Here is a 110,711-nt window from a genome sequence, read left to right on the forward strand (position 1 = left end):
CGGCGTTTGCTGGTGCCGGGATGGCTGGTCATTCGGCGGCCGGCGCCCCTGCTCCGGCGTTCGCTGGTGCTGGGATGGCCGGTCACGCAGCGGCCGGCACCCCTGCTCCGGCGTTCGCTGGTGCCGGGATGGCCGGTCACGCGGCAGCCGGCGCCCCTGCTCCGGCGTTCGCTGGTGCTGGGATGGCTGGGTACGCAGCAGCCGGCGCCCCTGCTCCGGCGTTCGCTGGTGCTGGGATGGCCGGTCACGCGGCAGCCGGTGCCCCTGCTCCTGCTTTCGCTGGTGCTGGGATGGCTGGATACGCAGCAGCCGGCGCCCCTGCTCCGGCCTTCGCTGGTGCTGGGATGGCTGGGTACGCGGCGGCTGGCGCTCCCGCTCCGGCGTTTGCTGGTGCCGGGATGGCTGGATACGCGGCGGCCGGCGCACCGACGGGGACATCGACCAGCCCAGCATCCAGCTCGGCAGGGGCGGCCACTCCGGCGGCGACCGACGACGATACGACGATCAAGTCGTGATGTTGAGGGAGGCCGGCGTCCCTGTGACGTCGGCTTCCCTATCACACTGTTCCGCTGACTTGGCCGTTGCTGGCGGTGGCGGAGCTGTGAATGCTGATGCTCCCTTGTGAACTGGCCGCAGCCGAGAGTCCAGACCGCACCCATGTCAGTCAACGCTCCGTTCGACACAAGCCGTCCGGTATCGGCGAGCCCAGCCGCGCCATACCCCGGCCTCGCCCCCGCTCCAGGTGGGACAGCTCCGTTCGGCATCCGGTTGGGCGATACCGTCCACCATGCAGCCAAGCGCTTTTTCCTGGGCACCCACCGTACGGCGACGCCGGAAGAGACGCTGGAGCGGATCTCCCCCCATTTCGCCCGTTGCGGCATCACCCGGTTGGCCGATGTCACCGGCCTTGACCGGCTGGGCATCCATACGGTGCTGGGCCACCGGCCCAACAGTCCGACCTTGTCGGGAAGTGCCGGCAAAGGTTTCAGCCTCGCCGCCGCCACCGTGTCCGCCGCGATGGAAGCCATCGAGTTCCATCATGCGGAGACGATGCAGCTTCCGTATCTGGAAGCGAGTTGGAACGACTTGCCCGCCGATGGGCGCATTCCGCTCGACCGGATCCCCGGCACCAGGGGGGGCGCCTTTCGTCCGGACAACCCCGAGTTCTGGACCTGGGGCTGGGATCTGATGAGCGGACGTCCGGTCGCCGCGCCATGGACGTCGGTCGGGCTTTACAGCAACCCGGTCGCCCGCCCCGGCCTGCGCAGCTTCTATGCGATGGGAACCAATGGCTTGGCCAGCGGCAACCACATTCTGGAAGCCGTCGCCGCCGGCCTCTATGAGGTGATCGAGCGCGACTCGGTGGCGTGCTGGCGCTATGCCGGCGAAGCGATGCGCATGCCGATGCCGCGCGTGGACCTGTCCACCATCGATGCGCCGTCAGTTCTCGATCTGCTGCGCCGCTTCGATGCCGCCGGGATTTGTCCGTTGCTGTTCGATGTCACCACCGATATGGGGGTGCCGAGCTACATGGCGATGGTGTATGACCGGGACGTCCGAAAGACCGGCATGCACCGCGGCTACGGCAGCCATCTTGAGCCGGCGGTGGCGATGTGCCGGGCCTTGACCGAGGCGGTGCAGTCGCGTCTGGTGCTGATCGCCGGGTCGCGGGACGACTTCTTCCGCCGCGACCTGATCCGCAACCAGAACGCCGATGGCACGGCCGAGATCGCGGCGCTGGAAAGTACCCCGTGCAACATCGACGGCCGGCGCCATGCGAACCACTCGACGCCGACCTTCGAGGGCGATATCGCACTGCTGCTGGGTGTCCTGCGCCGTTCCGGTCTCGACCAAGCCTTGGTCTTCGACCTGACGCAGCCTGGGATCGGTATTCCGGTGGTGCGGGTGGTGGTGCCTGGTCTGGAAGGGTATCTCTTCGATTTCTACACCCCCGGCGCACGTCCTTTGGCCTTCACCAAGGCATTGCAGGCGCAGGCCGGTCTGGTGGGAGCGGTCGCATGAACATGAAGGGACGCATGAAGATCTGCGTGTTCCTCGGCCCGACGATGCCGTTGGCCGACGCCCGGGCACTGTTGCCCGACGCGATCTACCTGCCGCCGGCGGCACAGGCGGATGTCCTCAGCGCGATGACCATTCATCGGCCGGATGTGATCGCCCTGATCGACGGCGTGTTCGGCCAATCCCTGTCGGTCTGGCACAAGGAGATCCTGTTCGCTCTGTACAGTGGGGTCGCCGTCTATGGCGCCTCCAGCATGGGCGCGTTGCGGGCTGCGGAATGCCATCCCTTCGGCATGGTTCCGGTCGGCGAGGTGGCGAGGCAGTTCATCGACGGCCGCCTGACCGGAGACGACGAGGTCGCGCTCGCCCATGCCGGGCCGGAGGACGATTATTTTCCACTGTCCGAGCCGCTGGTGAATCTGCGCGCCAGCATGGCCGCCGCGTTGGCGGCCGGGGTGGTCGACGTCGGGCTGCACGACCGCGTGATCGCTGCGGCGAAACGGCTCTACTTCACCGACCGCACGCGCGACCGCATCTGGGCGGACGCCCGGCTGACCGATGCGGAAGCGGAGCGGATCGACGCCTTCCTGGCAGGCGGCGCGGTCGACCAGAAGCGTCGCGACGCCGAGGCGCTGCTGATCCATCTTTCCAGCCTGATCACCCCGCCGCGTCCGGCGCCCTTCACCTTCAACGCCTCGCATTCCTTCAGCGTGCTGTATGAGCGTGACCGGCGGGTCGCCCATGGCGGGCACAGCGTGCCGCTGTCCGAAATCGCCAGCCATGCGGCGCTGCACCGGCCGGACTTCGCCGAGATCAACAAGGCGGCGCTCGGGCGGTTGTTGACCATTCAACTCGCGGAGGTGGTTGGCGTGACCGTCGATCAGGCGGCGGTCGATTCTGAGGTCTGGCGCTTCTGCTCGACGCGGCGGCTCGGCAGCCCCGAGGCCTTGGCCGATTGGTGCAACCGGAACGACCTGACCGACTCCGAGTTCACCGAACTGATGCATGAGTTGGCAGTCGAGCGGGCTATGATCCGCTGGTTGATCCCCCGTCGCATGCTGGCGCGTACCACCAAGCCGGTGCTGAACGAACTGCGCTTGCGCGGGCTTTATGAGGCGACTGCGGAGGAGGCGGCCCTGATCGAACGGGTGATGGCGCTGCATTTCGGCGACAACAGCCAGCAGCCGACCGAATCGCTCGATGAACTGATTGCCGACCATCTTGCCCACACCAACTGCCGGATGGATGCGCCGGCGGATGTCTGGGCCAATGAGAACGGTTTCAAGGATGTGCTCGACCTGCGCATCGACCTGATGCGGGCCAAGCAGGTGCGCGATCTGTTCCGCCGGTTGGCTGCGGAAGCGGAGGCGGCGCTTGGCACGGCCGCCGAAGCCTTGTCCGAAGAGGAGATGCAAGCGTGACCGAGGTGACGATTCGCATGCCGACCCCGTTGCGTGGCTTCGTTGGCGGGCGGGATCAGGTGGCGGTGCCGGGCAGCACCGTAAGGGAGGCGCTGGCGGCGTTGACCGCCGGTCAGGAAGCGTTCCGCGACCGGCTGTTCACGACGGAGGGCGAGTTGCGCCGGTTCGTGAACGTCTACCTCGGTCGGGACGATGTGCGGCGGCTGGGCGGGCTGGAAGCTGCCCTGCCGGCCGGCGCCACCCTGACGCTGATGGTCGCCCTGGCGGGCGGTTGAGGAGAGCGGCAATCATGAGCTTGAAGGACCGGCGTCTGTCCGACCTGCGTGCCCGTATTCCGGAGATCGCCGCCGCGGAGGCGCTGGCACTTCAGGCCCGCGGTGCCTTGCTCGTCGATGTCCGGGAGGACGAGGAGACGGTGACCGGAACGCCGGCCGGGGCATTGCGCCTGCCGCGCGGTTTCCTTGAGTTGCGCATCGAAGAGACGGCGTCCGATCCGACGCGCCCGATCCTGCTGATGTGTGCAGGCGGTACCCGGTCACTGTTCGCGGCCGAGGATCTGCTGCGCATGGGCTATGGGGATGTGCGCTCGGTCACCGGCGGTTTTTCCGCCTGGAAGGCCGCGGGACTGCCGGTGGAGGTGCCGCCGCAACTCGACGCTGTCCAGCGCGAGCGCTACCGTCGCCATCTGACCATGCCCGAGGTGGGGGAGGCCGGCCAGCACAGGCTGCTGCGCAGCCGCGTTGCCCTGATCGGCGCCGGCGGTCTGGGTTCACCGATCGCGCTGTATCTCGCTGCTGCCGGCGTCGGTCGCCTGACCTTGATCGACGACGACCGGGTGGAACGCAGCAATCTGCAACGCCAGATCCTGCATGCCGAAAGCCGGCTGGGGCAGCGCAAGGTGGAGAGCGGACGGGCCGCGTTGCTCGACCTCAACCCGACGATCGAGGTGGTGGCCCACGACACCCGCTTGGAAGCTGCCAACGTGCTGGATTTGCTGGCCGGCCACGATGTGGTGGTCGACGGGTCCGACAATCTGCCGACGCGCTACCTCGTCAACGACGCCTGTCTGCGGCTGGGCGTGCCCAATGTCTATGGCGCGATCTTCCGGTTCGAAGGGCAGGTCTCGGTGTTCGGCGGCGCCACGCCGGGTGTGCGCCCCTGTTACCGTTGCCTGTTCCCGGAGCCGCCGCCGGCCGAATACGCCCCGTCCTGTGCCGAGGCCGGTGTGCTGGGTGTGCTGCCCGGCGTGATCGGCACCATCATGGCCGCCGAGACGATCAAGCTGCTGCTGGGGCTGGGAGAACCAATGGCCGGCCGCCTGCTGCTTTATGACGGTCTGCGGGGCGAGTTCAACGAGATTGCGGTTCCGGTCGACCCGCACTGTCCGTCCTGTTCTCCCGGCGCATCGTGCGAACTGACCGATATTGCCGCGGTGTGCGGGGCATGAACGGATTGTCCCGTCAGGCGGCGTTCTTTTGTTCGATGACGCTGTGGACCAGTTTTTTCAGCGCAACGAAGTCAACGGGCTTGGTCACCAAGTCCGTCGCACCGAAATCGAGCGCCCGGCGCCGGTTCTCGATATCGCCATAGGCGGTGACCATGATGACCGGCACATCCGGCGTTTCGACCCGCAGGCGCTCCAGCAAATCCAGTCCGCTCATACCCGGCATGTTGATGTCGCTGAGCACGAGGACCGCCTCCGGTTGCAGCCCGGAGTTCAAACTTTGCAAGGCTTCCTCTGCCGATGCAGCAAAGTGAAAGACCAGTTCACCCCGACGTAACTCGGCACGAAAGCGCTGGCGGAACAGATCCTCGATGTCAGGCTCGTCGTCGACGACAAGGATACCCAGGGTCATGTCTTTCGGCGCTCCCCTAACGACAACGCGGTCGCTGTGCGCGGCAGCGTGATCGTGAATTCGGCATGGTCGTTCTCGACGCTGGATACGTCGAATCGGCCCCTATGCTGATGTACCACGATGTCATAGCTCAGCGAAAGTCCTAAGCCGGTTCCTTCGCCGGTCGGTTTGGTGGTGAAGAAAGGCGTGAACAGCTTGTCGATCACCATCGGCGGCATGCCGATGCCATTGTCCCTGATCCGGATCGATACGTTCGATTCGCCCGCCAAGGTTGTAACGCTGACGAGAGGCGCGAATGCAGTGTCACCACAGGTCAGCTGGCGCTTCCTGACGGCGTAGAAGCTGTTGGTGAACAGGTTGACCAGGACGCGCGATATGTCCTGCGGCACCAGTTTGACCTCTCCGCCCATGAGATCGAAATGCCGCTCCAAGGTGGCGTTGAAGGCGCGATCCTGGGCACGGAAAGCATGATAGGACAGGGTCAGCGCTTCCTCGACCAGACCGTTCAGGTCGGTGGTCTGCCATTCGCCGCCGCCGCCACGCGAATGGGCCAGCATGCTCTTGACGATGTTGTCGGCGCGCCGGCCGTGATCGGCGATCTTGCGCAGGTTGCCTTGCAGGCTGCCGGCCAGTTCGTTGACGTCGACATGCGTGGTCTCATCCAGATGGTCGTTCAGCGGTTCCAGCAATTCCAGCAACTCGTCGAGCAATTCGCCCGACAGCTCGGCGAAATTGTTGACGAAGTTCAGTGGGTTCTTCAATTCGTGGGCGATGCCGGCGGTGAGTTGGCCCAGCGCGGCCATCTTCTCCTGCACGATCAGCTGCCGCTGGGTTTCTCGCAATTCCTTCAGGATGGCCTCGGCGCGCTCCTTGGCTTGGCGCAACTCGTCCTCGATGCGCTTGCGGTCGGTGATGTCGTGGTGCGTGATGACATAGCCGCCGTCGGCACGTGGCGCATTCCGAATATCGAGCGTGCGGCCATTCGGCACCCGGCGTTCCGAGTTGTAGATCCCCTTGACCCGAAAGCGGGAGCATAGCTCCGCCACCGTTTCCTCGCAGGGAACGTCGCCGTAATCGCCTCGGCTGTGGTTGTAGGTCAGGATCAACCCGACGGCCGTGCCTGGAGGGAACATGCCGACCGGATAGTCCCACAGCCGGTAGAATTCGCTGTTGGCTCCTTCGACGTTCAAATCGCGGTCCAGCATCAGAACGCCGTTGGGCATGGCGTCGATCGCCGCCTGCAAAAGCTGCTCCTGGTGCGGCAGTTCGGCGTTGGCCGCCAGGGGGCGCATCAGGGTCAGCATTTCCATCACTGCCGGCTGGCCGCCCCAGTCCACCGATTCCATCAACTGGTCGAACCATTGGATGCTGCCGTCGGCGCGGTGGCGCTTGATCCGGCGCACCTGTGACCGGATCAGTCCCGTCAGGCAGCGGGTGTAGACATCCTCTTCCGTGTGCTGGTCGTCCTCAGGCACCAGCGCCATCGCGCTGGGGAGTGCCTGCACGCTCTCAACCGTCTCGTATCCCAGCAGGCGAGCGAGGGTGTTGCTGCAATGGAGGATGGTATCGCCGCGGTGGACGAGCAGCCCGGGCATCGCGGCGACGAGTTGGTCATGGTAGACATGCCCAAGATCCAGGGCTTCCTGCACGGACCGGGGCGGCAAAACCTCGCGGTTGGTGAAATCGTCCATCTCGGTCGTCCAAGTCGATCGTGCAAGCCTGTCGTCAGGCGCGTTCAATTCGTGGCCGAGCCCTTCGCCGCCGGGGCGGCCAACGGCGCGGTCAGGGCGCATCCAGCGGCAGCCGCAGGAAGACGGTCGTGCCTTGTCCGGGAGTGCTGTCGATGTCGATCTCGCCCCCCAGCTTGCCGGTGACGAGGTTGAAGGCCGCATAGAGCCCCAATCCCATGTTACCGGATCCACGGCGGCTGGTGGCAAAGGGCTGGAACAGCCGCGGCTGGATGTCGGCCGGAATGCCGCGGCCGTCGTCGGACACGCACAGCTCGATCCGCTCTTGTCCAATCAGCCGGACCGACACCTCGACCCGGCCCCGACGGTTCGGACCGCTATCGATACCCTCTTCGGAACCGTTGGGGCCCCCGGCCATCGCAACGACGCCGACGTCTTCCACGGCGACCGCGGCCGCCGTCTCCGTCTCGAAGGCGTGGGCGAAGGCGTTGGTCAACAGGGCCAGGAGCACTTCGGTCAGCGCGCCGGGATAGGTGTCGAGCGCAAGCCCGTCCGGGCAGTCCAGCACCAGCCGGTGCCTGGAGGCGGCCGGCTGCACCTGCACCGCCAGCACGATGTCGGACAGATAGTCGCGCAGGTCGAAACGGCTGCGCGGGGAGCTGGCCTTGCCCTCCGTCACCAGCTTCAGGCTCTGGATCAGGGCCGCGGCGCGTTCGATGTTCGCGACCAGCAGCGTCGACACCTCGCTCGCCGTGCCGACATAGTCCTGGAATTCGCTCTTGCGCAGCTGCCCGCCGTTGAAGGTCAGGATGATCGCTTCCGACGCGGTCTGCAGATGGGTGGCGGCGGTCAGCGCGATGCCGACGGGCGTGTTGATCTCGTGTGCGACCGCGGTGATCATCTGCGCGATCACCGCCATCTTCTCCGCCCGGATCAGGTCGGACTGCATCCGCTCCAGGTCGGCCAGCGCCTGTTCGGCCGACTCCTTGGCACCGCGCAACGCCTCCGCCTGGACCTTGCGTTCGGTGATGTCATAGAGCCAGACGATGAAGACCGGCTGGCTCTCGTAGTTGGTGCGGTCGACCGACATCGCCATCCACACCGTGTGCCCATCCTCGCGCAGGTAATGGATCTCGTCGGCGGCCGATAGCGTCACGGTCTCCGCTTCCCGCTCCGGCAGCCGGTCCTGGACATGGCGGAACAGGGTGGGGGCGCAATGCTGCTGAAGCGTGTCCGCCGGCACGCCGAACAGGTCGGTGCAGCGCTGGTTGCAATAGAGCAGGTCGCCGGCTTCGGTGAGGATCGCCACGCCGATCGGGCTGCCGTCCAGGACCCGGCGCATGCGGGCGGCCTGGGCACGCGACGCCGCCTCCGCCGTCCGGGTTTCCTGAAGCGCGTCGCGCAGGCGCCGCACGGCGCGGCAGGCCTCCAGCGTCTTGTGGATGGTGGCTTCCAGGTCGGTGAAGTCGATCGGCTTGATGATGAAGTCGAAGGCGCCGCGGTTCATCGCCGCGCGCACGTTGCCCAGGTCGCCATACGCCGAGACCATCACCGCCCGGATGTCGGAGTTCACCTGCGGCAGATGGTCGAGCAGGGTCAGCCCGTCCATGCCGGGCATGTTGATGTCGCTCAGCACCATGTCGATGTCGGGCCGGGCGCGCAGGGTCGCCAGCGCCTCCTGCCCGTCATGGGCGAACAGGAATTCCAGTTCGCCGGCGCGGACGGCGCGGCGGAAACGCTGCATGATCAGCGTCTGGACGTCCCGTTCGTCGTCGACAACCAGTATCTTGCCCATCCCGCCTTCCTACCGCCAACCCGCCCGACAGACGGGCCGTTCCGCCGGACAAATGTCGAGTCCGGAACCGCGCGCCCCACCATAAGCGCGCATCGTCCGAACGGGAAGGGCTGTGGCATCTGGTGCCCCGTCGGTTGTATGCCGACTCGGGGGCAAGCTTGGGCCGGACCGCAAGCGGAAGTTCCTCATTCCATGTAGAGCGCTAACATCGGTCAGAATAACACGGGATTGCGGCAGGGCGAGACGATTGTATCCGGTTCTTGCGCAGTCAGGCCTCATGCCGGTCCTCGGGACAATGCGACGGGGGCTGGGCATCCTCCCCCCTGTCGGCAAGCGGCAGGGTGAACCAGAAGGCCGCACCCCGGCCCGACTCGGCAAGCGATCCGGCCGGGGCATCCTCCACCCCGATGCTGCCGCCCAGATGCTCGACGATCCGCTTGGCGATCGCCAGCCCCAGGCCGGTGCCGGCCGGCTTGCCGGTCAGGGCATCTCCGGATTGACGGAAGCGGTCGAAGACCAGCGCGCGGTCCGTCGCCGCCACGCCGGGGCCGCTGTCGGTCACCGTCACCCGCAGGACACCGCCCTCCGGCCGGGCCTCCAGCCGGATCATGCCGCCGGCCGGCGTGAATTTGGCGGCATTGGACAGCAGGTTGACGACGACCTGGATCACCCGGTCGACGTCGCCGCGCACCGGCGGCAGGCGGTCCGGAATCCTGACAGCCAGGGCGATGCCGCGTTCCAGGAACAGCGCCTCCGTCGCCGCGACCGCCTCGGCCAACGCCTGCCCGGCATCGATGGTCCCGATCCGCCAGTCCAGCGCGCCGGCCTCGATCTTCGCCATGTCCAGCACCTGATTGATCAGGCGGGTCAGCCGCTCGCTCTCCTTGATGATGACGGCCAGGAATTCCTGCCGCTGGGCGGGCTCCAGGTCGGGGGCGTCATGCAGGATTTCGCTCAGCGCCCGAATCGAGGTCAGCGGCGTGCGCAGTTCGTGGGTGACGGTGGACAGGAAATCGTCCTTCAACCGGTCCAGCTCGGTCAACCGCTCGTTGGCGGCCCGCAGGGCATCGGTGGCGCGTTCCAGCTCCGCGGTCTTGCGTTCCAGCTCGCGGCTGTGGGCGATGACGTCGCTGGTCTCGTCCAGCATGCGCAGAAGCTCCGCCGCTTCCACCGCCCCGGTCGAGACCGAGGAGGCGAGGGCGACGCGGGCGGAGGCGCCGCCGATCGCCCCGGCCAGCAGCCGTTCGGCCAGGCGCAGCCGTTCCGGCCCCGCCGGCTCGTCCGGATCGGCCTCGGCGAACGCCCGCTCGGCACGCTGCGGGCCGAGGAAGCGGGCGACCGTCCGGGTGAGGTCGCCGACGCTGGCGGCGCTGCGCCAATCCGGCGGCGCCTGCGGGATCGTCCCCTGCGGCGGCATGCCGCCCTCCGGCTGGAAGACGTCGACGAAGGCGGCGGCCTGCGCCCGCTCCGCGGATCCCGGCCGGTCGAACAGCGACAGGCCGACATAGGTGCCGACATTGGCGAGCGCGGTCCAGAACAGGGCATGGGCAAGCGAGTCCCAACCTTCCAGCCCGAACAACGCATAGGGCCGCAGCGCGGCGATCCCCCATGGCCCGTCCGCGATGAAGCCGGCCGGCAGCCAGCCCGACCGGGCGAAGCTGGGCAGCAGCAGGGTGTAGGCCCAGACCAGAATCCCGGCGGTCACCCCGCCGATGGCGCCGCGCCGGGTGGCACCCCGCCAATACAGGCCGCCGATCAGCGCCGGGGCGAACTGCGCCACCGCGGCGAAGGAGATCAGCCCGATCGAGACCAGCGCGTAGGCCGACCCCGCCAGTCGGAAATAACCATAGCCGAACAGCAGGATCGCCACGATGGCGATGCGCCGGACCGCCAGCAGCAGCGGCGCCAGATCGGCCGACCGCGCCAGCGCCCGCGGCCGGGTCCGCAACAGGATCGGCACCACCAGGTCGTTGCACAGCATGGTGGACAAGGCCACCGACTCGACCACGATCATCCCCGCCGCCGCCGACAACCCGCCCAGGAAGGCGAGCAGAGCCAGCCAACCGGCCCCGCCGCTCAGGGGCAGGGCGACCATGAACAGGTCCGGGTCCAGCCGCCCGCCGAAGGCCAGCAACCCCGACAGCGCCACCGGCAGCACGAACAGGTTGATGAGCAGGAGATAGAGCGGGAACAGCCAGACGGCGCGGTCCAGGTGGCGTTCGTCCACCGATTCGAGCACCATCACCTGGAACTGGCGCGGCAGGCACAGCATCGCCGCCGCCGACAGGATGGTGGTGGCGACCCAGGCGCCCCCCGGCGCCGCTCCCGGCGTCGGCGATGCGGCGCTGCCGAGCGCCGGTTCGCTGCCCATCAGGCGGGCGAGCTCGGGACGGGCGGCGGCGGCGGTGAACAGGCTGTCCAGCCCGCCGTGCAGGCCCCAGACCACGAAGACTCCGACCGCCAGGAAGGCGACCAGCTTGACCACGGATTCCAGCGCGATGGCGGCGACCATGCCGGGATGGTGCTCTGCCGCATCGATCTGGCGCGCACCGAAGACGATGGCGAACAGCGCCATCACCGCCGCGATCAGGAAGCCGTAGTCGAGGAAGGGGCCGGCCGCCGGCCCCATCCCGCCGCCGCCGGTCAGCGCGTCGAAGCTGACGGCGACCGCCTTCAGTTGCAGGGCGATGTAGGGGGTCACCCCGATGGTGGCGGCCAGCGCCACCAGCCCGCCCAGCAGCGGGCTGTGGCCGTAGCGGCTGGCGAGGAAATCGGCGATCGAGGTGATGCGCTGCGCCTTGGCGATGCGCAGGATCTTGCGCAGGAGCAGCGGGGCCAGCAGCATCAGCAGGGTGGGGCCGAGATAGACCGGCAGGAACCCGATGCCCAGCGTCGCCGCCCTCCCGACCGATCCGTAGAAGGTCCAGGTCGTGCAATAGACCCCCAGCGACAGGGCGAAGACGGTGGGCGAGGCGATGACGCTGCGCCCCGCCGCCTCCCGCCGGTCGGCCCAATGGGCGATGGCGAACAGGGCGGAGAGATAGACGAGGGCGGCGATCAGGACGGCGGCCCAATCCAGCCCGGCCTCCTGTTCGATCTGCATCCCGCCCTCCTAGCGCGTCCGGCCGGCCAGGGCGGCGAGCGCGATCACCCCCGCCCAGATGCCGAATACCCAGCCATAGAGGGCCGGCACCCCCAGGATCGTGCCCTCCACCCCGAACAGGCCGAGCAGCGGCGGATTGAACAGCGCCGCCGCCAGCAGGAACAGGCCGATCATGCGGTCGCGGTGGCGCCGTGGTTCGGGATCCTGGCCCGGCTCCCGTCCGGTCGCGCTCAAAAGGCGCGTTCCCGGGCGGCGAGTTCGACCAGGATGTTGGCGCCGCGGATGGCGTCGTCGAGCGTCCGCACGTCGTGCTCGCGCAGCATCTCGACCATCCGCAGGAAGACCGCGGCGGTGACCAGACTGTCGCCCAGCGCGGTGTGGCGGTCGACCACGGCGATGCCCAGCCGCTCGGCGATGCCGTCCAGCGTGTGGTCACCGTCGTTGCCCAGCAGCATGCGGGACAACAGCATGGTGTCCAGCACCGGGCAGTCGAAGGACACCCCCGCCGCCCGTTCCTTCATCTTCAGGAATTTCAGGTCGAAGGCGGCGTTGTGCGCCACCAGCACCGCGCCGGAGACGAAGCTGCGGAACTGCGGCAGCACGGCGTCGATGGTCGGCTTTCCCGCCACCATGCCGTCGGTGATGCCGTGGAAGGGGACCGATTCCGGAGGGATCGTCCGCCGGGGATCGACCAGCGTGTTGAAGGTCTCCCCGGTCAGGATGCGCCCGCCGACGATGCGGACCGCGGCGATCTGGATGATCTCGTCGCCGCCGCTGGGCGACAGGCCGGTCGTCTCGGTGTCGAACACGACGTAATGCAGCCGATCCAGCGGCGTGCGGCCCAGGCCGCTGGTCGCCAGCGGCTGGTGCAGCAGCCCGAAATCGAAGAACTCAGGCCGGGAGCCGGCGTGTGGGCGCGGCTGGGCGGTGCGCGGCGACTGGGCCGGCGGCAGCGGCACGCGGAGCCGGGCCCGGCCGGCGGCACCGTCTTCCGAGCCGTCCTTCGCCAGCGGTGCGCTCCAGGCGGTGCTGCGGTGGTGCTGCAGCACGTCGCCGGCACTGATGCCGCCCAGGCCGCCGGGCAGCGCTTGGTCGAGCCAGCCGTCCAGCGTGGCGCTGGGCACCGGCGGCCCGCTCCAGACGAGGTCGAGATAGACCCAGCGATCGCCGTCCTGCGGGCCGGCGGCCTCCAGATCGAAGGCGGTGGCGCCGGTCAGCGCCTGCACCCGCCCGATCAGATAGGCGAACAGCAGGACGAGGCTGTGGCTGTCGCCATGCACCCATTGCGGCAGGCCGGTCAGCGTCACCTTGGTGGCGGAGTCCGTCGCCACCCGGTGGGCCACCAGCGTGATGAGGTTGTTGGAATGGATGTCGCTCATCGGCCAGTTGCCGGTGACGACGTTGCGGTAGGCGGTGGTCACCCGTTCCAGCCTTTGCGACAGGCTGTCGCAGGAGTCCAGCATCGCGCTCTCGAAGGCGGCACGGTCGCCAGGACCGAGATCGGGGGCGTCGTACAGCGTCTCCACCGCCGCGCGCAGATTGGCGATGGGCGCGCGGAATCCCTCCGTCGCCTCGCGCAGCAGGGCGTCGCGCTGGCCCAGCGCCGCCAGCTCGCTGGTGGCGTCGGACAGGGTCAGCACATAGCCCGTGATGGTCGGCGCGCCGTCCGGCGCCGCGTCGGCGTCCTGCAGGATGGCGCTCATCCGGCCCTCCAGCAGGATGCGGCCGTCGGTGGTGGCGCCGACGAACTGGGCGGTGGTGCCGTGTTCGTGGTTGACGTGACGTCCCTCGCGGATCCGCAGCGTCAGCCGTTCCAGCGTGTGGGTCACCGGCTCCGCCACCACGAAATGCAGCAGCGAACGGCCGAGCCCGAGTTCCCCGGTCAGGTGCAGGATGTCGAGGGCGGTCTGGTTGTAGAGCAGCACCTGGTGCTTGGTGTTGCAGACCAGGACGCCTTCATGCAGGTCGCGCAGCACGGTGGCGAGCCGGCTCTTCTGCTCTTCCGCCTTGGCGGTCGACTCGGCGACGGTGCGGGCGATGTCACGGCGGACCTGCGCCAGCTTGTCCGACAGATCGTTCACCGCACGCGCGATGGGCAGCAGGTCGCCGTAGCGGGCCAGCGGCACCCGGCCGCCGACGGCCCCCTCCGCATTGCCGTGGACGATCAGCCCGGCCTCGCGGCTCAGGGTTTCCGCGGCGCGCAGCAGGTAGCGGTCGACGGCCAGCCACAGCCCCCACACCGCCGCGGCACAGGCCGCCGTCATCACCACCGCATAGGTCAGCAGCGGGTCCGATGCGCCCGACCCGCGGACCGCCGCCATCATCCCAACCGCCACCGCCACCAGACCGAACCCCGCGGCACGGAAGGCCAGCGGGATCATGCGCCGGGGCAGGGGGGCTGGCAGTGGCGCTGGCAGGGGAGACGCAGGGGACGCGGTCATGATGCGGGCCCCGTGCCGCCGGTCACCGCCGGCAGGCCCAGATGGCGGCGGACGGTGGTCAGCAGATCGCGGGTGGAGAAGGGCTTGGTGACGTAGTCGGTGGCGCCCAGCGCCAGTCCCTTCTGCCGTTCGACGTCGCGGCTGCGCGCCGTCAGCATGATGATGGGCAGCGTCTTCCAGGCCGGATTGCTCCGCAGGGTCTGGCAGACGTCGAAACCGTCACGTTTCGGCATCATCGCGTCGAGCAGGATCAGGTCGGGGGTGAAATTTTCCACCGAGTGCAGCGCCTCGTCCCCGTCACGGGCGACGCGCACGTCGAACCCGGCGCGCTGCATGAGGACCTGGAGCGACAGGACGATGCTGGGTTCGTCGTCGACGACCAGGATGGTCGGCTTCATGGCGGGCGTCCTCCGGTGCGCCGGTCTGTTGCCGGCTTCCCAAATTCTTAGCCGGGGCGATGCGTTCCGTGCCCTGGAATGTCCATGCTACGAGCAAAGAGAAGGGGGGATCAAGCGGCACCCCTCTCTCCCCCGACCAAAGAACGGGGCGGTGGTGCCAAAGAAAAAGCCCGGCCGCGACCAATTGTCGCTACCGGGCTTTCGCTTGGATGACAGGGTGTCGAGTGAGCGAGGACCGCTTGCCTGCCGTCGCCGGTCCAGCCGGGGGTCAGCGCGCGGTCACGACGACCGGGTTGAGCCCCATCTTCGATTTCAACTGCTCCGCTTCCCGCTTGGCTGCCGCCGAATCGGGGAACCCGCCGACGCGCACCGCGCGCCAGGACCGGTTGGAGCTGTCGGTCCAGTCCACCGTATAGGCCTGGAAACCGCTTCCCTGCAGCCGCTGCGCCAGCGAATCGGCGTTTGCCGTCACCGAGAAGCTGCCGACCTGCACGGTGTAGTGCCCGGCCGGCGGGGATGGGGTGGCCTTGGCAGCCGGCTTCGACTCGCCGTTGCCCGCCGACGGCGCGGCCGGCGCCGCGACGGGGGGACGCTTCGCGCTGTCCTTGGCCCCATCCTTGGGCGGTGCCAGCATCGCCTGCAGCGATCCGGTGTCCGTCGGGCTGCCGGCGGCGGGTTGTTCCGGCTTGCCGGCCTCGGCCTTCGGCGACTCCGGCTTCTGGGCCGCTGGCGGCGGGGCGCTTTCCGCCAGGGGGGTGGCGCGCGGCTTCGGCGTCGCGGCGGGGGCCGTTGCCGGGACCGCCGGCGGCTCCGGCACCTTCAGTACCGGTGGCGGGCTGGCCGGCAGGGCGGCGACCGGCGGCGGCGGGGCCGAGGAGGGGGCGGACTGCTGCGCCTGGACCGGGGAAGTCTGGCCGGCAGGTGCCTGGGGCGTCGCCGCCGGCGCCGCGGCGGTCGGGGCACTCGCGGTCGGAGCGGCGGGAGCGGGGTTGGCCGGCGCCCGGGTGATCGCCGGGGCGGGCACCATCGGCGCCGAGCCGTTGGCGGCCGTCGACACCGGCGCCGGATCACCCGACCCGAACGATACGACGGCAACGGCGATGCCGCCGGCAACCAGCAGGGCAAGGGCGATCTTGCCCAGCGGCAGGCCTCGGCTTACCGGTTCCTCCTCCTCGTCCTCGACGTCATCGTCCTGCGGGTCGGCCCGCAGATCCTCGTTCAAGGCGCGAAGCAGCTTGGCGATGTCCTCGTTCTCCGGCGGCGGAGTCTCGGAAGATGTGCCGTTGGCCTTCATCTCGTCCTTGGAAGTCGGTGTCGTCAGGGTGGGAGCCCGCCGGGATGGTGGCATGAGCGTCACGGTCGACCTGCGCTTGCCCGTCATGGCGGGCCGGCTGGATGCGGAAAGGGACCTTCCGGTCGCCGGTTCCGCTGAATGCGGACCGGCTGCGGAAAGCCCCTTCTTTCTATCGTATTTTGCCGCCCCATCAAACCGCCATGCGGTCGCGCCCGGCGGACGGGCGGCATGAAAGAGGAGGCGTCAGCCTTGATGCGGCTTGGTCGGGTCGACCGGATTGGCAGTCGCCGTCGTGACCGGGGGGACGGCGGCAGGATGCACCGGAGACGGCTGGGCCGGCTGGGCGGGGGCCGGGTTGATCGCGGCGGGGGGAGCCTGGGCGGTGGTCGCGGCAGGCGGCTGGGCCTCGTCCCCATCGTCCTTCAGTCCGGCCTTGAAGGCCTTCACGCCCTTGGCGATGTCGCCCATCACGTTGGGCAGCTTGCCGGCGCCGAACAGGAGAAGCACGATGACCAGAACGATCATCCAATGCCAGATGCTGAAACTGCCCATCGATCAATACCTCTGAAATTCGGTCGGAGCGGACTTCGTCGCGGTCGCCACCAATGTGAGTGCCCCTTCCGCGCCGCACAAGAGGGAGCTGCCGAAGAGCCGTGACAAAGGCGGTGTCCTCAGGCCGTCGGGCCGCTTCCCGCCGGCTCCTCCGGCACTTGGTGGCGCAGGATCAGCGGTGCCTGGAAGGCGCTGAACAGCAAGGTCAGCGGCATGATGCCGAACACCTTGAAGTTGACCCACGTGTCGGTGGTGAAATTGCGCCAAACCAGTTCGTTCAGCACGGCCAGCAGCAGGAAGAACCACGCCCAGCGGATGGCGAGCGTGCGCCACCCGTCCTCCGACAGGTTCAGCACCGTGCCCAACAGGCGCTTCATCACGTTGCGCCGCGTCGCATGGGCGACGAACAGGACGATGGCGAACAGCAGGTTGACCAGGGTCGGCTTGATCTTGATGAACAGGTCGTCCTGCAGCCACAGCGTCAGGCCGCCGAACAGCAGCACGAAGCCGGCGCCAACCACTGGCATGATCGGGATCCGGCGTTCCAGACGCCAGGACACCGCGAGCGCGATGGTGATGGCGACCATGAAGACCGCGGTGCCAGCCATGATGCCGGCCTGGGAATTGGCGATGAAGAAGGCGGCGAGCGGGCCGGCCTCGATCGCCAAGCGTGCGAACTGGTTCATTCCCCTGACATAGCCCGAACCGGCCGCCCATGAAAGGGGCGATTGGTGGCTCCCCGGACATTCGGGCGCGCTGCTCCGCCCATCCGGGAAGGGTGGCGGGCGGTGACATCGCCTGTCCGGAGCCGTCCGGGCGCGAGCGGGGCTTTTCTCATGCCGCGTGTTTCGCTACCTCTTTCGTCATCCGCTCTTCGGCGGAGGGTGCGAGCGGAGGACAGGAACCATGGAAGCGGCCGAGGTCAAGGATCTGATCGACGAGACCCACGAGCGGGAGCGGGCCAAGCGGAAGGCGCCGGGCGGCCGCCATGGCGAAAGCGGCGAGGAGGGCGGGCACGGGGTGAAGACCTCCACCGCCATCTACATCTCCATCCTGGCGGCGGTGCTCGCCGTCGTCAGCGTCGCCGGCTCCAACGCCGGCAAGGATCTGATGGCAAGCGCCATCGAAGCTTCGGACAGCTTCGCCTATTACCAATCCAAGACCCAGCGCCAGATCAGCCTGCGGCTTGCCGCCGACGAGATCGAGCTGCTGTCCGCCGGCATGCCGGCCGATGCCCAGGCAAAGGCGCTGCAGCGCACCGCCGAATACCGGCAGGCCGCCGACCGCATGGAGACCGAAGAGGGCAAGAACAGCCGGAAGGACCTGCTGGCCAAGGCCAAGGCGGCGGAGATGCGGCGCGACCATGCCGCGGCCCAGGACCCCTATTTCGACTTCGCCGAGGGCATGCTGCAGCTGGCCATCGTGCTTGCGTCCGTCTTCGCCATCACCGACAAGGGCTTCATCCTGTGGACCAGCCGCGCGCTGGCGGCGATCGGTCTGCTGATGGCGGCCGATGGCTTCACGCTGATCCTGCCACTGCCCTTCCTGTGACGCCTCAGAACTGGACCGACAGGCGCAGGGAGCCGTAATTGGTCAGCGATTTCTGGCCGCGGAATTCCGGCGTCTGCAGGGTCTGGGCATAGGTCAGGCCGTAGCGGCCGTAGCGCAGCGTCAACCCGGCCTGCATGCTGCCGACCAGCGGGTGCTTGGCGACCGACCGACTTTCGCGGAACGTGTTGCCGTCGAGGAAGATGTTGCGGGCCACCGCCCGCCCCTCGGCGCTGGCATAGACATACCAGGAAAAGCGCCCGGGCCGCTCCGAATAGGAGTTGTCCTGGTAGGGGATGCTGGACGTCGGGCGGGTCACCAGCGCGCCGACCGGCGGCGGCATGTTGCCGCCGAGCCGGACGGTGGCTCCCGCCGCGGCGAAGGTCAGCACATTGCCCAGGCTGCCGGCGACATGGGGGCTGACATCCCATTCCACGGGGCCGAGCGTGTTGGGCTTCTCGTCGCGCCAGACATGCTCGTAGCTCAGCACCACGCCCGGCTCGTCATGCAGCTGATAATTCCAGCCCTCCGGATAGGTGGCGCCGTCGACGATCTTGTGCACCGTCTTCTGCGTCGGCTCCGCCAGCGAGGACGGACCGACCATGCCCAGATCCAGGTCGAAGCGGTCGACCGCCGTCGCCGCCTCGTTCAGCACCGAAACCCGGCCGTAGAGCCAGCCGGCATAGGGGCGGTCCCTGGGGTTGGGGTTGCGGGCGGTCAGGTCGCTCGGCGTGTAGATGTTCTGGCCGAAGGCGAAGCCGTAGCGCCGCACCCCGCCCGGCTCGATCCAGGGCACGACGTTGGCCAGCCAGTCGATGTTGCCGTAGGTCGGCCGGGCGCCGGAGAAGTAGTAGAATTGGAAGCCGTTCGTGTAGTAGCGGTCGGTGCCGCCGCCGAACAGGTCGTTGTCGATCCAGAAGCCGATCGCCGGGCCGGAGGTCGCGGGTGCATCGCCGGGAGGTGGAGTGGTCTCCTGCGCGTCCGCCGCCGATGCGGTCAGCAGCAGCACCGCAAATGCGGCGGCCAAAGTGGGGCCGCTGTTCGTCACCATTCCGGCACGCTCCATCCGTTTGGCGAGATAACGGACGGAGGGGGAGTATGTTGCGCTGCAGTGCCGCCTCTTTGGGGTTAGGGGGTGGGGAGGCGTCGGAGATCCGCCCTCACGTCCGTGCCCGCAATCCCTCCACCGCTTCCTCCAGCGTCATGTCGATCCGCTTGATCCCATGCAGCGCCAGGAAACGCGCCTCGTTCTTCGAAAGCTCGCCGGGAATCACCGCCCAATGGCTGTCGGAGGACCGCTTGGCGATCTGGCGGGCGAAGGTGCGCTGGATCTCGTGGTCGAAGCGGCAGCCCAGGAACAGGAAGTGGCGGCCGGCGCGGCGGTCCTGGACGATGGCGGGGATCGGGGTCTGGATGTCGATCTCCGTCAGGATCTCGACATAGTCGCTGTCGGAGATCAGGTAATTGCCGGCTGGCGTCGCCGCGCCCGACGGCTTGTACAGCACGGTGTCCCAGCCGACGGCCGTTTCCGCCGTCGTCTCGGCGCCGTCGGGGGCGTAGTAGCGCACCCATTCGCCCGTCGATTGCGGGTGCGATACCCCCTGGATCTGGCCCCAGCTCCGGTCGGCGGCGCTCAGCAGGCTGTCCAGCACAGTGTCGTACCAGACGTCGATCAGCAGAGGCGGAGCCGGGATCGCGGCCAGCAGGGCATGCACCGGGGTCGGCGGCACGGTCTGGCGGAAGATCTCGGTGAGGATGGTCTCCAGCGTCTTGCGGTGCTTGCGCGTCTCGATGAACTGGGCGACCGCGGTCAGGTTGGAGCGGATGCGGCCGGGGGCGGCGACCCTGGCGTTCAGGCGCTGCACCAGCTCCGCCGAATTGCGCGGGATCGGGCATTGCTCGGGCGGCAGCAGATCGAAGGCGCCGGGGCCGAGATAGGGCACCACCTGCCGTGCCGCCAGTGCCGTGGCGATGTCGGCCAGCGCCGCGGCGGCATCCGGCACCGTGACAGAGTCGGGATCGGTTGCGAGGGTGGTGTCGGTCATGGAAGGCCTTTCCCGTTCGTTCTCAGAGGTAGATCGCGGCGCCGGCGCCGGTGTTGATGCTGGCGTCCTTCAGCGTTTCGACGATGAAGGCGACCTGGTCGCGGGTGATCTTGCGGTGCAGCGGCAGGGCCAGCACGCGGTCGGCGGTCTTGGTGCAGACCGGACAGGCGCCGCGGCCGGCCCGGTCTTCCGCCAGCGCCTCGATGTAGTACTGCTGGGTGTGCAGCGGCTGGCCGTAGTCGCCGGCGTCGATGTCGTGGGTGTCGAGATCCTCGATGATCGACCGGCGCCCCGACGCGGTGAAGCGGGTGCCGAGATGGACGCAGTAGAGCAGCGGGTTGACCACCTCCGCCCCCGGCCCGCGATAGGGCGGCTTGATCCCCTCGAAGCTGGCCATCGCCGCGTCGTAATAGGCGATCACCAGATTGCGGCGGGTCAGGATCTCCGGCAGGCGCTTCAGCTGCACCAGGGCCAGCGCGGCGTTCAGGTCGCTCATCCCCGCCTGCCAGGGCAGGGTGCGGGTGATGACCACCGTGTTGCGGTGCTCCGTCTCGCGCCGGCGCATGTAGCGCAGCCGGTGGGCGAGGTCGCGGTCGTCGGTGACGATCATGCCGCCTTCGCCGGCCAGCAGGATGCCGGGTTCGGAAAAATCGAAGACCGCCGCATCGCCGAAGGTGCCGACCATCCGCCCCTTGTAGGTCGAGCCGATGGCCTCGGTTGAATCCTCCAGCAGCAGCAGGCCCCTGGCGTCGGCCAGCGCGCGCAGCTCGTCCCAATGGGCGGGGTGGCCGTTGACGTTGGCGGCCAGGATCGCCCTGGTCTTCGGCGAAACCAGCGCCGCCGCCTTTTCCGGGTTGATGGTGTGCTGCCAGTAATCGATGTCGACCAGCACCGGCGTGGCGCCGGACAGCGCCACCGCGTGCTGGACCTGATGCCAGCCGAAGGGGCTGCACAGCACCTCGTCCCCTTCACCGATGCCGAAGCCCTTCAGCATCAGCAGCGTGGCCATGGTGCCGCTGGACACCGCCACCGCATGGTCGCGGCCGACATAGGCAGCGAAGGCATCCTCGAACGCCCGCACCATCCGCCCATCGCTCAAGGCCCCGGAGGACAGCAGGCGGCCGAGCATCTCGACCTCCGCGCCCGAGATGTCAGGGTCGGTCAGCGGGATATAGTCGTCCAACTCTCCATCATCGGTGGGGGAGGGCTGATGCAGGACCGCGGCGGCATCGCTCATTCACTCGTCCTCGTCCCGTTGGGCGATCACCACGCCGGTGGCGAGTTCCGGCTTGTCGGTGATGAGCCAGCAGTGGTTGTTGCCGTCCACCAGATGGAGGTCGAAGCCGGTTTCCTCCCGGAAGGGATCCTCCGCCATCACCGCGGCCATGGCGCCGGTGACCGTCTTCAGGTCCGGGTTGGCCTCGCGCACGCCGCGGACCACCGCGTCGAGCTTGCCGCCCCCGGCGAACAGTTGGCCGGCCAGCGTGGCGATGCTGTCGATGCGGTCATGCGAAAGAGCCATGGGCGTCACTCCGTTCCGCGTTTCTTGGCGTCCACGGTGACCGGCAGGCGGGTGTCCGCCGGCATCTCCGGCAGATCGAGCGTCCAGCCATTGGCGACCTTGACCCAACCGCCCCACAGGCTTGGCTTCTCCATCTCGACGATGGGTTCCTCCAGGTCCTTCTTGGCGACGTAGATCGTGTACTGCTCGGACGCCTTGCGGATCATCACCTTCATCACGGACACTCCATCCAATTGTTCTGATTGTTCTTTCTTCAGGCGACGACCAGCCGGGCATGCAGTGCCGGAAGCTCGGACAGCACGGCGTCGACCTCCGTTGCGGTGGTGTAGCGGCTCAGCGAGAAGCGCAGGCTGGCGGCGGCCTGGGCGTCGCTCAGCCCCATGGCGGTCAGCACATGGCTCGGCTCGTTGCCGCCGGAGGAGCAGGCGGCCCCCATCGACACGGCGATGCCGGCGCGGTCGAGCCGCATCAGCAGCTCCTCCGCCTCCACCGGATGGCCGCGGCGGTCGGCGAAGCGGATGTTGCTGGTGTTGGGCAGCCGGGCGGCGCCGGCGCCGTTCACCACCGCGCCTGGCCAGCGGACGAGGATGCCCTGCTCCAGCCGGTCGCGCAGGAAGGCGGTCAAGTCGGCCTCTTCCTTACGGAACGATGCCAGCCACAGCGATGCCAGCGAGGCGGCGGCGCCGAAGCCGACGATGCCCGGCACATTCTCCGTCCCGCCGCGGCGGCGGCGTTCCTGGTGGCCGTGGATCAGCGCGTGGAAGGGCGCGCCCTTGCGGACATAAAGCGCGCCGACCCCCTTCGGCCCGTGCATCTTGTGGGCGGACAGCGTCAGGTAGTCGGCGATGCCGCAATCGACCGGCACCCGCCCCGCCGCCTGGACCGCGTCGCTGTGGAACAGCGCGCCATGGGCGTGGGCGATGGCGGACGCCCCTTCCACCGGCATCAGCACGCCGGTCTCGTTGTTCGCCCACATCATGGAGATCAGGGCCGTCGCCTCCGTCACCACGGCGGCGAGATCGACCAGCGACGGCAGGCCGTCGCGGTTCACCGGCAGGATGGAGACGCGCCAGCCGCGCTGGCGCAGGTCGTCGAACAGGGCCAGCACCGCCGGATGCTCCACCGCCGTGGTGACGATGTGGTCGCGGTGGTGGTCGGTCTCCTCGATCACACGCAATGCGCCGAGGATGGCGGCGTGGGTGGCCTCGGTGGCGCTGCCGGTCATCACCAGATCGGCCGGCTTGGCGCCGATCAGGGCGGCGACCTGGGCCTTGGCCTCGCTGACCGCGCGACGGGCCGCCATGCCGGCGGAATGGGGGCTGGACGGGTTGGCGAACTCCCCGAACAGGTGCGGCAGCATGGCCTCGCGCACTTCGGGGGCCAGGGCGGTGGTGGCGTTGTTGTCGAGGTAGATCGTCATCACATCACCCCCCATCACATCACGCCGGGCACGCCGCGCCGCGACCCGTCGGCCGGGACGATCTCCTCCTCCAGGCAGCCGACGACGGTGCCGCCTGGGAACTCCACCAGATAGACCGGCAGGCTGCCCTCCTCGGTGCGGCCGACGCGGACGATGGTGCCGGGCGTACCCTTCGGCGCCAGCAGCGCGCCGTCCGGCACCTGCGGGTGGCTGCCGTCGTTGAACAGGTCGTCCTGCACCGTGACCCGCAGGCCCCAGTCGTACAGCGGTTCGCGCGGCGGGATGAAACCGGGCTTGGCGGCGGCTTCGACGTCGGACATCGCGAGGCTCCTGATGAGTGGGAGGTGGGGATCGGACCGGGGGTTACTGCGGGTCGTTGCAATGGGCGTCGATCACCGCCAGTTCGCGCGCACGCATGCCGACGACGGCCCGCTTCTCATAAAAATCAACGGAGTAGATGTAATACATCTGCAAATAGGTCCCGACGGAGATGACGTAGCCGACATCCCCTTCGCGGATCAGGAAGTCGCCGACCGGCCGGCCGGGATAGGTGCCGTCGTTGCGCACGTCGCGCAGGGCCTTGACCTTGAACCCCTGTTCCAGCACCGGCGGGCCGACCAGCTCGTTGGCATCCTCGGCGCTGCGGGCGCGTTCCCGGCGGTAGGGAGCGGCTGCTTCGGTGTCGGTCATCGGGCTGGTGCTCCGTCGGTTCGAGAGGCCGCTACAGCGGCGGGAGGTCGTTGGCGATTGTGAACCCGGCGGCGCGCTGGCGGGCGATGGCGCGCACCTCCTCCTCAGGGTCGTCGAACAGGGGCCCCAGCTGTCCGGCGTCGATGCGCCCGGCGACGGCGAGGCGGACCATCCAGTCGGCATCCTGCAGCAGGACGTGCAGCTTCGACGCCGGCAGCCGCTGCGCCACCACCAGCCGCACCCGCGCACTGTCGTCCCAGGCGAGGCTGGGCAGCCAGTCCATGGCGAGGCGGCGGGCGACCTCCACCCGCACCTCCGGGTCCTCGTCATGCATCATCGCCGGCAGCATGCCGTCGGGGATCCGCCGCACCACGCGCAGCCGCACGGAACAGTCGGCATCGCGCATCAGCGGGGCGAGGTCGGCATCGTCCAGCCGGCTGGCGACGGCGATCCGCACCTCGCGGTCGGGGTCGTCGCGCAGCTTCAGCAGCAGCCGGCGCGGCAGGCGCCGGGCCAGGACGGAGCGGACCGTCTCGTCCGGGTCGTTCATCAGGCGGGGAAGCTGGAAGATCGGGGCGAAGCGCGCGGCATTCGCCCGAACCTCGAAATAGGGATGGTCGAGATGGCCGGCGGACAGGTCCGGGTTCCATTCGAAGAAGCGCTGGATGCGTTTGGCGTAGCGGTCCTGCACGCAGGTCTTCATCGGCAGGCAGTGGCCGGGCAGCTTGCCGCCGGGCGACAAGGCAGTGGTCCCCGGGGCGAGCCGGCGCTCGCGATGGGCGCAGGCGGCGCAGTCCACCGGCTCGCCGCGCCAATCCAGGGATTCGAGGATGTCGTCGCTCATGCGCCGGCCTCCTCAAGCTCGTCCTCATGCTCGTGCCGGTCGGCCACGGCAATCAGGCGGGCGGCGCCGAAGCGGTCGTCGGGGTCGAGGTCGCGGACCTTGTTCAGCGCCTCCCGCCCGGACTCGAGCCGGCCGCTGCGCAGCAGCAGATAGCCGATGGCGACCAGGGCGAACAGGAACAGGCGGGGAGCCGGCTCCAGTCCGCGAAAATCGGCGGTGGCCGGGGTGACGGCGCGCCAGTCGGCGTGATTAACGCCGAGGGCGGCCATGGCGTGGCCGATCATGCGCTCGCCATAGACCAGCGCCTGATCGAGATTCGCCTTGTAGAAGTGGAACTTGTAATGGCCGAGATCGACAAGGCGATGGCCGGGGGCGGCCTCCGCCGCACCTGCAAGATAGGCAAGTGCCGCCGGGCCGTCGGCATAGCTGGCGGCGGCCAGATGCAGGCAGCGTTCCGCCGCGGGCGGAAGATCCCCGCCGTAATAGCGGCGGGCAAGCCAGTCCTCATCCACCTCGTCCAGCATGGCGCGGCGCTCCTGGGTTTCCCCTCTCCCACGGGGGAGAGGGGATCGGATCATCACGCCGGGACGCAGCAGTCGGCAGGGCAGACGGCGGCGCATTGCGGGCTGTCGAACTGGCCCTGGCATTCGGTGCACTTGGCCGGGTCGATGACGTAGGTGCCCTTCTTCAGGCTGATGGCGATGTTCGGGCACTCGGCCTCGCAGGCGCCGCAGACGGTGCATTCGGCGGACTTGATCTTGTAGGCCATGGCTCTCTCCTTGGGTGATGGGATGGCTGTGGGGAAGAAGACAAAGGGGGATGATCAGGCGCGGCGCGCGGTCAGCGCCCCGGTGCGGATCACCGCGTCCTGGCCGGCGCGGGACTGGACGACGCCCTGGCCGAGGCGCTCGGCGTAGTCCTTGAAGTAGGCCAGCGCCGATTCCTCGATGTAATCGAAGGCGAAGCGGTCGACCGGCTCGATCCCGGCATCGGCCAGCGACTTGGACGGGCAGCCGCCGATCTTGGCGACGAATACCGCGGTGCAGTCGTTGATCGCCGCCAGCACGCCGTCCAGCGTATCGACGTCGCCGGAGCCGCCTTCGCAATACTGGTCGACGCGGCGGTGGCCGACGAACTTGGCGCCACCAGGTCCGACCTCGTAGATCTGGAATTCCCTGGCATGGCCGAAATGCTCGTTGATTCGCTCGCCGCCCTTGGTGGCGACGGCGATCAGGATCGGATCGGCCCCGACGCCGACCGTTTCCTGCACATCGGCCTGGGCCGCGGCCTTGGAGGCGTTGCGGCCGGCGCGTTCGGCCTCGACATGCTCGCGGTAGGTGCGGCGGGCCTCGTCGTCATAGTCGACCACGCCCATCGTCTCGATCTTGTCGGCGGTGAACTCGTCGCCGCGGTCCTCGCCCAGCAGGCCGACGGCATCGGCACGGCACTGGCGGCAGTGGCGCATCAGCTTGGCCCCGCCTTCGCAGGCGTCCTGCACCACCTTCAGCTCCTGCGCCGAAGGCCCCCGCTGGCCGTTCAGGCCGAAATACGTGCCGTGGGCCGGGTCGGAGATCAGCGGCATGATGTTGTGCAGGAAGGCGCCGCGGCTCTTCACCGCCTTGTTCACCTCCAGCAGATGCTCGTCGTTGACCCCCGGGATCATGACCGAGTTCACCTTCACCAGGATGCCGCGCGAGGTCAGCATCTCCAGTCCCAGCATCTGCTGTTCATGGAGGATCTTCGCGGCGTCCAGCCCGGTCCAGCGCCTGTGCTTGTAGAAGATCCACGGGTAGATCCGTGCACCGATCTCGGGATCGACCATGTTGATGGTGATGGTGACGTGGTCGATGTTGTACTGGGAGATGGTGTCCACATGGTCGGGCAGGGCCAGGCCGTTGGTGGACAGGCACAGCTTCAGGTCCGGCGCCTTCTTCTGCAGCATCTCGAAGGTGGCGAAGGTGTTCTTGCCGCTTGCCGCCAGACTGTCGCCGGGGCCGGCGATGCCGATCACCGACAACTGCGGGATTTCCTGTGCGACGGCGAGGATCTTCTTGATCGCCTGGTCGGGAGTCAGCTTCTCGGAGACCACGCCCGGCCGGCTCTCGTTCGAGCAATCGTATTTGCGGTTGCAGTAGTTGCACTGGATGTTGCAGGCCGGGGCGACCGCGACATGCATGCGGGCGAAATAGTGATGCGCCTCTTCCGAATAGCAGGGATGGTTCTTCACCTTCTCCCACACGGCCGGATCCATGTCGGCGGGACCGTCGGATGAACCGCAGGACGACGACGAACAGCCGGACGCCGTGTCGATGGCTGCCGGCATCGTCGCGGGCGGGGCCAGTTCCCCCAGCCCGAAGATGCTGTCGAGCGAAACCACGTTGCCCATCATCCACTCCCTTCCTGCCGGCCCGGCGACACTGTTGGACGGATGGAGCAAGAGCAAGTTTGGGGCCAGATACCAGAATCGAGGAATTACAAGGGCTTGCCTGGAATCGTCGGCGTCGCGGACGCTGTCGTCATTGCGACAAAGGCAGCAGCGGCGGCGGGCTTTGTCGGGGTGCCGACACTGGCGTCAGGCGAGTTCGCCGCGGAAGGAGACGACATGGTCCTGTCCCTCGTCCAATGCCTCCGCGCCGAAGCCGATCAGGCCGCTGCCGACCAGCTTGGTCGAATCGCGGCGCAGCACCACCGGCGGCGAGCCCCCGCTGCGGATGAAGGTGCCGTTGGTGGAATGGTCGGTCAGCAGGAAGCTCTCGCGGGTGAAGTCGATCACCGCATGCTGGCGCGAGGTCTGGCGCGAGGCGATGCGCAGGCCGCTGTTGTCCTCTCGTCCAATGGTGACGCGGGGCAGCGTCCGGCTCAGCGTGATGTCCTGTCCGCGATAGGCGAGATGCAGCGTCATCATAGGGCCGCCGGCTTCCGTCACCAGGGAGAAGCCGAGCGTGGTGCTTTCGATGGCGTCCTCGGTGTCGTCGTCCGCGCGGATCTGGTGGACACGGATCGGCGCCGCCTTGCCCTTCATCGCCACGTTGCTGAGCGGCTTGGTCCGGCCGCGCAGGTCCGGCGACAGGCCATCCACCAGCGCCTGGGTCGCCAGGATCTCGCCCGGCCGGGCGATCTGCTGCACCCGGGCGGCAACGTTGCAGGCATCGCCATACAGGTCGCCGATCCCTTCGATCACCGTGCCGAAATGAATGCCGATGCGCAGCCGCAGCCGGTGCTGATCCTGGATGCCGATCATCGCGCAGGCGGTGCGGGTGGCGTCGTCGCAGACCGGAAAGGCGGCCAGCAGCCCGTCGCCCAGGCTCTTGATGACGCCGCCGCGATGGTCTTCCACCAGATGGCGCAGATGCGCCAGCACCCGCTGGGTCATCGCCGCGGCGGTGGCGTTGCCGATCCGCTCGTACAGCATCGTGCTGTCGGCGATGTCGACGAACATCAGGGCGAGGGGCTTCTCAAGCGAAGGCAAGACGGAGATCCGTTCGATCGGGGAACGCGCCATCGAACCGAAGGCCGGGCAAGGTAACACGAAACCGCGGCCCCGTGCGATTGCCGCTGCAGGCGGCCGGGCGGTGGCCGGTCGGCGCGTGGAGGCCGCTTCTTAGAACCTCTTGATCTCGATGTTGTACTTGCGCAGTGCGTAGCTCACCTGCCGCGTCGTCATGCCCAGAAGGCGGGCGGCCTTGGCCTGGACCCAGCCGGTCCGTTCCATCGCCCAGACCAACCGGTCGCGCAGCGGACCCGACTCCGGCTCGTCCAGCGGCAGATCGGGGCCTGCGGCCGTGGGTTGCGGTGCCGGCGCGGAGAGAGCGGCAGGCGCCGACATTGCGGGTTGGGGGGTGGGCAGGGGAGAGATTGCGGACGGCGGCAGCGGCTTGGAGGCGCCGCAGACCGGCAGCGGCCCGGCGCCGCAGCCGGATGCGCAGGCCGGCCACTGTGCACCGTTGGGCGCTCCATTGGCTGCGCCGTTGGCCGGATTCGCCATCGCCGGTGGAATGGCGGAGGGATGCGGCCGGCCCGGTACCGGGTTGCCAGGGGGGGGAACGGACGGATTGGTTGCGGTGCCGCTCATCGACGGCGCCAGCCCGCCGACGGCGGCCCCCATCGTGCGGTACTGGAACAGCACCGACGAGTTGCAGAGATTCATGCTGCAGGACAGGTCGGGCACGCGGATGGTGCCGTTGCGGCATTGGGTCGCCGCACGTTCGATGCAGTTCTCCAACTCGCGCACGTTGCCGGGCCAGGTGCAGCGGTTCAGCACTTCCAGCGCATCATGGTCGATATCCAGGTTCATGCCGTTGTCGCGGCCGAATTTGGTGACGAAATGCTTGGCCAGCATGGCGATGTCGCCGCGCCGCTCGCGCAGCGGCGGCAGGTGGATGGTCACCACGTTGATGCGGAAATACAGGTCGGCGCGGAACTTGCCATGGCCGACCGCCTCTTCCAGGTTCAGATTGGTGGCGCAGATCAGGCGCACGTCGGTCTTGATCGTCTTCGACCCGCCGACCCGCTCGAACTCCTGCTCCTGCAGTACCCGCAGCAGCTTGGCCTGGAAGTTGGAGGAGATGTCGCCGATCTCGTCCAGGAACAGCGTGCCGCCCGACGCCAATTCGAACCGGCCCTTATGATCCTTCTGCGCTCCGGTGAAGGAGCCCTTCTCGTGGCCGAACAGTTCCGACTCCAGCAGCGATTCGGGCAGGGCGGCGCAGTTGACGCGGATGAAGGGGGCGTCCTTGCGCGGGGACAGGTTGTGGATCGCCCGGGCGATCAGCTCCTTTCCCGTGCCGCTCTCGCCGCGGATCAGGACGGTGGATTTGAAGGGCGCCACCCGGTGCAGTTGGGCCAGCACGTCGACCATGTTGGGGCTGGTGCAGACCACGTCGTTGACCGGCGCCACCACCGGTCGCAGTTCCTTCTGGACCCGGAAGGTCTCGCGCATCATGAAGCGCCGTTCTTCCGCCACCGTCCGGTGCAGCCGCACAGTCTGGCCGATCAGGTTGGCGACCATGGTCAGGAAACGGACATCCGAGCCGAAATGGCCGCTGGGGCCGTCGTCGGAGATGCGGTCGATGGTCAGCACGCCGATGACGGCGCCGGCGGCCTTGATCGGCACGCCGACCAGCGAGGCCACCTGCTCGTCGAGATCGTCGCGCCCGCCGGAGCGGTTGTTGAACAGCGGCTCCTCCGCCAGGTTGGGGACCACGGCCGGCATGCCGGTCTTCAGGATGCGGCCGCTGATGCCTTCGTCCTGGTTGTAGTCGATCGCCTGCGCCGGCGAATCCTTCGGCAGTCCCTGCGCGGCGACGAGCCGCAGGGCCCCGTCCTCGCCTTGGATGTAAACCCGGCCGCGATGCATCTGCAACTGATAGGACAGCGCCCGCAGCACCTCGCGCAGGGTCTGTTCCAGGTCCAGCGACGATCCGAGGATCTTGCTGACCTCATAGATCGTCAGCAGCTCGAGGCTGGAGGAAGATACGGATTGGGCAGCACTCGGCATGATCGAACCCCTCGCTCGGCTGGGGACCCGGGACATCTGCCGGACGGCTGGGTCCGGGCATAGCGCTCCATCGGGTCCCGGCGTCAGCGCCTTGATCCGCAACCCCCCGGATACCGGTGCGGCCGTTGGTCCGGCTGTCCCATTCTTTCGCTGTTTCTGTGCCCGTCTTCCGGGCCGGGCCTAGCCGCGACTCCATTCGTACGCTGCCAGCCGGTGGAAAGTGTCCGTGACTGCTCGCCGAAAGGCAAGACTTTTTGCATAGATTCCGCTGCGCCGCACAATGACCTTGGGCATTGGTGGAGGAGGGAAATCATGTTAATAACTGACTGGTCAGTTATGAAAAGGAGCGCGCGATGCCCTCCCGTCATCCCGACCCCGACACTTCCGACGGCTCGACCGACCGGCCGCGCTGGCGCCGCCGCAAAGATGCCCGTCCGCAGGAGATCGTCGCCGCCGCGATGGAGGTCTTCGCCGAACGCGGGTTTGCCGCCGCGCGGCTGGAGGAGGTCGCGACCCGCGCCGGCCTCAGCAAAGGCACGCTCTATCTCTATTTTTCCAGTAAGGACGAGCTGTTCAAGGCAGTGATCCGCACCGCCATCCTGCCCAATCTGCAACAAGCCGAGACTCTGGTCTCCACAGCCGGAATCCCATGTTTTCCGTTGCTGGAACAGCTGCTGCGCATGGTCGCGCATCTGATCGAAACGACGCGCATGGCGATCATTCCGCGGCTGGTGATCGCCGAGGCCGGCAATTTCCCGGAGCTTGCCGCTTTCTACCACCGCGAGGTGATCCGCCGCGGCTTCGGCGTGCTGGCCGCCCTGTTGCGGCGGGGGATCGAAAGCGGCGAGTTCCGTCCGGTGGCGATCGATCCCGGCGTGCGCCTGATCGTGGCGCCGCTTCTGATGAGCGCCCTGTGGCGGACCTCCTTCGACGGCATCGACGGCGAGCCGCCGCAGGACGTGACGGCGCTGGTGGAGGCCCAAATCGACAATCTGCGCCTTGTGCTGCTTCGCGATGCGGGGGAGAGGGCGCTATGAGCGAACTTCTCAGGAGCGTCCTCGACGGCCTCACCGCCCTGGCGCTTGCGATCGGACTGCCCTTCGCGGACGGCGGTCCGCCGCCGCTCGCCCATGGCTATGTCGAGGGGGAGTATCTGCGCATCGCCGCCCCCAGCGCCGGCATGCTGGAAAGCCTGCCGGTCGCCCGCGGCGCGCGGGTGGCGGCCGGGGCGCCGCTATTCGCCATCGACCGCGCCACCGCCATGGCGGAGCGCGACCGGCTCGCCGCCGCATTGGCCCAGGCACGGGCGCAGCGCGCCGACCTTGCCACCGGCAAACGGCCGCAGGAAATGGCGGTGCTGACCGCGCAAAAAGCCCGAGCGGAAGCGGCGCTGCGCTATTCCACCGCCGAACTGTCCCGTCAGCAGGAGCTGGTCGCCCGCAGGGTGTCGTCCCCCGACAAGCTCGATCAGGCGCGTGCCGCCCATGATCGCGACCGAGGCCACCTTGCGGAGGCGGAGGCGCAGCTGGCGGTCGCGGCGCTGTCCGCCCGGCCCGAACAGCTGCGGGCCGCCGATGAGGCGGTGATCCAGGCGGAGGCGGCGCTGGTCCAGGCGGACCGGCGGCTGGTCGATCTGGCACCCGTCGCTCCGGTGGCGGCCCTGGTGGACGACACGCTCTACAATCCCGGCGAATGGGTGCCGGCCGGCTCCCCGGTCGTGTCGCTTCTGCCGCCGGAGCGGGTGAAGCTGGTGCTGTTCGTGCCGGAAACCGCCGTGGCGACGGTGTCGCCGGGAAGCTCCCTTTCGGTGCACTGCGACGGCTGCCCACCGGACCTGTCGGCGCGGGTGACCCGGATCGCCTCCCAGGCCGAGTACACGCCACCGGTGATCTACAGCGTCGGCAGTCGGGAGAAGCTGGTCTTCCGGGTGGAGGCGGTGCCGGACCGGCCGCTGAATCCGGGGCTGCCGGTGGATGTCTGGCCGGCAGGGGCGGGCCGATGACGGCGGAACGCTCTCCCGCCGGCGGGCCGGCCATCGACGTCCATGGGCTGGTCAAGCGCTTCGGCAGCAAGACCGTGGTCGACAATGTGTCGATTCGGGTGGAGACCGGGGAGATCTACGGCTTTCTCGGTCCCAACGGGTCGGGCAAGACCACCACGATCCGCCTGCTCTGCGGCCTGCTGACTCCCGACGCGGGGGAGGGCAGCTGTCTCGGTCTGGACATCCGCCGGCAGAGTGCGGCGATCAAGCGGCAGGTCGGTTACATGACCCAGAAGTTCAGCTTCTGGGAGGATCTGAGCATCGCCGAGAATTTGGATTTTGTCGCCCGCATGTATGGGCTGCCCGACCGGCGGCATCGGGTGGGCGAGGCACTGGACCGGCTGGGCCTGTCCAACCGTCGCACGCAACTGGCGGGGGAGCTGTCGGGCGGCTGGAAGCAGCGTCTGGCGCTGGCCGCCTGTATCCTGCACGGCCCCAAGCTGCTGTTGCTGGACGAGCCGACGGCAGGGGTCGATCCCAAGGCGCGGCGCGAATTCTGGGACGAGATCCACCGGCTGGCCGGGGACGGGCTGACGGTGCTGGTCAGCACCCATTACATGGACGAGGCCGAGCGCTGCCACCGCATCGCCTATATCGCCTACGGGACGTTGATGACCCACGGGACGGTGGATCAGGTCATCGCCGAATCCGGCCTGCATACCCGTCTGGTCGCAGGCGATGGCCTGCACCGCATCGCCACGGCATTGGAAGGCCGGCCGGGGGTGGAGATGGTCGCGGTCTTCGGCAGCCGCCTTCATGTCAGTGGTACCGACGAAGGTGAGCTGGACCGGGCGCTCGCCCCCTGGGCGGGCCAAGCGGATCTGCGGATCACCGCGACGGAGCCGACGCTGGAAGACGTCTTCATCCACCTGATGAACCGCAGCACCGACAATTTCCGGTGACGGATTACTCGGTCTGGGCCGAGGTGACGCCGGTGTTCTTGTTCCACTTCAGCGTCAGCTTGGAGAGCTGGCAAAGGTTCAGGCCCTGCCACACCGCCGACTCGCCATCGTCATAAACGACCTTCATGTCCCACTTGCAGGTCTTCTCGGCCTTGGCGAAGGAGACCTCGAAATACTCGCCGTCGTCCAGCACGTCGCGGCCGAGGATGTCCTCATCCCAGTTGTTGTTGTTGTTTTCGGAAACGAAGATGTGCTTCAGCGGATAGCCGGTCTTGTTGACGATGGTGAAATCCTGCTGTCCAGCCAACGCTGCGCCATGCAACAGGAACAGCGAGGACGCAACCATCAGAGCCTTGGCGGCGACGTTCTTCAAGATGATCTCCGTGTGAGGAAAATTGGTTCGTGGTGGAATTTGTGCATCGCAATCGAACTCCGTCAATATGGGAGTTACCCCAAATGAATGGGCAGACTCTAAACGACTAATTCTTTCCAGTCGAAGAAATCAAATTCCGCTGTTTATCTCTTGTGTGACCCTGATCCCCACCGATAAAGCTGTTCATGCTAAATTAGAGAATCCGGTCGCTAAGGGCCTCGGCCTTCGCCGCCACGCGATGGACAAAAGCAATCGGCGGAGCAGGCGCCGATGGACGTCGTTCGTCGGTTGCAAGAGGCCAATGGTCGCAAGCGCTTGGCCCGTCGGGAACTTTGTCGCGGCGCACACAATGTGGTACATGATGAAGACCGGCCTTCGAAGCCGGTCAAGATCATGACCAAGTTCTGGACCGCAACCGGTCCTGCCGGGGCGGTCCCAATCCAGGGGAAGGAACAACGCATGTCGGGTTTCAAGGACGCGCCGCCGGATGACCGGTCGGAACTGTCGCCGGAGCAGGAAAGCGCCATCCGCATCGTCGCCAACAACCTGCATCGCCTGAACGACGCCGTCGTCAAGGCGGTCGAGGCCGGCGTCACGGTCGAACTGATGCGCACCGCCCGCTATCACAACGAAGCCGGCAACTGGGGCGACCAGCTCACCCCGGTGGTCCGCCCCGGCAAGTGACCGCTTCCGGCTGATCGGGCCGGAAATCTGGCGAAAGGGCCGTCATCCGTCCAGTGGATGGCGGCCTTTTTTCGTATGTCGACAAAATTCCGGCGTCGACGGAAGATAAGCTGGCCGACGGCGGTCGCAGCCACAAACTTGTTGGGCATTCCGCTATCGATGCGAGGCCCAGCCATGCCGTCACGCGACCCCGAACGGCGCGCAGCCGCAAGCCGTGAAGCGATCGACCGCCCTCCGCCCCGTCCGGACGCCGGTCTCGATGGCCAGGATCCTGACGGTCCGGCGCCGACGCCGGGGGAATTGAATGCGATGTGGAAGCTGAACCGTCTGGAACAGCCGACCTTCGACGATCTGACCCGCGGCCTGTGCCTTGGCCTCGTCTGGTGCATGGCGATGTGGACGCCGATGTTCGTCAGTGCCCTGACCTGACTTGGCTTGGGTGGGCGCGATCGATCACGCGCTTTGTTGTCTTGATCCACTCTGCTGCGCCTCCGTCGGCCCTGCCTGTGCCAGCGAGCGGATGCGCGTCGCCAGCTGGACGGGGGTGAAGGGCTTCGCCAGAACCGACGCGGTGTCGGCGCCCATGTTGGCCAGCGATTCCGGGCTGTAGCCGGATACCAACAGCACACGCAGCTGCGGCCAGCGCTCTCGAATGTGCCGGGCGAGGTCGATGCCGGAAACGCCGCCGGGCATGACGACGTCCGACACGACCAGATCGAAATCACGGTCGGCCTCCAGCAGGCGCAGCGCCGTCACGCCGTCCTCCGCCGTCTCGACAGTGAAGCCCTCCTCGGTCAGTCCTTCCACCGTCGCCATCAGCACCAGCGGATTGTCCTCCACCACCAGGAGGCGAAGCGGTCGCCGGTCGCCCGTCATGGGCGCGACCGGAGCGGGCGCCGGCTCGGACGGCCGGGCGTCGGTCAGCGGCAGGTCGATGCGGACGCGGGTGCCTTCACCGGGCCGGCTGGCGATCGCGGCAGTGCCGCCGGACTGGCGGGCGAAGCCGTAGACCATCGACAGGCCGAGCCCGGTTCCCTTGCCGACGCCCTTGGTGGTGAAGAAGGGGTCGAAGGCGCGGGCCATCACCTCCGGCGGCATGCCGGTGCCGCTGTCGGACACTTCGATCCGGGCGGTGCGCGGCTCCGGGCCCGGGGCTGCGGCGATGCGGATGCCGCCGCCGCCGGGCATGGCGTCGCGTGCGTTCAGCACGAGGTTCAGCACGGCCATCTCCAACTGCACCGGGTCGATGGCGACCATCATCGGCACGGGGGAGATATCCCAATCGAGGGTGATGTCGGCCTGGACGGAGCGTTCCAGCAGGTCGCCCATCCGGCGCAAGCTGTCGCCCAGATCGACCACGGTCGGATTGACCGCATCCTGGCGCGAGAAGGACAGCAATTGCCGCGTCACCTTCTCCGCCCGTTCCAGGGCCGTCCGCGTCCCGGCCAGGAATCGCTGGCCTTCGGCCGGGAGATGGCGGCCCAGCAGATGCAGGTTTGCAAGCGCCGCGGTCAGCAGGTTGTTGAAGTCGTGCGCGACGCCGCCGGTCAGCTGTCCCAGTGCCTCCATCTTCTGGCTTTGGCGCAGGGCCTCCTCGAGCCGCTCGCGGTTGCGGACCTCGTCCGCCCAGCGTTGGACCGCGGCGCTCTCCGAGACGGCACGGCTGTAGGCCAGCCAGGCGATCAGCGCCAGCGCCAGCGTCGCCGGAGCGACGAAGGCGGCGTCCAACGCCATGTTCCGCCACCAGGAACGGGCGACCTGCGCCTGATCCAGCCCATAGACGACATAGATCGGGAAAGCGCCGACCCGTTTATAGGCGAATACACGCTGCAATCCCTGCACATGGCTGGTGCCGGTGCGGTAGATCCCTTCGTCCGGCTGCCGATGGATTTCGGCTATAAGGCCGCGCCCGGCCGGCAGCGTCGGCAGTGCCGCATTCGGCCTCGATGGGTCCAGGGCCGGAAAGCGCATCAGGATCGCGCCGTCGTCGCGGACCAGCGCGATGGATTCTCCTTCATCGCCGATGACCCGCCGATAGAAGCTGGAAAAGTAACCGGGATCGAGAATGGCGGCGATCATCCCGTCGAAGCTGCCGTCGGGACCGCCGGGACCGCTGCGGCGTCGGCTGATGCCGAAACTCGGCTTGCCGCTGGCCGGGTCGGTGACCGGACCGGCGATGAGCAAGCCCGAGTCCTGTTCCCGCTGTTCCCGGAAATCCGCGCGGTTGCCGACGTAGCTGTTGCGCGAGGGGTAGACGAGGCTGGAGTTGCGCACGATCCCATCGGGATCGCTCAGCCCGATGGCGCCGATCTGGGTCAGTTCGCCCTTCAACGTCTTGAGATAGCGGTGCAGGGATTCCGACTTGGCGATCTCATCCCAACTGCGGCCATGGATGCGTTCGTCCACCCGATCCAGCACTTGAGCCATGGTGTCGAACACTTTCAGCACGTGCTCGTGCAGAATCAGCGCGTTCTTGCGGCTGTTCCGTTCGGCCTCCTCCTGCGCTTCCCAGCGCTCGCGCCATCCGATGCCGGCGAACAGCACCAGCGGGACGGCAACCGACACCGCCAACAGGAGGCGCAGGAGGCGCAAGGATCCCCTGTGATCGGTCCGACTGTCGAAATTGGGAAAGGGCATTACCAACCATTGCCAAGGACATGGGCCACGCCGGCCATTGCCGGCCGATACCTCGTGCACCATGGCCGAAGCATCGGAGGGCGGGCAACTCCGACTTTACGGCAGGGTCGGCGGCAGCCTGGTCAAGCCGGCCTCCCGGCTCCGGGCGGAGGCCTACGGATCGCAGCTACAGGCGCGGGGAACGCGTCCTTCCGCCCAATGGCGCCGACGCCGGAGATTGGAACCATCGTCGTCCGGGCGCGGCGTTCCGCAGGCAGTGCCGAGCCGATCCCGCAGATCGTCGAGATGGGCATTGGTCAGGACGGCGATGCCGGCGAAGAAGGGCTCCCGGCAGCGGGTGGCAACCCGGCTGCAGAAATCGGGAATCCAGCGCAGCGGATGGCGGTCGAGAAAGAGGACGGCGTCGACCATACGGCCACGGTCGAGCAATGCCGCCAGCAGCACCAGTTCCGCGGCGATGTGATCGTCGGGAAGCCGTTCCAGCGGCGGGCGGCGCAGATCCGCATCCAGTCCGGTTCGCCAGCGCCGCAAAGAGGTTCCGGCATCGGCTCGCGCCTTCTCGTCCAGCCATGGTGCTTCGGTTGGACAGGTGCGCAGTTCGCCGCCGAGGTGAATGGCGGCGAAGTCGGCAGCCAGCGGAGAGAGGCAGCGGCGCGTGATCCGCTCCGGCAGGTCGCTGACGACCTCGTCGACCAGGGCGGCGGCCTGCAGGGCGTCGTCGCGGTCCAGCGCCAGTGGTCCATGGCTGAGCGGGGCATGGCGCAGCCTCGCCATCATGGCGGGAGTGGGCCCTTCGGCGTGCAGATGCGCGAGGAAGCGTAAGGCCTGGGTGGGACCGGCCGGGTTCATCTCGGCAATTCCGGAGAGGCTGGCTTCGAGAGCGTTGGCACTGGAGGGAGCCATGACGCCGTCCCCACCATGATGGGGGAGCGACGGGGCGGCAGCTAGAACCGTGCTCACCACGCTGTTCCTTCCGGCGGTTGGAGCGGGTCGGGCACCTACCGAAACCGGTCCGCATGGGAAGCTGCACGAATGAGTTTCGTGTTCTTATGGAAGTCTTGCGGCGTTGCGGTTTTCGAGCCGATCGTAGCCCGAACGTCTGCGCGATCTGTTGGAAGTCTTTACTACCAACAGGGATGGCAACGGTCAATGCGGTCGATGGGTCGGGTAAAGGCATGAACCGACAGTTGCGTTGCGACATGATGTCCGGCCTTATCGAAGGGTCCTTTTCCCGATAGGAGCCCCTGCCGCCATGCCGCTTTCTCCCATCGAACAGATCGATGCCGTACCGGAGGTGCGCGCCGTCTACGACGACATCAAGACGACGCGCAACGTCCCCGACGTGAACAATTTCTGGAAGATGATCGCCCACCATCCGCCGACCCTGGCGCGGACCTGGGAAAGCCTGAAGGAGGTGATGGCTCCCGGCGCGCTGGATCCGCTGGTGAAGGAGATGATCTTCGTCGCGGTCAGCGTGACGAACAATTGCCAGTACTGCATCCGTTCGCACGAGGCGGCGGCGCGGCGCCTGGGCATGACGGACGCGCAGTTCGGCGAACTGATGGCGGTGGTCGGCATGGCGAACGAAACCAACCGGCTGGCCGTCGGCTATCAGGTCGAATTGGACGACCGGTTGAAGTGATCCGTGTCAGGCGGCGCGCGGCAGAGGCCGTGCTGCCGCCTCCCTGGCATCTTGTTGCGGGTGCGGGGCCCGGCGCTGGTCCAGGCGACGGTGCGGCAGGCCGTTGATCAGGTCGCTGCGGACGATGAAATGGGCGATGCTGCGGCCGTCGTCCAATTCCTCGCTGGCGATGCGCTCCACCCGCACCTCGACGTCCCAACCGAGCCTGGCCCAGGCGGCGCGGATGCGGCGGGCCAATTCCCTGGCGCCGCGTTCGCTGAAGCTGTCGAGGCGCCCGCTCGACGGGCCGGGATGGAAACGGGGATGGAACGGGGGCATGGCGGTGTCTCCTTGGCCGGATGCGGAACGCCGGGAATGACCGGCGTTCCATTGCCTAGAGAATAATCCAAAATGGATTATTTCCGCCATTTGAAACCGATACCGAAGTGGTATGACCGTCAAGGCTCCTGCAGGCCGACCACGGTGTGAAGGGTATCGAGCTCTTCCAGCGGCACGGCGAATTCCCGGTCGGCCGGCCGGTATTCGCGCAGGATCACGGCGTCGGTGCTCCGGCGTACGAACTCCTTCACCAGAACCGCCTTGTTGAGCTTGACCACCACCACGCCGGCCCCCGGCGCAGGCGGCTTGTGCGGGTTGACGTGCAGAAGCTGAGCCGGCCGGAAGCGTGGCATCATCGACTCGCCGACCACATACATGGCGTAGGGGTCGCGGGCGTTCTTCAGGTAATCGGGCCGTGCGATCCAGTCGATCGGGCCATCTTCCAGGAACATCTCCTGGTCGCCGCCGCCACGCGCCGCCGCGCGCACCGGCATCGAGGCGGCGGGCGCCGCCGGTGCCGGGGCGGCTGGCGTCGTGCGGAGCAGCGGCGGAAGCGCCGGCCGGGCAGGGCGCCCGGCGGCCGGAGGAATCGCCGATGCGTCGAGGCCGAGCAGGGCCGTCGGCTCCACGCCCAGCGGTCCGGCCAGCTTGACCGCCCAATCGACGGTCATCTTGCGCTGGCCGGTCTCCAGCTTGTTGATCTGGGGCTGGGAGGTCCCGGCCAGTTCGGCCAGCTTCTCCTGGCTCAGCCCGGCGGCCTGCCGCAATTCGCGCATGGTGGTCATGGACTCGTTCATACCAAAACGGCTTTGGAAAGTCCATTGCGGCGGAATAAATCCGGTTGCGTGCAGAGCCCGGCTTGGTCTAAACCATTGCGGTATGACGCTCGACGATTGGCTCACCCGGACCGCAACCAAGGAAGAGGCTTTCGCCGCCCTGATCGGGACGAGCCAGGCTGCGGTCAACCGTTACCGCCACGGCCGCCGGGTTCCCCGCCCCGCCGTGATGGCCCGCATCGTCTCCGCCACCGGCGGAGAGGTGACGGCCAATGATTTCCACGGGCTGGCGGGGCTGGGAGCGTGAACGCGGACAACAAAAAAGGCCCTTCCCGGCTGGAAAGGACCTTCTTCGAAGAAAATGCGGCCGGTTTACGAGAACAGGCTCGACACCGATCGCTCCTCGCTGATGCGCATGATGGCCTCGGCCAGCAGCGGGGCGATGGCCAACTGGCGGATGTTGCGGGACGCGCGGACCGCCTCGGTCGCCTGGATGCTGTCGGTGGTGACCAGCTGTTCCAGCGGCGACACGGCGACGCGGGCGACCGCACCGCCGGACAGGACGCCGTGGGTGCAGAAGGCGTGGACCGACTTGGCCCCGGCTTCCATCAGGGCGACGGCGGCGTTGCACAGCGTGCCGCCCGAATCGACGATGTCGTCGATCAGGATGCAGCGGCGCCCGTCGGCATCGCCGATGATGTTCATCACCTCCGACACGCCGGCGCGCTCACGCCGCTTGTCGATGATCGCCAGGTCGGCGTCCAGGCGCTTGGCCAGGGCGCGGGCGCGCACCACGCCGCCGACGTCCGGCGATACGATGGTGACCTCGCCGATGTTCTCGAAGGACTGGCGGATGTCCTTCTCGAAGACCGGGGCGGCCATCAGGTTGTCGGTCGGGATGTCGAAGAAGCCCTGGATCTGACCGGCGTGCAGGTCCATCGTCAGCACGCGGTTGGCGCCGGCCTGGGTGATCAGGTTGGCGACCAGCTTGGCCGAGATCGGCGTGCGCGGGCCGGTCTTGCGATCCTGCCGGGCATAGCCGTAATAGGGAATGACCGCAGTGATGCGCCGGGCCGACCCGCGCCGAAGCGCATCGATCGTCACCAGCAGTTCCATCAGGTTGTCGTTGGCCGGGAACGAGGTCGACTGGACGACGAACACGTCCTCGCCGCGCACGTTCTCCAGGATCTCGACGAACACCTCCATGTCGGAGAAACGGCGGACGCTGGCCTTGGTCAGCGGTACGCCGAGACAGGTGGAGATCGCCTCGGCCAGCGGACGGTTGCTGTTGCCGGCAAGCACCTTCATCGGGGTCGGCTCTCTTTGCAGGGAAACGGCTCAAGGCACGTTCGCCGCTCGCGCGCCGGCGCCCCTTGAAAACGCGGCGGACCATAACAAAGGGTCGGGCTCGTGTAAACGTTCCATGACGGTGTGGTCTTTCCCCATTGGGGAATGCCGCCCTGCGCGGGCGGCATGACCACGGGCTTCGCCATTGCCTGTTCGGGTCGGCTCAGTTCTGCAGGACGATGGCCGAAAGGCCGCGGCCGTAATCCGATTCCCCGCGAAGGCAGGATCGGCGGTAGCTGAAAAAGCGGTCCTCCTCCGCGACCGTGTCGTTGGGGCAGCGCTGGATCACGCTGACTCCGGAATCGCCCAGCCGGCGGGTGACGTAGGCGGCCAGATCGAACAGGAAATGCCCGGGCTTGCGGGCGGGCGCGAAATAGTCGCGATTGCGCGGGTCTTCCTCCTCGAAGGGGGCGGGGAACTCGGGCCCGACCTCGTAGGACCGTTGGGCGATGCAGGGACCGATGCAGGCGACGATCCGGTTGGGCTTGGCGCCCAGCTCCACCATGCGGGCGACGGTCGCCTCGATGACGCCGCCCTTGGCGCCCTTCCAGCCGGCATGGGCGGCGCCGATCACCCGCGCCTTGCTGTCGGCGAACAGGACGGGGGCGCAGTCGGCGGTCAGGATGCCCAGCGCGATGCCTGCCTGCCGGGTCGCCATGGCGTCGGCCTTCGGGGCCGTCTCCGGCGTCCAGGGCTGTTCGACCACCACGCAGGTCGGGCTGTGGACTTGGTAGCAGGTGACGAGGTTGCCGGGCGCCACCTCCATCCGCGCGGCGGCACGGGCACGGTTCTCATGCACGGCCGCGGCGGAGTCGCTGGACCCGAGCCCGCAATTCAGCGACGCATAGAGTCCGGTGGAAACCCCGCCGGTACGGGTGAAAAAGGCATGCCGGATATGGGTGATGTCGTTCAGCGCGCCGAGTGTGATCACGAACGCCGTCCTTCCCTGTTCTGTGACTCCCTTACACCCAACAGGGCAGGGGGCCGCAATGCACGATCCGCCGGAATTGTCTTCGTGGCGGTTGTCGTGCGGTGTCTCCAACCGTTTTCGTGCTTGCCGGTCAGAAGCCCGCCGGTGGGGGCGCATCGGTGAAGGCTCCGGGCGTGGCAAGCGCGACCAGCTTGAACAGCCTGCCCATTTGCGCCGGATCGATCAAGCGGTCCAGCGCGCCGCGGATGTCCTTGGCCTGGGCCGGGCTGGCCTTGGCCGTCAGGGCGGATGCCCGCTGGACGATGCCGAGGCGGGTCAGCCACTCTCCCTGCTCGACCGGGCCGAAGGACCGGGCGCCGCCTTCCTGCGCCGCCGCGGCGATGGCGGCGAAATCGACATGGGCCGTCAGATCGGCCTCGCCCGGCATCTCCAGCACGGGGGCATAGGCGTGGCGGCGCAATGCCTGCAGCGTGTCGCCGACCGCAGGCCCATGGGAATGCCCGTAGTCGATCACCAGCGCCGCACCCGGCGCCGCAGCCAACCGGGCGCCGATGAGCCGCGCCACCGCCTGCGAGGCGGGGGAGACCTCCACGACGCTGCCCTCGGGCACATCGCGGAGCGCTTCCGGCACCAGCCGGTTGCCGGAGCTGCCGAAAGCCTCCAGCACGAAACGGAAGCGCGGCTCGTCCGCCATGCCGTCGGGTTGGACATCGACCAGCCGCTCGAACCAGCCATAGTTGGTCTTCTGCACCTGGCGGATCGGCAGGGCGTCGAAGAACTCGTTGGCGATCAGGATGGTCGGACCGTCCGGCACGTCCTCCAACCGGTCGTGCCACTGAATGGCATCGCCGAGGATGGGCCGGAGCGTCTCGCGCTGGCGTTCGCGCAAGGCCGGGCTGGTCTCCACCAGATGGACGGTGGCGTTGTCGCGGAACAGCGGCAGCACGGCCGCCGCCCGCAGCACGTCGGCCATCAGCGTGCCGCGGCCGGGCCCGAGCTCCACCAGATGGAAGGGACCCGGGCCCCCCAGCCGCGCCCAGGTGTCGACGCACCAAAGCCCGACCAGCTCGCCGAACATCTGGCTGATTTCCGGTGCGGTGGTGAAGTCGCCGCCGCTGCCGAACGGATCGCGGTGCATGTAATAGCCGAAGCGCGGATGACCCAGCGCTTCGGCCATGAAGGCGCCGACGCTGATCGGACCGTCCATCACGATGCGGCGGGCCAGCAGATGGGCCAGCGTGTCCGGACCGGCGCTCTCGCCCCCCGTCATGGCGTCAGGCCAGGATGGCGCGGCGCCGGCCGCGCAGGACCAGCCACAGGCCGATCGCCAGCATCGGCAGCGACAGCAGCTGTCCCATCGTGGCGCCGGCGAACAGGAAGCCCAGCTGCGGGTCGGGCTCGCGGAAGAATTCCACCGTGATGCGCGACAGGCCGTAGCCGATCAGGAACAGCCCGCCGACCGTACCGGGCCGGTTGCGCAGGGCCGGGGTACGGATGGCGATCGCCAGCAGGACGAACAGCACGACGCCTTCCAGCGCCGCCTCGTAAAGCTGGCTGGGGTGGCGCGGCACCTGCAGCGGATCGCGCGGGAACACCATGGCATAGGCGAAATCGGGAGCCGGCCGGCCATACAGCTCGCCATTGATGAAGTTGGCGATGCGGCCGAAGAACAGGCCGATGGGCGCGCAGGCGGCGATGATGTCGCCGAACACATAGGGCGAGATGCCGCGGCGCCAGCAGAACAGCCCGATGGCGGTCAGCACGCCGACCATGCCGCCGTGGAAGGACATGCCGCCATGCCAGACCTGGACGGCATCCAGCGGATTTTCCAGATAATAGGGTAGGTTGTAGAACAGGACATAGCCGAGCCGTCCGCCCAGGATGGTGCCGATCACCGCCCAGGTCAGGAAGTCGTCGAACTCCTCCGGCTTGGGCCGCTGGTCGGGGTCGAGCCGCGCCAGCCCGAGGCAATAGCGCCAGCCCAGCACGAAGCCGGCCAGATAAGCCAGCGCGTACCAGCGGACGACGACGGGGCCCAAGGCGAAGGCCACCGGATCGATGGTGGGGAAGGCGACGACTGGCAGGGTGGCGAGCATAGGAACTCCGGTCAGCGATACGGATCGGGCTGCGACAGGAAATCCTGCACATAGCGCCGGACACCCTCCTCCAACTCGGTGAAGGGCTGGTCGAATCCGGCGGCGCGCAGACGATCCGTCGTCGCCTGCGTGAAATATTGGTATTTGCCGCGCAGATGCTCGGGCATCTCGAAGTACTCAATCCGGGGGGGCAGTCCCAGGGCGGCGAAGGTCGCCAGCGCCAGATCCTTGAAGCTGCGCGCCTTGCCGGTGCCGACGTTGAACAGGCCGCTGACCTCGGGATGGTCGTACAGCCACAGCATCACCGCGACGCAGTCGTCGACGAATATGAAGTCGCGCAGCTGGCCGCCATCCTCGAAGCCGTCCTTGTGCGACTTGAACAGGCGTGCCGGCTGGCCGGCCGTCAGCTGCGGGTGCAGCTTGGCGACCACGCTCATCATGTCGCCCTTGTGGGCCTCGTTGGGGCCATAGACGTTGAAGAACTTCAGCCCGGCCCATTGCGGCGGCACCAGATCGCCGCCGGCGACGGCGCGGGCGATGCGGCGGTCGACCAGATGCTTGGACCAGCCATAAGCGTTCAGCGGCCTCAGCCGCGCCAACCCGTCGCAGGAGCCGTCATCGTCGAAGCCGGCTGAGCCGTCGCCGTAGGTGGCGGCGGAGGAGGCGTAGATCAGCCGGCAGCCGCGCCAGGAGCACCAGCGCCACAGGTCGAGGGTCAGCGCGACGTTGTTGGCGACGATCTTGTCGACGTCCCGCTCGGTGGTGGCGGAAATGGCGCCGAGATGGAAGACGGTGTCGATCTCGGCGGCGTGCTGGTCGAGGAAGGCCAGCGTCTGGTCGGGCGGCACCAGCGCCGCGACCTCGCGCTTGGCGAGGTTCTGCCACTTCTCGCCGTCACGGAAGCGGTCGACGACCGCCAGGTCGGTGATGCCGCGCGCGGCCAGTGCCGCGACAAGGTTGGACCCGATGAAGCCGGCCCCGCCGGTGACCACGATCATAGCGCTGTCCGCTGTTGCTCGACGCGTTTCGTGGGGACTTATAGGCGGGTGGGGCGGCGGGGGCAAGGTGGTGGGGGGGAGTGCGGGCTTGCGATGCCCCCACCTAACCTCCCCCGCTCTCAGCGGACCTACGGTCCGCCTGTCGCGTCAGCACAAAGCGAAGCTTTGTGCGAGAGCTGGACGGGGGAGGGACTGCCGCCGAACGCTGACAAAAGTCCGATCCCCTCCCCCGCTCAGCGGGGGAGGGTCAGGGTGGGGGTATCGAAGCCGACCCCTTTACTGCGCCGCCCGGTTGGCCGCGCTCACCAGAGCCCGCAGCGAGGCGGTCACGATGTCGGCGTCGATGCCGACGCCGAACAGCGTCTTGTCGCCGGTCTTCACCTCGACATAGGCGCAGGCCTGGGCATCCTCGCCGGAGCCGATGGCGTGCTCGCGGTAATCGACGACGTGGAGGTCGGTGCCGCAGCCCTGGCGCAGGGCGTCCAGGAAGGCGTCGATCGGGCCGTTGCCCTTGCCCTTGGCGGTGATGGTCTCGCCGTTGCGGCGCATCACCACGCTCATGGCGCGGGCGCCGGAGTTCGGGCCGCGCGGCTCGGTCGAATGCTCGACCAGTTCCAGCGGGCTGTCGGCTTCCAGATATTCGGCCTTGAAGGCGGCGTGGATGTCGGCGGGCGACAGTTCCTTGCCGGTCTCGTCGGCGACGCGCTGCACGACCTTGGAGAATTCGATCTGCAGGCGGCGCGGGATCTGCAGGCCGTAGTCCTTCTCCAGCACATAGGCGATGCCGCCCTTGCCGGACTGGCTGTTGATGCGGATCACCGCCTCGTAGCTGCGGCCCAGATCCTGCGGGTCGATGGGCAGGTACGGGACCTCCCACTTGCCGGTGTTGGACTTGGTCAGCGCCTTCAGCCCCTTGTTGATGGCGTCCTGGTGCGAGCCGGAGAAGGCGGTGAAGACCAGTTCGCCGGCATAGGGGTGGCGCGGATGGACCGGCAACTGCGTGCAGTATTCCGAAACGCGGACGATCTCGTTGATGTCGTCGATGTTCAGTTCCGGGTCGACGCCCTGGGTGAACATGTTCAACGCCAGCGTGACGACGTCGACGTTGCCGGTGCGCTCGCCATTGCCGAACAGCGTGCCCTCGACGCGATCGGCGCCGGCCAGCAGGCCCAGTTCGGCGGCGGCGACGCCGGTGCCGCGGTCGTTGTGCGGATGCAGCGAGATGATGGCGCTCTCGCGGTTCTTCATCGTCTTGCAGAACCACTCGATCTGGTCGGCATGGACGTTCGGCATCGACATCTCGACCGTCGAGGGCAGGTTCAGGATGATCTTGCGCTCGGGCGTCGGCTGCCAGACCTCCATCACCGCCTCGCAGATCTCGACGGCGAAGTCCAGCTCGGTGCCGGTGAAGCTTTCCGGCGAATATTGCAGGACGATCTCGGTCTCCGGCGTCTCGTCGGCCAGTTGCCTGATCAGTTTGGCGCCGGCGACGGCGATGTCGATGATGCCCTGGCGGTCCAGCCCGAACACGACGCGGCGCTGCAGCTCGGAGGTCGAGTTGTACAGATGGACGATGGCGCGCTTGGATCCCTTGATGCCTTCGAAGGTGCGGCGGATCAATTCCTCGCGCGCCTGGGTCAGCACCTGGATGGTGACGCCGTCGGGGATCTTGTTGCCGTCGATGACCTCGCGGCAGAAGTCGAAATCGGTCTGCGACGCGGCCGGGAAACCGACCTCGATCTCCTTGAAGCCCATGCGCAGCAGCAGGTCGAACATCGCGCGCTTGCGGTCCGGCCCCATCGGCTCGATCAGCGCCTGGTTGCCGTCGCGCAGGTCGACCGAGCACCAGATCGGCGCCTTGTCCAGGGTGCGCGACGGCCATTGGCGATCGGTCAGCTTCACCTGGGGGAAGGGGGCGTATTTGGACGGCGACTTCGGCAGGGCCGGGATGCCGGCGTTGGCTTGGGCGGCGGTGCTGGCTTGGGTCGAGATACGGGTTTGGGTCGCGTTGCTCATGGCGTCGTTCGGCTCCAGTGGCGGCCCCGGACTCGGTCTTCTGTGCGGCCGGGGCGGCGGATCGGATTTTGAAAGGCGGAGGGACCGGCGAGAGGTACGGCCGCAGAGCCGCCGGATGTGGCTCAGCGACCGTCGGTAAGTCGCAGTCCCGGCCTCGGCCGGGCGACGCCGATGTCGGCGCCTTTGAAAACATCGCTCATGGAACAGACACTTCGACCGATTGAAGCAAGGAGAGAACGCGACGAACCCGGACGCTTAAAGCGCCGGGCCGAGAAGTCGAAGAAGGGCGTTCTTACGGTCGATGATGGTCATGGGGCGCACTGTGCGCAGGTGCGGCATGGCTGTCAAGTCCGGATCGGCAAAAAACGGACTGCGGGAGGAGCCAACCATCGCCGCCCTGCCTTATCCCCAGATCAGATGATACAGCGTCGGCAGCAGCAGCGCCGTCGCCAGCCCGTTCAGCCCCATGCCCAGCCCGGCGAAGGCGCCGGCCACCTCGTTGACCTGCAGGGCGCGGGCGGTGCCGATGCCATGCGCCGCGACCCCCATGCCGAAGCCGCGGGCGCGCCAGTCCTTCACCCGCACGAGGTTCAGGACCCAGGTGCCGAGGCTGGCGGCGACGATGCCGGTAATGATGACGAACACCGCGGTCAGCGACGGCAGGCCGCCGATCTGCTCCGATACGCCCATGGCGATGGGGGAGGTGACGGATTTCGGCGCCATCGACAGGATCGTCTCCTTGGTGCCGCCGAAGGCCCAGACCAGCGCCACCGCGCTGAGCGCCGAGGCGGCGGACCCCACCAGCAACGCCGCGACCAGCGCCAGGGCCGAGCGCCGCACCTCCTGGAACTGGTTGTAGAGCGGAACGGCCAGCGCCACCGTGGCCGGTCCCAGAAGAAAATGGACGAACTGCGCGCCGTCGAAATAGGTGCGGTAATCGATACCGGACAGGCCCAGCGTGCCGGCGATCAGGACGACGGCGATCAGCACCGGGTTCAGCACCGGGCGCCGCCCCAGCTTCTCGAACAGCCACACCCCGACCTGATAGGCAACGAGGGTCAGCGTCAGCCCGGCCAGCGGGCTGGCAGACAGGTAGACCCAGATCTGGTGCAGGTCGGCGCTCATCTCCGGTCTCCTGCCACCGGCTCCTTTGCCGCCGGCTCTTCCTCCAGCCGCGGATCGGTGCGGCTCAGCAGGAAGGCCATCAGCTTCGCCGTCACGGCGATGCCGAACAGGGTGCTGCCGAACACGGCGACGATGATCGGCAGCGCTTCCGTCTCCAGCCGCGTGACATGGACCATCACCCCCACGCCGGCCGGCACGAACAACAGGGACAGATGGCGCAGAAGCCCGCCGGCGGTGTCCTGTATCGCGGCCGGCACCCCGCCGCGCAGCAGCAGGCCGGCGAACAGCAGCAGCATGCCCAGCACCGGTCCGGGGACCGGCAGGTGCAGCAGGCGAGCGGCCAACTCGCCGAACAACTGGCAGAGCAACAGGAGCGTCAGGGTTCCGAGCATCGCTGACTCCGGTGGAAGGGACGCGGTCGGTCCCTTCTACCGCAGTTGCGAAATCACCGGGCTGCATTCCGCGAATGCGAGCATCCCGAATCGGTGATGGGATGAAGCCGTCGTCGAGCAGGTGCCGGGGAGGAGATTACTGCAGCTTGCTGCGGACATGCTGGCTGCGGCGGACGATGGATTGCGCTTCCACCGTCACTTCCTTCTTCCCGAACAGGCGCAGGAAGATGGCGTTGACGGTGGCGTGGGCGCTGACCGTCAGGGTGCCGGCCGCCGCATCCTCGGCAATCGTCAGGGGCGACAGGTGCGATCCCAGGAAGCCGTTGGGAAAGGCCTTGTCGAAGAAGCTGCGGATATGGCCGTCGCGTTGCGAGTCGAACATCACGCGACCACCGGCCAGCGCGGCGGCATCGACCGCCTGCGACAGCCGCGCCTCCACCGCATAGCTGCGCAAAGCGTCGACGGTGCAGCCGGCACCCAGCGCGGTCGGAATGGCGAGGATCAGGGCGACCACCAGAAGCAGGTGGCGGCCTGTCCGCCGGTCTTCGTGCCCGCCATAGGGCAGGGGACGATAGACCAAAGTCATTGCCGGCCTCCCAAGCAATTGCCTATGCGGAAAGGAGTGTTTTCATTGGATGCATTACTCTTAGCATCATCCGACAAGCAGGCAAACCAGGAAATGCAGCAGAAACACAGCAAAAATCGCGGTTCGAATTGTCATGTATTTTATGCAAAGGCGGTAATCCAAATTTGCGGAAGCGGCGGCAAAGGGTAGAGCCTCCCGGATCGGATAAAGAGCGCCGTCTCGACTTTGCAAACGCGCCCGAACCTCAGTCAGGGGAGACAAAAGCGAGGCAAGCGGCCTCCGCTCCCGGGCGATTAACGGTTTGTTCGCTCTCCCCGCCGGTAGCCTGCGGCCTTACCGTTTCCATCCCGTGCCGGAGCCGCCTACGATGCCGTTTCTCCCCCATTTACTTCGCACCGATTCCAATGGGCGGCGACCGGCTCGGCCGCTTCCGGGCCATGCCTTCGCCGTCGCGGTGGTGGCGCTGTTGCTGGCCGCCCTGTCCGGGGAGGTCCGCGCTGCGCTGGGCGGTCTGATGGCCCAGGTGGACGAGGTGCGGGACATGGTCGTGCAGCGCTGAACACCCGTGCGGCTTCTCCGTTTCCTTTGGGCCGGCCGGATCGGATCGCGTAGACTCGGACTGGATTTGAAGGGTGGGTCCGATCGCCGGACATGAAGCCATTGGCTCGGGGCGCAACGGTGGGGAGACGGCCCGATGAAGGGCGGCGTTTGGCGCGTGGCGATGCTGGGGCTGGCGGTGGCGGCGGCCGCGCTGGTCTTTCTCGGCGTGGAGATCACGCAACTGGCGGCCGAGGACCGCGTCGCCTTCACCCGCGGGCTCGCGATCTGCGGACTTGGCCTGCTGGCGGTGTGGTTCGTCTTTTCCCGGTTGTCCCGCCATTTCCGGGACCTCGACCGGCTCTCTGACCGCCTGTCGGGCGCGCGCGGCCGGGTCGATCTGGAGCCCCTGTCGGGCGGGCGCGGCGGCGAGTTGGACCGTCTGGCCGAGGCGGCCAGCTCGGCCCGTGGCGGCGAGCGCGGGCTCGGCGAGGGGCCGCTGGGTGGCGGACGCCCGGAGCGGGCGTTGCGGGCGGCGCTGGCCCTGACCGACGATCCCCTGCTGGTCATCGACGAACAGGGGCGGGTGGAGCGGTTGAACCCCGCCGCGGCCCGCCTGTTGGCGGTGGAGGAGGGGACCGATATCGGCAAGTCCCTGCTCCGTGACGATCTGGCCCGCGCCATGGAACGGGCACGGGGCGGCGGAACTCCGGTCACCGCGGTGCTGCGGCGGACGGAGGAGGGCGAGCTGTCGGCGCGGATCGCCGATCTCGGTCTGGGTGCCGGGGTGCTCCTGTCCTTCCCCGCCCGCGGCATGGCCCACGCCGCCGGGCTCAGCGGCAAGCGAACCCTCAGCCTGCGTCCCCCCCAGCCCACCGTCCCGCTCGGCGATGAGGAACCGCTGGCGGCATTGCCCTTCGTGGCGCTTTGGGTGGCGACGGCGGGGGAGGAACCCGACAGCGGCCCGGTGATCGCGGTCGGCACCGTGCGGCTGGTGGGCGCGCGCATCTTCCCCACCGTGTCGCTTGCCGTGCTGATCGACCCCATCGACCCCGTGCCGGCCCAGGCGACCGCCCGTCACGGGATCGGCACCGCCATGGTGGCGGGCGAGCGCCCCTTCGCCGCGGTGTGGCCGGCGATCCAGGACGCGCTGCACAACTGCGTCGCCGTCGGTATCGGCGTCGATACGGCACTCGCGGCATTGGGGCGTTCTGCTGCCCATGCCGGCATCCCCGATCCGGGGCTGCCCCCGTCGCTCGACCTCGGGGCGCTCGCGGCGGCGCTGGACCCGGCATTGGCCGGTGCCTCGTCCGACCGGCTGGCGGAGGCCTTCGCCCTACCCCGCCACCCGCGCAACGGCCCGCAGGGCGAGGCGCTGGTTCAGGCCGAACTGGCGGTGGCGCTGCTGTCCCGCCTGACGGAGCGCGGACTCCTCACCCAGGGGCAGGTGCGGGCGCTGATCGCCGACGGCAGCACGCAGGTCTCCCTCACGCATCCTCCGCCAACCTGAACCCGCTCATCGACAGGCGTGTCTCCGGCCGCAGATAGTGCCGCGTCCAGGGGCCGGCATGGTCGAAGGGGGTCAGGCAACTGCCGCCGCGCAGGACCATGCGGTTGCTGGCGAGCCGGCCGTTGACCGCCTCGTCCGGGAGGGGCTTGTCGCAGCCGTCGGGACGGCGGTAGCCGGGATATGTCGCGAAGGCGTCGCGGGTCCACTCCCACACGTCGCCGCACATCTGCGAGGGTCCCGTGCCGTGGCAGGTGCCGGTGCGCGGATGGCGGTGGCCGGTCCCCAGCAGGTTGCCCATGCTGTCGCAACTGGCGGCGACCACCTCCCACTCCGCCTCCAGCGGCAGGCGCTTGCCCGACCAGCGCGCATAGGCGTCGGCCTCGTACCAGCTGACATGGCAGACCGGTTCGTCGGGATCGAGCGGCTGCATGCCGTATAGGGTGAAGATCTGCCAGCGGGCTCCCGATCCGAAGCCGCCGCGCTCCCAATAGAGCGGGGCGCTCCAGCCTTCCGCGCGTGCGGTCTCCCAGCCGTCGGACAGCCAGAGGGAGCGGTCGCTGTAGCCGCCGGCCTCGATGAAAGCGAGGAACTCGCCGCAGGTGACCGGACGGGCCGCCAGCCGGTAGGGGTCCAGCCAGACGCGGTGACGCGGCCCCTCATGATCGAAGCCGGGCAACGGCACCGGTCGGCCGACTTCGACCAAGCCGCCGGGGTGGTCCACCCAGCCGTCGGGCGGGACGCCCAGATGCGGATGGTCGGGGGCCTGTTCATAGACGGGGCGCAGCGGGTTGCACCACAGCGCATGCTTGATGTGCAGGAGCATCCGCTCCTGGTGGCGCCGTTCATGGGCGATCGCCATCATCAGCGCCGACTCGGCGGCATCCCACAGCCCCTCGTCGATGCCGTCGATCAGGTGCAGCACCGCGGCGTTGATCTGGTCGCGATGACGCATGATCTCGGCCGCCGCGGGGCGCGACAGCACGCGGGGCGGCTGGGTCGTGCGTTCGCTGCGGGCGGCGAACAGGTCGAGGAATGCCGGATCGGCCGGACGATAGCCGGGGCTGAAGGGGATCAGCACCGCGACCTCGAACAGCCAGCTGGTATGGGCGAGGTGCCATTTCGCCGGCGCGCCGTCCGGCACGGTCTGCACCATCAGATCTTCCGGCGACAAAGCCGCGACCAGTTCGGCACTGCGGGCGCGCGCCTTCTGGAAACGGCTGGCGAGGGCTTGCCGCCGCTCCGCGGCGGACAGGACGGCGCCGCCGTCGGACGGGGGGGCGGATGGGCCGGCAGGCAGGATGGGATGTGTGTCGGGCACGGGCGCTCCCTCCGAAATCCGGATCTCTTCGGAGAGTGTCCACCCGGAGCGCCCTGTTTGGAATGCATGCATCCGTGGTGGGGCCGTCACCGCAAATAGTGGCTGCGACCGGACGCCGCATCGGCGAAGACGCCGAAGCTACGCGGCGGCGACCACGGGATGCCGGGGCCAAAAACGAAAAGGCCGCCAGAAAGGCGGCCTTGTTCATTTGAAGCACAGCTCAGTGTCGGACAAGCCTTACTTGATCTTGGCTTCCTTGAACTCGACGTGCTTGCGAGCCACCGGGTCGTACTTGCGGAACGACAGCTTCTCGGTGGTCTTCTTCGGGTTCTTCTTCTTGACGTAGAAGAAACCGGTATCTGCCGTGCTCACCAGCTTGATGAGGACGGTGTTCTGCTTGGCCATGATCTCGATCCCGACAAAAAAATCCGTGCCCCGCCGGCCCGGCGGGGCGGCGTCGTAGCGGCGGAAAATACCGTCTGACGCTGCAATGTCAAGCCTTATGGGCGGTGGAATCGGCGGTCGACGTCGATTGCCACAGACGCCCCCGCTCCCGCCGTTCAGCGCTCCGCCACGGTATTGACCACCGCGGTGGCGACCGCGCGCTGGTACAGAGCCGGCTCGGCCAGCAGCCGCATGGCGACCTTCAAGTCCAGTTCCGGCTCATGCTCCTTCCATGGGCAGGCCTCGCGCAACGCGTTCAACGCATGCTCGTCGTCGGCCGCCTTGGAGCGCCAGCTGGCGATCTGGGCCGGGCGCAGCCGCCCTTCGCGCAGGTCGGACAGCAACGCCTCCGGATCGGTCTGGCCGGGCCGGCTGGTGCAGACGGTCGGTTGCACGCCCTGGCGGTGCAGGGTGTAGCCGGCCGGGGTGTAGATGCGGCTCCAGGTCAGGAACAGCTCGCCGTCGTTGGGAAGCCGGTTGACGGTCTGGACGCTGCCCTTGCCGTAGCTGGACGCTCCCACCACCACGGCGCGGCCGGAGTCCTGCAACGCCGCCGCCACCACCTCCGCCGACGAGGCGGAGCGGCCGTCGACCAGCACCACCAGCGGCAGTCCGTCGAGCAGGTCGTCGGGGTTGGCGTCGAAGCGTTGGCGGCTTTCGGGGTTGCGCCCTTCGGTGGAGATGATCCGGCCGCGGCGGATGAACAGGTCGGCGACCGCGACCGCCTGGTCCAGCAGTCCGCCCGGATTGCCGCGCAGGTCGAGGACCAGTCCCTGAAGCGTCGGACCGGCCGCCTGCCGGACCGAGGTCACCGCCGACCGCAGGCTGGAGGCCGTGGTCGCGTTGAAGCGGTCGAGCTTGACGATGCCGACGTCCGCCGACAGCGAATAGCTCACGGTGTTCGGCACCACCCGCTCGCGGCGCAGGGGCAGCCGGCGGGGCGCGCCGCCATCGCGGGCGACGGTCAGGGTGACCAGGGTACCGGTGGGGCCGCGCAGCCGCTCCCGCATGTCCCCCGCCGTCATGCGCGTCGTCAGGTCGCCGTCGATGGCCAGGAGCTGGTCGCCGTCGACGATGCCGGCCCGTTCGGCCGGGCTGTGCGGCATGACGTCATGCACGGTGATGCGACCGTTGGGCACGCTGTCCAGCGAAAGGCCGACACCGCCGTAACCCTCGCGCTGAGCCCGTTCGTTGCTTGCGCGCTGGACGCCGGTATACCGGGAATAGCCGTCGAGGTCGGCGGTGACGCCGTCGAACACCACCTGGTACAGCCGTTCCGGCGTCGCCTTCGCCAGGATCGGGGAATAGCTGCGGGCACGGTCGATGATGCGGGTGGTCAGGACGGCCCAGCCCCCGGCATCGCCGTCCGCCGGGGCGCCATATTCCGCCGCCAGCGCACCCGACACGTACAGGCGTACGGTGCTGCGGGTCTGTTCCGCCGTCACCGAGGGGTCGATGGCACTCAGGCCCTTCAGCCCGTCCATCCCCAGCCGGTCGAAGGACACCGGCTCCAGATAGACTTCGGCGATCTTGGAAAATCCGACGGCGAAGACCTGTTCGGTCACCGGGGAGGGCGGCGCGGCCACCGCGACCTGCGACGGTCCGGCGAGCGCGGTGCTGGCGAAGAGGGCTGCGGTCGGAAGCTGAAGGGCCAGATGGCGAAGCGAGCGCCGTAGGCGGCGCAGCATGCTCGACATCGCGGGGATTCGAAAAGGCGGCACGTGGGACGGTGCATCATGATCGCACACGCCGTGATCGCACACGTAGTGATCGAACTGGGCCATGGGGCGAACCGCGGCCTCCCTTTCCTGCAGCCGGACCGGACGAGGATGTTCCCGATCCCGGATGGGTGATAGATACACCTTCGTTCAGGAGGGCGGGCGGGACAAAATTGCGGGCCGCGCCGCAATGTCGCGGATTGTCCAGATCTGTGTCGCCAAGGTCACGCTGGCTTGGCGGAGATGCGGACAAACCGTTGTTCGACCGCGAGTCGGTCGTATATCAGTTCACAGGCTCAAGCGTTGCCATTATGCAACTGTATTGGTGCCGCTCCTCCCGTCACGCCGAGTCGGCGAGCCGGAAAAGCGTGCTGCCGCTGACCGGATCGGCCTCCACCAGCACGACCTTGACCGGGCTGCTGAGGCGGTAGGTCCGACCGCCACGCTGCCCGACCAGCGCGTGTGCAGCCTCGTCATGGTCGTATTTGTCGTCGGGAAGGCTGCTGGCCGGGACGAGCCCGTCGGCGCCGCTTTCGTCCAGCCGCACGAACAGGCCGAAGCGGCTGACGCCGGAAATGCGGCCGCTGAAGCGTTCCCCCACCCGGTCGGCGAGGAAAGCCGCGGTATAGCGATCCACCGCGTCGCGTTCGGCGGCGGCGGCGCGGCGTTCGGTTCCGGACAAATGCTCGCCGATCTCCGCCAGCCGGCCCAACGTCTCGTCGTCCAGACCACCGACGCCCAACCCCAGCGTGCGGATCAGCGCCCGGTGGACGATCAGGTCGGCATACCGCCGGATCGGCGACGTGAAATGGGCGTAGCGGCGCAGCGCCAGCCCGAAATGGCCGATGTTGTCCGGGCTGTAGGTGGCCTGGGCCTGGGCGCGCAGGATCACCTCGCTGACCAGCGGCGCGTGCGACGTCCCCTCCACCTTGCGCAGGATGCGGGTGAAATGGCCGGGCGTCAGATCGACGCTCTTGCCGAGCGGGTGCCCGATCTCCGCCAGGAAGCTGCGCAACGTCTCCATCTTGTCCATCGCGGGACGGTCGTGGATGCGGTAGAGGCCGGGCATGGTGCGCCCTTCCAGCACCTCCGCCGCCGCGACATTGGCCGCGATCATGAATTCCTCGATCAGGCGGTGGCTGTCGTGGCGCTCGCGCTTGGCGATCTCGGCGACCCGGCCGCGCTCGTCGATGTGGACGCGGCGTTCAGGCAGGTCCAGTTCCAGCGTGCCGCGCTTGGCGCGGGCGGCGGCGAGACGGGCGTAAGCGCCGAACAGTGGGGCGATCACCGTATCGGCCAGCGATGCCGCCGCCTCGTCCGGCCGGCCGTCGTGGCAATCCTGCACCTGCTCATAGGTCAGCCGCGCCGCCGACCGCATGAGTCCGCGGATCAGACGATGCCGGATCAGCACACCGTTGCGGTCGATCCACAGGTGGAAGGCCAGACAGGCGCGATCCTCTCCCGGCTTGAGCGAGCACAGCCCGTTCGACAGCGCCTCCGGCAACATCGGCACGACGCGGTCGGGGAAATACACTGAGTTGCCGCGCTCGTAGGCCGTACGGTCGAGCGCCGATCCGGGGCGCACGTAGTAGGACACGTCGGCGATGGCGACGATCAGGTGCCAGCCTTCCGGATTCTCCGGGGCGCTGTCCTGTTCCGCCCACACGGCGTCGTCAAAGTCGCGGGCATCGGCGCCGTCGATGGTCACCAGCGGGAGGTCGCGCAGATCCTCCCGCTGCATCAGCGCCGGGACTGCCGCCAGTTCCGCCTCGCGCAGGGCTGCATGCGGGAAGACGGTGGGGATGCCGTGGGCGTGGATGGCGATCAGGCTGAAGGCGCGCGGCTCGTCGGTGGAGCCCAGACGTTCCACCACCCGGGCCTGCGGCTGGCCGGCGCGTCCGGCCGGCAGGATGTCGGCGAAGACGAGGTCACCCGCCTCGGCGTCGCCGCGATTGGGCGGCAGCACCAGGAACTCGGTCTTGTGCCGGCGATCCGTCGGGTGGATGCGTCCGCCATCGGCGCTCGGCCGATAGACGCCGAGGATCCGGCCCTCGCGCTCGCCATCGATCCGGCGGATGACACGGGCCTCGTAGAGGCGGTCGTTGATGCGGGCGAGCTTCGCCAATAGGGTATCGCCGACGGCCAGCGGCTTCTCCTCGCCGCGCGACCTCTTCTCCGGCAGCACGAAAATGCGCGGCGGGTTACCTTCCCTGTTCCAGGTCAGCGGGCGGGCCGACACTTCTCCATCGGCATCGACGCCGGTGACCAGCAGCACGGCGACGGCCGGCAGCGACTGTGGCGGGGCCATGCGCTTGTTGCGCCCGCGCTCCACCGTGCCCTCGGCCTCCAGGTCGCGCAGCACCTCCTTCAGCATCTCGCGGGCGGCCGATCCGGACAGCTTGAAGGCGCGGGCGATCTCACGCTTGCCGACGGGGGTGGTGCTGGACCGGATGAAGGCAAGGATGGTGTCCTTGTCAGGGAAATGGCTGTCGGTCACTGGGCGGGGAGTCCGTCGGTTCTTGCCAGGGAGTTTGCTATATGGGGATCAATCCGTGCCGGGGGCCGCGCCGGGAGCCGTCGACCATGGGCGGCCGGCCATCGCCCGCACCGCATCGCTGCGCTCCAGCGCCTCGCGGAAGCCGGCGAGGGGGAAGCGCACCTCCGTCTTCTCGCCGGCCGGCGACTGGCCGACGATGGAGACCTCCGGCGCCGGGGCGATCTTCTCCAGCATGCGGCGGTTGAGGTCGGGGTCGGTCACCGCGCAGGTGTTGGTCTCGAACCGGTAGGGCTTGCACGGGGAATCGGGCTTGAACACCGCCCGGTCGGCCCAGACCCGCACCAGCCGGTCCAAATCCAGCGATTCGGCGGAGACCCGGAAGCGCAGCCCCTCGCGCCAGCGCTCCGTCGAGCGGAGCCAGACCAGCCGGGCGGTGCGGTCGTTGACGCCGCGGGCGGACAACTCGCATTCGACCTGCCGGGTGCCGGACCAGAGCTGGCAGTAGAGCTTCCAGGATTTGAAGGTCTCGTCGAACTCCTGGAAGGGCCTGTCGTCCGCCACGGCGGGAGCGGCGGCGACAGAGGTGGCGGCGGCCAGCATCGCCAGGGCGAGGGTCAGGCGCCGTCCGTCGCGGCGGCCGGGCATCGGGGGGTCACTCCCGTCGCTCGGCCCGTCGCCGCAGCAGGTGGTCGGCCAGCACGCAGGCCATCATCGCCTCGCCCACCGGCACGGCACGGATGCCGACGCAGGGATCGTGGCGGCCCTTGGTCAGGATGTCGGCGTCGTTGCCGGCGGTGTCCACCGTCTGACGCGGCGTCAGGATCGAGCTGGTCGGCTTCACCGCGAAGCGCAGGACGACGTCCTGCCCGGTGGAGATGCCGCCCAGGATGCCGCCGGCATTGTTGGTCAGGAACTGCGGCTGGCCATCGGCGCCCATGCGCATCTGGTCGGCATTGTCCTCGCCGGTCAGTTCGGCGGCATCGAAGCCATTGCCGATCTCCACGGCCTTCACCGCGTTGATCGTCATCATCGCGCGGGCGAGATCGCTGTCCAGCTTGTCATAGAGCGGGTCGCCCAGCCCCACCGGCACGCCGGAGGCAACCAGCTCCACCACGGCGCCGACCGACGAGCCGCTCTTGCGGATCCCGTCGAGATACTCGGCCCACTGGGCGGCGGCGACCGGGTCGGGGCAGAAGAAGGGGTTGTTGCCGATCTCGTCCCAGTCCCAGCGGCTGCGGTCGACCTTGTGCGGACCGATCTGCACCAGGGCGCCGCGCACCTGAATGGCGGAGCCCAGCACCTTGCGCGCCACCGCGCCGGCGGCGACCCGGCAGGCGGTTTCCCGCGCCGAGGAGCGGCCGCCGCCGCGGTAATCGCGGATGCCGTATTTCTGCCAATAGGTGTAATCGGCGTGGCCCGGCCGGAACTTCGCGGCGATGTCGCTGTAGTCCTTGGAGCGCTGGTCGGTGTTCTCGATCAGCAGCGAGATGGGGGTGCCGGTCGTCTTGCCCTCGAACACGCCGGACAGGATCTTCACCTGATCAGGTTCCTGGCGCTGGGTGGTGTAGCGCGACTGGCCGGGCCGGCGCTTGTCCATCCAGGGCTGGATGTCGGTTTCCGCGACGAGGTCGAGCAGCGACGGACAGCCGTCGACCACGACGCCGATGGCCGGGCCGTGGCTTTCGCCCCAGGTGGTGAAGCGGAAAAGCGTGCCGAAACTGTTGCCGGCCATGGTGACATCCTCCCGAAACGAGCCCGCGCCTGCGACTTCACGACTGTGAAAACATGCGCGTTTCTTGCGGCCTTTCGGCGGCAAGGTCAAGGAAGCGATGCGCCGATTTTAAAGGGGAGTTTCGAAGGGGGGAATGGTGCTGCCAGAGAGGATTGAACTCTCGACCTCTCCCTTACCAAGGGAGTGCTCTACCACTGAGCTACGGCAGCGCCAGATGCAGGCGCCCGATGACAAGATCGGAGGAATGGTGCTGCCAGAGAGGATTGAACTCTCGACCTCTCCCTTACCAAGGGAGTGCTCTACCACTGAGCTACGGCAGCTCCGATAACCGATCATCGCCGGGGCGATGCGTCCGGGTGAGGCGTCCAGGCTTGGCCGCCCCCCGAAGTGGCGCGGGTTATGCCACAGGCTTTTGGGGGATGCAAGCGCTTAACGTCTCCCCCAACGATACTTTTTCCGTCGCGCTCCCGAAGCCCTTCCGAAACGCCTCTTCCGACGATGGCGCCCAAGGGGACCGTCATCCCCGCGAAGGCGGGGATCCAGGCGTTTCCTTAACATAACCAATAGGTAAGATGGATTCCCGCCTTCGAGCCTGTGAAGAAATCGAACTTATATGAGAAAGCCCTGATCAGGCAGGCGTGCACATCTCCCACTCGTCATCCCCGCGGAGGCGGGGAACCAGGATTTTCAACACAAGTGCTTGTAAAGGCTGGATTCCTGCCTTCGCGGGAATGACGGCCGAGGGACGCGCACGATGCGATCCAACGCGACCTAGTTCGAACTTGGGGCTTCTCTCAGCGAGTCACCGATTTCTTCACAGGCTCCTTCGCGGGAATGACGTCCGAGGGGCGGGGAGGACCTGTCCTGGCGACCGTTACGCCTGGGTGACGACGGGTGGAAGCACCGCCTCGGCGCGGAAATCGGGCACGACGGTGCCGAGGATGGAAAGCACCCGTTCGCCGTCGCCGGCTCGCGCCGCCGCCTCCAGCTCGCCCACCGCGCGGTTGATCAGCGCATAGTCGATCAGCCGGGGGGAGGCGAGGAAGACGCCGTCGGCCTCGGTGCGGCTCGGCGCCTCCGCCGCGGTCAGGATTTCCTCGAACAGCTTCTCGCCGGGGCGCAGGCCGGTATAGGCGATCTCGATGTCGACGCCCGGCCGGTAGCCGGCCAGCCGGATCATCTGGCGGGCGAGGTCGGCGATCTTCACCGGCTCCCCCATGTCGAGCACCAGGATCTTGCCGCGGTCCTCGGCGCGGGTGGCGCCGTGGGCGGAGGCCTGCAGAACCAGCTCGACCGCCTCGCGCACCGTCATGAAATAGCGGCGCATGTCCGGATGGGTGACGGTCAGCGGGCCACCCTTGGCCAGCTGCCGGGTGAACAGCGGCACCACCGAACCCGAGGAGCCCAGCACGTTGCCGAAGCGCACGGTCATGTAGCGGGTGGCATGATCCGTCCCGTCGCGCGGCGGCAGCACGTCCAGCGCCTGGCAATAGGTCTCGGCGAAGCGCTTGGCCGCCCCCATCACGCTGGTCGGGCGGATCGCCTTGTCGGTGGAGATCAGCACCATGGCGAGGCAGCCGGCGGCGCGCGCCGCATCGGCCACGTTGCGGGTGCCGACGACGTTGGTCAGCGTGCCCTCGCACGGGTTGGCCTCCACCAGCGGCACATGCTTCAACGCCGCGGCGTGGAAGACCAGGGCGGGGCGCTCCTCCTGGAACAGGCGCATGATGCGGTCGCGGTCGCGCACGTCGGCGATCACCGGACGCGGGTCGAGGTCGGGGAACCTCTCCCGCACCTCCATCTCGATGCTGTAGAGGTTGAACTCCCCGGCATCGAGCAGGATCAGCCGTTCCGGCCCCAAGGCGGCGATCTGGCGGACCAGCTCGCTGCCGATGGTGCCGCCGGCCCCGGTGACGATCACCCGCCGCCCGCCGACCAGCCCGGATATCGCGCCGCGGTCCAGCACCGCCTGCGGCCGGCCCAGCAGATCCTCCAGCGCGATCGGCCGCACCTCGACGCCCTTGCCTTCGCCGAGCGCCGACTTGAACTCGGTCAGGCTGGGCAGGCGCGACAGCACCAGCCCCAGCGCCTCCGCCCGGTCGAGCAGGCTGCGCAGGGTCGACCCCTTCAGCTCGGCATTGCCCTTGGTGACGATCAGCCGCTGCGGCCGTTCGCGCTTGCGCTCCAGCGTCTGGACCACCTGCTCCAGATCGTCGGGGCCGCCCAGCACCGGCACGCCGCGCACGGCATGGCCGACGCGCCGCCCCTTGTCGTCGAGGATGCCCACCACGCGATAGGCCGACTGGCCCGGCTGGTCGAGCGAGCGGATGAACAGCTCCGCCGCGTCGCCGACGCCCAGCAGCAGAACGGGGATGCGCGGCACGCCCTCCACCGCCTCGGCCCAGCTGAAGCGTCGGTCCTTCATGAAACGGTAGGCGAAGCGCGGCCCGCCGAGCAGGAGCATCTGGACCAGCCACAGGATCGGCGGCAGCGACCGCGGCAACAGCTCCGCCCGCGTCAGCAGGAACATCGCCAGCACGAAGCACAGGACCGCCACCGTGACGGCGCGCACCACCTGCATCAGGTCGGGGATGGAGGCGTAGCGCCAGATGCCGCGATAGAGTCCGAACAGCACGAAGACGACTGCCGAAACGCCCACCAGCACCGGTAGGGCGATCGTCAGCGCGTCGGAATACAAAGCGAAGGCGGAACCGCCCACCCGCAGGTACAGGGCGACGACCATGGCCACCCCGGTCATCACCAGATCATGCAGGAACACCAGGAGTGCCCGTGCGGACGGGATACGCATGCCGCTAAACCTTGTCCATTCGCCGGTCTGCTTCCTCATGGGGGCCTTGCGCGCCAGCCTTGGCGGGTCCGGCCTCCTGATCAGCCGCGGGAAGCTTTGAACCATTCCGCGGTGGCACGCAACCCGGACGCAAGGTCATGGGGCGGGCGCCAGCCGAGCTCGTCGCGGATGGGGGCGTCATCCACCGTCAGCGTGCCGGCCAGCCGGTCGAACACCGCCCGCGTGCCGGTCAGCGCCGCGCCCAAGGCCATCAGCCCGTGCGGCACCGGGATCAACCGTGCCGGCCGGCGCAGTGCCGCGGCGATGGCGCGCACCAGATCGGCGGTCGACACCGGGTCCCCGTCCTGGACCAGGAAGGTGCGGCCGGCGGCCTTGGGATGCTCCAGCACCGTCGCGACGGCGTCGGCGAGGTTGCCGACATAGATCAGGCTGCGCCGGTTGTGGATGCCACCCAAGGGCAGCGGCAGTCCGGTCGCCACCAGCTTCAGCAGCGCCCGCATGTTGCCCGCCGCGCCGGGGCCGTAGACCAGCGGCGGGCGGATCACCACCAGCTCCATGCCGGTGCGGGCGGAGATCGCCGCCAGCGCCCGCTCGGCCTCCAGCTTCGAGATGCCGTAGGGGCTGTGCGGATCGGACGGAGCCGCGGCATCCAGCGGAGCGGGGCGGCTTTCGTCAACCATCGCCTTGATGCTGCTGAGGAAGACGAAGCGTTTCACCCCGGCCGCCGCCGCCTGCTCCGCCAGCCGGACGGTACCGTGGGTGTTCACGCGGCGAAATTCCGCCAGCGGGTCGGCGGCGGTGTCGCGCATCACATGGACGCGGGCGGCCATGTGGATCACGGCGTCCATGCCGGCCACGGCGGCGCTCCAGTCCGTATCGGGGCCGATGTCGCCGACGATCGCAGGCTCCCATGGGCCTTTCGAGGTGGTGCCCGGGGCGGTGCGCAGGGCTGCCCGCAGCCGATGTCCGCGGGCGGCCAGCAGAGGGGCGGTGTGGCGACCGACGAAGCCGGTCGCTCCGGTCAGGAGAACGTGCATGAGCAGGATCGTCCGGGCTGGGTTCGTATGACGGGGCGAGCGATGCCTTAGTATCCGGTTTGGCCAGGTGGTGCCACGGCGCAAAGTCCCACGCCCCTTTTCCAGCTTTCAGTCCAAGGTGGGAATGGCTATAAGCTGGACAGGGACGCGTGAATAAGGACGCTACCAAGACATGTCACACATCATAGACGGTGCAAATGATCGGCACAGCCGGATCATCATCGTCAGCTTTAATTGCGCCGACTTCGTCAACCGCGTCATTGGCTGTCTGCTCGACCAGACCGATCCCGCCTTCGAGGTGGTGATCGTCGACAATGCCTCGAAGGACGTCGACGGCATCGCCTTGCCTGCCGACCCGCGTTTCCGCATGATCCGGCTGGACACGAATGTGGGGTTCGCCAAGGCCAACAACGTCGGTGCCGCCGGCGCCACCGTGCCCTGGATCGTGACGCTGAACCCGGATGCCTTCCCGCGCCGCGACTGGATGGAGCGGCTGCAGGCCGCCGCCCGCGCGCAGCCCGACGTGGCGATGTTCGGGTCGACCCAGCTCTTCTCGCACGATCCCCGCATGATCGACGGCGAGGGTGACCAGTATTCCATCTTCGGCTTCGCTTGGCGGGTCAATTATCGCCGCATGCTGAAGCCGCCCTACTACAGCGGGGCGGTCTTCTCGCCCTGCGCCGCCGCCGCCATGTACCGGCGCGATCGTTTCGAGGCGGTCGGCGGCTTCGACGAGGATTTCTTCTGCTATTGCGAGGATGTCGACCTCGGATTCCGCATCCGCCTCGCCGGCGGTCCGGCGGTCCAGGTCGGCGATGCGGTGGTGGAGCATGTCAGCAGCGGCGTCTCCAAGCAGTACGGCACCTTTGCCCAGTATCACGGCGTGCGGAACTTGGTCTGGACCATGGTGAAGAACATGCCGCTGCCGCTGCTGCCGCTGGCCTTTCTCGGCCATTCGCTGCTGGTGGTCTATCTGGTGTTCCGCAGCCTGGGCAGCGGGCGCACCGGCGCCATCGGCCGCGGCATCCGCGATGCACTGCGCGGCCTGCCGCGCATGATCGCCAAGCGCCGGGTCATCCAGCGGGACCGCAAGGTGTCGCTGGGGCAGGTCGCCGGCATGATCGCCTGGAACCCGCTGCTGCTGAAGACCCGCGGCCGTCCGGGCTGCTCCCTGTCCAGCCGATCAGACCAGCCGCCAGCCGTGGGTGTTGAAAAAGCGTAGGGCCGAGCGGGCGAACATCCGGATATGTGCGCGGCCCTTGCGCGCCGCCTTGCCGCCGAAATGCACCATGCGGACGTCCGGCACATAGGCGATCTCACCCAGCGCCATTGCCCGGCGTGACAGGTCGAAATCCTCGAAATACAGGAAATAGCCGTCGTCGAAACCGCCCAGCCGGGCCAACGCGTCGCGCCGGAACAGCATGAAGGCGCCGCTGACCTGCTCCAGCCCGGTGACGATGGCGTCCCGCGTGACGTCCCTCATCTCGTAGCGGTCGAGCCGCTCGGCGAACAGCCGCTTCACGCCGGCGGGGGCGAAGGCGCGCAACCCCAGGTCCAGCACGGTCGGCCGGCGCTTGCACAGGAACTCCTGCTCGCCCGCCGGGCCGAACACCTTCGGTGTCAGCAGCACCGTGCGCGGGTGGGCCTCCATGTACCGCCAGCCGGCCAGCAGCGCGTCCGGCTCCAGCAGGATGTCGTAGTTGAGGATCAGGTGATAGGGCGCCTCGCCGCGGCCGATCGCCAGATTGTGCCCGGCACCATAGCCGACATTGCCATGCCCGGCGATCAGCGTCACCGCCGTCCGCCCGGCCTCGGCATAGCGGTCCAGCAGCGGCCGGAACGGATTGGCGCCTGAGTCGCTGCCTTCGGGCGCGCCGTTGTCGATGATCCACAGCCGGGTCCGCACCCCGGCCCCCTGTTCCAGCCGGTCGGCGGCGGAACCGATGCTGTCGAGCGAGCGGGCCAGCAACTCGGGATCGGGATGATAGAGGACGACGGACAGGTCGAGGAACGGGGTGGTCATGGGGATCAGGCTTTCGACATGCGTGTCAGCGTCGCCAGCAGCAGCGCGACCGCCACGGCTCCCGGCGCCAGGGTCCAGGCGCCGAAGCTGCCGGCGGCCAGCGCCGCCGCGACCAGGACGAGGCTGTAACCGATGATGGTGAGAACCACGCGGTCGTGCCGGCCGGCACCCTTGGCGGCCTTCTGATAGAAATGCTCGCGGTGGGCCTGCCAGATCTTCTCGCCGCGCAGCAGGCGGCGCAGCAGGGTGATGGTGGCGTCGGTCAGGTAATAGGCCGGCAGGATCAACGCCGCCGCCCAGTCGCCGCGCGCCGCCAGCGAGGCCAGCAGGAAGGCCAGGATATGGCCGAGCGGGATGCTGCCGACGTCGCCCATGAACATCCGCGCCGGCCGCCAGTTGTGAGTCAGGAACCCCGCCGCCGCTCCGGCCAGCGCCGCTCCGGCGACTCCGGTCAGCCCGAAATCGCCCATGACCAGCGACACCAGCGCGACGCCACCGCCGATCAGGATGGTTTCGCTGCCGGCCAGCCCGTCGATTCCGTCCATGAAATTGTAGAGGTTGACGAACCACAGCCACAGGAAGGCGGTCGCCGCCCGGTCCAGCCCCCAGGGCAGCCAGCCTTGCCACACCATCTGGTCCGCCGGCAAAGCCAGCAGCCCGAATGCCACCGCCAGCGCCTGCACCGCCAGCCGCAGCAGCGGCGACAGGGTGCGCCGGTCGTCCATCCACGACACTCCCATCAGCGCCAGCGTGCCCAGCAGCACCGCCCCCGTTTCCAGCGGCCGGCCGAAGACGATTCCGGCAAGGGCGAAGACCGGCACCACCGTCAGCATCACCGCCCAGCCGCCGCCGCGCGGGGTGGGGGCCTGATGGCTCGACCGCTCGTTCGGGATGTCCATGATGCTGCTGGCGAGCAGGTAGCGCAGCACCCGCGTCGACAGGTACCAGCCGACGGCCAGGCACAGCAGGAAGACGCCGATCAGTGCGGACGAATAGGCGGTGGAGGTCATGACGGCTCGGGTGGTGGAGGGAGGGAGAGGGTCAGAGCTTGTGATCGCTGTGTCATCACACTGCTGCTGCGAAAGGTGGACGGCAACACCGCGGTCGGCGGTTTCATTATCACCTTGGGTGGCAGCTCGCCAAAAAGATTGGAGCGGCCTTCACTTTCGAATCCGGCAGCTCGGCCGGATCGCGGGACAAGGAAGGATGCGCTCGGGCAGGGCGGCGGACCAGGGTGGCCGATACCTCTGTCGGAACGAAAGGCGCGGTGGTCATGGATGCCGTGCCTGGATGACTCGAAATTTGTCGATTTGAACCTGTCTGACTGTAGCGGACGTCAAAGGCTTCAGTGCTGCAGAGCAACGTTATGATGGGTATCCCACGAGGATCCGGGGGAGCTTCCGGGGCACAGTCGTTCTCCCTACGCTCCGTTGCATGGAAGCTGGTGCATTCCCGCGGATCAGTCCGTCGGATGTGGCAGTTCGCCAGCCTTGCGCTTGTTCTCGTCAGCAGAGTCGGCGGTGATCGACAACCTCAATTATCGCGATCATCATACGCGCGCACGCCGCTCTCCGGGGTAAACCATGCGTAATCCTGCCGCCTCTGCCGCTTTCCCAATCACGATACCGCTTGCGGTTGCCGCCGGTGGGGGCGTTGGCGCAATGAAGGTCCACAATCTCATTTCCCGCACGGTTGCGCTCATCGCGCGCGGTGTTCGCCCGTATCTTGAGCGCGCTCTGCGTCTGGAACTGCAGGCGATGGCCGGCGGATTATCGGAGGCAGGTTAGGCTTCGTAAGTTGTCGCAGCTTTCTAGAAAGCAGGATGATCCAATGAGCAACGAGCAAATCGCCAAAGCAGCATTCATCTATTCACGTCAGCAAATACACCTAAAATCTTCCAACAAAGTAGATTACAGAAAAGCTGAAAACGAGACTTATGTGACTAAGCATAATCAATCTTTTGATCAATCAAAGATTATGGTTTCTTGGGTAAAGAAAAATATAGATACGCTAACGTTAGCCGATGTTTCGGAAAAAACGAGAGCCTCTGGTGCCGGAAACTGCATGGGCTATGCGGCTGTCGCGCTTCACCATATGCGAACTGTCGGGGGCGCGCGAAAAACACACTCTGGGTATGTGAGTGTGGACGGCTGTGATCATGCATTCGCTCAAGTTGGATTTCCAGTCCCGCCTAATGGAGAGTACCCGATAGATTTCGACGATTGGGGGGATGCCTGGATTGCCGATGGTTGGGCAAACATCTGCTGCCCTGCCAGGGAGTTCCGGATGCGTTTGACTGAGAAAATGAGCAAGTGGTCTCAGAATAAGAAAATAATAGAAAATCCGTATGCCGACATTGATCCTGCTGAATGGGTAAATGAGGTTCCATCCGCGAAGAAAATTCACTCAGCTGTATTCGATCGATGAATTGATCATCATATGAACTTAATACGGAACGGAGGGGTGTCGAGTGCTGGACAAAGTATCTTATCCTCTGAACGTCAGTCTGATCCGTCGGGATCTTACGATTGCACCAGCCGCCGGTGGCATTCCGGGGCCAAGGCAGACCAGAACTGGATTTGGACAATTTACGCTAAAGTTCACCGCCTCGCCACTGACGTTATTCTACAAGCTCGACGACCTATATATCGAAGGGTTTCGCGCCAGGAATGGAAAGCTTTTTCTAACAAAAAATGCTCAATGCTCAATCACATCGGACTTTAAGCTCCCATATGGTAATGAGTATGGTGAGCTTGGTTTGGATAGAAGCACCGCTTTTGATCTGAGCCTCGCAAATGTGAACGGAGCCGTTAACGCTCTCTACCACAGAACCGATGGCAAAAATCCCGACGATCTTAAAAGATCACTCTGGATTGTGTGCGTCGCGTTTGCGGAAGCGGTGCGCTTTGACGATGTTCTTCTGGCTATTGTTCATGACAAGTCGATTGATGACTTGGATTGGACGCAGCATAAGAAGGCCGACAAGGTGCGTGTCGTGAAGGCATAGCGGGATGGCAATTTCTGAAATCCCCTCCCCAATATTTCCGCCTCAAGAAACTGCCCGCCTGATGCGAGCGGGCAGTTCCCATTTCGTGCTCAGTTCTTCAGGCAGTTACTCATGAACGTCTTCCGCTCGTCTCCTGTCTTGCCCACGGCATCGGCATTGCATTTCTTCATCTTGTCCTGCTGAGCCGTCGGCGGCTTGGCCGGTTCGGCGGCAGGCTTGTTCGAAAGGCAGCCGTTCATGAATGCTTTCCGCGCATCACCCTTCAGGCCCTGACCCGTCGCGTCGGCATTGCAGGTCTTCATCTTTTCCTGCTGCGCTGTCGCCGCAGCCGATGGACCGGAACCGGCTGCCAGTGTTACAGCAACGGCAACAGCTGCAATCACGCATCTCAGCATCTTAAAGTCCTCCCAAGCACGCCGCCTCGCACGAGGCATGTCGCGGCTGGTGAAGGATTGCATGCCGCACGGTCCCATCCATAACCGGCAATAGATGTAATCCTGGGCAATTGTCAAAATGCTATGGACGCTCGCATATTCAGCGGATTCCATTGGTGCGCGGCGACATTTTGGGTGAAGAAATATTTTGCTTTTCACGCAGAAGCTACATCTGCGCCTTGATATCGTCTTGGGTAATGGGGCCTTAAGCAGGAATAAATTGAGAGATGTTCCGTGGCCCAGATGCCAACAATGGAAATGATCGGAAATATGACTGTTTCCAATTCAGTTGCCCGCTTGGCCACTCCGATCGCAGGGATAAATGCACTCCGCCCACCATGACTCATGGTGCATCTGTTTTTGCTCTGCGTGCGCTGGAAGCGCGCCGATGCCTTCCACCATGCGCCTAATACGTATCCCAATACTTACCCAATGCCGTGATAGGTCTTGTACCACTCGACGAAGCGCGGCAGGCCGACCTCGATCGGGGTTTTCGGCTCGAAGCCCAGCACTTGGCGGCTCAGCTCGATGTCGGCGGCGGTCTCCTGCACGTCGCCGGCCTGCATCGGCTCCATCACCTTCACGGCCTCGCGGCCCAGCGCCAGTTCCAGCACGCCGATGAAGCGCATCAGTTCCTCGCACCGGTTGTTGCCGAGGTTGAACAGCCGATGCGGCGCGCCGGTCTCCGCATCGACCGGGGCGGGGCGGTCGAGGGCGGCCAGCACGCCGGCGACGATGTCGTCGATATAGGTGAAGTCACGCTTCATCCGGCCACCGTTGAAGACGCGGATCGGCTTGCCGGCGGTGATGGCGTCGGCGAACAGCCAGGTTGCCATGTCCGGCCGGCTCCACGGGCCGTAGACCGTAAAGAAACGCAGGCCGGTCATCGGCATCCGGTAGAGATGGCTGTAGGTGAAGGCCAGCATCTCCGCCGCCTTCTTGGTGGCGGCATAGACCGACACCGGGCTGTCCACCCGGTCTTCGACCGAGAACGGCATCTTGCGGTTGGCGCCATAGACCGAGGAGGTCGAGGCGTAGACGAAATGCCGCAGGTTCGGCATGCGCCGCGCTGCCTCCAGCAAGGTCACCTGGCCGGTGACGTTGGCGTCGACATAGGCGTAGGGGTTCTCGATGGAGTAGCGCACGCCCGGCTGCGCCGCCAGATGGACCACGCCCGTCACGTCATCGAACTGCGGCCACAGCCCCTCCACCGTCGCGCGGTCGGAGATGTCGGCGCGGAGGAAGCGGAAGCCGGGCCGGTCGAGCAGCCGGGCCAGCCGGGCCTCCTTCAGCGCCACCGCGTAATAGTCGTTCAGGTTGTCGAGGCCCAGCACGCGCTCCCCGCGGTCCAGCAGAGCCGCGGCGACATGCGATCCGATGAAGCCGGCAGCCCCGGTGACGAGGATGGTCATGGTCTCAAGGTCCTTATGACGATGGTCCGACGGACTTATGCCCCAGCGGCGGCCGGCGCGCCAGCCTCCATCCAAGACCTTTGCGTGACCGGTTCGCGCGCTTGACAGCCGCTCCGCCCTGCCGGTCTACTGCGCGACCGCGACACATCAGGACCGATGGGACCATCGATGCCCCCGAAGAAGAATCCGCTGAACCTGAACCCGCTGCAGCTGCGCACCCTGACCCTGCTGCAGGAGCTTGCCCGCCTGGAAAACAAGCCGGCCGAGGACGAGGAGGGTGGCTTCCAGATCACCGCCCTGCCGCACGCGCACGGCAATCATTTCCATCTCGGCCATGCCGTGGTCGCCGCCAAGGACGCCACCGGCCTGCAGAACGACGCGGTCTGGACCATCCTGGAGCGCAAGGGCATCGTGAAGCGCACCCCCGGTGCCGCGATCCTGACCGCCGCCGGCGTCGAGTACGACACCGGGCTGCGCGACCAGATCCTGCACCAGTCCAATCACTGAGGCCTTGGGGCGGAGCCGCGCCGATGGACGACACCGCCGACACGGTGAACACACCGCCGGCCCCGGCCCCGGAAAAGCCGAAACCGGCGGTGAAGCAGCGCGACGAACGCCTCGCCGCGCGCCTGCGCGAGAACCTGCGCAAGCGCAAGGAGCAGGCGCGGCAGCGAGGGGAATGATCCCTCTCCCGACTGGGGAGAGGGAACTCTCGCTAAGCCAAATCCTTCCTGAACCAGATCTGCTTGTGGCCCGGCGGATAGCCTTCCATTTCCGCCCATACCTCGTACCCCTGCTTCGGGTAGAAGCCCGGCGCCTGGAAGTCGTAGGTGTAGAGCCGCGACCAGCGGCAGCCGCGCACCCGGGCCTCCGCTTCGGCGGCAGCCAGCAGCTGGCCGCCGAGGCCGCTGCCGCGCGTGGTGTCGTCCACCCACAGCAGGTCGACATACAGCCAGTCCCAGTTGGTGTAGCCGACCAGCCCACCCTTCAGCGTGCCGTCGGCATCGCGGGCGACGGCCACCAGGTCACGGCGGTCGTAGGCGCGGCCGAGCGAGGCTTCGTTGTAGGCGCGCAGACCGTCGAAGACTCCGGCCAGATCGGCCGGGGCGGGGGTGTCCGTCACGGACAGGGTGAAGCTCTGTGTCATGGCGCGAAGCTTAGCCGAGGCGACGGCGAAGACCAGCGCCGTGATAAAGAACCGTCCATGCGCGCCAAGCGGCCTTCGTTTCCTTGAGCCTTGCCGCCGCCTCGGCTACAAACCAGCCTTCACGACCCGCCATCCAATCGATACGCCAAGGAGTACCCCCGCGATGGGCATCATGCCGGACAGCTGGATCCGCGAGATGGCCGAGACCAAGGGCATGATCGAGCCCTTCGTCGAGACCCAGAAGCGCGAAGGCGTGATCTCCTACGGCGTGTCGTCCTACGGCTACGATGCCCGGGTCGCCGACGAGTTCAAGATTTTCACCAACGTCGACAACGCCATCGTCGACCCGAAGCGCTTCGACGATTCGAGCTTCGTCGACCGCAAGACCGACGTCTGCATCATCCCGCCCAACAGCTTCGCGCTGGCGCGCACGGTGGAGTATTTCCGCATCCCGCGCGACGTCCTGGTCATCTGCCTGGGCAAGAGCACCTATGCCCGTTGCGGCCTGATCGTGAACGTCACCCCGCTGGAGCCGGAGTGGGAGGGTCACGTCACGCTGGAAATTTCCAACACCACCCCGCTGCCCGCCAAGGTCTATGCGAACGAGGGGCTGTGCCAGTTCCTGTTCCTGAAGGGCGACAGCGTGTGCGAGGTGTCCTACGCCGACAAGTCCGGCAAATACATGGGGCAGAAGGGCGTCACGCTGCCCCGTCTTTGAGCGCTCCTAACTCCGAACGCTTCCTGAAGCGTATCCGCGAAAGAAACAGGTCCATGGACAAGATCCGCATCCGCGGCGGCCGCCCGCTGAACGGCACCATCACCGTTGGTGGCGCCAAGAACGCCGCCCTGCCGCTGATGACGGCGTCGCTGCTCACCGACGAGACGCTGACGCTGACCAACCTGCCGATCCTGGCCGACATCAACACGCTGTGCAATCTGCTGCTGCAGCACGGCGTGGCGATCCACATGGCCGGGGCCGGCGGCGATTGCGCCGGCCGCGCCGTGGACTTCACCGCGCGCGACATCACCAACACCACCGCCCCCTATGACCTGGTGCGCAAGATGCGCGCCAGCGTGCTGGTGCTGGGGCCGCTGCTGGCCCGCTGCGGCGAGGCCAAGGTGTCGCTGCCCGGCGGCTGCGCCATCGGCGCGCGTCCGGTGGACCTGCACATCAAGGGCCTGGAGGCGATGGGCGCCGACATCCGGATCGAGGCGGGCTATATCGTCGCCAAGGCCCCGGCCGGCGGCCTGCGCGGTGCGGAATATGTCTTCCCCAAGGTGTCGGTCGGTGCGACCGAGAACCTGCTGATGGCCGCGACGCTGGCCAAGGGCACCACCATCCTGGTCAACGCCGCGCGCGAGCCCGAGGTGAGCGACCTGGCGGAATGCCTGGTCAAGATGGGAGCGAAGATCACCGGCATCGGCAGCGACCGGCTGGTGATCGAGGGCGTCGACCGTCTGCACGGCGCCCGCCACATGGTGGTGGCCGACCGGATCGAGACCGGCACCTACGCGATGGCGGCGGCGATCACCGGCGGCCGTCTTGACATCATGAACACGCGGCTCGATCTGATCAAGGCGGCGGTCAAGGCGCTGGCCCCGGCCGGTGTCGCCTTCGAGGAGATCGACAACGGGATCCGCGTTTCGCGCGCCAACGGCGAACTGCACGGCGTCGATGTGATGACCGAGCCGTTCCCCGGCTTCCCCACCGACCTTCAGGCCCAGATGATGGCCCTGATGTGCACGGCGACGGGCGCGGCGATGATCACGGAAACGATCTTCGAGAACCGGTTCATGCACGCGCCGGAGCTGACCCGCATGGGCGCGCGGATCACGGTCCACGGCTCGTCGGCGCTGGTGCGTGGCGTGGAGCGGCTGACCGGTGCGCCCGTGATGGCGACGGACCTGCGCGCTTCGGTGTCGCTGGTGCTCGCCGGGCTGGCGGCGGAGGGGGAGACGATGGTCAACCGCGTCTACCACCTCGACCGCGGCTATGAGCGGGTGGAGGAGAAGCTGGCCGCCTGCGGTGCGGAGATCGAACGCATCCACGGCAGCGACGAGTAAGCGGCGGGGGCAGCCCCTCCCGCCATCCCCTAAGGTTGGCCTTTCCCGAGAGGTGCCCCCGATTATGACGGTCCCAACCATGGCGGACATGACCCCGATCCGCCTGCGCGCCGAAGACGAGGAGGACCTGAAGGTCGTCTCAGCCTGCCTGCAGGACGCCATCCTGCCGGTCGCCGACATGTGCTTCCAGCCCGACGAGAAGCGGTTCGTCATGGTCGTCAACCGCTTCCGTTGGGAGGCCGCCGACCGTCCGCGTCCGGGCCCCTCCGCCGACGACGATGATCTCGCTCCCTACGAACGGGTCCATTGCGGGCTGCGGGTGGAGGGAGTCACCGGCGCCAGGCTGCGCGGCTTCGACCTGAAGGACCGCGGCCGGATTCTGGAACTGCTGTCGATGGAAACGGTGGAAGGCGGGATCGCCCTCCATTTCGCCGGCGGCGGCTGCGTCCGTCTGGACGGGCCGTCCTGGCGCATGGTTGTGGAGGATCTGGGGGAGCCCTGGCCTACCGGCTGCAAACCCTGCCACCCCGACGACGGTGTTTGAGGCCGCGCCCGACGCGCCGGGCGGAGCGCCGGTTCAGCGCTCCGCGACCTGGGTGTCGTTGTTCAGCCGGCTGATCACGTCCTGCGCGGTCTTCTTGTAGGTGACGGTATCCTCGTCCTCGCCCGGTGACAGCTGCGAGCGGCGGACGGTGAAGAAGCGGTGACCGACGTCCAGCATGCCGCTGGCCTCGACCAGGATGCTGGTGTCCTTGCCGTCGGCGCTGGGCGAAACGGAAACGATCTGTCCCAATTCTTCGCCGAGCAGACCGGTCACCTCGAGTCCGACGAGATCGCTCGCGGCGCGCGGATCGGCAGCCTGAACCGACTCGATATGGGCGAAGGGCAGGGTCGTCGCCAGCGCAAGGCCGGCCAACAGGGTCTGGAACCTCATGATCCGGGCTCCCATCGTTGATGTGTGTCTCGTATGTCACAATCAACATGGGAATTGCGGGACAGTTCCCAGGGAACCATCCAGGGGTAATCCGGTTGCTGCGGCATGGACCAATGCCGTGGGGCCGACAAAAAACGGCCTTCGGTCAGACCAACCGCGAAGGAGACCCCGCCATGGCTCAGAAACTCGACGGAAAGACCGTGGCCGTGCTCGCCACCGACGGCTTCGAACAGGTGGAATTGACCGAACCGGTGAAGGCCCTGCGCGACGCCGGCGCCACCGTGCATGTGATCGCCCCCAAGGCTGGGCAGATCCAGGGCTGGAACCACCATGACCGCGGCGACATGGTCGACGTCGACGTGACCCTCGACCAGGCCGACCCCGGCCGCTACGACGCGCTGCTGCTGCCGGGCGGCGTGATGAATCCGGATTCGTTGCGGCTGGAGCCGAAGGCGATCGAGTTCGTGAAGAGCTTCGTCGAATCCGGCCGGCCCATCGCCGCGATTTGTCACGGCCCCTGGACCCTGATCGATGCCGGCGGCGTCCGCGGCAAGCGCATGACCTCCTGGCCGTCGCTGCAGGTCGACCTGCGCAATGCCGGGGCGACCTGGGTCGACGAGCAGGTGGTGACCGACCATGGCTTGGTCACGTCACGCAAGCCCGACGATATTCCGGCCTTCTGCCGCAAGATGATCGAGGAATTCTGCGAAGGGCGCCATGCCGGCCATCGCCACGCGGCGGAGTAGGAGGGGTACGGAGCCTGACGGCGTTAGCCCCCCACCTATCCTCCCCCGCTAGGCGGGGGAGGGACTTCCGCCGCCTTTCCGAACACGCACTTGCTCCCTCCCCCGCCCAGCTCTCGCACAAAGCTATGCTTTGTGCTGACGCGGCAGGCGGACCGTAGGTCCGCTGAGAGCGGGGGAGGGTTGGGGCGGGGGCAATCGAAGCCCACACCTAAACAAATCAACCCCCTACGCCGTCACCAGCGGCGACAATCCGTTCTGGATCGCCCACACCGCGGCCTGGGTGCGGTTCTGCGCGTTGATCTTTCGCATCACGTTCTTGAAATGCATCTTCACGGTCGATTCCGTGATGTGCAGGTTGCGCGCGATGGCCTTGTTCGATTGGCCGGCCAGCAGGCAGCGCAGGATCTGCACCTCGCGCTTCGACAGGTCGCCGCTGGGCGGCATGGCGATGGGCATGGGGCTGTGTTGCGGGCGTTCGTTGGCGGCCGCCATCAGCAGGCCGGCGACATGGGTCGGATAGACCACCTCGCCAAGCATCACCAGCCGCAGCGAGCGCAGCAGGCTCTCGCTCGACATGCTCTTGTTCAGATAGGCGTCGGCACCTGCCTTCAGCGACTGGGACAGACTGCGGTCGGCGATGGTGTCGGCCAGCACGGCGATCCGGGCGGACGTGCCGTCCCGCAGTCGACGGATGCCGGCGATCTCCTCCGGCATGCCGTCCTGAAGCGCCAATACGATCAGGTCGGGCTGCTCGCCGTCGGCGATCAGGTCGAGCGCGTCGTCGGCGCTGGCCGCGTGGGCGCTGACCCGGAAGGGGCCGCCGCCGATCAACGTTGCCAGGGCCGCCGAAAACAGCCGGTCGTGATCGACCAGCATTACATTCCATGTCTTCATCGATGATCCTCCGCTGGGCCGCCCTTCGCCGGGCGGCGGCGATCCCCCCTTTTGATCTGCGCCTGAAGGTCCTGTGCCAAGGACCGGACCGGTCGATCCGGTCCACGCAGACTCCGAACATAGAAAATTAGAACAATATTGTTCGGAACAGCGGGCTTTGCGCTTCGTGCTGGGATGATTTATACGGTTCATTAACCAATGGTGCAAGGTGAGAACAAGAAAGTCACAGGCAATAGATTGGATTTGGCAGGAAAATGAACGCAGAACCGTTCATTCGATATTTAGGGGTAGCCGCACCACGGAGCGGCGCGAATGAACCGCTTTCCCGTTGGGGCTTTTTGGTGTTCTTGGCCCTACTGTGGAGCGGTCCGCTGAGAATAAGGGGACACGATGGAGTTCGAGCTTCAAGCGCGCGGTGGTTCGCGCAGCGCGGGCAATCCCACGCGGATTTTTCTGGTGGTCGACGAGCAGCCGATGGTCCGCCACGGCTTCGCTCTGTCTATCGGCGAAATCTGCCCGGGAACGCGCGTGCTGGAGGCCGGGTCGTTGGATGAAGCGCTGGACATCGGTCGCCAGACTCCTGAACTGGCCCTGGTCCTGTACGACCCCGGCCCACCGCGCGTGACCGAAGACGATGCCGGCGGCGGTGCCATCGCCGGGCTGCGCCGATTGATGGAAACCATGGGTGAGGTGCCGGTCCTGATCCTCACCAACTCCGACGAGGTCGCCGACATCGTCGACAGCGTTCGCATGGGGGCTCGCGGCTATGTCCTGAAGACCAGCCCGCCGGAGGTGCTGGAACATGCCATCTCGCTGGCGCTCAGCGGCGACATCTTCCTGCCGCTGCCGCGCGCGGTGCTGAACGGCGCGCTGGCCGAGGGGCCGCGCGGCAACGACGACATCCTGGACCGCCTGACCGACCGACAGCGCGACGTGTTCGAACTGCTGCTGGCCGGTCACTCCAACAAGGAGATCGCCCGCGGCCTGGGCGTGCTGGAAGGCACGGTGAAGGTCCATGTCCGCGCCATCATGCAGAAGCTGGGGGTGCGCAACCGCACCCAGGTCGCCGTGGTCGCCGCCCGCAACGGCTGCTTCACCGGCGAAGGCTGACGCAAGGGCGGGGGCTTCGTCCGCATTGCCTGGACAGCCCCGCTTCCGGCAGACTGGCGCCCGCATCATCCGATGGGGAGCGGGCGCTTGGTTCAGGTGGCGGTGGCCGACAGGCCGAAAGACGCGTCGTGTGAGGAAAAGAAGGTCGCCGTCCACGGCGCCGCGACCGTCCGGTTCGAGCATCGCCACGGCGAGACCCGGCTGGCGACGCTCTACCATCATGATCCCCTCCGGGTGCTGATGCCGACACCGCGCCGCGATGACCTTCCCATCGCGGTGCTCGCCACCACGTCCGGCGGGATGGTCGGCGGCGACCGGATGGACATCGGCCTGTCGGTCGGGCCGGGCGCCAGGGCCCTGGTCACCACACAGGCTGCCGAGAAGGTCTACCGCTCCACCGGTTCCGACTGCCGCATCGACACGCTGCTGTCGGCGGAAGATGGCGCGTGGCTGGAATGGATGCCGCAGGAGGCGATCGTCTTCGAAGGCTCTCGCCTTCGCCGGCGGACACGCATCGACCTGTCGGGCGACGGCCGCGTGATCGCCGGCGAGATGCTGGTCTTCGGCCGTGCCGCCTTCGGCGAGACGGTCACCCGCGGCCTGATCCGCGACGCCTGGGAGGTCGCCCGCGACGGCCGGCTGATCTGGGCCGATGCCCTGCATCTGGACGGGGATGTCGCCGAGGCGCTGGCCCATCCCGCCGGACTCGATGGAGCCGCCGCCTGCGCCACCCTGCTGCACGCGGCCCCCGACGTTGCCCGCCGTCTCGACGCCGTCCGCGCACTGGCCGAACCACTGGAGGGCGCCCGCATCGGCGCCACCGCGCTGGACGGTCTGCTGGTCGTCCGCATCCTCGGCGGCGATGCCCGCGCGGTGCGCAGCGCCTATGCGGCGCTGTGGTCGGGCCTGCGCGCCGAAGCCGCCGGCCTGCCGGCCCGGCTGCCGCGGCTGTGGGAAATGTGAAGGCCGGGTCCGGGCTTCGGACTCAATTGTTTCAATCCCCTACGTCATACGACGCACTTGGCGCGACGCGTCATCATGGCATAATCATCGCCAACCGGCCGGCGATGATCCGGTGACGAACAGGGCGGCGAAAGGGCAATCCCCCGATGAACCTGACAGGGCGCGAGAAGGACAAGCTGCTCGTCGCGATGGCGGCGATGGTGGCGCGGCGGCGGCTGGAACGCGGGGTCAAGCTGAACCATCCGGAGGCGGTCGCCCTCATCACCGACTATGTGGTCGAAGGGGCCCGCGACGGCCGCACGGTGGCCGAACTGATGCGGGACGGCGCCACCGTCCTGACCCGCGATCAGGTGATGGAGGGCATCCCCGAGATGATCCACGACATCCAGGTCGAGGCCACCTTCCCCGACGGCACCAAGCTCGTCACCGTCCACCAGCCGATCCGTTGAAGGGAACCACCCGATGAAACCCGGTGAAATCTTCCCGGCGGCCGGCGAGATCGTGCTGAACGACGGCCGCGCCACGATCGAACTCGACGTCGCCAACGCGGGCGACCGGCCGATCCAGGTCGGCTCGCACTATCATTTCTACGAGACCAACAGCGCGCTGGCCTTCGACCGCGAGAAGGCGCGCGGCTTCCGGCTCGACATTCCGGCCGGCACGGCGGTGCGCTTCGAGCCTGGCCAGACGCGCCGCGTGGCATTGGTCGCCTATGGCGGCGACCGGGTGGTGATCGGCTTCAACCGCAAGGTCAACGGCGCCCTCTGACGGGCCGACAGGGAAGGGCGAGAACATGGCGCACCGTATCGACCGGGCCGAATATGCGGCCCTCTACGGCCCGACCACCGGCGACCGGGTCCGGCTGGCCGACACCGACCTGATCGTGGAGGTCGAGCGCGACCACACCGTCTATGGCGAGGAGGTGAAGTTCGGCGGCGGCAAGGTGATCCGCGACGGCATGGGGCAATCCCAGCGCTCGCGCCACCAGGGTGCGGTCGACACCGTCATCACCAACGCGCTGATCATCGACCATTGGGGCATCGTCAAGGCCGATATTGGCATCACCGGCGGACGCATCGCCGCCATCGGCAAGGCCGGCAACCCCGACATCCAGCCCGGCGTCGACATCATCGTCGGTCCCGGTACCGAGGTGATCGCGGGCGAGGGCAAGATCGTCACCGCCGGCGGCATCGACGCCCACATCCATTTCATCTGCCCGCAGCAGGTCGACGAGGCGCTGAACAGCGGCGTCACCACCATGCTGGGCGGCGGCACCGGTCCGGCCGCCGGCACCTCGGCCACCACCTGCACCCCCGGTCCCTGGCATATGGAGCGGATGCTTCAGGCCGCCGAAGGGCTGCCGATCAACCTGGGCTTCTTCGGCAAGGGCAACACCAGCCGCCCCGACGCACTGCTGGAGCAGATCGCCGCCGGTGCCTGCGGCCTGAAGCTGCATGAGGATTGGGGCACCACGCCGGATGCCATCGACACCTGCCTGACGGTGGCCGACCAGCTCGACGTCCAGGTGGCGATCCACACCGACACGCTGAACGAATCGGGCTTCGTCGAGGACACCATCGCGGCGTTCAAGGGTCGCACCATCCACACCTTCCACACCGAAGGGGCGGGCGGCGGCCATGCGCCGGACATCATCCGGGTGGCCAGCCTCGGCAACGTCCTGCCCAGCTCGACCAACCCGACGCGCCCCTTCACCATCAACACGGTGGACGAGCATCTCGACATGCTGATGGTGTGCCACCACCTCAGCCCGCGCATTCCCGAGGACGTCGCCTTCGCCGAAAGCCGCATCCGGCGCGAGACCATCGCGGCCGAGGACATCCTGCACGATCTGGGCGTCTTCTCCATGATCTCGTCGGACAGCCAGGCGATGGGCCGGCTGGGCGAGGTGGTGATCCGCACCTGGCAGACCGCCCACAAGATGAAGCTCCAGCGCGGCCGGCTGCCGCAGGAGACCGGCGACAACGACAATTTCCGGGTCAAGCGCTACATCGCCAAATACACCATCAACCCGGCGCTGTCGCACGGCATCGGCCATGTCGTCGGCTCGGTCGAGGTCGGCAAGCTGGCCGATCTGGTGGTGTGGTCGCCGGCCTTCTTCGGAGTGAAGCCGGACATGGTGATCAAGTGCGGCACCATCGCCACGGCGTTGATGGGCGATCCCAACGCGTCGATCCCGACGCCGCAGCCGGTGCATTACCGCCCGATGTTCGGCGCCTTCGGCCGCTCGCTCCAGGCCAGCAGCGTCACCTTCGTCAGCGCCAAGGCGATGGAACTGGAGGTCGGGCGCCAGCTCGGCCTGCACCGCGAACTGATCGCCGTCCAGGGCACCCGCACCGTCGGCAAGAAGCACATGATCCACAACGACGCCACCCCGCACATCGAGGTCGACCCGGAGACCTACGAGGTGCGGGCGGACGGACAGCTGCTGACCTGCGAACCGGCGGAAATCCTGCCGATGGCGCAGCGCTATTTCCTGTTCTGAGCCGTTTTATCTTCCCCTCCCCCGCCCAGCGGGGGAGGGTTAGGGTGGGGGCAAGTGGCGCGGTCCGTCTTCGGCTGCGCCGAACCCCCTCATCCCAACCTTCTCCCCAGGGGGGAGAAGGAGATTCAAGCAAGGTTTCGTCGGTGATCGGTGTATTCGATTCAGGACATGGCGGATTGACCGTGCTGCGCGCCCTGGTGGATGCGGCACCCGACCGTCCCTTCGTCTATCTCGGCGACCATGCCGCCGCGCCCTACGGCCCGCGCAGCGAGGACGACATCTACCGGCTGACCGTGGCCGGGATGGATCGGCTGTTCGCGCAGGGCTGCCGGCTGATCGTCATCGCCTGCAACACGGCCGCGGCCGTCGCACTGCGCCGGCTGCAGCAGGAATGGCTGCCGTCGGCCCATCCCGGCCGCAACGTGCTGGGCGTGCTGGTGCCGATGGTGGAGGCGATCACCCGCGTTCCCTGGATGATCGACACCGTGCCGCCCGACCATCTGGCCGAGCCGCGCAGCGTCGGCATCTTCGCCACTGCGGCAACCGTCAATTCGGGCTCCTTCCCGCGGGAGATCGGCAAACGCGCCCCTGCCGTGCGTGTCGTCCAGCAGGCCTGTCCCGACCTCGTGCCGCTGATCGAGCGCGGCGCGTCGGACGACGAGATCGAACCGGCGGTCGCCGACTATGCCCGCGTCCTGCTCGACAAGATGGGCAGCCAGCCGTTGGACGCCGTGGTGCTGGGCTGCACCCACTATCCGCTGGTCCGCCACCTGTTCGCCCGCTCCCTGCCACCGGGGGTGGAGGTGCTGTGCCAGCCGACGCTGACCGCCCGCTCGCTGGAGCAGTATCTCGACCGTCATCCCGAATACCGCCCGGAACCAAGCGAGCGTGGCCTGCGCTTCTTCACCACCGGGGACGCGGCGCTGGTCAGCGACCTGGCCGGCCGCTTCTTCGGCCACCCGACCCCCTTCGAACGGCTTAGCTGATGACCGATTCCACCCGCCGCGCCACCCGGGTCCATGCCCGCGGCCATTGGGCCGCCGAACAGGCGGCCGGCACCGTGACGCTCGCCTTCGACGACCGCTTCCGCCGCCGCATGGCGATGACCGACGATGACGGCGGCGCCTTCCTGCTCGACCTGCCGCGGGCGGTCGCGCTCGACGACGGCGACGGGCTGGAACTGGGCGACGGCAGCTTCCTGCGGGTGGTCGCCGCCCCGGAGGACCTGATGGAAGTCCGCGTGCCCGGCCCTGTGGAAGCCTTCGCCCGCGTCGCCTGGCATCTCGGCAACCGTCACCTGCCGGTGCAGATCGTCGGCGACACCATCCGCCTGCGCCGCGACCATGTGATCGAGGACATGCTGCGCGGGCTGGGCGCCGAGGTGCGCGACGTGCAGGCGCCCTTCATGCCGGAAGGCGGTGCCTATGGCGGGCATTCGCATGGCGGCGGGCATGGGCATTCGCACTGACGTGGATAACGGCGTTTCCACCCACGCCCTGACGCGCCTGCTGGCGTGGCTGTCGCCCGGCTTTCCGGTCGGCGGCTTCTCCTACAGCCATGGGATCGAGGCGGCGGTGGAGCAGGGGCTGGTGCGGGACCGGGCGACGCTGATCGTCTGGCTCGACGGCATCCTGCGCCATGGCGCCGGACGGACCGACGGCATGCTGTTCGCCGCCGCCCATCGCGCCGTGCTGGCCGGGGACGAGGTTGCCTTCGCCTGGGCGGTGGAGCGGGCCGACATCCTGCGCGCCTCCGCCGAGACCGCGCTCGAATCGCGGGCGCAGGGGCAGGCCTTCCTGCTGGCGATCCGCGCCGCATGGCCGCTCGACGGGCTGGCGCGCTGGGATGCGGTGATCGCCGCCACCGGACGGCCGGTCGCCTACGCGGTGGCGGTGGCGCTGGCGGCATCTCTGATCGGCGTGGCGGAGGGGCCGGCGCTGACCGCCTACCTCCATGCCTTCGCCGCCAATCTGGTGTCGGCCGGCGTCCGGCTGGTGCCGCTGGGCCAGACCGACGGGCAGCGGGCGCTGGCCGCCCTCGATCCCATCACCCACCGGGCGGCGGAGACGGCGCTGGCCGCCCCGCTCGACGATCTCGGCGGCCGGGCGATGGCCGTCGACTGGACCTCGATGATCCACGAAACCCAATATACGAGGCTGTTCCGCTCATGAGCGCTCTCCCCGCTATCGAAAAGAGCCACGCCGGTCCGCTTCGCGTCGGCATCGGCGGCCCCGTCGGCTCCGGCAAGACCGCGCTGACCGACGCGCTGTGCAAGCGCATGCGCGAGGATTGGGAGGTCGCGGCGATCACCAACGACATCTACACCAAGGAGGATGCGGAGTTCCTCACCCGCTCCGGCGCGCTGAAGCCGGAACGGATCATGGGGGTGGAGACCGGCGGCTGCCCGCACACCGCGATCCGCGAGGACGCCTCGATCAACCTCGCCGCCGTCGACCAGATGAACGCCAAGTTCCCCGACCTCGACCTGATCTTCATCGAATCGGGCGGCGACAACCTCGCGGCCACCTTCTCGCCGGAACTGGCGGACCTCACCATCTACGTCATCGACGTGTCGGCCGGCGACAAGATCCCGCGCAAGGGCGGGCCGGGCATCACCCGCTCCGACCTGCTGGTCATCAACAAGACCGACCTCGCCCCGATGGTCGGCGCCAGCCTGGAGGTGATGGACCGCGACGCCCGCAAGATGCGCGGCGACCGTCCCTTCGTCTTCGCCAACGTCAAGGCGGGCGAGGGTGTCGACGCCATCCAGTCCTTCATCGTCCAGCGCGGTGGATTGCCTCTTCCAGGCTGAAGACTCGCAGGGCCCTTCGGGAACCTCCGGCTTGACCATGCTGTTCATGCAGCATGAGACGACTGAAGCCGGAGGATGCCCTGATGAAGCGCCCCACCCTTGGCACGGCCCTGCTGCTGGCCGCGCTGAGCCCCCTGTCCATCGCCGCGCCCGCATTGGCGGCCGACGACTGCGCGGCGGGACTTGACCGGTTGGGCCAGCAGGCGGCGGCTCTCGAAGCTGCCGCGCCGGGCTCCCCCGCTCCGGTGACCCAGCAGGAAACCGCGCAGCTCCGCGCCCTGCAGCAGGCGGCACAGGCTGCGGCCCAGAAGGGCAACGCCCCCGCCTGCCAGGCGATCCTGGGCGAGGCGGCGGCCTTGCAGGATTCCATCGTCCATCCGCGCGCCATCGCCGCAGACGATCTTGAGAATGCCAAGCTGCGCAGCCCCGACGGCAAGGATCTCGGCAGCATCTCCGAACTCATCATCGATCCCGGCACCGGCCGCGTCGCCTATGCGGTGGTCGAGCTGGGCGGCTTCCTCGGTATCGGCGAGGCCGACTTCGCGGTTCCGTGGGCGCTGTTCACCCCGTCGGGCGACGGCTATGTCCTGAACGTCCCGAAGGACAAGCTGACCAACGCCCCGCGTTTCGACGACAAGAACCGCCCGAACATGAACGACCGTCAATGGGCGATGGCGGTGCACACCTATTACGGGGTCGCCCCCTATTGGATGCGCGATTCGGCGACGCTGGCCGCCATCGCCGGGTCCACGGGCGGCGGCGATGCCCCGGCCGCTCCGCTGCGCCAGGAGGTGCAGCGCCTGTCCCAGGAGGTGGCGCGGCTGAACCAGGAATTGCTGCAGGCGCGCGGTGCCGCGGGCTCCAGCGGGTCGGCGACGGGCGGCGGAACGGGGCAGGGCGGCGCGCCGAAGACTGCGCCGGACACCGCTCCACAGGCACCGTCCGGGAACACCAACCCCCAGCCGCCGGTTTCCCAACAGTGACGCGATAACGATCCGATGGCGGGCGATCCCCCACCGGGACCCGCATTCAGGAGGACCGACATGGAACTCTCTTCAATCACCGACACGGCCCGGCGCAATCTGCGCGGCCTCAACGACCGCCTTCGCGGTTCCAATGGGGCTCCCGGCGGCAGCTACGGCATCAATGTCGGCCACAACGAACGGCTGGCTTCGCTGGCCGGCGGCGTGGCTCTGGCGGTGCTGGGCCTGCGCCGGCCCAATTGGACCGGTGCCGCGATGGCGCTGGCCGGCGGCGCCCTGGTGGCACGCGGCCTGACCGGCTATTGCCCCGGCAAGGCCATGCTGTCCGACTGGTCGCACAACGACAGGGCGGCCATTCCGGCCCAGGATGTCGAGCACGGCATCGACCTCTATTCCCGCCATCCCGGCGACATCTACAAGGAGGCTTGCGAGGAGGAGATCGTCGACGAAGCCTCGCAGGAATCCTTCCCGGCCAGCGACCCACCCTCCTTCACGCCCGGTGTCGCCCGTTGAGAAAGCGGGCAGCCTAGGCGGTGTTTCTCCATAACGGAACTGTCATCAAGAAACGGCCTGCCAGTCCAATGCTGGCAGGCCGTCTTTGATATGGATCAATGAAAGATCAGGAATGGACGTGACTTCGGCTTTTACTGACTATTTATGAGGCAATGCTGCGCGTTGATTGAGATGCATACGCGAATTGCTCCGATCGCGCATTGCGAAGCTGGGGTGATTGGTCTATGGTGCACTGCACAAGGGGCGCTGCGTACCTTTCGGCGAATGACCGCCATGGTTGAGGTCGCTCCTTTCGTCACATCGACCGCAGGACAGTCCGCCATGACCACGATCATTCCCGCCGCCGCCACCCTCGAAGGCAAGAAGGGGCTCGTCCTCGGCATCGCCAACGACCAGTCGATCGCCTGGGGCTGCGCCCGCGCCTTCCGCGCGTTGGGTGCCGACCTTGCGGTCAGCTATCTGAACGACAAGGCCAAGAGGTTCGTCGAGCCGCTGGCCCAGCAGCTGGAGGCCGAGATCTTCGAACCGGTGGACGTCACCGGCGAAGGCGAGCTGAAGGCCATGTTCGACAAGATCGGCGAGAAGTGGGGCAAGCTCGACTTCGCGCTCCACAGCATCGCCTTCGCCCCCAAGGAGGATCTGCACGGCCGGGTCGTCGACTGCTCGCGCGAAGGGTTCCAGCAGGCGATGGATGTCTCCTGCCATTCCTTCATCCGCATGGCGAAGTATGCGGAGCCGCTGATGAAGGACGGCGGATCGCTGTTCACCATGTCCTATTTCGGTGCCAACCGCGTCATCGACAATTACGGCGTGATGGGACCGGTCAAGGCCGCGCTCGAGGCCAGCGTGCGTTACCTCGCGGCCGAACTCGGCCCGAAGGGCATCCGTGTCCATGCCATCTCGCCCGGCCCGATCAAGACCCGTGCCGCCTCCGGCATCGCCCATTTCGACGAGTTGATGAACAAGGCCGCCGAGCGTGCGCCGGAAGGCCGTCTGGTCACCATTGAGGAGGTCGGCTACACCACCGCCTTCCTCGCCACCGATGGTGCCAAGGGCATCACCGGCGACACCACTTATGTCGATTGCGGTTATTCCATCGTCGGCTAACTCCTGGAGGATCCAGGGTTGCGAACGGGGACGGGTGCGGCGACGCATCCGGCCCCGTTGCGTTTCGGCCCGTCCCTCCGATGCGTCAAACAGGTGCGTCAAATTGCCGTGTGACGCCGCCGGCTGTTCAGGCTGGGCGGCGAGACCATCCATAATCCCTCGAACGGAGTGCCGGCAAAGGGGGAGGCCGCAAGGTCATGGGCGCCATCACATGGCGACGGCAGTTGAGCGTCGGTCAGCCGGCCATCGACGACGATCACAAACACCTGATCGATTATCTGAACGAACTGGACGGAGCACTGGCCGCTCCGCGGTTCCAGCCGGCGCGCGTCGCCAAGATCCTGATCAAGCTGCTGGAATACACCAAGGAGCATTTTGCCCGCGAAGAACGGATCATGCAGATCGTGCATTACCCGAAATTCGAGGAGCATGCCGCCATGCACCGCGCGGCGGTCCAGAAGGTCAGCGAACTGTCCAACCGCTTCGCCGGCGAACCCACCCACGAGAACGCCGAGAAGCTTTACAAATTCACCGCCGATTGGCTGGTCCGCCACATCATCCTGATGGACACGCAGCTGACGCCCTACGTTCGCGGTGTCTGGGCGTGACGGAGAACGGGGCGGCCCCTTACCCCACGAACTCCGCCGTCCGATAGCCTTGGGCATAGAGCAGAGCGGTCAGGTCGCCATGATCGACGCGGGCGCGGGCTTCGGCGGCGACCACCGCCTTGGCATGGAAGGCGACGCCCAGACCTGCCGCCAGCAGCATCGGCAGGTCGTTGGCCCCGTCGCCGACGGCCATGGTCTCCGCCACCGGCACGCGATGCTCGCCGGCATAGGCTGTCAGCGCCTGCAGCTTGCTGTCCTTGTCCAGAATCGGCTCGATCACCTTGCCGGTCATCACGCCGTCGATCACTTCCAACTCGTTGCCACGGTCGTCGTCGAAGCCGATCCAGCTGCGCACCCGGCCGGTGAAGCAGCGGAACCCACCCGACACCAGGACGCAGACGGCGCCGTTGGCGCGCATGGTGCCGACCAGCTGGGCCGCACCCGGCATCAGGGTGGCGCGCTGCCACACCTCGTCGATCACGGCTTCCTTCAGGCCCTTCAGCAAGGCGACCCGCTCGCGTACGGCGTCCTTGAAGTCGATCTCGCCGTTCATCGCCCGGGCGGTGATGGCGGCGATGTGGTCCTTCAGCCCGACATAGTCGCCCAACTCGTCCAGCATCTCCTGCTCGATGATCGTCGACTCCATGTCGGCGACCAGCAGCCGCTTGCGCCGTGCCGCCGCCGGCTGGGCGACGACGTCGAGCGCGGCGCCGTTCAGGGCGTGGCGGATCGCCGCCTCCGCCTGTTCGGGTGCGAGGTTGCCGAAGGGCAGGTCGCAGGCGGTGCCCGGCGCCAGCCAGTCCGGTGCCCCGGCATCGGCGCCCAGCGCCACCAGCGCCGCCTTGGCGGTCTGGACGGCGGACTCGTCGAGCGTGGCGGTGCGGGGGGCGATCAGCGTGGCGACGGCGTTCATCGGCGGGTATCCCGAGGAAAAGAGGGCCTTTGCGCGCTGCCTACCACAGGCGGCGGACGCGGTCCAACGAAGCTTCGGCGTCGGCGTGCGGATGGGTGTTGCAATGCCGGCGTAGGGACGCCATGGAAGGGGGATGGAACTGGCTCGATGGACTTTGTTCCCTCTCCCCCCGGGGAGAGGGGGACTTGAGGTGGGGAGCCTGTGATGTCCGGACTGACAGATGTCATCGTCATCGGCGGTCCGACGGCGTCGGGCAAGTCGGGGCTGGCGCTCGCCGTCGCCGAGGCGTTCGGCGGTACCGTCATCAATGCCGACAGCATGCAGCTCTACGCCGATCTGGACGTGCTGACCGCCCGGCCGCCGGTCGAAGATCTGGCGCGGGCGCCGCATCGGCTCTATGGCGTGCTGCCGGCGGCCGAGCGCGGGTCTGCGGCCCGCTGGCGCGAAATGGCGCTGGCGGAGATCGCCGCCGCCAAGGCAGACGGGCGACTTCCGGTGGTGGTCGGCGGCACCGGCCTCTATCTCCGCGCCCTGATGCAGGGCTTGAGCGAGGTTCCGGCCACCCCGGACGAGCTGCGCGCCGCCGCCCATGCCCGGCTGGCGACCATCGGTGGCGAGGCCTTCCGGGCCGAACTGGTCGCCCGCGATCCGGCGTCGGCCAAGCTGAACCCCGGCGACACCACCCGCCTGACCCGCGCCTGGGAGGTGCTTGAGGCCACCGGCCAACCGCTGTCCCACTGGCAGAGCCTGACCGCCCAAGGGGCGCCCGCGGATTTGCGCTTCACCATCCTGGTGCTCGACCCGCCGCGCGCCGATCTCTACGCCCAGTGCGACAGGCGCTTCCAAGTGATGATGGAGCAGGGGGCGCTGGAGGAAGTGCGGCGGCTCGATGCCCTGGCCCGCGATCAGCAGCTCGCCCCCGACCTTCCGGTGCTGAAGGCATTGGGCGTGCCGGAACTGCGTCGCGCCCTGGGCGGCGAAGTTCCACTCGACGAGGCCATTGCGCTGGCCCAGCAATCGACCCGCCGCTACGCCAAACGGCAGGTGACGTGGTTCCGGCATCAGATTGTTGGCAAATCATCCGATTTGCTGGTAAGTCATACAGGACAGCATAGCTGCCATACCATCGATTCGCCTTGTTCGCCTGCGGTACGAAATGCAATGCTCGACCGCCTGAGAACGATACTAAATTACTGATCCGAAGGAGAAGCACCGTGTCGGTTGATTGGGGTCATGTGTTCGCCGGCCGCGTGGGCGGCATGACGGCGTCCGAAATCCGGGAACTGCTGAAGCTGATCGACCGTCCGGAGATCATCTCCTTCGCCGGCGGCATTCCCGACCCGGATCTGTTCCCCAGCTCCGCCATCGCCCGCGCCTACGAGAAGATCTTCCAGTCCAATGCCGGCGCCGGCGCCGCCCTGCAATACTCCATCACCGAAGGCTACACGCCGCTGCGGGAGTGGATCTGCGACTATATGGGCGGCAAGGGCGTCACCGTCGGCCTGGACGGCGTTCTGATCACCAACGGCTCGCAGCAGGTGCTGGAGTTCGTCGGCAAGCTGCTGATCGGCCCCGGCGACAAGATCGTGGTGACCCGCCCGACCTATCTCGGCGCGCTGCAGGCCTTCTCGCCCTACGAGCCGACCTATCTCTCCATTCCGATGGACGAGGAAGGGCCGGAGATGACGGCGCTGACCGAGGCGCTGGCGCAGCAGCCGAAGTTCTTCTATCTCGTCCCCGATTTCCAGAATCCCAACGGCACCACGGTGACGCTGGCCCGCCGGCACGCCATCCTGGACGCCTGCGACGCGGCCGGCGTGCCGGTGATCGAGGACACCGCCTATTGCGAGCTGCGCTACGACGGCGACCATCTGCCGCTGATGGCGGCCCTGGATTGCGAGCGCAACGGCGGCAAGCTGACCAATGTCATCTTCGGCGGCACCTTCTCCAAGACGATGGTGCCGGCGATGCGCGTCGGCTGGGTCAACGCGGCGCCCGAGGTGGTGAACCGGCTGGTCCTGATGAAGCAGGCCGCCGACCTGCATGCCAGCACGATCAACCAGATCGTCATGCACGATGTCGTCTCGCAGATCTTCGACAGCCACATCAAGCTGCTGCGCACCCAGTACAAGGAGCGCCGCGACGCCATGCTGGCGGCGCTGGAGGAGTTCGCCCCGCCGGGCGTCACCTGGACCAAGCCGGAAGGCGGCCTGTTCGTCTGGATCGAGGCGCCTGAAGGCGTTGACGGCACCGAACTGCTGGCCCGCGCCATCAAGGAGGCCAACGTCGCCTTCGTCCCCGGCTCGGCCTTCCACGCCGACCGGTCCGGCAAGAACACGCTGCGCCTAGCCTTCTCCGTCACCAAGCCGGCCCAGATCCGGGAGGGCATCCGCCGGCTGTGCGGGCTGCTGAAGACGGCCGCCTGACGGCTGCCGCCTTCCCCCCGTCGCGCCTTGCAAACGGCGGCCGCGCTTCGGTGTGGCCGCCGTTTGCATTTTCGGCGGAACCGACCGGCGCAGCGCCGATGTTGCAAAGCATGCGCGCAACATTTGGAAAAACTGCGGCAAAAAAACTTTGCGAACATTCGCAAAATGGGTTGACCCGCGACTGGAGTTTTGACTAATTTGCCGCTCCCGGCCACAGCCATCGGGGCTAAGCCGTTGTTCCGGCGGCATAGCCCGGCAGCCTTGGCCGGTGACAAGTCCAAGGAACCGGGTGCCTTAGAGGAGGCGCCCACATGAGAAGGTCGTGAGCGATGTCCGAACAGAAGCTGACCGGCGCCCAGATCGTCATCAAGGCCCTGAAGGATCAGGGCGTTGACATCATCTTCGGCTATCCCGGCGGCGCCGTACTTCCCATCTACGACGCACTGTTCCAGCAGAACGACCTCCGCCATGTCCTTGTACGCCACGAGCAGGCCGCGGTTCATGCGGCGGAGGGCTACGCGCGCTCGACCGGCAAGGTCGGCTGCGTGCTGGTGACCTCCGGCCCCGGCGCCACCAACGCGGTGACCGGCCTGCTGGACGCGCTGTGCGACAGCATCCCGCTGGTCTGCCTGTCGGGCCAGGTGCCGACCCACCTGATCGGCAACGACGCCTTCCAGGAAGCCGACACCACCGGCATCACCCGTCCCTGCACCAAGCACAATTACCTGGTGAAGGACGTCGACAATCTGGCCCGCACCCTGCACGAGGCCTTCTATGTCGCGCGCAGCGGGCGTCCGGGTCCGGTGCTGGTCGACATTCCGAAGGACGTGCAGTTCGCCGACGGCACCTATGTCCCGCCGGCGGAGGTCAAGCACAAGACCTACCGTCCGCAGGTGAAGGCGGAGTTGGCGCGCATCGAAGAGGCGGTGGAGCTGATCGCCAACGCCAAGCGGCCGGTCTTCTACACCGGTGGCGGCGTGATCAACGCCGGCCCCTTCGCGTCCAAGCTGCTGACCCAGTTCGTCAAGACCACCGGTTTCCCGATCACCTCGACCCTGATGGGCCTGGGCGCCTTCCCGGCCTCCGACACTCAGTGGCTGGGCATGCTCGGCATGCACGGCACGTACGAGGCGAATCTCGCCATGTACGAATGCGACGTCATGATCAACATCGGCGCCCGCTTCGACGATCGCGTGACCGGCAAGCTGTCGGCCTTCTCGCCGGGCTCCAAGAAGATCCACGTCGACATCGACCCCAGTTCGATCAACAAGAACGTCGCGGTCGACATCCCGATCGTCGGCGACTGCGGTGCCGTGCTGGAAGACATGCTGCGCATCTGGAAGGCGCGCGCCAAGTCGCCGGACAAGGCCGCGCTGAAGGAGTGGTGGGGGAAGATCGAAGGCTGGCGCGCCCGCAACTGCCTGAACTACAACCGCACCGAATCGGTCATCAAGCCGCAGTATGCGCTGGAGCGCCTGCGCGAGGCTCTGCGCGGCAAGGACCACTACATTACGACGGAGGTCGGCCAGCACCAGATGTGGGCCGCCCAGTTCCTGCCCTTCGACCAGCCGAACCGCTGGATGACCTCGGGCGGGCTCGGCACCATGGGCTACGGCCTGCCGGCCGCCATCGGCGCCCAACTGGCCCATCCCGACGCCATCGTCGTCGACGTGTCGGGCGAGGCCAGCTTCCTGATGAACATGCAGGAGATCGGCACCGCCGTGCAGTACCGTGCGCCGGTCAAGATCTTCATCCTGAACAACCAGTATATGGGCATGGTGCGCCAGTGGCAGGAGCTGCTGCATGGCTCGCGCTATTCCCAGAGCTATTCGGAAGCCCTGCCGGACTTCGTGAAGCTCGCGGAATCCTGGGGCTGCGTCGGCCTGCGCGCCACCACGGTGGCCGAGGTCGATCAGGTGATCGAGAAGATGCTGGCTGTCACCGACCGCCCCTGCATCATCGACATCGCCGTCGATCCGAGGGAGAACTGCTTCCCGATGATCCCGGGCGGCAAGGCCCACAACGAGATCCTGTTCGGTCCGGACGACAGCCCGTCCGACGCCACGCCGGAAGACGGCATGGTGCTGGTCTGATCGGCTGACGACGAACGAAGGGAAGGACGGGATCCATGGAAAACGCGATCGAAAAGCACACCATCGCCGTGCTGGTGGACAACGAGCCGGGCGTTCTCGCCCGCGTCATCGGGCTGTTCTCCGGCCGCGGCTACAACATCGAAAGCCTGACGGTGGCGGAGGTGAACAACGCCGACCATCTGTCGCGCATCACGCTGGTCACCTCCGGCACCCGGATGATCATCGAGCAGATCAAGGCGCAGCTCGGCCGGCTGGTTCCGGTCCATCGCGTCCATGACCTGACCGACGAAGGGCCGTCGGTGGAGCGCGAACTGGCGCTGGTCAAGGTTGCCGGTACCGGCGACAAGCGGATCGAGGCGCTGCGCCTCGCCGACATCTTCAAGGCCAAGGTGGTCGACGCCACCCTGACCAGCTTCATCTTCGAACTGACCGGCACGACGAGTCAGGTCGACGATTTCGTCGGCCTGATGACCCAACTCGGCCTCGTGGAGGCCAGCCGCACCGGCGTGGTCGCCATGTCGAAGGGACCGGCGGCGTTCTAAAAGCTTGCCCAAAACAGTTTTGGGTATTCTGCGCAAGATCGGAGCGGCAAAAACGCAAGGAAGCTTTGCATTTTGCTGCTCTATCGAGCGATTGTTTCTCTTGACGGGCGGCTTTGCTCAATGGAGTAATCCGCCGCAGGAAACGCACTCTGCCTTCGTTCGTTGCGAATTCAAGGAACCATCTCCATGCGCGTCTATTACGATCGTGATGCCGACGTCAACCTGATCAAGGGCAAGAAGGTCGTCATCGTCGGCTACGGCAGCCAGGGCCATGCCCACGCCCACAACCTGCGTGACAGCGGCGTGAAGGACGTGCGGATCGCGCTCCGCCCGGGTTCGGCCACCATCAAGAAGGCCGAGACCGCCGGCTTCCAGGTCATGACCCCGGCCGAAGCCGCCGCCTGGGCCGACGTCGTGATGGTTCTGACCCCGGACGAGCTGCAGGCCGACCTGTACCGTGACGATCTGGCCCCGAACATGAAGCAGGGCGCCGCTCTGGCCTTCGCGCACGGCCTGAACGTCCACTTCAGCCTGATCGAGCCGCGCGCCGATCTCGATGTGTTCATGATCGCGCCGAAGGGCCCCGGCCACACCGTGCGCAGCGAATACCAGCGTGGCGGCGGCGTGCCGTCGCTGGTCGCCGTGCACCAGAACGCCTCGGGCAACGCGCTGGACATCGCCCTGTCCTATGCCTCGGCCAATGGCGGCGGCCGCGCCGGCATCATTGAGACGACCTTCAAGGAAGAGTGCGAGACCGATCTGTTCGGTGAGCAGGCCGTGCTCTGCGGCGGCCTGACCGAGCTGATCCGCGCCGGCTACGAGACGCTGGTCGAGGCGGGCTACGCCCCCGAGATGGCTTATTTCGAGTGCCTGCATGAAGTGAAGCTGATCGTCGACCTGATGTATGAGGGCGGCATGGCCAACATGCGCTACTCGATCTCCAACACGGCCGAATACGGCGACTACCGCACCGGCCCGCGCATCATCACGTCCGAGACCAAGGCCGAGATGAAGCGCGTCCTGACCGACATCCAGGAAGGCCGCTTCGTCCGCGACTGGATGCTGGAATGCAAGGCCGGCCAGCCGTCCTTCAAGGCCATCCGCCGCCGCAACGCCGAGCATGAGATCGAGAAGGTCGGCGAGAAGCTGCGCGCCATGATGCCGTGGATCGCCGAGCGCCGCTTGGTCGACAAGTCCAAGAACTGATCGGGCGAAAGCCGGGCCGACAGGTCCGGCCGGAAAGTCAGGGTGGTTCGTCGGAAAGCGCGCCTCTTCGGAGGCGCGTTTTTCTTTGGTGCGCTTCCGAGGCCGCCCGGCCTTGCGGGAGGTCCCGCCGCGATCCGGGTCATAACGAACGACGCGAAGCGCGACTGCGGCAGGGTAGCCTTCGGCCGGAAGGACTTTGCGGATCGCCGAGGCGGGCCATCACGCTCATGCTGCGTGGCGTGGCAGGGAATGCTCCTCTCGGATCGCATCGAAAGAGGGGCCGCATAAACCCGATCCCGGCCTCATTCTCCCGCCTGTGCCAGGAAATCCGCCGTCACCCGGTCCATCGTCGCCAGATGGGTGTGGAACCAGTCGGGGAAATGCTCGGTGACATACCGGCGGGCACGGTCCTCCTTGCCCTCCTCCAATTCCGCTTCCATGGTCGCCACCACGGTCAGGACCCGGGCGTGCTCGTCCTTGTGGCAATGCAGGGCGAAGAAGCCATGCTGGGTCATCAACGCATTCTCGCGGGCGAAATGCTCGCGCAGATGCTTGGCGAACGCGATGAAAGGGGCCTGGAGTTCGCCGGCCGGCGCGTCGCAGGCCGCCTTCAGCAGGGCCAGGGAATCGGCGTGGTCGCGGTCCATGACCGCATAGCCAAGGATGGGGAGATCGGCGGCCGGGCAGGCTTGGGCGGCGGCGGGCGTGGTGATCGCAAGCATGATGATCGCTTCCCGAAATGAAGATGGCCTTCGGAGACGACGCTCCGAAGGCCACCATACCCGTACGGCGATCATGGTCTCTTGACGGTGGTCAAGACACCCGGCAAGGGACCCGACAAGGAACCCCGATGTCAGCCCTTCGCCTCACTGGCCTCCAACTCGTCGATGAAGCCGCGGATGACGCCGAGCCCCTTCTGCCAGAAGGCCGGATCGGAGGCGTCGAGGCCGAAGGGCGCCAGCAGCTCCTTGTGGCGCAGCGTGCCGCCGGCCGACAGCATCGCCAGATACTTCTCGGCGAAGCCCTGCTCGGCATCCTGATAGACCGCGTAGAGCGAGTTCACCAGGCAATCGCCGAAGGCATAGGCGTAGACGTAGAAAGGCGAGTGGATGAAGTGGGGGATGTAGGACCAGTAATGCCGGTACCCCTCGTCGAAGCGCAACGCCGGGCCGAGGCTCTCGGTCTGCACCGCCATCCAGATCTCGCCGATCCGGTCCGGCGTCAGTTCGCCCTCGCGGCGCTCGGTGTGGACGCGGCGTTCGAAGTCGAAGAAGGCGATCTGCCGCACCACCGTGTTCAGCATGTCCTCGACCTTGCCGGCCAGCATGATGCGGCGGCGCTTCGGGTCGGTCTCGGCCGCCAGCAGGGCGCGGAAGGTCAGCATCTCGCCGAACACCGACGCGGTCTCCGCCAGCGTCAGCGGGGTGTCGGACAGGAAATGACCCTGTTTGCCGGCGAGGATCTGGTGGACGCCATGCCCAAGCTCATGGGCCAGCGTCATCACGTCGCGTGTCTTGCCCTGGTAGTTGACCAGCAGATAGGGGTGGACGCTGGGCACGGTCGGATGGGCGAAGGCGCCCGGCGCCTTGCCGGGGCGGACCGGCGCGTCGATCCACGGATTGTCGAAGAAGCGCTTGCCCAGGCTGGCGAGGTCCGGCGAGAAGCGTCCGTAGGCGCCGAGCACGATGTCGCGCGCCTCGTCCCACGGGATGCTGCGGTCGGCATCCTCCGGCAGCGGGGCGTTGCGGTCCCAGTAGTCGAGATGGTCCTGGCCGAACCACTTGGCCTTCATCGCGTAATAGCGGTGAGACAGGTCCGGATAGGCACCCTTGACGGCGGACACCAGCGCGTCGACCACCTCGTCCTCGACCCGGTTGGACAGGTTGCGAGCGGAGGTCGGCGTCGGGTAGTTGCGCCACTCGTCCTCGATCTCCTTGTCCTTGGCCAGGGTGTTGGTGACCAGCGCGAACAGCCGCGCATTCTCTCCCAGCACCTTGCCGACCACCTCGCCGGCCTCGCGGCGGATGGCGGGGTTGCGGTCGGACAGCCGGTTCAGCGCCTCCGCACAGGTGAGTTCCTTGACGCCATTCGGCCCGCCCATCGGGAAGCGCAGGCTGGCGATGGTCTCGTCGAACAGGCGGTTCCAGGCGGCCCGGCCGACGACATGCTTTTCGTGCAGCAGCCGCTCGAGCTCGTCGGAAAGCTGGTGCTCGCGGTAGAGACGGACGTCGCGCAGCCAGGGCTCGTAGTGGCGCAGGGCCGCCGATGCCTTCTGCTTGGTCGCCAGATCCTTTTCGTCCAGCCGGTTGATCTCCAGCGTGAAGAAGATCAGGTGGGCGGAGATGTCGTTCACCCGCTCCTGCGCCGATTGATAGAACTTGGCGATGGCCGGATCGACCATGTTGCCGTTGTAGACCAGCCCGGCAAAGGACATGACGCGCGACAGCGTCTCGTCGATGTCCTCATACTGGCGGATCGCCGCGGCCAGGTCGTCGCCGCTCAGCGCCGCCAGCTTGCCGGCATAGCGCTCGCGGAAGGCCTTGCACTCCCGCTCCATGCGGTCGAGGTCGGCTTTCAGTTCGGCGGAGTCGGTGCCGGGGTAGAGGTCGCCCAGGTCCCAGGTGGGAAGCGCGCCCAGATCGGGGGTGTCGTTTGCGGCCGTGGCGGCGCTGCTGGTCATCGAGTCCCTCCAGAGATTTGTCGAATCCATATAAGCGCGCACGCGGCGCGGGCAAAGTCCTCATCGCCTTCATCTGGCCGACGGGCTTTCCGCGCTCCCATCCTCGCGCTCGTCCCCGTCGGCCGCATGCAACGCCTGGCGTCCGGCGCGCAGGACCGCGCGTGACAATTCCGCCAGCGCGGCGCCGGAGATCCTGCTCTGCTGCCAATACAGCGGCACGTCCAGCGGCCGGCCGGGCAGCAGTTCGACCAGACGGCCGGCCGCCAGATGGTCGGCCACCAGCGGGTCGGGGTTCATTCCCCATCCCAACCCGGCCAATGCCCCGTCGACGAAGGCATGGGTGGACGGCAGCCAATGGGTCGGTGGAGTCGGGATTCGCGCCGGATCCGGATCGCTCAGCACCAGGCGCAGCCACTGGATCTGCAGCCGGTCCTTTCGATTGAAGGTCAGGCAGGGTGCGCCCGCCAGGCTCTCGGCCGTTACCCCGTCGGCGAAATGGCGTCGCATGTAACCGGGGCTGGCGGTGGCACGGTAGCGGAGCGCGCCCAGCGGGTGGCTGTTGCAGCCGGGCACCGGTGCCGCGCTGGCGGTGACGGCAGCCAGCACCTCGCCCTTCCGCAGCCACTCGGCGCTGTGGTCCTGGTCGTCCAGAACAAGATCGAACAGGCAGCTGGGCACCTCCGCCATGGCCGCGACGAACCATGTGGCGAGGCTGTCGGCATTCACCGCGATTCGCAGCGTGACCGGCCCATCCGCCGGACTGAGGCCGGGCAGGGTGCCGCGTAGCTCGCTTTCCAGCAGGACCACCTGTTCCACATGCTGGCACAGGCGCTGGCCGGCGGCGGTGCCGGTGCAGGGCTGTCCGCGGACCACCAGGACGGTGCCCAGCCGCTCCTCCAGCAGCTTGACGCGCTGCGACACCGCCGACGGGGTGACGTGCAACTGCCTGGCTGCCCGCTCGAAACTGCCGGTGCGGATCACGGCGGCCAGGGCCGCCAGCAGCGGATAGTCCAACATGGATTAGCCCCGCTTCATCGGAGGAAGGAGGATTAAGTATGGCAAAAGTATGCCCGGTGCTAGCGGATTGGCACCCGCCGATTTCGGAGCCGCCATGATGCCCGACCTTTCCTCCGCCGCCCAATTGCCCGCCTTTCTCCCGGGGCTGTTCCTGGGATTCAGCCTGATTGTCGCCATCGGGGCGCAGAATGCCTTCGTGCTGCGCCAGGGCTTGCGCAACGAGCATGTGCTGGCGATCTGCGCCACCTGCGCTCTTTCCGACGCCGTGTTGATTTTGGTGGGGGTGAGCGGCTTTGCCACCGCCGGAGCGCGCTGGCCGTGGCTGGAACCCCTGATGCGCTACGCCGGCGCGGCCTTCCTGCTGGTCTACGGCCTGCGCAGCGCCCGATCCGCTTGGCATGGCGGAAGCGGCCTGGCCCCAGCGGATCGGGAATCGGGCGGACTGCTGCCGGCGCTGCTGACCTGTCTGGCGCTCACCTGGCTGAACCCGCATGTCTATCTGGATACGGTGGTGCTGGTCGGATCCGTCTCCGCCCGCTTCGCCGAGGCGCGGGGCGCCTTCGCCCTGGGAGCGATGACGGCCTCCGTCCTGTTCTTCTTCGCGCTCGGTTACGGCGCTCGCCTGCTGCGGCCTCTATTCGCAAGGCCCGTCGCATGGCGGGTGATGGACGGCGTCATCGCCCTGGTGATGTGGGGGATCGCGGCCGGCCTGCTGGCGGGTTAGGGGCGGGCGAACAGCTCCTCGTCGTCGCAGAACAGGAGCGACCGGTGGAGCGCCGTTCCCGCAATCGTGCCGGCTCCCACGGCCAGCGCCACCGATCCCGCCGCCCGGGCCGCGTCGCCGCACGCGAAGACGCCGGGAACGCTGGTCTCCTGCGTCGCGTCGGTCCGGATATAGGCACCGAGCGGCCCGTCTTCGTTCAGGCAACCGAGCTGTGCGGCGAGCGGGCTGGCGACCCGGCTTTTCGGCAGCACGAACAGGCCAGCGAAGGACAGCGTGCGCCCGTCGGCAAGCGCGACCTCCGCCGGATCGCCGCCGATCCCGGCGATGTGTTCCGCTTCGACGGCGACCCCGCGCCTGGCGAGATGGGCCGACTGGTCGGCATCGGGCTCGAAGGCACCGTTCAGCAGCAGCGTCGTCGGCCCCCAGTCCGGCAGCATCAGCGCATGGTGCATCGACTGCCCGGACACGGCGACGACGCCGATCCGGCCCTGCATCAGCTCATAGCCGTGGCAGTAGGGACAATGGAAGACCGAACGTCCCCAGCGCTCCGCCAGGCCGGGGATCGCCGGCAGGTCGTCGATCACGCCGACGGCGAGCAGCAGCCGCCGCCCTGCGTGGACGCGACCATCGGCATCGGTAACGCGGAAGCCCTTGTCCGTCCGCTCGGCACCTTCGGCCCGCCCGGTTTCCCAGGTGACGGTGGGATAGCGCATCAGCTGGTCCCGTGCCTCTGCGGCGATGTCTCCCGGCGGGCGGCCGTCCTGGCCGAGGAAGCCGTGGGAGTGCTGGGCGAAGCGGTTGCGCCGGATGCCCTCGTCGATCACCAGCACCCGGCGCCGCGCGCGGGCCAGCTGCAGGGCTGCGGCGATGCCGGCATAGCTGCCGCCGACGATGATCGCGTCATAGCTCATCGTTTCACGTCCTTATCATCGGGTTTGCCCGAGGAGATCACCCCTCCATCGGTCACGAAACAACATAAGTTACGTGAGCTGCCGAGGTCAACGTGTCATGTAACTCGTGAAGTGTCCTGACTTGAGCAGGCCATGCGATGGAGCGATGATCGCCAATGAGACCGGACAGCCGCCTGTCACGCATGCTGCATGTGCTCATCCACATGGATCGTCACGATGGCGCACTGACCTCGGAAGCGATCGCCGTCATGCTGAACACCAATGCGGTGGTCATCCGCCGGACGATGGCCGGACTGCGGGATGCCGGCTATGTCCGGTCGGAGAAGGGCCATGGCGGCGGCTGGCGGCTGGCATGCCCCCTGGACGGGATCACGCTGCTCGACATCCACCGGGCGCTCGGCGAACCGACGGTCTTCGCCATCGGGCCGACCGACGACGATCCGCGCTGCCTGGTGGAGCAAGCGGTCAATGCCGCCTTGGCCGACGCCCTGCGGGAGGCGGAGGCGGTGCTGGTCCGCCGTCTCGGCATGGTGACCCTGGCCGATCTCGCCGCCGACTTCGACAGACGGTTCACATTGTCGGGAAACCGTGGGGCCTAATCCGCCCCCTGCGCCCCGGCGTCCTGGGCGCGGCGGATCGCCGCCTCCACGCATTGCAGGTGCAGCTTCTTGCGGGCGAGCTGCCGGGCGCGGCGCTCCTCCAGGTCGGTGGTCGCCATCGCTTCGATGGCGCAGCCGCGCCAGCCATTGGCGTCCAGGGCGCGGGCGACCTCGGCATAGCCGAAATAGCCCTTTTCCGGCTGCTCCCAGGGCGAACGGAAATCGGCCCGGCGCAGGACGAAGCGGTTGGACTGGCTGCCGCCGCCCAGGTTGGTGAGGCGGGCCACGATCAGGCGCTCGCCGTTGCCATGAACGACGGTCAGGATCGGACGAATTCCGGTGATGGGTGGATCGACGGCCATGTTCCATGCATAACGGTCCAGGGGCGTCCTGACCAGAGCGTCGCTGATCGCGCCGCCGCACGCTCCATCTCCCGCCCGAACGGAGAAATGCCGATGCGCCCCTTCCTGCACCGTCTCCCGAGCCCGGCGCCCGCCGCCCTTGCGCTCCTGCTGCTGACCGGCCCGGCCGCGGCCCAGCTGGCACCTGCCCGGACGGCGCCGCCGCTGGTATGCGAAGCCTATGCGGCCGGGCCGATGATCGAGGCGCAGCTGTTCTTCGGCCGCAACATCGGCAACCAGCTTGGCGTCAGCGACCGCGACTGGGCAGATTTCCTGGATGGTGAGGTCACGCCGCGCTTTCCCAACGGACTGACCGTCACCGACGCCTCCGGCCATTGGCGCGATGCCCAGACCGGCCGCCTGGTGCGGGAGCCCAGCAAAATCCTCACGCTGCTGGCCGACGGCGATCCGGCCACGCTGGGTCTCATCCGTGAAATCGTCGAGATGTACAAGGAGCGATTCCACCAGCAGTCGGTCGGACTGGCCATTCGGCCGGTGTGCGTTTCCTTCTGATCCCGCGGCGGCATCCCCGGTCCATTCCCGGTTTCGGAACACGGTTTCACGAATGGGGAATGCGACAGCTCGCCGCACCCCCGACCTTCTGACATTTGCCTGCACTTATGCTTTTGTCGCAGATTGTGGAGGCGGCGAAGCGGATCGTTTCGCTGCCGAGAGGAAATGCGCACCGAATAGTACCAAAATAGAATGAGGGACGCCCTGCCATGAGCCCGAACGCCAGCACCACGACCGCAGAGCTTTTCGACCGGATGCATGCCCGCTCCCTGTCCGACCCGGACGGATTTTGGGCGGAAGCGGCGAAGGACATCTCCTGGTACAAGCCGTGGGACAAAGTGCTGGACGACGGGAGCGCGCCCTTCTACCGCTGGTTCACCGGCGGCGAGCTGAACACCTGCTACAATGCGGTGGACCGCCATGTGGAAGGCGGGCGCGGGGCCCAGGCGGCGATCATCTACGACAGCCCGGTCACCGGGACGGTCCAGACCATCACCTATGCCGAGTTGCAGGATCAGGTCGCCCGCTTCGCCGGCGCGCTGCGCGCCCAGGGCGTGGAGAAGGGCGACCGCGTCCTGCTCTACATGCCGATGATCCCGCAGTCGCTCGTCGCCATGCTGGCCTGCGCCCGGCTGGGCGCCGTGCATTCGGTGGTGTTCGGCGGCTTCGCTCCGCACGAGTTGGCGACTCGCATCGACGATGCCAAGCCGAAGGCCATCGTCTCGGCCTCCTGCGGCATCGAGCCGAACCGCATCGTCAAGTACAAGCCGATGCTGGACGCCGCCATCGAGCAGTCGTCCCACAAGCCGGCGAGCATCATCATCTGGCAGCGTCCGCAGGAGACGGCGACGCTGATCGCCGGCCGCGACGTCGATTGGGCCGAGGCGGCGGAACGGGCCGAGCCGGCGGAATGCGTGGCGGTGAAGGCGACCGATCCGCTCTATATCCTCTATACCTCCGGCACGACCGGCCAGCCCAAGGGCGTGGTGCGCGACAACGGCGGCCATGCGGTGGCGCTGCGCTGGACCATGACCAACATCTACGGCGTCAAGCCGGGCGAGGTCTATTGGGCGGCGTCGGACGTGGGATGGGTCGTCGGCCACTCCTACATCGTCTATGCGCCGCTGCTGACCGGCTGCACCACCGTGGTGTTCGAAGGCAAGCCGGTCGGCACCCCCGATCCCGGCACCTTCTGGCGGGTGATCGAACAGCACAAGGTCGGAACCCTGTTCACCGCCCCCACCGCCTTCCGCGCCATCAAGCGCGAGGATCCCGACGCCAATTTCCTGAAGAAATACGACCTGTCGCATTTCCGTGCCCTGTTCCTGGCCGGCGAGCGGTCGGATCCCGACACGCTGCATTGGGCCGAGGACAATCTGAAGGTCCCGGTCATCGACCACTGGTGGCAGACCGAGACCGGCTGGGCGATCTCCGGCAACCCGCTGGGCGTTCACCTGTTCCCGATCAAATACGGCTCCGCCACCCGCCCGATGCCGGGCTGGGACGTGCGGGTGCTGAATGCCGAACTGAAGGAAGTCCCGCGCGGCGACATCGGCGCCATCTGCGTCAAGCTGCCGCTGCCTCCGGGCACGCTGCCGACGCTGTGGAACGCCGACGAGCGCTTCAAGAAATCCTACCTCGCCGATTACCCCGGCTATTACCAGACCGGCGATGCCGGCTTCATCGACGATGACGGCTATGTCTATGTCATGGCCCGCACCGACGACATCATCAACGTCGCCGGCCACCGCCTGTCCACCGGCGCCATGGAAGAGGTGCTGTCGAGCCACAAGGACGTCGCCGAATGCGCGGTGATCGGGGTGGCGGACGACCTGAAGGGGCAGGTGCCGCTGGGTTTCGTCTGCCTCAAGGCCGGCGTCACCCGCCCGCATGAGGAGATCGTCCGGGAAGTGGTCCAGCTGGTGCGCGAACAGATCGGCCCGGTCGCCGACTTCAAGCGCGCGCTGGTGGTCGATCGTCTGCCCAAGACCCGCTCCGGCAAGATCCTGCGCGGCACCATGCAGAAGATCGCCGACAGCCAGGACTACAAGATGCCGGCGACCATCGACGACCCGGGCATCCTGCCGGAGATCGCCGACGCGCTGAAGACGCTGGGCTACGCCACGTCCAGCAGCCTGCCGGCCTGATCGGGCCGGCGGGGAGGGGGGCTTCGTGCCTCCCTTCCCGGCCCCGCGCCGGGGATCAGCCGGAGACGACCGACAGGTTTTCCGGTTCCTCGCTGCCGAGATCCAGCAGCGGCAGGAAACTCGCCGGCTCCTGCGCGCCCGACAGCGCGTAGCGGCGGTTGAAGATGTAGCAGGGCACCGCCTGCAACCCCATCTGGCGGGCCAGCGTGTCGGCGGCGAGGACGGAGGCCGATTCGGCGTCGGTGGTCAACTGCCGCCGAGTCTCGGCGAAATCCAATCCCAGCCCGGCGGCGACGCTGGCCAGCGCATCCGGATCGCCGATGTCCACGCCTTCGACGAAATAAGCGGCGAAAAGCGCGTCGGCCATGGCGTTGCCCAGCCCCTGGCGGCCGGCGATGCGGACCAGCCGGTGGGCGTCGAAGCTGTTGGGCGTGCGCTGGATATGGTCGAGTGCCAGCGGCAGGCCGTCACGCGCCGCCGTATCCTCGACCACCCGGTGGATCTGCCGTGCCCGTTCCGCCCCGCCGAACTTGGCGGCGAGATAGTCGTCGCGGGACATGCCGCCGCGGGGCATGTCCGGGTTCAGCTGGAACGGCTGCCAGCGGATTTCCGGGCGCAGGTTGGGTCGCTGCGCCAGCGCCCGGTCGAGCCGGCGCTTGCCGATGTAGCACCAGGGGCAGATCAGGTCGGCGAAGGTTTCGATCAGCATCCCGCCACTATCGGCGAGCCCCCATCGCGGAGCAACCGCTTCTTCCGTGCGGCAAATCCCCTGTCCCCCTCTCCGCGGCGTTCCGCAACCGTTTGTTAACCGAGTTGGCCCGACAGTCCGTGATGGCTCCGCCCGTATCGATGCGGCCGGCGGACAGATCCCGGTGGGCGATTCCCGATGAGCAATTCTTACGTCGACGGCAAGGTGCGCGAAGCGATCCTGGCGGCCAAGGGCAGCCGGATGAACGCGCAGAAGATCCTGATGGGCTGGGCCGTCGAGGATCCCGATCTGCTGCGCGGGATCGCCCAGCCCTTCCTGAAGGCCATCGCCGCCGCCGCCATCGAACGTGCCGGCCGTCCGCCGAGCAGCAGGCCGGCCGCGCGCCCCGCCGCAACCGGCGGCACAGGGGGAGGGCGCCCCTCCGCGTCCGGCCTCAGCCGGGATGCGCTTGAAAATCTGCTGAACCAGCTCGGCCGCGAGCCGGACGAACCCGCTCCGCAGCGCGCCGCGCCCACCGGCAAGGCCGCCGGCCCCGGGGCGGGCAAGGGCGCCACCATCCACAATGCGCCGGCCGGCGGGCCGAATCATGAAAAGGCGATGATGGCGATCGCCAAGGCCTTCGTGGCGAAGAAGGTGCGCTGACCGGTGTCAGGACCCGCTGTTGGCGGCATAAGGCGCGGCGTCGTCGAACCAGCCCCTCTTGCGCGGCACGATCCGGACGTCCGGTGGCGGGCTCGCCAATGCGGTGTTGCCGTTGCGGTAGGGGTCCGGGATGTGGTGGCACTCGACATCCGCCAGCGTGCGGTAGCAATAGAGGCGCGACCGGTCGACCTCCACCTTGTCCGGGCAATAATCGCCATCCCTCTCGAAGCTGAGGATCGAGCAATCACGCCCGGTGGCCGCGGAGACGATATGGTCGCCGATGGTCTTCTTGGTGGCGTTCAGCGTCACGACATCCGCCCCGGCCGCCGCCAGCCCGAGCGGGGAGGTGCAGCCGGCCAGCGCCATCACCGGAACCACCAGTGAAACGGCGATCCAGCCGCGCTTCGATACAGTTCGCGTCGCGCCCATGCCCGCGCCCACCATCCAGCAGTTCCGGTTCCTATGCACGCATCGCCCCCGATACCGCACAGTGCACGCGAGTGCGGTTAAAAAGCGGTGAATTCATCGACGGGGGCAGACCTCAGCGAAGCAGGGTGCAGATGCGCGACCGGCATTGCACGACGACGAAGGCATCCTTGTCCTCCGTGCAGCCGACCTTGAAGGTGGTCGATCCCTCCCGTCCCACCGTGTAGCGCAGCACCTCGACCTTCGCCGGCGTGCAGTTGCCCATCGACTTGGCGATCTCCTTGGCTTCCGCCTGGGCGGCAGACACGTTGGAGGCAGCCACCGCCGGCCCGGCCGCGAAGGCGGCAAGGGTTGGCAGAACGGCGGCGATTCGAAGGAGAGGCGAATTGCGGAACGGCATGACGCGACTATCGCACGGGGTAGGGCAGGCCTGGAAGGGGTGCCTCCGAAATGTCCCAGCGCTGCAATTCGGGCCGCAAGGCGGCGGTGAAACTGCTATCCTCCCCCTGTAACGCGACTGCGGCGGCGCCTTGCCGCACGGTCCCGAAATCCGGTGAGGAAACGCATGAGTTCGAACGAACGGCGGCTCGGCGACCGCATTCTCGCCGCGCTGGAACTGGCGCTGGAGCAGAAGCATCTCGACGTCGCCGAACATCTGGCCCGCGCGCTGGAGGAGACACTGACCCGTTTCGGCGGCCCCGACGCGGTCGACCACCGGGAGCTGTCGGCCGGGATGCTGCAGGCCTTCGCCGCGTTGGAGGACCTGCGCCGCGACGCCCACCGCCTGCGCTGACCCGCTGCATGGTCGTTCCCAGGGGCGGGCCGGTGCCTCCCGTGATTTTTCTGCAAATTGGTGATTGACAGGCGGCGTCCGGGGCGACTACAAACCGCCCACCGAACGACGGGGGCCTCCAACGGCTCCAGTGAAAAACACCAAGAGTTCCAAGCCTTTGGCTTCGTGATTTGGGGTGTTTCCAACAAGTCGCTCTGCGCGGGTGTAGCTCAGTTGGTTAGAGCGCCGGCCTGTCACGCCGGAGGCCGCGGGTTCAAGTCCCGTCACTCGCGCCACTTTCCTTTAAAATTTGGCGAAGTTCGCCAGTATGTCCGAAGGACTCGCAAGTTGCGGGTCCTTTTTCGCATGCTTATCGACTTTCCTTTTCCCGGTTTTAAAAACGTGGTATTACCATGCTCTACCGCGGAAACCGGCTTGTCCTTCCGCGTGGTGAAAAGCGATTCAAAGCGCTTTCCTTGCCCACGGTCTCGGCATATATTCCGGCCCGTCTGATGGGCTAATCCAAGGCATGGCTGCCACGGCTTTGCGCTTCCGCCGATTTCCCGGCCGGAACGGCGCCCGTGGTCGTGGGCTTATGGGAGGAACGCGGTGTCGACTCCGCTGATCATTGAGTATCTTCCGATCCTGGTGTTTCTGCTGATCGGCATCGCGCTGGCCGCGGTGATGGTGGGGGCATCCTACGTCATCAGCCCGAAGAACCCGGACGCCGAGAAGGTCTCCCCCTACGAATGCGGCTTCGAGCCGTTCGAGGACGCGCGCACCAAGTTCGACGTGCGGTTCTACCTGGTCTCGATCCTGTTCATCATCTTCGACCTCGAAGTCGCCTTCCTGTTCCCGTGGGCGGTCGCCCTCGGCGACATCGGGCTGTTCGGCTTCTGGTCGATGATGCTGTTCCTGGGCATCCTGACCATCGGCTTCATTTATGAGTGGAAGAAAGGAGCTCTGGAATGGGAGTAGAGGTCGCCAAGCCGCTGGCGCCGATTCCGCCCGGACCGGAACAGGACGCCTACATCCGCGCGGTCTCCGACGAGATCCAGGACAAGGGCTTCGTGCTGGCGAAGTACGAGGACCTGCTGGCCTGGGCCCGGACCGGCTCGCTGTGGCCGATGACCTTCGGCCTGGCCTGCTGCGCGGTGGAGATGATCCACGCCTACATGAGCCGGTATGACCTGGACCGTTTCGGCGTGATCCCGCGTCCCAGCCCGCGCCAGTCCGATTGCATGATCGTCGCCGGCACCCTGACCAACAAGATGGCCCCGGCGCTCCGCAAGGTCTACGACCAGATGCCGGAGCCGCGCTGGGTCATCTCCATGGGGTCCTGCGCCAACGGCGGCGGCTATTATCATTATTCCTACGCGGTGGTGCGTGGCTGCGACCGGATCGTCCCGGTGGACATCTATGTGCCCGGCTGCCCGCCGACGGCGGAGGCGCTGATCTACGGCATCCTCCAGCTCCAGAAGAAGATCAGGCGCGGCAATCGCATCGCCCGCTGACCCTAGCGGACCGGACCGGACGGGGCCGAAGAGGCCCCGAACCCGCGACCGGAAGAGAAGCGCGCTGAAGACAAGTAGGAAGGCAGGGTCCCACCCATGTCCGAACAGGCGTTGAAGGAACTCGGAGACGTTATCGCCGCCAAGATCGGCGGCGACGTCCTGAAGGTCGAGGTGAAGCTCGGCGAACTGATGGTGACGGTCAAGCGGCCGGCCATCCTGGCGGTGCTGACCGCGCTGCGCGACGACCCGGCGACCCGGTTCGAGCAGCTGACCGACATCACCGCGGTCGATTACCCGGACCGCGCGGAGCGGTTCGAGGTCGTCTACCAGCTGCTCAGCTACACCCACAACCGGCGCATGCGCGTGAAGCTGGCCACCGACGAGGACACGCCCGTCCCGTCGGCCGTCGCCGTCTTCAGCGCCGCGAACTGGTTCGAGCGCGAGGCGTGGGACCTGTTCGGCGTCTTCTTCGAGAACCATCCGGACCTGCGCCGCATCCTCACCGACTACGGGTTCGAGGGGCATCCCTTCCGCAAGGACTTCCCGCTGACCGGCTACGTCGAAGCCCGCTACGACGAGGACCAGAAGCGCGTGATCTACGAGCCGGTCCGTCTGACCCAGGATTTCCGCGCCTTCGACTTCCTCAGCCCGTGGGAAGGCATGACCAACGTCATGCTGCCCGGCGATGAGAAGGCAGCCCTCCAGGACGGGAGCAAGAAGCCGTGAGCATGACCGTTTCGACCGACTCGGCGACCGGCGTCGTCGCGACTGGTCCGGGTGGGCTCATCAGCGCCTCCGGTCCGGAGACCAAGACGCAGATCAAGCCCTACACGATGAATTTCGGGCCGCAGCACCCGGCCGCCCACGGCGTGCTCCGTCTGGTGATGGAGCTGAACGGCGAGGTGGTGGAGCGTTGCGATCCGCACATCGGCCTGCTGCACCGCGGCACCGAGAAGCTGATCGAGTACAAGACCTACATCCAGGCGGTGCCGTATTTCGACCGCCTGGACTATGTCAGCCCGATGTGCATGGAGCACGCCTATGTGCTCGGCATCGAGAACCTGCTGCAGATCAAGGCGCCGCTGCGCGCCCAGTACATCCGCGTGCTGTTCTCCGAGATCACGCGCATCCTGAACCACATCCTGTCGATCACGACGGGCGCGCTCGACGTCGGCGCCATCACGCCGGCTTTGTGGGGCTTCGAGGAACGCGAAATCCTCATGGAGTTCTACGAGCGCGTGTCGGGCGCCCGCCTGCACGCCAATTACTTCCGGCCGGGCGGCGTCGCCTGGGACATCCCGGACGGTCTGCTCGACGACATCTGGGCCTTCACCGAGCGTTTTCCGAAGTTCATGGACGACCTCGAAAGCCTGCTGACCGAGAACCGCATCTTCAAGCAGCGCACGGTCGACATCGGCATCGTCACCAAGGAGCAGGCGCTCGACTGGGCCTTCACCGGTCCGATGCTGCGCGGCTCCGGCGTCGCCTGGGATCTGCGCAAGTCGCAGCCCTACGAGGTCTACGACCGCATGGAGTTCGACGTCCCGGTCGGCCTGACCGGCGACTGCTGGGCGCGCTATCTCGTCCGCATGGAGGAGATGAAGCAGTCGCTGCGCATCATCCGCCAGTGCTGCAAGGAGATGCCGGCCGGTCCGTACAAGATCGAGGACCGCAAGGTCTCCCCGCCGCCGCGCGGCGAGATGAAGCGCTCGATGGAAGCGCTGATCCACCACTTCAAGCTCTTCACCGAGGGCTTCCACGTTCCCGCCGGCGAGACCTACACCGCCATCGAGGCGCCCAAGGGCGAGTTCGGCGTGTATCTGGTGTCCGACGGCACCAACAAGCCCTACCGCTGCAAGATCCGCGCGCCGGGCTTCGCCCATCTTCAGGGCTTGGACTTCATGTCGAAGGGACACATGCTGGCCGACGCCGTCGCCAACATCGCCTCGATGGACATCGTTTTCGGAGAAATCGATCGATGAGCGCGCCCGCTTCCGATCACGGCCACGCCGAGCCGACCAGCTTCACCTTCAGCCAGGAAAACCTGGAACTGGCGAAGCGCATCATCGCCAAGTACCCAGCCGGCAAGCAGGCCAGCGCCTGCATGCCGCTGCTGGACGTCGCCCAGCGCCAGAACGGCGGCTGGCTGCCGCGCGTCGCCATGGACGCCGTGGCCGACCTGCTCGGCATGCCGCGCATCCGCGTGTACGAGGTCGCGACCTTCTACACGATGTACAACAAGAACCCGGTCGGCCGGCACCACATCCAGGTCTGCACCACCACGCCCTGCTGGCTGCGCGGGTCGGACGACATCGTCCACACCTGCAAGAAGAAGCTCGGCATCGAGGTGGGCGAGACCACGGCGGACGGCCAGTTCACGCTGGGCGAGGTCGAGTGCTCGGGCGCCTGCGTCAACGCGCCGGTTGTGCAGATCGGTGACGATTACTACGAAGACGTGGCCCCGGAGCATATGGAGCGCATCCTCGACGCCCTGGCGCGCGGCGAGACGCCGAAGCCCGGCTCGCAGACCGGCCGTCAGTCCTCGGAGCCGATCGACGGCCCGACGACGCTGAAGGTCTTTACCACCGCGCAAGCGGACGCCACCACCGCGCAAGCGGACGATTGAGGGGGAGGGGACAGCGATGCTTCGCGACGAGGACCGCATCTTCACCAACCTCTACGGCTACCAGGACTTCGGTCTCGATGGGGCCCGCAAGCGCGGTGACTGGGACAACACGGCGTCCTTCCTGGCCAATGGCCGCGAATGGATCATCGAGCAGGTGAAGGAATCGGGGCTGCGCGGCCGTGGCGGCGCCGGCTTCTCGACCGGCATGAAGTGGTCCTTCATGCCGAAGAACGTGACCGACAAGCCCGTCTATCTCGTCATCAACGCCGACGAGGGCGAGCCCGGCACCTGCAAGGACCGCGACATCCTGCGCCACGATCCGCACAAGCTGATCGAAGGCTGCCTGATCGCCGGTTTCGCCATCGGCGCCAGCGCTTGCTACATCTACATCCGCGGCGAGTTCTACAACGAGGGCTCCAACGTCCAGCGCGCCATCGACGAGGCGTATGCGGCGGGGCTGATCGGCAAGAACGCCTGCGGCACCGGCTATGATTACGACGTCTACATCCACCGCGGTGCGGGCGCCTACATCTGCGGCGAGGAAACCGCGCTCATCGAGTCGATCGAGGGCAAGAAGGGCCAGCCGCGCAACAAGCCGCCGTTCCCCGCCCAGGCCGGTCTCTATTCCTGCCCGACCACGGTGAACAACGTCGAATCGATCGCCGTCGTTCCGACCATCCTGCGTCGCGGCGCCTCCTGGTTCGCCGGCCTCGGCCGTCCGAAGAACTCGGGCACCAAGCTCTTCTGCATCTCCGGGCACGTCAACAAGCCGTGCAACGTCGAAGAGGAGATGGGCATCCCGCTGAAGGAGCTGATCGAGAAGCATGCCGGCGGCGTGCGCGGCGGCTGGGACAATCTGCTGGGCATCATCCCCGGCGGCTCGTCGGTCCCGGTCCTGCCGAAGTCGATCTGCGACACCGTCCTGATGGACTTCGACAGCTTGCGCGAAGTGCAGTCGGGCCTCGGCACCGCCGCGGTGATCGTGATGGACAAGTCCACCGACATCGTGAAGGCGATCGCCCGCCTGTCGTCCTTCTACGCCCATGAGTCCTGCGGCCAGTGCACGCCCTGCCGCGAGGGCACCGGCTGGATGAGCCGCGTCATGCAGCGCATGGTCACCGGCAACGCCCGCATGGAAGAGATCGACATGCTGCTGCAGGTCACCAAGCAGGTCGAAGGCCACACCATCTGCGCGCTCGGCGATGCCGCCGCCTGGCCGATCCAGGGCCTGTTCCGCCACTTCCGCCCGGAAGTCGAGCGGCGCATCCAGGCCTACCGCAACAGCGCCCCGCTGGCGGCCGAGTAAGGAGTTCCCGTTCCCATGCCGAAACTCACCATCGACGGGATCGAGATCGAGGTCGAGCCGGGCACCTCGATCCTCCAGGCTTGCGAGCAGCTGGGGATCGAGATTCCGCGCTTCTGCTACCACGAGCGCCTCAGCGTGCCGGCCAACTGCCGCATGTGCCTGGTCGAGATGGAACGCGCGCCCAAGCCGGTCGCGTCCTGCGCCATGCCCTGCGGCGACGGAATGGTCGTCCGCACCAACAGCGAGACCGTCCTGAAGGCCCGCAAGGGCGTGATGGAATTCCTGCTGATCAACCACCCGCTGGATTGCCCGATCTGCGATCAGGGCGGCGAGTGCGATCTGCAGGACCAGGCCATGGCCTATGGCTTCGACCGCGGCCGCTACGGCGAGAACAAGCGGGCGGTCGAGGACAAGTACATGGGTCCGGTCATCAAGACCATCATGACCCGTTGCATCCACTGCACCCGCTGCATCCGCTTCATCAACGAAGTGGCCGGTGTCCCCGATGTCGGCGCCGTCAACCGCGGCGAGCACATGGAGATCACCACCTTCGTCGAGAAGGCGATCGGGTCCGAGCTGTCGGGCAACCTCGCCGACGTCTGCCCGGTCGGCGCGCTGACCCACAAGCCCTACGCCTTCACGGCGCGTCCGTGGGAGCTGCGCAAGACCGAGACCGTCGACGTCC

At 67.3% G+C, this 110,711-nt stretch carries 115 protein-coding genes and 3 tRNA genes (1 of these 118 running past the window's edge); 54 read left to right on the forward strand and 64 right to left on the reverse strand.

Annotated features, from left to right (window positions below; all coding sequences use genetic code 11):
* Positions 1-768 precede the first annotated feature (768 nt).
* Genes JHL17_RS09360 through moeB form a run of 4 tightly spaced genes read left to right on the forward strand, consistent with a single transcriptional unit; the run spans position 769 to position 4,887 of the window.
* Positions 769-2,022 (forward strand): YcaO-like family protein, encoded by a 1,254-nt coding sequence (locus JHL17_RS09360; protein WP_247893425.1) that lies wholly within the window; start codon positions 769-771, stop codon positions 2,020-2,022.
* Positions 2,019-3,440 carry a TfuA-like protein gene (locus tag JHL17_RS09365; RefSeq protein ID WP_247893426.1) on the forward strand — a complete coding sequence of 474 codons (1,422 nt, stop codon included), beginning with the start codon at positions 2,019-2,021 and terminating at the stop codon, positions 3,438-3,440. The genes JHL17_RS09360 and JHL17_RS09365 overlap by 4 nt, the downstream gene beginning before the upstream one ends.
* Positions 3,437-3,715, forward strand: a complete 279-nt coding sequence (locus tag JHL17_RS09370; RefSeq protein ID WP_345773777.1) for a MoaD/ThiS family protein — start codon at positions 3,437-3,439, stop codon at positions 3,713-3,715. Before JHL17_RS09365 ends, JHL17_RS09370 begins: the two co-directional genes overlap by 4 nt.
* A gap of 14 nt (positions 3,716-3,729) precedes the next feature.
* A complete protein-coding gene (moeB, locus tag JHL17_RS09375; RefSeq protein WP_200192386.1) occupies positions 3,730-4,887 on the forward strand; it encodes a molybdopterin-synthase adenylyltransferase MoeB in 1,158 nt (385 codons plus the stop codon).
* Positions 4,888-4,900: 13 nt separating this feature from the next.
* Here moeB and JHL17_RS09380 read toward each other — a convergent pair whose 3' ends face one another.
* From JHL17_RS09380 to JHL17_RS09425, 10 genes are all read right to left on the reverse strand, one after another.
* Positions 4,901-5,296, reverse strand: coding sequence for a response regulator (locus JHL17_RS09380; RefSeq protein WP_200192388.1), 396 nt, complete (start codon positions 5,294-5,296; stop codon positions 4,901-4,903).
* Positions 5,293-6,987 (reverse strand): PAS domain-containing sensor histidine kinase, encoded by a 1,695-nt coding sequence (locus tag JHL17_RS09385; protein WP_200192390.1) that lies wholly within the window; start codon positions 6,985-6,987, stop codon positions 5,293-5,295. The genes JHL17_RS09380 and JHL17_RS09385 overlap by 4 nt, the downstream gene beginning before the upstream one ends.
* A gap of 91 nt (positions 6,988-7,078) precedes the next feature.
* On the reverse strand, positions 7,079-8,779 hold the full coding sequence (locus JHL17_RS09390) for a hybrid sensor histidine kinase/response regulator (protein ID WP_200192392.1): 1,701 nt from the start codon (positions 8,777-8,779) through the stop codon (positions 7,079-7,081).
* 268 nt (positions 8,780-9,047) lie between these two features.
* The gene (locus JHL17_RS09395; protein WP_200192394.1) at positions 9,048-11,882 is read right to left on the reverse strand and encodes a sensor histidine kinase; all 2,835 of its coding nucleotides are present in this window, start codon (positions 11,880-11,882) and stop codon (positions 9,048-9,050) included.
* A 9-nt stretch (positions 11,883-11,891) separates the two neighbouring features.
* On the reverse strand, positions 11,892-12,116 hold the full coding sequence (locus JHL17_RS09400; protein WP_200192396.1) for a hypothetical protein: 225 nt from the start codon (positions 12,114-12,116) through the stop codon (positions 11,892-11,894).
* Positions 12,113-14,323 carry a 3'-5' exonuclease gene (locus tag JHL17_RS09405; protein ID WP_200192398.1) on the reverse strand — a complete coding sequence of 737 codons (2,211 nt, stop codon included), beginning with the start codon at positions 14,321-14,323 and terminating at the stop codon, positions 12,113-12,115. The genes JHL17_RS09400 and JHL17_RS09405 overlap by 4 nt, the downstream gene beginning before the upstream one ends.
* Complete coding sequence (locus JHL17_RS09410; RefSeq protein WP_200192400.1) at positions 14,320-14,721, reverse strand: response regulator transcription factor; 402 nt, start codon at positions 14,719-14,721, stop codon at positions 14,320-14,322. Before JHL17_RS09410 ends, JHL17_RS09405 begins: the two co-directional genes overlap by 4 nt.
* 268 nt (positions 14,722-14,989) lie before the next feature.
* Complete coding sequence (locus JHL17_RS09415; protein WP_247893427.1) at positions 14,990-16,015, reverse strand: SPOR domain-containing protein; 1,026 nt, start codon at positions 16,013-16,015, stop codon at positions 14,990-14,992.
* Between the two features lie 243 nt (positions 16,016-16,258).
* Positions 16,259-16,567 (reverse strand): twin-arginine translocase TatA/TatE family subunit, encoded by a 309-nt coding sequence (locus tag JHL17_RS09420; protein ID WP_200192404.1) that lies wholly within the window; start codon positions 16,565-16,567, stop codon positions 16,259-16,261.
* Between the two features lie 119 nt (positions 16,568-16,686).
* The gene (locus tag JHL17_RS09425; protein ID WP_200192406.1) at positions 16,687-17,253 is read right to left on the reverse strand and encodes a septation protein A; all 567 of its coding nucleotides are present in this window, start codon (positions 17,251-17,253) and stop codon (positions 16,687-16,689) included.
* Positions 17,254-17,473: 220 nt separating this feature from the next.
* Here JHL17_RS09425 and JHL17_RS09430 point away from each other — a divergent pair, with 220 nt between their 5' ends.
* Positions 17,474-18,118 (forward strand): DUF4337 family protein, encoded by a 645-nt coding sequence (locus JHL17_RS09430; protein ID WP_200192408.1) that lies wholly within the window; start codon positions 17,474-17,476, stop codon positions 18,116-18,118.
* Positions 18,119-18,122: 4 nt separating this feature from the next.
* Here JHL17_RS09430 and JHL17_RS09435 read toward each other — a convergent pair whose 3' ends face one another.
* The 14 genes from JHL17_RS09435 to nifA form a co-directional block, all read right to left on the reverse strand.
* Positions 18,123-19,166 carry a lipid A deacylase LpxR family protein gene (locus JHL17_RS09435; protein WP_200192410.1) on the reverse strand — a complete coding sequence of 348 codons (1,044 nt, stop codon included), beginning with the start codon at positions 19,164-19,166 and terminating at the stop codon, positions 18,123-18,125.
* A 109-nt stretch (positions 19,167-19,275) separates the two neighbouring features.
* Entirely contained in the window at positions 19,276-20,160 is an 885-nt protein-coding gene (locus JHL17_RS09440; protein WP_200192412.1) for an SIR2 family protein, read from the reverse strand.
* 22 nt (positions 20,161-20,182) lie between these two features.
* Positions 20,183-21,397, reverse strand: coding sequence for a DegT/DnrJ/EryC1/StrS family aminotransferase (locus tag JHL17_RS09445; RefSeq protein WP_200192414.1), 1,215 nt, complete (start codon positions 21,395-21,397; stop codon positions 20,183-20,185).
* The gene (locus JHL17_RS09450) at positions 21,398-21,682 is read right to left on the reverse strand and encodes a hypothetical protein (RefSeq protein WP_200192416.1); all 285 of its coding nucleotides are present in this window, start codon (positions 21,680-21,682) and stop codon (positions 21,398-21,400) included.
* 5 nt (positions 21,683-21,687) lie between these two features.
* Entirely contained in the window at positions 21,688-21,897 is a 210-nt protein-coding gene (gene nifT / locus JHL17_RS09455; RefSeq protein WP_200192418.1) for a putative nitrogen fixation protein NifT, read from the reverse strand.
* A 38-nt stretch (positions 21,898-21,935) separates the two neighbouring features.
* Complete coding sequence (locus JHL17_RS09460; protein WP_247893428.1) at positions 21,936-23,102, reverse strand: cysteine desulfurase family protein; 1,167 nt, start codon at positions 23,100-23,102, stop codon at positions 21,936-21,938.
* Positions 23,103-23,116: 14 nt separating this feature from the next.
* Positions 23,117-23,422, reverse strand: a complete 306-nt coding sequence (locus tag JHL17_RS09465; RefSeq protein WP_200192422.1) for a nitrogen fixation protein NifZ — start codon at positions 23,420-23,422, stop codon at positions 23,117-23,119.
* 43 nt (positions 23,423-23,465) lie between these two features.
* The gene (locus JHL17_RS09470) at positions 23,466-23,792 is read right to left on the reverse strand and encodes a nitrogen fixation protein NifZ (RefSeq protein ID WP_200192424.1); all 327 of its coding nucleotides are present in this window, start codon (positions 23,790-23,792) and stop codon (positions 23,466-23,468) included.
* A gap of 31 nt (positions 23,793-23,823) precedes the next feature.
* Positions 23,824-24,636 carry a 4Fe4S-binding leucine-rich repeat protein gene (locus tag JHL17_RS09475; protein WP_200192426.1) on the reverse strand — a complete coding sequence of 271 codons (813 nt, stop codon included), beginning with the start codon at positions 24,634-24,636 and terminating at the stop codon, positions 23,824-23,826.
* The gene (locus JHL17_RS09480) at positions 24,633-25,160 is read right to left on the reverse strand and encodes a hypothetical protein (protein WP_200192428.1); all 528 of its coding nucleotides are present in this window, start codon (positions 25,158-25,160) and stop codon (positions 24,633-24,635) included. Before JHL17_RS09480 ends, JHL17_RS09475 begins: the two co-directional genes overlap by 4 nt.
* A gap of 53 nt (positions 25,161-25,213) precedes the next feature.
* Positions 25,214-25,405, reverse strand: a complete 192-nt coding sequence (locus JHL17_RS09485) for a 4Fe-4S dicluster domain-containing protein (RefSeq protein WP_014248512.1) — start codon at positions 25,403-25,405, stop codon at positions 25,214-25,216.
* 54 nt (positions 25,406-25,459) lie between these two features.
* Positions 25,460-27,025, reverse strand: coding sequence for a nitrogenase cofactor biosynthesis protein NifB (gene nifB, locus JHL17_RS09490; protein WP_425599595.1), 1,566 nt, complete (start codon positions 27,023-27,025; stop codon positions 25,460-25,462).
* Between the two features lie 183 nt (positions 27,026-27,208).
* Entirely contained in the window at positions 27,209-28,105 is an 897-nt protein-coding gene (locus JHL17_RS09495; protein ID WP_247893429.1) for an adenylate/guanylate cyclase domain-containing protein, read from the reverse strand.
* Positions 28,106-28,237: 132 nt separating this feature from the next.
* Entirely contained in the window at positions 28,238-30,133 is a 1,896-nt protein-coding gene (gene nifA / locus JHL17_RS09500) for a nif-specific transcriptional activator NifA (protein ID WP_200192430.1), read from the reverse strand.
* 353 nt (positions 30,134-30,486) lie between these two features.
* Between nifA and JHL17_RS09505 the strand changes: the two genes are divergently transcribed.
* From JHL17_RS09505 to JHL17_RS09515, 3 genes are read left to right on the forward strand one after another with little or no spacing between them, the layout of a single operon-like run.
* Complete coding sequence (locus tag JHL17_RS09505) at positions 30,487-31,170, forward strand: TetR/AcrR family transcriptional regulator (RefSeq protein ID WP_200192432.1); 684 nt, start codon at positions 30,487-30,489, stop codon at positions 31,168-31,170.
* Positions 31,167-32,135 (forward strand): HlyD family secretion protein, encoded by a 969-nt coding sequence (locus JHL17_RS09510; protein WP_200192434.1) that lies wholly within the window; start codon positions 31,167-31,169, stop codon positions 32,133-32,135. The genes JHL17_RS09505 and JHL17_RS09510 overlap by 4 nt, the downstream gene beginning before the upstream one ends.
* Positions 32,132-33,076, forward strand: a complete 945-nt coding sequence (locus JHL17_RS09515) for an ABC transporter ATP-binding protein (RefSeq protein ID WP_200192436.1) — start codon at positions 32,132-32,134, stop codon at positions 33,074-33,076. Before JHL17_RS09510 ends, JHL17_RS09515 begins: the two co-directional genes overlap by 4 nt.
* 4 nt (positions 33,077-33,080) lie before the next feature.
* Here the strand turns inward: JHL17_RS09515 and JHL17_RS09520 are convergent, their stop codons facing one another.
* Positions 33,081-33,449: a hypothetical protein gene (locus JHL17_RS09520; RefSeq protein ID WP_211113372.1), complete on the reverse strand. Its 369-nt coding sequence runs from the start codon at positions 33,447-33,449 to the stop codon at positions 33,081-33,083.
* 459 nt (positions 33,450-33,908) lie between these two features.
* Here JHL17_RS09520 and JHL17_RS09525 point away from each other — a divergent pair, with 459 nt between their 5' ends.
* Complete coding sequence (locus tag JHL17_RS09525) at positions 33,909-34,133, forward strand: SMc00767 family acetate metabolism repressor (protein WP_200192438.1); 225 nt, start codon at positions 33,909-33,911, stop codon at positions 34,131-34,133.
* A 453-nt stretch (positions 34,134-34,586) separates the two neighbouring features.
* Here the strand turns inward: JHL17_RS09525 and JHL17_RS09530 are convergent, their stop codons facing one another.
* Together JHL17_RS09530 and JHL17_RS09535 are read right to left on the reverse strand one after the other, a co-directional pair.
* A complete protein-coding gene (locus JHL17_RS09530; RefSeq protein WP_247893430.1) occupies positions 34,587-36,725 on the reverse strand; it encodes a hybrid sensor histidine kinase/response regulator in 2,139 nt (712 codons plus the stop codon).
* Between the two features lie 198 nt (positions 36,726-36,923).
* Positions 36,924-37,673 carry a TorD/DmsD family molecular chaperone gene (locus tag JHL17_RS09535; RefSeq protein ID WP_200192442.1) on the reverse strand — a complete coding sequence of 250 codons (750 nt, stop codon included), beginning with the start codon at positions 37,671-37,673 and terminating at the stop codon, positions 36,924-36,926.
* 349 nt (positions 37,674-38,022) lie between these two features.
* Here JHL17_RS09535 and JHL17_RS09540 point away from each other — a divergent pair, with 349 nt between their 5' ends.
* A complete protein-coding gene (locus tag JHL17_RS09540; protein ID WP_200192444.1) occupies positions 38,023-38,412 on the forward strand; it encodes a carboxymuconolactone decarboxylase family protein in 390 nt (129 codons plus the stop codon).
* Between the two features lie 6 nt (positions 38,413-38,418).
* Here the strand turns inward: JHL17_RS09540 and JHL17_RS09545 are convergent, their stop codons facing one another.
* Together JHL17_RS09545 and JHL17_RS09550 are read right to left on the reverse strand one after the other, a co-directional pair.
* Positions 38,419-38,730 carry a hypothetical protein gene (locus JHL17_RS09545; RefSeq protein WP_200192446.1) on the reverse strand — a complete coding sequence of 104 codons (312 nt, stop codon included), beginning with the start codon at positions 38,728-38,730 and terminating at the stop codon, positions 38,419-38,421.
* 119 nt (positions 38,731-38,849) lie between these two features.
* Complete coding sequence (locus JHL17_RS09550) at positions 38,850-39,515, reverse strand: XRE family transcriptional regulator (RefSeq protein WP_247893431.1); 666 nt, start codon at positions 39,513-39,515, stop codon at positions 38,850-38,852.
* 94 nt (positions 39,516-39,609) lie between these two features.
* Here JHL17_RS09550 and JHL17_RS09555 point away from each other — a divergent pair, with 94 nt between their 5' ends.
* Complete coding sequence (locus tag JHL17_RS09555; RefSeq protein WP_200192450.1) at positions 39,610-39,813, forward strand: helix-turn-helix domain-containing protein; 204 nt, start codon at positions 39,610-39,612, stop codon at positions 39,811-39,813.
* 65 nt (positions 39,814-39,878) lie between these two features.
* Here the strand turns inward: JHL17_RS09555 and JHL17_RS09560 are convergent, their stop codons facing one another.
* The 9 genes from JHL17_RS09560 to JHL17_RS09600 all read right to left on the reverse strand — a co-directional run bounded on the left by JHL17_RS09560 (position 39,879) and on the right by JHL17_RS09600 (position 48,997).
* Positions 39,879-40,814: a ribose-phosphate pyrophosphokinase gene (locus tag JHL17_RS09560; protein WP_200192452.1), complete on the reverse strand. Its 936-nt coding sequence runs from the start codon at positions 40,812-40,814 to the stop codon at positions 39,879-39,881.
* 202 nt (positions 40,815-41,016) lie between these two features.
* Complete coding sequence (gene pgeF, locus JHL17_RS09565; RefSeq protein ID WP_200192454.1) at positions 41,017-41,784, reverse strand: peptidoglycan editing factor PgeF; 768 nt, start codon at positions 41,782-41,784, stop codon at positions 41,017-41,019.
* Positions 41,785-41,914: 130 nt separating this feature from the next.
* The gene (locus JHL17_RS09570) at positions 41,915-43,054 is read right to left on the reverse strand and encodes a class I SAM-dependent methyltransferase (protein ID WP_200192456.1); all 1,140 of its coding nucleotides are present in this window, start codon (positions 43,052-43,054) and stop codon (positions 41,915-41,917) included.
* A 4-nt stretch (positions 43,055-43,058) separates the two neighbouring features.
* On the reverse strand, positions 43,059-43,880 hold the full coding sequence (gene lgt, locus JHL17_RS09575; protein WP_200192458.1) for a prolipoprotein diacylglyceryl transferase: 822 nt from the start codon (positions 43,878-43,880) through the stop codon (positions 43,059-43,061).
* An 11-nt stretch (positions 43,881-43,891) separates the two neighbouring features.
* The gene (gene rfaD, locus JHL17_RS09580; RefSeq protein WP_200192460.1) at positions 43,892-44,878 is read right to left on the reverse strand and encodes an ADP-glyceromanno-heptose 6-epimerase; all 987 of its coding nucleotides are present in this window, start codon (positions 44,876-44,878) and stop codon (positions 43,892-43,894) included.
* Positions 44,879-45,154: 276 nt separating this feature from the next.
* Positions 45,155-46,894, reverse strand: a complete 1,740-nt coding sequence (leuA, locus tag JHL17_RS09585) for a 2-isopropylmalate synthase (protein WP_425599597.1) — start codon at positions 46,892-46,894, stop codon at positions 45,155-45,157.
* A gap of 402 nt (positions 46,895-47,296) precedes the next feature.
* Positions 47,297-48,019 carry an LrgB family protein gene (locus JHL17_RS09590; protein WP_200192462.1) on the reverse strand — a complete coding sequence of 241 codons (723 nt, stop codon included), beginning with the start codon at positions 48,017-48,019 and terminating at the stop codon, positions 47,297-47,299.
* Complete coding sequence (locus JHL17_RS09595) at positions 48,016-48,411, reverse strand: CidA/LrgA family protein (RefSeq protein ID WP_200192464.1); 396 nt, start codon at positions 48,409-48,411, stop codon at positions 48,016-48,018. The genes JHL17_RS09590 and JHL17_RS09595 overlap by 4 nt, the downstream gene beginning before the upstream one ends.
* A 136-nt stretch (positions 48,412-48,547) precedes the next feature.
* On the reverse strand, positions 48,548-48,997 hold the full coding sequence (locus JHL17_RS09600; RefSeq protein WP_200192466.1) for a pilus assembly protein TadG-related protein: 450 nt from the start codon (positions 48,995-48,997) through the stop codon (positions 48,548-48,550).
* A gap of 367 nt (positions 48,998-49,364) precedes the next feature.
* Between JHL17_RS09600 and JHL17_RS09605 the strand changes: the two genes are divergently transcribed.
* On the forward strand, positions 49,365-49,556 hold the full coding sequence (locus JHL17_RS09605; RefSeq protein WP_200192468.1) for a hypothetical protein: 192 nt from the start codon (positions 49,365-49,367) through the stop codon (positions 49,554-49,556).
* A gap of 135 nt (positions 49,557-49,691) precedes the next feature.
* Positions 49,692-51,044 carry a PAS domain-containing protein gene (locus tag JHL17_RS09610; protein ID WP_200192470.1) on the forward strand — a complete coding sequence of 451 codons (1,353 nt, stop codon included), beginning with the start codon at positions 49,692-49,694 and terminating at the stop codon, positions 51,042-51,044.
* Here the strand turns inward: JHL17_RS09610 and egtB are convergent.
* The 10 genes from egtB to JHL17_RS09660 all read right to left on the reverse strand — a co-directional run bounded on the left by egtB (position 51,022) and on the right by JHL17_RS09660 (position 62,599).
* Entirely contained in the window at positions 51,022-52,362 is a 1,341-nt protein-coding gene (egtB, locus tag JHL17_RS09615) for an ergothioneine biosynthesis protein EgtB (RefSeq protein WP_200192472.1), read from the reverse strand. The genes JHL17_RS09610 and egtB overlap by 23 nt on opposite strands.
* A gap of 237 nt (positions 52,363-52,599) precedes the next feature.
* Positions 52,600-52,767 carry a 50S ribosomal protein L33 gene (gene rpmG / locus JHL17_RS09620; RefSeq protein WP_012974790.1) on the reverse strand — a complete coding sequence of 56 codons (168 nt, stop codon included), beginning with the start codon at positions 52,765-52,767 and terminating at the stop codon, positions 52,600-52,602.
* Positions 52,768-52,922: 155 nt separating this feature from the next.
* Complete coding sequence (locus JHL17_RS09625) at positions 52,923-54,494, reverse strand: S41 family peptidase (RefSeq protein WP_247893432.1); 1,572 nt, start codon at positions 54,492-54,494, stop codon at positions 52,923-52,925.
* Positions 54,495-54,864: 370 nt separating this feature from the next.
* The gene (gene rnr / locus JHL17_RS09630) at positions 54,865-57,021 is read right to left on the reverse strand and encodes a ribonuclease R (protein WP_200192476.1); all 2,157 of its coding nucleotides are present in this window, start codon (positions 57,019-57,021) and stop codon (positions 54,865-54,867) included.
* 48 nt (positions 57,022-57,069) lie between these two features.
* A complete protein-coding gene (locus JHL17_RS09635; RefSeq protein WP_200192478.1) occupies positions 57,070-57,666 on the reverse strand; it encodes an invasion associated locus B family protein in 597 nt (198 codons plus the stop codon).
* 7 nt (positions 57,667-57,673) lie between these two features.
* Complete coding sequence (gene aroC / locus JHL17_RS09640) at positions 57,674-58,753, reverse strand: chorismate synthase (protein WP_200192480.1); 1,080 nt, start codon at positions 58,751-58,753, stop codon at positions 57,674-57,676.
* Positions 58,754-58,887: 134 nt separating this feature from the next.
* Positions 58,888-58,962, reverse strand: a tRNA-Thr gene (locus JHL17_RS09645).
* 36 nt (positions 58,963-58,998) lie between these two features.
* A tRNA-Thr gene (locus tag JHL17_RS09650) sits at positions 58,999-59,073 on the reverse strand.
* A 554-nt stretch (positions 59,074-59,627) separates the two neighbouring features.
* Positions 59,628-61,562, reverse strand: a complete 1,935-nt coding sequence (locus JHL17_RS09655) for a polysaccharide biosynthesis protein (RefSeq protein WP_200192482.1) — start codon at positions 61,560-61,562, stop codon at positions 59,628-59,630.
* Positions 61,563-61,642: 80 nt separating this feature from the next.
* Entirely contained in the window at positions 61,643-62,599 is a 957-nt protein-coding gene (locus JHL17_RS09660; RefSeq protein ID WP_200192484.1) for a UDP-glucose 4-epimerase family protein, read from the reverse strand.
* A gap of 172 nt (positions 62,600-62,771) precedes the next feature.
* Between JHL17_RS09660 and JHL17_RS09665 the strand changes: the two genes are divergently transcribed.
* Positions 62,772-63,821: a glycosyltransferase family 2 protein gene (locus JHL17_RS09665; RefSeq protein WP_200192486.1), complete on the forward strand. Its 1,050-nt coding sequence runs from the start codon at positions 62,772-62,774 to the stop codon at positions 63,819-63,821.
* Here the strand turns inward: JHL17_RS09665 and JHL17_RS09670 are convergent.
* Positions 63,783-64,622: a glycosyltransferase family 2 protein gene (locus tag JHL17_RS09670; protein ID WP_200192488.1), complete on the reverse strand. Its 840-nt coding sequence runs from the start codon at positions 64,620-64,622 to the stop codon at positions 63,783-63,785. The genes JHL17_RS09665 and JHL17_RS09670 overlap by 39 nt on opposite strands.
* 5 nt (positions 64,623-64,627) lie before the next feature.
* A complete protein-coding gene (locus tag JHL17_RS09675) occupies positions 64,628-65,632 on the reverse strand; it encodes an MraY family glycosyltransferase (RefSeq protein ID WP_200192489.1) in 1,005 nt (334 codons plus the stop codon).
* 820 nt (positions 65,633-66,452) lie between these two features.
* On the opposite strand from JHL17_RS09675, the gene JHL17_RS09680 reads away from it, so the two are divergent.
* Entirely contained in the window at positions 66,453-67,049 is a 597-nt protein-coding gene (locus JHL17_RS09680) for a transglutaminase domain-containing protein (protein ID WP_200192491.1), read from the forward strand.
* Between the two features lie 43 nt (positions 67,050-67,092).
* Positions 67,093-67,629: a ribosome-inactivating family protein gene (locus tag JHL17_RS09685; protein ID WP_200192493.1), complete on the forward strand. Its 537-nt coding sequence runs from the start codon at positions 67,093-67,095 to the stop codon at positions 67,627-67,629.
* A gap of 89 nt (positions 67,630-67,718) precedes the next feature.
* Here the strand turns inward: JHL17_RS09685 and JHL17_RS09690 are convergent, their stop codons facing one another.
* Together JHL17_RS09690 and JHL17_RS09695 are read right to left on the reverse strand one after the other, a co-directional pair.
* Entirely contained in the window at positions 67,719-68,087 is a 369-nt protein-coding gene (locus tag JHL17_RS09690; protein WP_247893433.1) for a PsiF family protein, read from the reverse strand.
* A 401-nt stretch (positions 68,088-68,488) separates the two neighbouring features.
* Positions 68,489-69,475, reverse strand: a complete 987-nt coding sequence (locus JHL17_RS09695; protein ID WP_200192495.1) for an NAD-dependent epimerase/dehydratase family protein — start codon at positions 69,473-69,475, stop codon at positions 68,489-68,491.
* 168 nt (positions 69,476-69,643) lie between these two features.
* On the opposite strand from JHL17_RS09695, the gene JHL17_RS09700 reads away from it, so the two are divergent.
* Both JHL17_RS09700 and JHL17_RS09705 read left to right on the forward strand, forming a co-directional pair.
* Entirely contained in the window at positions 69,644-69,982 is a 339-nt protein-coding gene (locus JHL17_RS09700; protein WP_200192497.1) for a hypothetical protein, read from the forward strand.
* Between the two features lie 23 nt (positions 69,983-70,005).
* Entirely contained in the window at positions 70,006-70,158 is a 153-nt protein-coding gene (locus JHL17_RS09705; protein WP_200192499.1) for a hypothetical protein, read from the forward strand.
* 32 nt (positions 70,159-70,190) lie between these two features.
* Here the strand turns inward: JHL17_RS09705 and JHL17_RS09710 are convergent, their stop codons facing one another.
* Complete coding sequence (locus tag JHL17_RS09710; protein ID WP_200192501.1) at positions 70,191-70,622, reverse strand: GNAT family N-acetyltransferase; 432 nt, start codon at positions 70,620-70,622, stop codon at positions 70,191-70,193.
* Positions 70,623-70,785: 163 nt separating this feature from the next.
* On the opposite strand from JHL17_RS09710, the gene dcd reads away from it, so the two are divergent.
* The 3 genes from dcd to JHL17_RS09725 all read left to right on the forward strand — a co-directional run bounded on the left by dcd (position 70,786) and on the right by JHL17_RS09725 (position 73,230).
* Positions 70,786-71,340 carry a dCTP deaminase gene (gene dcd / locus JHL17_RS09715; RefSeq protein WP_014248468.1) on the forward strand — a complete coding sequence of 185 codons (555 nt, stop codon included), beginning with the start codon at positions 70,786-70,788 and terminating at the stop codon, positions 71,338-71,340.
* Between the two features lie 53 nt (positions 71,341-71,393).
* A complete protein-coding gene (murA, locus tag JHL17_RS09720) occupies positions 71,394-72,686 on the forward strand; it encodes a UDP-N-acetylglucosamine 1-carboxyvinyltransferase (protein ID WP_200192503.1) in 1,293 nt (430 codons plus the stop codon).
* Between the two features lie 79 nt (positions 72,687-72,765).
* Complete coding sequence (locus tag JHL17_RS09725; RefSeq protein WP_200192505.1) at positions 72,766-73,230, forward strand: DUF2948 family protein; 465 nt, start codon at positions 72,766-72,768, stop codon at positions 73,228-73,230.
* Between the two features lie 33 nt (positions 73,231-73,263).
* On the opposite strand, the gene JHL17_RS09730 is transcribed toward JHL17_RS09725, so the two are convergent.
* Positions 73,264-73,620, reverse strand: coding sequence for a hypothetical protein (locus JHL17_RS09730; protein ID WP_200192507.1), 357 nt, complete (start codon positions 73,618-73,620; stop codon positions 73,264-73,266).
* 173 nt (positions 73,621-73,793) lie between these two features.
* Between JHL17_RS09730 and JHL17_RS09735 the strand changes: the two genes are divergently transcribed.
* Complete coding sequence (locus tag JHL17_RS09735; RefSeq protein WP_200192509.1) at positions 73,794-74,366, forward strand: type 1 glutamine amidotransferase domain-containing protein; 573 nt, start codon at positions 73,794-73,796, stop codon at positions 74,364-74,366.
* A 225-nt stretch (positions 74,367-74,591) separates the two neighbouring features.
* On the opposite strand, the gene JHL17_RS09740 is transcribed toward JHL17_RS09735, so the two are convergent.
* Positions 74,592-75,260, reverse strand: coding sequence for a LuxR C-terminal-related transcriptional regulator (locus JHL17_RS09740; protein WP_200192511.1), 669 nt, complete (start codon positions 75,258-75,260; stop codon positions 74,592-74,594).
* A gap of 390 nt (positions 75,261-75,650) precedes the next feature.
* Between JHL17_RS09740 and JHL17_RS09745 the strand changes: the two genes are divergently transcribed.
* From JHL17_RS09745 to JHL17_RS09805, 13 genes are all read left to right on the forward strand, one after another.
* Positions 75,651-76,370: a LuxR C-terminal-related transcriptional regulator gene (locus JHL17_RS09745; RefSeq protein WP_200192513.1), complete on the forward strand. Its 720-nt coding sequence runs from the start codon at positions 75,651-75,653 to the stop codon at positions 76,368-76,370.
* Positions 76,371-76,466: 96 nt separating this feature from the next.
* Positions 76,467-77,333 carry an urease accessory protein UreD gene (locus JHL17_RS09750; RefSeq protein WP_345773784.1) on the forward strand — a complete coding sequence of 289 codons (867 nt, stop codon included), beginning with the start codon at positions 76,467-76,469 and terminating at the stop codon, positions 77,331-77,333.
* A 146-nt stretch (positions 77,334-77,479) separates the two neighbouring features.
* Entirely contained in the window at positions 77,480-77,782 is a 303-nt protein-coding gene (locus JHL17_RS09755; protein WP_014248459.1) for an urease subunit gamma, read from the forward strand.
* Positions 77,783-77,795: 13 nt separating this feature from the next.
* Positions 77,796-78,101, forward strand: a complete 306-nt coding sequence (locus tag JHL17_RS09760; RefSeq protein WP_200192518.1) for an urease subunit beta — start codon at positions 77,796-77,798, stop codon at positions 78,099-78,101.
* Between the two features lie 25 nt (positions 78,102-78,126).
* Positions 78,127-79,836 (forward strand): urease subunit alpha, encoded by a 1,710-nt coding sequence (gene ureC, locus JHL17_RS09765; protein ID WP_200192520.1) that lies wholly within the window; start codon positions 78,127-78,129, stop codon positions 79,834-79,836.
* Between the two features lie 143 nt (positions 79,837-79,979).
* Complete coding sequence (murI, locus tag JHL17_RS09770) at positions 79,980-80,822, forward strand: glutamate racemase (RefSeq protein WP_200192522.1); 843 nt, start codon at positions 79,980-79,982, stop codon at positions 80,820-80,822.
* Entirely contained in the window at positions 80,822-81,304 is a 483-nt protein-coding gene (ureE, locus tag JHL17_RS09775; protein ID WP_200192524.1) for an urease accessory protein UreE, read from the forward strand. Before murI ends, ureE begins: the two co-directional genes overlap by 1 nt.
* Positions 81,288-82,007 carry an urease accessory protein UreF gene (locus tag JHL17_RS09780; RefSeq protein ID WP_247893435.1) on the forward strand — a complete coding sequence of 240 codons (720 nt, stop codon included), beginning with the start codon at positions 81,288-81,290 and terminating at the stop codon, positions 82,005-82,007. The genes ureE and JHL17_RS09780 overlap by 17 nt, the downstream gene beginning before the upstream one ends.
* Complete coding sequence (ureG, locus tag JHL17_RS09785) at positions 82,004-82,648, forward strand: urease accessory protein UreG (protein ID WP_200192527.1); 645 nt, start codon at positions 82,004-82,006, stop codon at positions 82,646-82,648. The genes JHL17_RS09780 and ureG overlap by 4 nt, the downstream gene beginning before the upstream one ends.
* 83 nt (positions 82,649-82,731) lie before the next feature.
* A complete protein-coding gene (locus tag JHL17_RS09790) occupies positions 82,732-83,631 on the forward strand; it encodes a PRC-barrel domain-containing protein (RefSeq protein ID WP_200192530.1) in 900 nt (299 codons plus the stop codon).
* 60 nt (positions 83,632-83,691) lie between these two features.
* The gene (locus JHL17_RS09795; protein WP_200192532.1) at positions 83,692-84,144 is read left to right on the forward strand and encodes a YgaP family membrane protein; all 453 of its coding nucleotides are present in this window, start codon (positions 83,692-83,694) and stop codon (positions 84,142-84,144) included.
* A gap of 321 nt (positions 84,145-84,465) precedes the next feature.
* The gene (gene fabI, locus JHL17_RS09800; RefSeq protein ID WP_200192534.1) at positions 84,466-85,251 is read left to right on the forward strand and encodes an enoyl-ACP reductase FabI; all 786 of its coding nucleotides are present in this window, start codon (positions 84,466-84,468) and stop codon (positions 85,249-85,251) included.
* Positions 85,252-85,448: 197 nt separating this feature from the next.
* Complete coding sequence (locus JHL17_RS09805) at positions 85,449-85,859, forward strand: bacteriohemerythrin (protein ID WP_200192536.1); 411 nt, start codon at positions 85,449-85,451, stop codon at positions 85,857-85,859.
* 19 nt (positions 85,860-85,878) lie between these two features.
* Here the strand turns inward: JHL17_RS09805 and serB are convergent, their stop codons facing one another.
* A complete protein-coding gene (gene serB, locus JHL17_RS09810; RefSeq protein ID WP_200192538.1) occupies positions 85,879-86,772 on the reverse strand; it encodes a phosphoserine phosphatase SerB in 894 nt (297 codons plus the stop codon).
* Positions 86,773-86,976: 204 nt separating this feature from the next.
* Here serB and miaA point away from each other — a divergent pair, with 204 nt between their 5' ends.
* The 5 genes from miaA (at position 86,977) to ilvC (ending at position 93,039) form a co-directional block, all read left to right on the forward strand.
* A complete protein-coding gene (gene miaA / locus JHL17_RS09815) occupies positions 86,977-87,969 on the forward strand; it encodes a tRNA (adenosine(37)-N6)-dimethylallyltransferase MiaA (RefSeq protein WP_200192540.1) in 993 nt (330 codons plus the stop codon).
* Positions 87,970-87,986: 17 nt separating this feature from the next.
* Positions 87,987-89,198 (forward strand): aminotransferase class I/II-fold pyridoxal phosphate-dependent enzyme, encoded by a 1,212-nt coding sequence (locus tag JHL17_RS09820; RefSeq protein ID WP_200192543.1) that lies wholly within the window; start codon positions 87,987-87,989, stop codon positions 89,196-89,198.
* Positions 89,199-89,527: 329 nt separating this feature from the next.
* Positions 89,528-91,291, forward strand: coding sequence for an acetolactate synthase 3 large subunit (locus JHL17_RS09825; protein WP_200192545.1), 1,764 nt, complete (start codon positions 89,528-89,530; stop codon positions 91,289-91,291).
* A gap of 35 nt (positions 91,292-91,326) precedes the next feature.
* Complete coding sequence (gene ilvN / locus JHL17_RS09830; protein ID WP_200192547.1) at positions 91,327-91,833, forward strand: acetolactate synthase small subunit; 507 nt, start codon at positions 91,327-91,329, stop codon at positions 91,831-91,833.
* A gap of 186 nt (positions 91,834-92,019) precedes the next feature.
* The gene (gene ilvC, locus JHL17_RS09835; protein WP_200192549.1) at positions 92,020-93,039 is read left to right on the forward strand and encodes a ketol-acid reductoisomerase; all 1,020 of its coding nucleotides are present in this window, start codon (positions 92,020-92,022) and stop codon (positions 93,037-93,039) included.
* 302 nt (positions 93,040-93,341) lie between these two features.
* Here the strand turns inward: ilvC and JHL17_RS09840 are convergent, their stop codons facing one another.
* The 3 genes from JHL17_RS09840 to JHL17_RS09850 form a co-directional block, all read right to left on the reverse strand.
* A complete protein-coding gene (locus JHL17_RS09840; RefSeq protein ID WP_200192551.1) occupies positions 93,342-93,761 on the reverse strand; it encodes a bacteriohemerythrin in 420 nt (139 codons plus the stop codon).
* A 131-nt stretch (positions 93,762-93,892) separates the two neighbouring features.
* A complete protein-coding gene (locus tag JHL17_RS09845) occupies positions 93,893-95,719 on the reverse strand; it encodes a M3 family oligoendopeptidase (RefSeq protein WP_200192553.1) in 1,827 nt (608 codons plus the stop codon).
* A 69-nt stretch (positions 95,720-95,788) separates the two neighbouring features.
* Positions 95,789-96,736 (reverse strand): LysR family transcriptional regulator ArgP, encoded by a 948-nt coding sequence (locus tag JHL17_RS09850; protein ID WP_200192555.1) that lies wholly within the window; start codon positions 96,734-96,736, stop codon positions 95,789-95,791.
* A gap of 94 nt (positions 96,737-96,830) precedes the next feature.
* Between JHL17_RS09850 and JHL17_RS09855 the strand changes: the two genes are divergently transcribed.
* Positions 96,831-97,460, forward strand: coding sequence for a LysE/ArgO family amino acid transporter (locus JHL17_RS09855; protein ID WP_247893436.1), 630 nt, complete (start codon positions 96,831-96,833; stop codon positions 97,458-97,460).
* Here the strand turns inward: JHL17_RS09855 and JHL17_RS09860 are convergent.
* Positions 97,457-98,371 carry an NAD(P)/FAD-dependent oxidoreductase gene (locus tag JHL17_RS09860; RefSeq protein ID WP_200192557.1) on the reverse strand — a complete coding sequence of 305 codons (915 nt, stop codon included), beginning with the start codon at positions 98,369-98,371 and terminating at the stop codon, positions 97,457-97,459. The two genes, JHL17_RS09855 and JHL17_RS09860, sit on opposite strands and share 4 nt — an antisense overlap.
* A gap of 155 nt (positions 98,372-98,526) precedes the next feature.
* Here JHL17_RS09860 and JHL17_RS09865 point away from each other — a divergent pair, with 155 nt between their 5' ends.
* Complete coding sequence (locus JHL17_RS09865; protein ID WP_200192559.1) at positions 98,527-98,970, forward strand: Rrf2 family transcriptional regulator; 444 nt, start codon at positions 98,527-98,529, stop codon at positions 98,968-98,970.
* Here JHL17_RS09865 and JHL17_RS09870 read toward each other — a convergent pair.
* Positions 98,967-99,332 carry a hypothetical protein gene (locus JHL17_RS09870; RefSeq protein WP_200192561.1) on the reverse strand — a complete coding sequence of 122 codons (366 nt, stop codon included), beginning with the start codon at positions 99,330-99,332 and terminating at the stop codon, positions 98,967-98,969. The genes JHL17_RS09865 and JHL17_RS09870 overlap by 4 nt on opposite strands.
* A gap of 93 nt (positions 99,333-99,425) precedes the next feature.
* On the opposite strand from JHL17_RS09870, the gene JHL17_RS09875 reads away from it, so the two are divergent.
* Both JHL17_RS09875 and JHL17_RS09880 read left to right on the forward strand, forming a co-directional pair.
* Positions 99,426-99,884 (forward strand): DUF3574 domain-containing protein, encoded by a 459-nt coding sequence (locus tag JHL17_RS09875; RefSeq protein ID WP_200192563.1) that lies wholly within the window; start codon positions 99,426-99,428, stop codon positions 99,882-99,884.
* A gap of 209 nt (positions 99,885-100,093) precedes the next feature.
* A complete protein-coding gene (locus JHL17_RS09880; protein WP_200192565.1) occupies positions 100,094-102,031 on the forward strand; it encodes a propionyl-CoA synthetase in 1,938 nt (645 codons plus the stop codon).
* A gap of 55 nt (positions 102,032-102,086) precedes the next feature.
* Here JHL17_RS09880 and JHL17_RS09885 read toward each other — a convergent pair whose 3' ends face one another.
* Positions 102,087-102,740, reverse strand: coding sequence for a DsbA family oxidoreductase (locus JHL17_RS09885; protein ID WP_200192567.1), 654 nt, complete (start codon positions 102,738-102,740; stop codon positions 102,087-102,089).
* Between the two features lie 177 nt (positions 102,741-102,917).
* Here JHL17_RS09885 and JHL17_RS09890 point away from each other — a divergent pair, with 177 nt between their 5' ends.
* Positions 102,918-103,382, forward strand: coding sequence for a hypothetical protein (locus JHL17_RS09890; RefSeq protein WP_200192569.1), 465 nt, complete (start codon positions 102,918-102,920; stop codon positions 103,380-103,382).
* Positions 103,383-103,388: 6 nt separating this feature from the next.
* On the opposite strand, the gene JHL17_RS09895 is transcribed toward JHL17_RS09890, so the two are convergent.
* Together JHL17_RS09895 and JHL17_RS09900 are read right to left on the reverse strand one after the other, a co-directional pair.
* The gene (locus JHL17_RS09895; RefSeq protein ID WP_200192571.1) at positions 103,389-103,811 is read right to left on the reverse strand and encodes a hypothetical protein; all 423 of its coding nucleotides are present in this window, start codon (positions 103,809-103,811) and stop codon (positions 103,389-103,391) included.
* A 112-nt stretch (positions 103,812-103,923) separates the two neighbouring features.
* A complete protein-coding gene (locus JHL17_RS09900) occupies positions 103,924-104,208 on the reverse strand; it encodes a hypothetical protein (protein ID WP_247893437.1) in 285 nt (94 codons plus the stop codon).
* Positions 104,209-104,373: 165 nt separating this feature from the next.
* On the opposite strand from JHL17_RS09900, the gene JHL17_RS09905 reads away from it, so the two are divergent.
* From JHL17_RS09905 to nuoG, 9 genes are all read left to right on the forward strand, one after another.
* Positions 104,374-104,601 carry a hypothetical protein gene (locus tag JHL17_RS09905; RefSeq protein ID WP_200192572.1) on the forward strand — a complete coding sequence of 76 codons (228 nt, stop codon included), beginning with the start codon at positions 104,374-104,376 and terminating at the stop codon, positions 104,599-104,601.
* 198 nt (positions 104,602-104,799) lie between these two features.
* Positions 104,800-104,876, forward strand: a tRNA-Asp gene (locus JHL17_RS09910).
* Between the two features lie 313 nt (positions 104,877-105,189).
* Positions 105,190-105,558, forward strand: coding sequence for an NADH-quinone oxidoreductase subunit A (locus JHL17_RS09915; protein ID WP_045580751.1), 369 nt, complete (start codon positions 105,190-105,192; stop codon positions 105,556-105,558).
* Positions 105,549-106,094: a NuoB/complex I 20 kDa subunit family protein gene (locus JHL17_RS09920; RefSeq protein WP_200192574.1), complete on the forward strand. Its 546-nt coding sequence runs from the start codon at positions 105,549-105,551 to the stop codon at positions 106,092-106,094. The genes JHL17_RS09915 and JHL17_RS09920 overlap by 10 nt, the downstream gene beginning before the upstream one ends.
* Positions 106,095-106,190: 96 nt before the next feature.
* A complete protein-coding gene (locus tag JHL17_RS09925) occupies positions 106,191-106,820 on the forward strand; it encodes an NADH-quinone oxidoreductase subunit C (protein ID WP_200192576.1) in 630 nt (209 codons plus the stop codon).
* A gap of 107 nt (positions 106,821-106,927) precedes the next feature.
* Positions 106,928-108,076 (forward strand): NADH-quinone oxidoreductase subunit D, encoded by a 1,149-nt coding sequence (locus JHL17_RS09930; protein WP_244560922.1) that lies wholly within the window; start codon positions 106,928-106,930, stop codon positions 108,074-108,076.
* Entirely contained in the window at positions 108,073-108,720 is a 648-nt protein-coding gene (gene nuoE, locus JHL17_RS09935; protein WP_200192580.1) for an NADH-quinone oxidoreductase subunit NuoE, read from the forward strand. The genes JHL17_RS09930 and nuoE overlap by 4 nt, the downstream gene beginning before the upstream one ends.
* A 16-nt stretch (positions 108,721-108,736) precedes the next feature.
* Positions 108,737-110,026 (forward strand): NADH-quinone oxidoreductase subunit NuoF, encoded by a 1,290-nt coding sequence (nuoF, locus tag JHL17_RS09940; RefSeq protein ID WP_149229888.1) that lies wholly within the window; start codon positions 108,737-108,739, stop codon positions 110,024-110,026.
* Positions 110,027-110,041: 15 nt separating this feature from the next.
* A protein-coding gene (nuoG, locus tag JHL17_RS09945; RefSeq protein ID WP_200192582.1) for an NADH-quinone oxidoreductase subunit NuoG crosses the window boundary here: on the forward strand, positions 110,042-110,711 show its 5' portion. It continues 1,394 nt past the right edge of the window; the window shows 670 of its 2,064 coding nt (coding positions 1-670); the start codon lies at positions 110,042-110,044; the stop codon falls past the right edge of the window.

Origin of the sequence: Azospirillum endophyticum, assembly GCF_016595245.1 — a bacterium.
Classification (GTDB): Bacteria; Pseudomonadota; Alphaproteobacteria; order Azospirillales; family Azospirillaceae; genus Azospirillum; species Azospirillum endophyticum.

Bases quoted from the DNA above. Each gene is read 5' to 3' on its own strand.
- JHL17_RS09365 (WP_247893426.1), top strand. From the start codon at position 2,019: ATGAACATGAAGGGACGCATGAAGATCTGCGTGTTCCTCGGCCCGACG.
- moeB (WP_200192386.1), top strand. From the start codon at position 3,730: ATGAGCTTGAAGGACCGGCGTCTGTCCGACCTGCGTGCCCGTATTCCG.
- JHL17_RS09380 (WP_200192388.1), bottom strand. From the start codon at position 5,296: ATGACCCTGGGTATCCTTGTCGTCGACGACGAGCCTGACATCGAGGAT.
- JHL17_RS09385 (WP_200192390.1), bottom strand. From the start codon at position 6,987: ATGGACGATTTCACCAACCGCGAGGTTTTGCCGCCCCGGTCCGTGCAG.
- JHL17_RS09390 (WP_200192392.1), bottom strand. From the start codon at position 8,779: ATGGGCAAGATACTGGTTGTCGACGACGAACGGGACGTCCAGACGCTG.
- JHL17_RS09395 (WP_200192394.1), bottom strand. From the start codon at position 11,882: ATGCAGATCGAACAGGAGGCCGGGCTGGATTGGGCCGCCGTCCTGATC.
- JHL17_RS09405 (WP_200192398.1), bottom strand. From the start codon at position 14,323: ATGACCGCGTCCCCTGCGTCTCCCCTGCCAGCGCCACTGCCAGCCCCC.
- JHL17_RS09410 (WP_200192400.1), bottom strand. From the start codon at position 14,721: ATGAAGCCGACCATCCTGGTCGTCGACGACGAACCCAGCATCGTCCTG.
- JHL17_RS09415 (WP_247893427.1), bottom strand. From the start codon at position 16,015: ATGAAGGCCAACGGCACATCTTCCGAGACTCCGCCGCCGGAGAACGAG.
- JHL17_RS09420 (WP_200192404.1), bottom strand. From the start codon at position 16,567: ATGGGCAGTTTCAGCATCTGGCATTGGATGATCGTTCTGGTCATCGTG.
- JHL17_RS09425 (WP_200192406.1), bottom strand. From the start codon at position 17,253: ATGAACCAGTTCGCACGCTTGGCGATCGAGGCCGGCCCGCTCGCCGCC.
- JHL17_RS09430 (WP_200192408.1), top strand. From the start codon at position 17,474: ATGGAAGCGGCCGAGGTCAAGGATCTGATCGACGAGACCCACGAGCGG.
- JHL17_RS09435 (WP_200192410.1), bottom strand. From the start codon at position 19,166: ATGGTGACGAACAGCGGCCCCACTTTGGCCGCCGCATTTGCGGTGCTG.
- JHL17_RS09440 (WP_200192412.1), bottom strand. From the start codon at position 20,160: ATGACCGACACCACCCTCGCAACCGATCCCGACTCTGTCACGGTGCCG.
- JHL17_RS09445 (WP_200192414.1), bottom strand. From the start codon at position 21,397: ATGAGCGATGCCGCCGCGGTCCTGCATCAGCCCTCCCCCACCGATGAT.
- JHL17_RS09450 (WP_200192416.1), bottom strand. From the start codon at position 21,682: ATGGCTCTTTCGCATGACCGCATCGACAGCATCGCCACGCTGGCCGGC.
- nifT (WP_200192418.1), bottom strand. From the start codon at position 21,897: ATGAAGGTGATGATCCGCAAGGCGTCCGAGCAGTACACGATCTACGTC.
- JHL17_RS09460 (WP_247893428.1), bottom strand. From the start codon at position 23,102: ATGACGATCTACCTCGACAACAACGCCACCACCGCCCTGGCCCCCGAA.
- JHL17_RS09465 (WP_200192422.1), bottom strand. From the start codon at position 23,422: ATGTCCGACGTCGAAGCCGCCGCCAAGCCCGGTTTCATCCCGCCGCGC.
- JHL17_RS09470 (WP_200192424.1), bottom strand. From the start codon at position 23,792: ATGACCGACACCGAAGCAGCCGCTCCCTACCGCCGGGAACGCGCCCGC.
- JHL17_RS09475 (WP_200192426.1), bottom strand. From the start codon at position 24,636: ATGAGCGACGACATCCTCGAATCCCTGGATTGGCGCGGCGAGCCGGTG.
- JHL17_RS09480 (WP_200192428.1), bottom strand. From the start codon at position 25,160: ATGCTGGACGAGGTGGATGAGGACTGGCTTGCCCGCCGCTATTACGGC.
- JHL17_RS09485 (WP_014248512.1), bottom strand. From the start codon at position 25,405: ATGGCCTACAAGATCAAGTCCGCCGAATGCACCGTCTGCGGCGCCTGC.
- nifB (WP_425599595.1), bottom strand. From the start codon at position 27,025: ATGATGGGCAACGTGGTTTCGCTCGACAGCATCTTCGGGCTGGGGGAA.
- nifA (WP_200192430.1), bottom strand. From the start codon at position 30,133: ATGCCGAGTGCTGCCCAATCCGTATCTTCCTCCAGCCTCGAGCTGCTG.
- JHL17_RS09505 (WP_200192432.1), top strand. From the start codon at position 30,487: ATGCCCTCCCGTCATCCCGACCCCGACACTTCCGACGGCTCGACCGAC.
- JHL17_RS09510 (WP_200192434.1), top strand. From the start codon at position 31,167: ATGAGCGAACTTCTCAGGAGCGTCCTCGACGGCCTCACCGCCCTGGCG.
- JHL17_RS09515 (WP_200192436.1), top strand. From the start codon at position 32,132: ATGACGGCGGAACGCTCTCCCGCCGGCGGGCCGGCCATCGACGTCCAT.
- JHL17_RS09525 (WP_200192438.1), top strand. From the start codon at position 33,909: ATGTCGGGTTTCAAGGACGCGCCGCCGGATGACCGGTCGGAACTGTCG.
- JHL17_RS09535 (WP_200192442.1), bottom strand. From the start codon at position 37,673: ATGGCTCCCTCCAGTGCCAACGCTCTCGAAGCCAGCCTCTCCGGAATT.
- JHL17_RS09540 (WP_200192444.1), top strand. From the start codon at position 38,023: ATGCCGCTTTCTCCCATCGAACAGATCGATGCCGTACCGGAGGTGCGC.
- JHL17_RS09545 (WP_200192446.1), bottom strand. From the start codon at position 38,730: ATGCCCCCGTTCCATCCCCGTTTCCATCCCGGCCCGTCGAGCGGGCGC.
- JHL17_RS09550 (WP_247893431.1), bottom strand. From the start codon at position 39,515: ATGACCACCATGCGCGAATTGCGGCAGGCCGCCGGGCTGAGCCAGGAG.
- JHL17_RS09555 (WP_200192450.1), top strand. From the start codon at position 39,610: ATGACGCTCGACGATTGGCTCACCCGGACCGCAACCAAGGAAGAGGCT.
- JHL17_RS09560 (WP_200192452.1), bottom strand. From the start codon at position 40,814: ATGAAGGTGCTTGCCGGCAACAGCAACCGTCCGCTGGCCGAGGCGATC.
- JHL17_RS09570 (WP_200192456.1), bottom strand. From the start codon at position 43,054: ATGACGGGGGGCGAGAGCGCCGGTCCGGACACGCTGGCCCATCTGCTG.
- lgt (WP_200192458.1), bottom strand. From the start codon at position 43,880: ATGCTCGCCACCCTGCCAGTCGTCGCCTTCCCCACCATCGATCCGGTG.
- rfaD (WP_200192460.1), bottom strand. From the start codon at position 44,878: ATGATCGTGGTCACCGGCGGGGCCGGCTTCATCGGGTCCAACCTTGTC.
- leuA (WP_425599597.1), bottom strand. From the start codon at position 46,894: ATGAGCAACGCGACCCAAACCCGTATCTCGACCCAAGCCAGCACCGCC.
- JHL17_RS09590 (WP_200192462.1), bottom strand. From the start codon at position 48,019: ATGAGCGCCGACCTGCACCAGATCTGGGTCTACCTGTCTGCCAGCCCG.
- JHL17_RS09595 (WP_200192464.1), bottom strand. From the start codon at position 48,411: ATGCTCGGAACCCTGACGCTCCTGTTGCTCTGCCAGTTGTTCGGCGAG.
- JHL17_RS09600 (WP_200192466.1), bottom strand. From the start codon at position 48,997: ATGACTTTGGTCTATCGTCCCCTGCCCTATGGCGGGCACGAAGACCGG.
- JHL17_RS09605 (WP_200192468.1), top strand. From the start codon at position 49,365: ATGCCGTTTCTCCCCCATTTACTTCGCACCGATTCCAATGGGCGGCGA.
- JHL17_RS09610 (WP_200192470.1), top strand. From the start codon at position 49,692: ATGAAGGGCGGCGTTTGGCGCGTGGCGATGCTGGGGCTGGCGGTGGCG.
- rpmG (WP_012974790.1), bottom strand. From the start codon at position 52,767: ATGGCCAAGCAGAACACCGTCCTCATCAAGCTGGTGAGCACGGCAGAT.
- JHL17_RS09625 (WP_247893432.1), bottom strand. From the start codon at position 54,494: ATGCTGCGCCGCCTACGGCGCTCGCTTCGCCATCTGGCCCTTCAGCTT.
- JHL17_RS09635 (WP_200192478.1), bottom strand. From the start codon at position 57,666: ATGCCCGGCCGCCGCGACGGACGGCGCCTGACCCTCGCCCTGGCGATG.
- aroC (WP_200192480.1), bottom strand. From the start codon at position 58,753: ATGGCCGGCAACAGTTTCGGCACGCTTTTCCGCTTCACCACCTGGGGC.
- JHL17_RS09655 (WP_200192482.1), bottom strand. From the start codon at position 61,562: ATGCGTATCCCGTCCGCACGGGCACTCCTGGTGTTCCTGCATGATCTG.
- JHL17_RS09660 (WP_200192484.1), bottom strand. From the start codon at position 62,599: ATGCACGTTCTCCTGACCGGAGCGACCGGCTTCGTCGGTCGCCACACC.
- JHL17_RS09665 (WP_200192486.1), top strand. From the start codon at position 62,772: ATGTCACACATCATAGACGGTGCAAATGATCGGCACAGCCGGATCATC.
- JHL17_RS09670 (WP_200192488.1), bottom strand. From the start codon at position 64,622: ATGACCACCCCGTTCCTCGACCTGTCCGTCGTCCTCTATCATCCCGAT.
- JHL17_RS09675 (WP_200192489.1), bottom strand. From the start codon at position 65,632: ATGACCTCCACCGCCTATTCGTCCGCACTGATCGGCGTCTTCCTGCTG.
- JHL17_RS09680 (WP_200192491.1), top strand. From the start codon at position 66,453: ATGAGCAACGAGCAAATCGCCAAAGCAGCATTCATCTATTCACGTCAG.
- JHL17_RS09690 (WP_247893433.1), bottom strand. From the start codon at position 68,087: ATGCAATCCTTCACCAGCCGCGACATGCCTCGTGCGAGGCGGCGTGCT.
- JHL17_RS09695 (WP_200192495.1), bottom strand. From the start codon at position 69,475: ATGACCATCCTCGTCACCGGGGCTGCCGGCTTCATCGGATCGCATGTC.
- JHL17_RS09700 (WP_200192497.1), top strand. From the start codon at position 69,644: ATGCCCCCGAAGAAGAATCCGCTGAACCTGAACCCGCTGCAGCTGCGC.
- JHL17_RS09705 (WP_200192499.1), top strand. From the start codon at position 70,006: ATGGACGACACCGCCGACACGGTGAACACACCGCCGGCCCCGGCCCCG.
- JHL17_RS09710 (WP_200192501.1), bottom strand. From the start codon at position 70,622: ATGACACAGAGCTTCACCCTGTCCGTGACGGACACCCCCGCCCCGGCC.
- dcd (WP_014248468.1), top strand. From the start codon at position 70,786: ATGGGCATCATGCCGGACAGCTGGATCCGCGAGATGGCCGAGACCAAG.
- murA (WP_200192503.1), top strand. From the start codon at position 71,394: ATGGACAAGATCCGCATCCGCGGCGGCCGCCCGCTGAACGGCACCATC.
- JHL17_RS09725 (WP_200192505.1), top strand. From the start codon at position 72,766: ATGGCGGACATGACCCCGATCCGCCTGCGCGCCGAAGACGAGGAGGAC.
- JHL17_RS09730 (WP_200192507.1), bottom strand. From the start codon at position 73,620: ATGAGGTTCCAGACCCTGTTGGCCGGCCTTGCGCTGGCGACGACCCTG.
- JHL17_RS09735 (WP_200192509.1), top strand. From the start codon at position 73,794: ATGGCTCAGAAACTCGACGGAAAGACCGTGGCCGTGCTCGCCACCGAC.
- JHL17_RS09740 (WP_200192511.1), bottom strand. From the start codon at position 75,260: ATGAAGACATGGAATGTAATGCTGGTCGATCACGACCGGCTGTTTTCG.
- JHL17_RS09745 (WP_200192513.1), top strand. From the start codon at position 75,651: ATGGAGTTCGAGCTTCAAGCGCGCGGTGGTTCGCGCAGCGCGGGCAAT.
- JHL17_RS09755 (WP_014248459.1), top strand. From the start codon at position 77,480: ATGAACCTGACAGGGCGCGAGAAGGACAAGCTGCTCGTCGCGATGGCG.
- JHL17_RS09760 (WP_200192518.1), top strand. From the start codon at position 77,796: ATGAAACCCGGTGAAATCTTCCCGGCGGCCGGCGAGATCGTGCTGAAC.
- ureC (WP_200192520.1), top strand. From the start codon at position 78,127: ATGGCGCACCGTATCGACCGGGCCGAATATGCGGCCCTCTACGGCCCG.
- ureE (WP_200192524.1), top strand. From the start codon at position 80,822: ATGACCGATTCCACCCGCCGCGCCACCCGGGTCCATGCCCGCGGCCAT.
- JHL17_RS09780 (WP_247893435.1), top strand. From the start codon at position 81,288: ATGGGCATTCGCACTGACGTGGATAACGGCGTTTCCACCCACGCCCTG.
- ureG (WP_200192527.1), top strand. From the start codon at position 82,004: ATGAGCGCTCTCCCCGCTATCGAAAAGAGCCACGCCGGTCCGCTTCGC.
- JHL17_RS09790 (WP_200192530.1), top strand. From the start codon at position 82,732: ATGAAGCGCCCCACCCTTGGCACGGCCCTGCTGCTGGCCGCGCTGAGC.
- JHL17_RS09795 (WP_200192532.1), top strand. From the start codon at position 83,692: ATGGAACTCTCTTCAATCACCGACACGGCCCGGCGCAATCTGCGCGGC.
- fabI (WP_200192534.1), top strand. From the start codon at position 84,466: ATGACCACGATCATTCCCGCCGCCGCCACCCTCGAAGGCAAGAAGGGG.
- JHL17_RS09805 (WP_200192536.1), top strand. From the start codon at position 85,449: ATGGGCGCCATCACATGGCGACGGCAGTTGAGCGTCGGTCAGCCGGCC.
- serB (WP_200192538.1), bottom strand. From the start codon at position 86,772: ATGAACGCCGTCGCCACGCTGATCGCCCCCCGCACCGCCACGCTCGAC.
- miaA (WP_200192540.1), top strand. From the start codon at position 86,977: ATGTCCGGACTGACAGATGTCATCGTCATCGGCGGTCCGACGGCGTCG.
- JHL17_RS09825 (WP_200192545.1), top strand. From the start codon at position 89,528: ATGTCCGAACAGAAGCTGACCGGCGCCCAGATCGTCATCAAGGCCCTG.
- ilvN (WP_200192547.1), top strand. From the start codon at position 91,327: ATGGAAAACGCGATCGAAAAGCACACCATCGCCGTGCTGGTGGACAAC.
- ilvC (WP_200192549.1), top strand. From the start codon at position 92,020: ATGCGCGTCTATTACGATCGTGATGCCGACGTCAACCTGATCAAGGGC.
- JHL17_RS09840 (WP_200192551.1), bottom strand. From the start codon at position 93,761: ATGCTTGCGATCACCACGCCCGCCGCCGCCCAAGCCTGCCCGGCCGCC.
- JHL17_RS09845 (WP_200192553.1), bottom strand. From the start codon at position 95,719: ATGACCAGCAGCGCCGCCACGGCCGCAAACGACACCCCCGATCTGGGC.
- JHL17_RS09850 (WP_200192555.1), bottom strand. From the start codon at position 96,736: ATGTTGGACTATCCGCTGCTGGCGGCCCTGGCCGCCGTGATCCGCACC.
- JHL17_RS09855 (WP_247893436.1), top strand. From the start codon at position 96,831: ATGATGCCCGACCTTTCCTCCGCCGCCCAATTGCCCGCCTTTCTCCCG.
- JHL17_RS09860 (WP_200192557.1), bottom strand. From the start codon at position 98,371: ATGAGCTATGACGCGATCATCGTCGGCGGCAGCTATGCCGGCATCGCC.
- JHL17_RS09865 (WP_200192559.1), top strand. From the start codon at position 98,527: ATGAGACCGGACAGCCGCCTGTCACGCATGCTGCATGTGCTCATCCAC.
- JHL17_RS09870 (WP_200192561.1), bottom strand. From the start codon at position 99,332: ATGGCCGTCGATCCACCCATCACCGGAATTCGTCCGATCCTGACCGTC.
- JHL17_RS09875 (WP_200192563.1), top strand. From the start codon at position 99,426: ATGCGCCCCTTCCTGCACCGTCTCCCGAGCCCGGCGCCCGCCGCCCTT.
- JHL17_RS09880 (WP_200192565.1), top strand. From the start codon at position 100,094: ATGAGCCCGAACGCCAGCACCACGACCGCAGAGCTTTTCGACCGGATG.
- JHL17_RS09885 (WP_200192567.1), bottom strand. From the start codon at position 102,740: ATGCTGATCGAAACCTTCGCCGACCTGATCTGCCCCTGGTGCTACATC.
- JHL17_RS09890 (WP_200192569.1), top strand. From the start codon at position 102,918: ATGAGCAATTCTTACGTCGACGGCAAGGTGCGCGAAGCGATCCTGGCG.
- JHL17_RS09895 (WP_200192571.1), bottom strand. From the start codon at position 103,811: ATGGGCGCGACGCGAACTGTATCGAAGCGCGGCTGGATCGCCGTTTCA.
- JHL17_RS09900 (WP_247893437.1), bottom strand. From the start codon at position 104,208: ATGCCGTTCCGCAATTCGCCTCTCCTTCGAATCGCCGCCGTTCTGCCA.
- JHL17_RS09905 (WP_200192572.1), top strand. From the start codon at position 104,374: ATGAGTTCGAACGAACGGCGGCTCGGCGACCGCATTCTCGCCGCGCTG.
- JHL17_RS09920 (WP_200192574.1), top strand. From the start codon at position 105,549: ATGGGAGTAGAGGTCGCCAAGCCGCTGGCGCCGATTCCGCCCGGACCG.
- JHL17_RS09925 (WP_200192576.1), top strand. From the start codon at position 106,191: ATGTCCGAACAGGCGTTGAAGGAACTCGGAGACGTTATCGCCGCCAAG.
- JHL17_RS09930 (WP_244560922.1), top strand. From the start codon at position 106,928: ATGAATTTCGGGCCGCAGCACCCGGCCGCCCACGGCGTGCTCCGTCTG.
- nuoE (WP_200192580.1), top strand. From the start codon at position 108,073: ATGAGCGCGCCCGCTTCCGATCACGGCCACGCCGAGCCGACCAGCTTC.
- nuoF (WP_149229888.1), top strand. From the start codon at position 108,737: ATGCTTCGCGACGAGGACCGCATCTTCACCAACCTCTACGGCTACCAG.